Source organism: Cupriavidus sp. CER-90 (assembly GCF_057652055.1).
In genome coordinates, this window is the sequence record NZ_JBYGYM010000001.1 from 2159414 (window position 1) to 2274756 (window position 115343).

At 66.6% G+C, this 115343-nt stretch carries 91 protein-coding genes (2 of these 91 running past the window's edge); 51 read left to right on the forward strand and 40 right to left on the reverse strand.

Annotated elements, in window-relative coordinates:
- The 3 genes from AC24R4_RS09570 to AC24R4_RS09580 form a co-directional block, all read left to right on the forward strand.
- Nucleotides 1–690: the 3' end of an efflux RND transporter permease subunit gene (locus tag AC24R4_RS09570; protein WP_400392844.1), read on the forward strand. It extends 2427 nt beyond the left edge of the window; 690 of the gene's 3117 nt are visible here — the last part of the coding sequence; the start codon falls outside the window, past its left edge; the stop codon is at nucleotides 688–690.
- A 96-nt stretch (nucleotides 691–786) separates the two neighbouring features.
- On the forward strand, nucleotides 787–1152 hold the full coding sequence (locus AC24R4_RS09575; RefSeq protein ID WP_400392842.1) for a DUF2880 domain-containing protein: 366 nt from the start codon (nucleotides 787–789) through the stop codon (nucleotides 1150–1152).
- Between the two features lie 213 nt (nucleotides 1153–1365).
- Nucleotides 1366–1863, forward strand: a complete 498-nt coding sequence (locus AC24R4_RS09580) for a DUF1579 domain-containing protein (RefSeq protein ID WP_400392840.1) — start codon at nucleotides 1366–1368, stop codon at nucleotides 1861–1863.
- A gap of 52 nt (nucleotides 1864–1915) precedes the next feature.
- On the opposite strand, the gene AC24R4_RS09585 is transcribed toward AC24R4_RS09580, so the two are convergent.
- Entirely contained in the window at nucleotides 1916–2239 is a 324-nt protein-coding gene (locus tag AC24R4_RS09585) for a hypothetical protein (RefSeq protein WP_400392838.1), read from the reverse strand.
- Between the two features lie 223 nt (nucleotides 2240–2462).
- On the opposite strand from AC24R4_RS09585, the gene imuA reads away from it, so the two are divergent.
- From imuA to AC24R4_RS09635, 10 genes are all read left to right on the forward strand, one after another.
- Nucleotides 2463–3347: a translesion DNA synthesis-associated protein ImuA gene (imuA, locus tag AC24R4_RS09590; protein WP_400392836.1), complete on the forward strand. Its 885-nt coding sequence runs from the start codon at nucleotides 2463–2465 to the stop codon at nucleotides 3345–3347.
- Nucleotides 3280–4851: a Y-family DNA polymerase gene (locus tag AC24R4_RS09595; RefSeq protein WP_400392834.1), complete on the forward strand. Its 1572-nt coding sequence runs from the start codon at nucleotides 3280–3282 to the stop codon at nucleotides 4849–4851. The genes imuA and AC24R4_RS09595 overlap by 68 nt, the downstream gene beginning before the upstream one ends.
- 18 nt (nucleotides 4852–4869) lie before the next feature.
- Nucleotides 4870–8301, forward strand: a complete 3432-nt coding sequence (locus AC24R4_RS09600) for an error-prone DNA polymerase (RefSeq protein WP_400392832.1) — start codon at nucleotides 4870–4872, stop codon at nucleotides 8299–8301.
- A gap of 226 nt (nucleotides 8302–8527) precedes the next feature.
- Nucleotides 8528–11023: a type VI secretion system Vgr family protein gene (locus AC24R4_RS09605; RefSeq protein ID WP_487522841.1), complete on the forward strand. Its 2496-nt coding sequence runs from the start codon at nucleotides 8528–8530 to the stop codon at nucleotides 11021–11023.
- A 38-nt stretch (nucleotides 11024–11061) separates the two neighbouring features.
- Entirely contained in the window at nucleotides 11062–12960 is a 1899-nt protein-coding gene (locus AC24R4_RS09610; RefSeq protein ID WP_487522842.1) for an alpha/beta hydrolase, read from the forward strand.
- Between the two features lie 98 nt (nucleotides 12961–13058).
- Nucleotides 13059–14057 carry a T6SS immunity protein Tli4 family protein gene (locus tag AC24R4_RS09615; protein WP_487522843.1) on the forward strand — a complete coding sequence of 333 codons (999 nt, stop codon included), beginning with the start codon at nucleotides 13059–13061 and terminating at the stop codon, nucleotides 14055–14057.
- Nucleotides 14058–14142: 85 nt separating this feature from the next.
- Nucleotides 14143–15243, forward strand: coding sequence for a T6SS immunity protein Tli4 family protein (locus tag AC24R4_RS09620; RefSeq protein ID WP_487522844.1), 1101 nt, complete (start codon nucleotides 14143–14145; stop codon nucleotides 15241–15243).
- 111 nt (nucleotides 15244–15354) lie between these two features.
- Complete coding sequence (locus tag AC24R4_RS09625) at nucleotides 15355–16662, forward strand: hypothetical protein (protein ID WP_487522845.1); 1308 nt, start codon at nucleotides 15355–15357, stop codon at nucleotides 16660–16662.
- The gene (locus AC24R4_RS09630; protein WP_487522846.1) at nucleotides 16646–16936 is read left to right on the forward strand and encodes a PAAR domain-containing protein; all 291 of its coding nucleotides are present in this window, start codon (nucleotides 16646–16648) and stop codon (nucleotides 16934–16936) included. Before AC24R4_RS09625 ends, AC24R4_RS09630 begins: the two co-directional genes overlap by 17 nt.
- A gap of 69 nt (nucleotides 16937–17005) precedes the next feature.
- Complete coding sequence (locus AC24R4_RS09635; protein WP_487522847.1) at nucleotides 17006–20473, forward strand: ImcF-related family protein; 3468 nt, start codon at nucleotides 17006–17008, stop codon at nucleotides 20471–20473.
- Between the two features lie 28 nt (nucleotides 20474–20501).
- Here AC24R4_RS09635 and AC24R4_RS09640 read toward each other — a convergent pair whose 3' ends face one another.
- From AC24R4_RS09640 to AC24R4_RS09650, 3 genes are read right to left on the reverse strand one after another with little or no spacing between them, the layout of a single operon-like run.
- Nucleotides 20502–21353, reverse strand: a complete 852-nt coding sequence (locus AC24R4_RS09640) for a citryl-CoA lyase (RefSeq protein ID WP_487522848.1) — start codon at nucleotides 21351–21353, stop codon at nucleotides 20502–20504.
- Nucleotides 21350–22549, reverse strand: coding sequence for a CaiB/BaiF CoA transferase family protein (locus tag AC24R4_RS09645; protein WP_400396087.1), 1200 nt, complete (start codon nucleotides 22547–22549; stop codon nucleotides 21350–21352). The genes AC24R4_RS09640 and AC24R4_RS09645 overlap by 4 nt, the downstream gene beginning before the upstream one ends.
- A gap of 34 nt (nucleotides 22550–22583) precedes the next feature.
- Nucleotides 22584–23573 (reverse strand): Bug family tripartite tricarboxylate transporter substrate binding protein, encoded by a 990-nt coding sequence (locus AC24R4_RS09650; protein ID WP_400396088.1) that lies wholly within the window; start codon nucleotides 23571–23573, stop codon nucleotides 22584–22586.
- A 242-nt stretch (nucleotides 23574–23815) separates the two neighbouring features.
- On the opposite strand from AC24R4_RS09650, the gene AC24R4_RS09655 reads away from it, so the two are divergent.
- Nucleotides 23816–24316 carry a hypothetical protein gene (locus AC24R4_RS09655; protein WP_487522849.1) on the forward strand — a complete coding sequence of 167 codons (501 nt, stop codon included), beginning with the start codon at nucleotides 23816–23818 and terminating at the stop codon, nucleotides 24314–24316.
- 251 nt (nucleotides 24317–24567) lie between these two features.
- Here the strand turns inward: AC24R4_RS09655 and AC24R4_RS09660 are convergent, their stop codons facing one another.
- From AC24R4_RS09660 to AC24R4_RS09680, 5 genes are all read right to left on the reverse strand, one after another.
- Entirely contained in the window at nucleotides 24568–25254 is a 687-nt protein-coding gene (locus AC24R4_RS09660; RefSeq protein WP_487522850.1) for a phosphorylase, read from the reverse strand.
- A gap of 5 nt (nucleotides 25255–25259) precedes the next feature.
- The gene (gene shc, locus AC24R4_RS09665) at nucleotides 25260–27260 is read right to left on the reverse strand and encodes a squalene--hopene cyclase (protein WP_400395803.1); all 2001 of its coding nucleotides are present in this window, start codon (nucleotides 27258–27260) and stop codon (nucleotides 25260–25262) included.
- Between the two features lie 74 nt (nucleotides 27261–27334).
- Nucleotides 27335–28183 carry a presqualene diphosphate synthase HpnD gene (hpnD, locus tag AC24R4_RS09670; RefSeq protein ID WP_400395805.1) on the reverse strand — a complete coding sequence of 283 codons (849 nt, stop codon included), beginning with the start codon at nucleotides 28181–28183 and terminating at the stop codon, nucleotides 27335–27337.
- 85 nt (nucleotides 28184–28268) lie between these two features.
- A complete protein-coding gene (locus AC24R4_RS09675; RefSeq protein WP_487523004.1) occupies nucleotides 28269–28808 on the reverse strand; it encodes a BON domain-containing protein in 540 nt (179 codons plus the stop codon).
- 124 nt (nucleotides 28809–28932) lie between these two features.
- Nucleotides 28933–29136: a cold-shock protein gene (locus tag AC24R4_RS09680; RefSeq protein WP_008650922.1), complete on the reverse strand. Its 204-nt coding sequence runs from the start codon at nucleotides 29134–29136 to the stop codon at nucleotides 28933–28935.
- Between the two features lie 943 nt (nucleotides 29137–30079).
- Between AC24R4_RS09680 and AC24R4_RS09685 the strand changes: the two genes are divergently transcribed.
- The 9 genes from AC24R4_RS09685 (at nucleotide 30080) to AC24R4_RS09725 (ending at nucleotide 46712) form a co-directional block, all read left to right on the forward strand.
- Nucleotides 30080–33001, forward strand: a complete 2922-nt coding sequence (locus AC24R4_RS09685; RefSeq protein ID WP_400395598.1) for a bifunctional glycoside hydrolase/polysaccharide deacetylase family protein — start codon at nucleotides 30080–30082, stop codon at nucleotides 32999–33001.
- Complete coding sequence (locus AC24R4_RS09690) at nucleotides 32964–37148, forward strand: tetratricopeptide repeat protein (RefSeq protein ID WP_487522851.1); 4185 nt, start codon at nucleotides 32964–32966, stop codon at nucleotides 37146–37148. The genes AC24R4_RS09685 and AC24R4_RS09690 overlap by 38 nt, the downstream gene beginning before the upstream one ends.
- Nucleotides 37149–37190: 42 nt before the next feature.
- On the forward strand, nucleotides 37191–37739 hold the full coding sequence (locus tag AC24R4_RS09695; protein WP_400393882.1) for a penicillin-binding protein activator LpoB: 549 nt from the start codon (nucleotides 37191–37193) through the stop codon (nucleotides 37737–37739).
- 26 nt (nucleotides 37740–37765) lie between these two features.
- Complete coding sequence (locus tag AC24R4_RS09700) at nucleotides 37766–39295, forward strand: PelD GGDEF domain-containing protein (RefSeq protein WP_400393883.1); 1530 nt, start codon at nucleotides 37766–37768, stop codon at nucleotides 39293–39295.
- A gap of 3 nt (nucleotides 39296–39298) precedes the next feature.
- Complete coding sequence (locus AC24R4_RS09705; protein ID WP_400393885.1) at nucleotides 39299–40285, forward strand: tetratricopeptide repeat protein; 987 nt, start codon at nucleotides 39299–39301, stop codon at nucleotides 40283–40285.
- The gene (gene pelF, locus AC24R4_RS09710; RefSeq protein WP_400393886.1) at nucleotides 40282–41883 is read left to right on the forward strand and encodes a GT4 family glycosyltransferase PelF; all 1602 of its coding nucleotides are present in this window, start codon (nucleotides 40282–40284) and stop codon (nucleotides 41881–41883) included. Before AC24R4_RS09705 ends, pelF begins: the two co-directional genes overlap by 4 nt.
- A 1-nt stretch (nucleotide 41884) precedes the next feature.
- Nucleotides 41885–43255 carry an exopolysaccharide Pel transporter PelG gene (gene pelG / locus AC24R4_RS09715; protein ID WP_092597606.1) on the forward strand — a complete coding sequence of 457 codons (1371 nt, stop codon included), beginning with the start codon at nucleotides 41885–41887 and terminating at the stop codon, nucleotides 43253–43255.
- A 239-nt stretch (nucleotides 43256–43494) separates the two neighbouring features.
- Nucleotides 43495–44196 (forward strand): response regulator transcription factor, encoded by a 702-nt coding sequence (locus AC24R4_RS09720; RefSeq protein WP_400395528.1) that lies wholly within the window; start codon nucleotides 43495–43497, stop codon nucleotides 44194–44196.
- A gap of 86 nt (nucleotides 44197–44282) precedes the next feature.
- Complete coding sequence (locus tag AC24R4_RS09725) at nucleotides 44283–46712, forward strand: CHASE2 domain-containing protein (RefSeq protein ID WP_487522852.1); 2430 nt, start codon at nucleotides 44283–44285, stop codon at nucleotides 46710–46712.
- Between the two features lie 160 nt (nucleotides 46713–46872).
- On the opposite strand, the gene AC24R4_RS09730 is transcribed toward AC24R4_RS09725, so the two are convergent.
- Together AC24R4_RS09730 and hpnN are read right to left on the reverse strand one after the other, a co-directional pair.
- Nucleotides 46873–47751 carry an MlaA family lipoprotein gene (locus AC24R4_RS09730; protein ID WP_487522853.1) on the reverse strand — a complete coding sequence of 293 codons (879 nt, stop codon included), beginning with the start codon at nucleotides 47749–47751 and terminating at the stop codon, nucleotides 46873–46875.
- Between the two features lie 97 nt (nucleotides 47752–47848).
- On the reverse strand, nucleotides 47849–50575 hold the full coding sequence (gene hpnN, locus AC24R4_RS09735) for a hopanoid transporter HpnN (protein WP_400393786.1): 2727 nt from the start codon (nucleotides 50573–50575) through the stop codon (nucleotides 47849–47851).
- A 176-nt stretch (nucleotides 50576–50751) separates the two neighbouring features.
- Between hpnN and AC24R4_RS09740 the strand changes: the two genes are divergently transcribed.
- Entirely contained in the window at nucleotides 50752–51381 is a 630-nt protein-coding gene (locus AC24R4_RS09740; protein WP_400393784.1) for an MlaC/ttg2D family ABC transporter substrate-binding protein, read from the forward strand.
- 108 nt (nucleotides 51382–51489) lie between these two features.
- Here AC24R4_RS09740 and hpnH read toward each other — a convergent pair whose 3' ends face one another.
- Both hpnH and ispH read right to left on the reverse strand, forming a co-directional pair.
- A complete protein-coding gene (hpnH, locus tag AC24R4_RS09745) occupies nucleotides 51490–52656 on the reverse strand; it encodes an adenosyl-hopene transferase HpnH (RefSeq protein ID WP_400393783.1) in 1167 nt (388 codons plus the stop codon).
- A 33-nt stretch (nucleotides 52657–52689) separates the two neighbouring features.
- Nucleotides 52690–53688 carry a 4-hydroxy-3-methylbut-2-enyl diphosphate reductase gene (gene ispH, locus AC24R4_RS09750; RefSeq protein ID WP_400393781.1) on the reverse strand — a complete coding sequence of 333 codons (999 nt, stop codon included), beginning with the start codon at nucleotides 53686–53688 and terminating at the stop codon, nucleotides 52690–52692.
- A 238-nt stretch (nucleotides 53689–53926) separates the two neighbouring features.
- Between ispH and hpnA the strand changes: the two genes are divergently transcribed.
- Nucleotides 53927–54907, forward strand: coding sequence for a hopanoid-associated sugar epimerase (gene hpnA / locus AC24R4_RS09755; RefSeq protein WP_400393790.1), 981 nt, complete (start codon nucleotides 53927–53929; stop codon nucleotides 54905–54907).
- 31 nt (nucleotides 54908–54938) lie between these two features.
- Here the strand turns inward: hpnA and AC24R4_RS09760 are convergent, their stop codons facing one another.
- The 4 genes from AC24R4_RS09760 to AC24R4_RS09775 form a co-directional block, all read right to left on the reverse strand.
- Entirely contained in the window at nucleotides 54939–56084 is a 1146-nt protein-coding gene (locus tag AC24R4_RS09760) for a glycosyltransferase (protein ID WP_400393780.1), read from the reverse strand.
- Nucleotides 56085–56089: 5 nt separating this feature from the next.
- On the reverse strand, nucleotides 56090–56950 hold the full coding sequence (locus AC24R4_RS09765; protein WP_400393788.1) for a ferritin-like domain-containing protein: 861 nt from the start codon (nucleotides 56948–56950) through the stop codon (nucleotides 56090–56092).
- 320 nt (nucleotides 56951–57270) lie between these two features.
- Nucleotides 57271–57546 (reverse strand): hypothetical protein, encoded by a 276-nt coding sequence (locus AC24R4_RS09770; protein ID WP_487522855.1) that lies wholly within the window; start codon nucleotides 57544–57546, stop codon nucleotides 57271–57273.
- Between the two features lie 140 nt (nucleotides 57547–57686).
- A complete protein-coding gene (locus AC24R4_RS09775; RefSeq protein WP_153949299.1) occupies nucleotides 57687–57941 on the reverse strand; it encodes a hypothetical protein in 255 nt (84 codons plus the stop codon).
- Between the two features lie 199 nt (nucleotides 57942–58140).
- Here AC24R4_RS09775 and AC24R4_RS09780 point away from each other — a divergent pair, with 199 nt between their 5' ends.
- The gene (locus tag AC24R4_RS09780; protein ID WP_487522856.1) at nucleotides 58141–59262 is read left to right on the forward strand and encodes an AGE family epimerase/isomerase; all 1122 of its coding nucleotides are present in this window, start codon (nucleotides 58141–58143) and stop codon (nucleotides 59260–59262) included.
- A gap of 57 nt (nucleotides 59263–59319) precedes the next feature.
- Here AC24R4_RS09780 and AC24R4_RS09785 read toward each other — a convergent pair whose 3' ends face one another.
- On the reverse strand, nucleotides 59320–60174 hold the full coding sequence (locus AC24R4_RS09785) for a LysR family transcriptional regulator (RefSeq protein ID WP_400396273.1): 855 nt from the start codon (nucleotides 60172–60174) through the stop codon (nucleotides 59320–59322).
- 131 nt (nucleotides 60175–60305) lie between these two features.
- Here AC24R4_RS09785 and mdtD point away from each other — a divergent pair, with 131 nt between their 5' ends.
- On the forward strand, nucleotides 60306–61718 hold the full coding sequence (mdtD, locus tag AC24R4_RS09790; protein WP_400396274.1) for a multidrug transporter subunit MdtD: 1413 nt from the start codon (nucleotides 60306–60308) through the stop codon (nucleotides 61716–61718).
- Between the two features lie 15 nt (nucleotides 61719–61733).
- Here mdtD and AC24R4_RS09795 read toward each other — a convergent pair whose 3' ends face one another.
- The 4 genes from AC24R4_RS09795 to AC24R4_RS09810 all read right to left on the reverse strand — a co-directional run bounded on the left by AC24R4_RS09795 (nucleotide 61734) and on the right by AC24R4_RS09810 (nucleotide 64529).
- Nucleotides 61734–62900: an AAA family ATPase gene (locus AC24R4_RS09795; RefSeq protein WP_487522857.1), complete on the reverse strand. Its 1167-nt coding sequence runs from the start codon at nucleotides 62898–62900 to the stop codon at nucleotides 61734–61736.
- Between the two features lie 101 nt (nucleotides 62901–63001).
- A complete protein-coding gene (locus AC24R4_RS09800; RefSeq protein WP_487522858.1) occupies nucleotides 63002–63373 on the reverse strand; it encodes a hypothetical protein in 372 nt (123 codons plus the stop codon).
- Nucleotides 63374–63467: 94 nt separating this feature from the next.
- On the reverse strand, nucleotides 63468–64139 hold the full coding sequence (locus tag AC24R4_RS09805) for an alpha/beta hydrolase (RefSeq protein WP_487522859.1): 672 nt from the start codon (nucleotides 64137–64139) through the stop codon (nucleotides 63468–63470).
- A gap of 87 nt (nucleotides 64140–64226) precedes the next feature.
- Nucleotides 64227–64529: a hypothetical protein gene (locus tag AC24R4_RS09810; protein WP_400397355.1), complete on the reverse strand. Its 303-nt coding sequence runs from the start codon at nucleotides 64527–64529 to the stop codon at nucleotides 64227–64229.
- A 488-nt stretch (nucleotides 64530–65017) separates the two neighbouring features.
- Here AC24R4_RS09810 and AC24R4_RS09815 point away from each other — a divergent pair, with 488 nt between their 5' ends.
- The 6 genes from AC24R4_RS09815 (at nucleotide 65018) to AC24R4_RS09840 (ending at nucleotide 77043) form a co-directional block, all read left to right on the forward strand.
- Nucleotides 65018–69016 carry a cobaltochelatase subunit CobN gene (locus AC24R4_RS09815; protein ID WP_487522860.1) on the forward strand — a complete coding sequence of 1333 codons (3999 nt, stop codon included), beginning with the start codon at nucleotides 65018–65020 and terminating at the stop codon, nucleotides 69014–69016.
- 272 nt (nucleotides 69017–69288) lie between these two features.
- On the forward strand, nucleotides 69289–70353 hold the full coding sequence (gene cobW / locus AC24R4_RS09820) for a cobalamin biosynthesis protein CobW (protein ID WP_400393971.1): 1065 nt from the start codon (nucleotides 69289–69291) through the stop codon (nucleotides 70351–70353).
- 29 nt (nucleotides 70354–70382) lie between these two features.
- Nucleotides 70383–74165: a cobaltochelatase subunit CobN gene (gene cobN / locus AC24R4_RS09825; RefSeq protein ID WP_400393973.1), complete on the forward strand. Its 3783-nt coding sequence runs from the start codon at nucleotides 70383–70385 to the stop codon at nucleotides 74163–74165.
- The gene (locus tag AC24R4_RS09830; RefSeq protein WP_400393975.1) at nucleotides 74162–75190 is read left to right on the forward strand and encodes a magnesium chelatase ATPase subunit I; all 1029 of its coding nucleotides are present in this window, start codon (nucleotides 74162–74164) and stop codon (nucleotides 75188–75190) included. The genes cobN and AC24R4_RS09830 overlap by 4 nt, the downstream gene beginning before the upstream one ends.
- Nucleotides 75191–75336: 146 nt before the next feature.
- Nucleotides 75337–75870: a vWA domain-containing protein gene (locus AC24R4_RS09835; RefSeq protein WP_400393976.1), complete on the forward strand. Its 534-nt coding sequence runs from the start codon at nucleotides 75337–75339 to the stop codon at nucleotides 75868–75870.
- A gap of 99 nt (nucleotides 75871–75969) precedes the next feature.
- On the forward strand, nucleotides 75970–77043 hold the full coding sequence (locus AC24R4_RS09840; protein WP_400393979.1) for a methyl-accepting chemotaxis protein: 1074 nt from the start codon (nucleotides 75970–75972) through the stop codon (nucleotides 77041–77043).
- Between the two features lie 4 nt (nucleotides 77044–77047).
- On the opposite strand, the gene AC24R4_RS09845 is transcribed toward AC24R4_RS09840, so the two are convergent.
- On the reverse strand, nucleotides 77048–77932 hold the full coding sequence (locus AC24R4_RS09845; protein WP_487522861.1) for an alpha/beta hydrolase: 885 nt from the start codon (nucleotides 77930–77932) through the stop codon (nucleotides 77048–77050).
- A gap of 463 nt (nucleotides 77933–78395) precedes the next feature.
- Between AC24R4_RS09845 and AC24R4_RS09850 the strand changes: the two genes are divergently transcribed.
- Both AC24R4_RS09850 and AC24R4_RS09855 read left to right on the forward strand, forming a co-directional pair.
- The gene (locus AC24R4_RS09850; RefSeq protein WP_400397030.1) at nucleotides 78396–78935 is read left to right on the forward strand and encodes a copper resistance protein CopQ; all 540 of its coding nucleotides are present in this window, start codon (nucleotides 78396–78398) and stop codon (nucleotides 78933–78935) included.
- Between the two features lie 270 nt (nucleotides 78936–79205).
- On the forward strand, nucleotides 79206–79820 hold the full coding sequence (locus tag AC24R4_RS09855) for a TetR/AcrR family transcriptional regulator (protein ID WP_487522862.1): 615 nt from the start codon (nucleotides 79206–79208) through the stop codon (nucleotides 79818–79820).
- Nucleotides 79821–79942: 122 nt separating this feature from the next.
- Here the strand turns inward: AC24R4_RS09855 and AC24R4_RS09860 are convergent, their stop codons facing one another.
- The 5 genes from AC24R4_RS09860 to AC24R4_RS09880 form a co-directional block, all read right to left on the reverse strand.
- Complete coding sequence (locus tag AC24R4_RS09860) at nucleotides 79943–80875, reverse strand: MBL fold metallo-hydrolase (RefSeq protein ID WP_487522863.1); 933 nt, start codon at nucleotides 80873–80875, stop codon at nucleotides 79943–79945.
- Nucleotides 80876–81206: 331 nt separating this feature from the next.
- Nucleotides 81207–82787, reverse strand: a complete 1581-nt coding sequence (locus AC24R4_RS09865) for an isocitrate lyase (RefSeq protein WP_400396781.1) — start codon at nucleotides 82785–82787, stop codon at nucleotides 81207–81209.
- Nucleotides 82788–83082: 295 nt separating this feature from the next.
- Entirely contained in the window at nucleotides 83083–83832 is a 750-nt protein-coding gene (locus AC24R4_RS09870; protein ID WP_487522864.1) for an alpha/beta fold hydrolase, read from the reverse strand.
- The gene (locus AC24R4_RS09875) at nucleotides 83829–84860 is read right to left on the reverse strand and encodes a M14 family zinc carboxypeptidase (RefSeq protein ID WP_400396155.1); all 1032 of its coding nucleotides are present in this window, start codon (nucleotides 84858–84860) and stop codon (nucleotides 83829–83831) included. The genes AC24R4_RS09870 and AC24R4_RS09875 overlap by 4 nt, the downstream gene beginning before the upstream one ends.
- Nucleotides 84861–84884: 24 nt before the next feature.
- The gene (locus AC24R4_RS09880) at nucleotides 84885–85799 is read right to left on the reverse strand and encodes a LysR substrate-binding domain-containing protein (protein WP_400396153.1); all 915 of its coding nucleotides are present in this window, start codon (nucleotides 85797–85799) and stop codon (nucleotides 84885–84887) included.
- 194 nt (nucleotides 85800–85993) lie between these two features.
- On the opposite strand from AC24R4_RS09880, the gene AC24R4_RS09885 reads away from it, so the two are divergent.
- Nucleotides 85994–87253 carry a glutamate carboxypeptidase gene (locus tag AC24R4_RS09885; RefSeq protein WP_487522865.1) on the forward strand — a complete coding sequence of 420 codons (1260 nt, stop codon included), beginning with the start codon at nucleotides 85994–85996 and terminating at the stop codon, nucleotides 87251–87253.
- 2 nt (nucleotides 87254–87255) lie between these two features.
- Here the strand turns inward: AC24R4_RS09885 and AC24R4_RS09890 are convergent, their stop codons facing one another.
- Nucleotides 87256–89406 carry a phosphocholine-specific phospholipase C gene (locus tag AC24R4_RS09890; RefSeq protein WP_400396388.1) on the reverse strand — a complete coding sequence of 717 codons (2151 nt, stop codon included), beginning with the start codon at nucleotides 89404–89406 and terminating at the stop codon, nucleotides 87256–87258.
- A 64-nt stretch (nucleotides 89407–89470) separates the two neighbouring features.
- Nucleotides 89471–89638 carry a hypothetical protein gene (locus AC24R4_RS09895; protein WP_400396386.1) on the reverse strand — a complete coding sequence of 56 codons (168 nt, stop codon included), beginning with the start codon at nucleotides 89636–89638 and terminating at the stop codon, nucleotides 89471–89473.
- Nucleotides 89639–90108: 470 nt separating this feature from the next.
- Here AC24R4_RS09895 and AC24R4_RS09900 point away from each other — a divergent pair, with 470 nt between their 5' ends.
- On the forward strand, nucleotides 90109–90591 hold the full coding sequence (locus tag AC24R4_RS09900; RefSeq protein ID WP_343655674.1) for a hypothetical protein: 483 nt from the start codon (nucleotides 90109–90111) through the stop codon (nucleotides 90589–90591).
- Between the two features lie 17 nt (nucleotides 90592–90608).
- Here AC24R4_RS09900 and AC24R4_RS09905 read toward each other — a convergent pair whose 3' ends face one another.
- Nucleotides 90609–91757, reverse strand: coding sequence for a DSD1 family PLP-dependent enzyme (locus AC24R4_RS09905; protein WP_487522866.1), 1149 nt, complete (start codon nucleotides 91755–91757; stop codon nucleotides 90609–90611).
- A 163-nt stretch (nucleotides 91758–91920) separates the two neighbouring features.
- Here AC24R4_RS09905 and AC24R4_RS09910 point away from each other — a divergent pair, with 163 nt between their 5' ends.
- The 3 genes from AC24R4_RS09910 (at nucleotide 91921) to AC24R4_RS09920 (ending at nucleotide 94491) form a co-directional block, all read left to right on the forward strand.
- Complete coding sequence (locus tag AC24R4_RS09910) at nucleotides 91921–92295, forward strand: DUF6152 family protein (protein ID WP_487522867.1); 375 nt, start codon at nucleotides 91921–91923, stop codon at nucleotides 92293–92295.
- A 3-nt stretch (nucleotides 92296–92298) separates the two neighbouring features.
- Complete coding sequence (locus AC24R4_RS09915; protein ID WP_487522868.1) at nucleotides 92299–92799, forward strand: DUF6644 family protein; 501 nt, start codon at nucleotides 92299–92301, stop codon at nucleotides 92797–92799.
- Between the two features lie 147 nt (nucleotides 92800–92946).
- Entirely contained in the window at nucleotides 92947–94491 is a 1545-nt protein-coding gene (locus AC24R4_RS09920) for a methyl-accepting chemotaxis protein (RefSeq protein WP_400396361.1), read from the forward strand.
- A 42-nt stretch (nucleotides 94492–94533) separates the two neighbouring features.
- On the opposite strand, the gene AC24R4_RS09925 is transcribed toward AC24R4_RS09920, so the two are convergent.
- Complete coding sequence (locus AC24R4_RS09925) at nucleotides 94534–95130, reverse strand: 2-hydroxychromene-2-carboxylate isomerase (RefSeq protein WP_400396363.1); 597 nt, start codon at nucleotides 95128–95130, stop codon at nucleotides 94534–94536.
- Nucleotides 95131–95297: 167 nt separating this feature from the next.
- On the opposite strand from AC24R4_RS09925, the gene AC24R4_RS09930 reads away from it, so the two are divergent.
- The 5 genes from AC24R4_RS09930 (at nucleotide 95298) to AC24R4_RS09950 (ending at nucleotide 99695) form a co-directional block, all read left to right on the forward strand.
- Nucleotides 95298–96014, forward strand: coding sequence for a PadR family transcriptional regulator (locus AC24R4_RS09930; RefSeq protein ID WP_487522869.1), 717 nt, complete (start codon nucleotides 95298–95300; stop codon nucleotides 96012–96014).
- A 2-nt stretch (nucleotides 96015–96016) separates the two neighbouring features.
- Nucleotides 96017–96850 (forward strand): siderophore-interacting protein, encoded by an 834-nt coding sequence (locus AC24R4_RS09935; RefSeq protein ID WP_400397299.1) that lies wholly within the window; start codon nucleotides 96017–96019, stop codon nucleotides 96848–96850.
- 71 nt (nucleotides 96851–96921) lie between these two features.
- On the forward strand, nucleotides 96922–97311 hold the full coding sequence (locus AC24R4_RS09940; RefSeq protein WP_487522870.1) for a hypothetical protein: 390 nt from the start codon (nucleotides 96922–96924) through the stop codon (nucleotides 97309–97311).
- Between the two features lie 121 nt (nucleotides 97312–97432).
- Nucleotides 97433–98650 carry an alanine transaminase gene (alaC, locus tag AC24R4_RS09945; RefSeq protein ID WP_400396295.1) on the forward strand — a complete coding sequence of 406 codons (1218 nt, stop codon included), beginning with the start codon at nucleotides 97433–97435 and terminating at the stop codon, nucleotides 98648–98650.
- Nucleotides 98651–98753: 103 nt separating this feature from the next.
- Nucleotides 98754–99695: a LysR family transcriptional regulator gene (locus AC24R4_RS09950; RefSeq protein WP_400396296.1), complete on the forward strand. Its 942-nt coding sequence runs from the start codon at nucleotides 98754–98756 to the stop codon at nucleotides 99693–99695.
- 348 nt (nucleotides 99696–100043) lie between these two features.
- On the opposite strand, the gene AC24R4_RS09955 is transcribed toward AC24R4_RS09950, so the two are convergent.
- Nucleotides 100044–100181: a hypothetical protein gene (locus AC24R4_RS09955; RefSeq protein ID WP_487522871.1), complete on the reverse strand. Its 138-nt coding sequence runs from the start codon at nucleotides 100179–100181 to the stop codon at nucleotides 100044–100046.
- Between the two features lie 195 nt (nucleotides 100182–100376).
- Here AC24R4_RS09955 and AC24R4_RS09960 point away from each other — a divergent pair, with 195 nt between their 5' ends.
- Nucleotides 100377–102191 (forward strand): ATP-binding cassette domain-containing protein, encoded by a 1815-nt coding sequence (locus tag AC24R4_RS09960; RefSeq protein ID WP_487522872.1) that lies wholly within the window; start codon nucleotides 100377–100379, stop codon nucleotides 102189–102191.
- A 41-nt stretch (nucleotides 102192–102232) separates the two neighbouring features.
- Here AC24R4_RS09960 and ggt read toward each other — a convergent pair whose 3' ends face one another.
- Nucleotides 102233–103858 carry a gamma-glutamyltransferase gene (gene ggt / locus AC24R4_RS09965; RefSeq protein ID WP_487522873.1) on the reverse strand — a complete coding sequence of 542 codons (1626 nt, stop codon included), beginning with the start codon at nucleotides 103856–103858 and terminating at the stop codon, nucleotides 102233–102235.
- A gap of 10 nt (nucleotides 103859–103868) precedes the next feature.
- The gene (locus AC24R4_RS09970; RefSeq protein ID WP_487522874.1) at nucleotides 103869–104852 is read right to left on the reverse strand and encodes a Bug family tripartite tricarboxylate transporter substrate binding protein; all 984 of its coding nucleotides are present in this window, start codon (nucleotides 104850–104852) and stop codon (nucleotides 103869–103871) included.
- A gap of 121 nt (nucleotides 104853–104973) precedes the next feature.
- Between AC24R4_RS09970 and AC24R4_RS09975 the strand changes: the two genes are divergently transcribed.
- The gene (locus AC24R4_RS09975; protein ID WP_487522875.1) at nucleotides 104974–105912 is read left to right on the forward strand and encodes a LysR family transcriptional regulator; all 939 of its coding nucleotides are present in this window, start codon (nucleotides 104974–104976) and stop codon (nucleotides 105910–105912) included.
- On the opposite strand, the gene AC24R4_RS09980 is transcribed toward AC24R4_RS09975, so the two are convergent.
- Both AC24R4_RS09980 and AC24R4_RS09985 read right to left on the reverse strand, forming a co-directional pair.
- Nucleotides 105874–106395: a LysR substrate-binding domain-containing protein gene (locus tag AC24R4_RS09980; protein ID WP_487522876.1), complete on the reverse strand. Its 522-nt coding sequence runs from the start codon at nucleotides 106393–106395 to the stop codon at nucleotides 105874–105876. The two genes, AC24R4_RS09975 and AC24R4_RS09980, sit on opposite strands and share 39 nt — an antisense overlap.
- A complete protein-coding gene (locus tag AC24R4_RS09985; RefSeq protein WP_487522877.1) occupies nucleotides 106362–107639 on the reverse strand; it encodes a CocE/NonD family hydrolase in 1278 nt (425 codons plus the stop codon). Before AC24R4_RS09985 ends, AC24R4_RS09980 begins: the two co-directional genes overlap by 34 nt.
- Before the next feature lie 359 nt (nucleotides 107640–107998).
- Between AC24R4_RS09985 and AC24R4_RS09990 the strand changes: the two genes are divergently transcribed.
- Complete coding sequence (locus AC24R4_RS09990; protein ID WP_487522878.1) at nucleotides 107999–108973, forward strand: Bug family tripartite tricarboxylate transporter substrate binding protein; 975 nt, start codon at nucleotides 107999–108001, stop codon at nucleotides 108971–108973.
- A gap of 37 nt (nucleotides 108974–109010) precedes the next feature.
- Here AC24R4_RS09990 and aspT read toward each other — a convergent pair whose 3' ends face one another.
- Nucleotides 109011–110699, reverse strand: a complete 1689-nt coding sequence (aspT, locus tag AC24R4_RS09995) for an aspartate-alanine antiporter (protein WP_400395612.1) — start codon at nucleotides 110697–110699, stop codon at nucleotides 109011–109013.
- A 63-nt stretch (nucleotides 110700–110762) separates the two neighbouring features.
- Nucleotides 110763–112382, reverse strand: a complete 1620-nt coding sequence (locus tag AC24R4_RS10000) for a bifunctional aspartate transaminase/aspartate 4-decarboxylase (RefSeq protein WP_487523005.1) — start codon at nucleotides 112380–112382, stop codon at nucleotides 110763–110765.
- Nucleotides 112383–112900: 518 nt separating this feature from the next.
- On the opposite strand from AC24R4_RS10000, the gene AC24R4_RS10005 reads away from it, so the two are divergent.
- Nucleotides 112901–113134 carry a hypothetical protein gene (locus AC24R4_RS10005; RefSeq protein WP_249641125.1) on the forward strand — a complete coding sequence of 78 codons (234 nt, stop codon included), beginning with the start codon at nucleotides 112901–112903 and terminating at the stop codon, nucleotides 113132–113134.
- Nucleotides 113135–113159: 25 nt separating this feature from the next.
- On the opposite strand, the gene AC24R4_RS10010 is transcribed toward AC24R4_RS10005, so the two are convergent.
- Entirely contained in the window at nucleotides 113160–114068 is a 909-nt protein-coding gene (locus tag AC24R4_RS10010; protein ID WP_487522879.1) for a lysozyme inhibitor LprI family protein, read from the reverse strand.
- 148 nt (nucleotides 114069–114216) lie between these two features.
- On the opposite strand from AC24R4_RS10010, the gene AC24R4_RS10015 reads away from it, so the two are divergent.
- The gene (locus AC24R4_RS10015; protein WP_487522880.1) at nucleotides 114217–114966 is read left to right on the forward strand and encodes a hypothetical protein; all 750 of its coding nucleotides are present in this window, start codon (nucleotides 114217–114219) and stop codon (nucleotides 114964–114966) included.
- Nucleotides 114967–115121: 155 nt separating this feature from the next.
- Nucleotides 115122–115343, forward strand: the 5' portion of a protein-coding gene (locus AC24R4_RS10020) for a cation:proton antiporter domain-containing protein (protein WP_487522881.1). 1506 nt of this gene lie beyond the right edge of the window; the window shows 222 of its 1728 coding nt (coding positions 1–222); its start codon is at nucleotides 115122–115124; its stop codon lies off the right edge, out of view.

Here is a 115343-nt window from a genome sequence, read left to right on the forward strand (position 1 = left end):
GCGCAGATCAGCCGCGAAATGGCCAAGCGCCGCGTGGTGGTGATGATCAACGTGAAGGACCGCGATCTGGGCGGCTTCGTGGCCGAACTGCAGTCCGCCACGGAGGCCAGGGTCAAGCTGCCCGAGGGCTACTACTACGAGTGGGGCGGCCAGTTCCAGAACATGGAGCGCGCCATGGGCCACCTGAAGCTGATCGTGCCGATCACCATCGCCGCGATCTTCTTCCTGCTGTTCCTGCTGTTCAACTCGCTGCGTTTTGCCACGCTGATCATCACGGTGCTGCCGTTTGCATCGATCGGCGGCATCATCGGGCTGTTCGTCACCGGCGAATACCTGTCGGTGCCGGCTTCGGTGGGCTTTATCGCGCTGTGGGGCATGGCGGTGCTGAACGGGGTGGTGCTGGTGTCGTACATCCGCACGCTGCGCGAGTCGGGCATGTCGCTGCGCAATGCGGTGGTGCGCGGCGCCACCCAGCGATTCCGGCCGGTGATGATGACCGCCACCATCGCCATGCTGGGCCTGGTGCCGTTCCTGTTCTCGGACGGCCCGGGCTCGGAGGTGCAGCGGCCGCTGGCCGTGGTGGTGATCGGCGGGCTGATTACGTCGACATTGCTGACGCTGGTGATGGTGCCCACGCTGTATCGCTGGTTCGACGACCGCAAGCCCGAATCGCGCGACATGTCCGTGTAATGGCGTGAGCCCGTAAGGGATTTTCGCCGCAGTACAATGGCAACCGGCCGGCATGCAGCGCGCGTGCCGGCCGTTTTCGTTCTGGAGTACACACCTGTGACAACACACCTGCGCCGCAATCTCGTGCGGGCCCTGGCTTGCGTGGCCATCGGACTGCCGATGGTGGCAGCCGCCGCCGATGCACCGGTCAATATCGAAATGGGTCAGCGTGGCGGCAGGCCGGAAGCGCCCGAGGCGCCAGTGGCCTGCATGGAGGCCGTCAAGGCCAGGCTGCCGAACCCCGACAAGTTCCGCTGGGTGCAAGGCACCTCGCGCCGCGTGGCGGAGGATGTCTACAGCGTGGTGGGCAGCATCGAATTCGTGAACCAGGCCGGCGAGGCGCGCAAGGGCGAAGCCCAGTGCGACGTGATGCGCGCACCGGGCAACCAGTTCATCGTGCCGAAGGTTCGCCTGCCGCAGTAATCGGCTGGCAGCGGGCGGTCAGCCCGTTTCGGGCGAAGCTGAACTCCGTCTCAAGCGCCCTCCATCATCCCAAGTGATGCGAGCGCCTCAAGATTAAGTTTTTGTCATGCTGCCACACCGATGTGGACATCGTTCCGATCATCTCCTAGGATTTGTGTACGCTGTACACAAGACGGCGAGATCGATCCGAACTCATCCACCGGAGACTTAAGCATGCAAGTCGAAATCACCAAGGAACACCGCTGGCTACACCGGCTGGTTGGCAACTGGACAGCCGAAGGCGAAGCCCAGATGGGCCCCGAAGGCCCGGCCGAGAAGTGGAAGATTCCCGAGCAGGTCAGCAAGGTTGGCGACAGCTGGGTGCAGACCCGCTCCGAAGGCGAATTCCCCGGCTGCGGGCCGGCCGTAACGGTCATGACGCTGGGCTACGACCCCGCCCGCCAGCACTTCGTGGGTACCTTCATCGGTTCGATGATGACCCACATGTGGGTCTACGAGGGCGACCTGGAAGCCGACGGCAACACGCTGACCCTGCGCGCCGATGGTCCGGCGTTCGGCCCGGATGGCACCGTGGTGCCGGGCAAGATGGCGAAGTATCGCGATGTGATGGCGTTTCAGGACGACGACAACCGCACGCTGACGTCATTCATGCAGACCGACAACGGCGAGTGGATCCAGATCATGCAGGCCCGCTACCGGCGGGACAGGTAGCCGGTGCACCCCGTCGTGGCGCCGCCGCCGGTCCTCCGGCGGCCGGCCTGCATCAGGCCCGGTCCAGCTCGTTGCTGTTCCACCAGGCCTCCAGCAGCGGCTGGAAGCGGTCGTCGGGGGCTGGCGGAGTTCGCGTGCTCTTGCGTGCCGGCGGCAACTGGCGTCCGGTCAGCTGATAGAAGACGGCAGCGGGCGGCGTGCCGGGGCCGTAGGGCACATGGTCGATCACGCTCATCTGCCGCGCGGCTTTCAGGGCGCGCGTGGTCTCCTCGGCGGACAGGCCGCAGGCGTCGGCCAGCCCGTCACGGCGCACCGGGCCCTGACGCTGCAAACCTTCGATCAGCAGATGCACGCATTCGCGCGTATTCCTTTTCATGCCGCGCATTTTTCCGCACTGCCTGACACTTCACAATGACACTTGACACTTGTTTGCAATCGTCCGCCCGGAAGTGTGGCAAGGACGCAAAAATCACTTCGCAAGCGTCGATTCAGGCACTTGAATAGCGTACCCCTTGCGCCGGCCCCGATACTGTATAAACATACAGTATTCGACGAATTCCTATGTCCGCGCCGACTGCGCGTGGGCCGACCACCCGATCATGACCCCCGTCCCGCATGGGCAGCCTTCGCTTCTGGCGGAGGACCATGCGCCCCCATCCTCCCCGCTGGCCGAGCCGCCCCGCGAATCGGTGCGCGAACTCGAACAGCGGTATCCCGGCCTGTGGCGCGCGGGCCAGCTGGGCCGTGCCGGCCGGCTGCCCGTCTGTCCGACCGGCTATGACGCGCTGACCGCCGAGTTGCCGGGCGGCGGCTGGCCGGCCGGTGCGGTGACGGAACTGCTGCTGACGCAGGATGGCGCGGGCGAATTGCGCCTGCTGATGCCGGCGCTGCGCATGCTGGCGGCCGGCGGGCGGCGCATCGCGCTGGTCAATCCGCCTTACCTGCCGAATGCTGGCGGACTGGCGGGCGGATTGGACGATGACCGCCTGCCCGCACGGCAGCTCTACTGGGTGCGGCCGCCGGTGGCCGCCACGATGGCCTCGCAGCGCACGGACATGCTCTGGGCGGCCGAGCAGATGCTGCGCAGCCAGGCGTTCGGCGCGGTGCTGGTGTGGCTGGCCGGCGCGCGCCCCGAGGCGCTGCGGCGCCTGCAGGTGCTGGCGCAGGCCGGCGATACCGTGGTGTGGGTGTTGCGGCCCATGCGGGTGCTGCACGATTCGTCGCCGGCGGTGCTGCGGCTGGCGCTGTCGCCGCAGCCCGGCAACCTGATGTCGATCACCTTCCACAAGCGGCGCGGCCCGGTGCGCGATACGCCGTTGCTGTTGCCACTCGAAGGCATGGCCCATGTGCCCCGGCGCACGGGCATGCCTGCCGTTCCCACGCCCGCCGTCGCGGCGGGTCTCGATCCGATTGCCCATGACGTACTGGATCGCGGTGCATCTGCCGCGCCTGCCGCTGGACGCGCTGCAGCCGAGCTGGCCTGAGCCCGCCGACACCCCCGCCGCGCATGGCAACGGTACGCTGCAGCAACTGCCGGTGGCCGTGATGGCGCACGAGCGCGTGGTGCTGGCCAATGGCCCGGCCGCGGCGCTGGGCGTGTGCTACGGCATGCGGCGCGGCGGCGTGCAGGCGTTGTCGGCCGATGTGGTGCAGCTTGAACGCGATCCGGCCGCCGAGACCGGTCTGGTGACATCCGTGGCGCTGACGCTGTTGCATTTCACGCCGGCCGTGACGATCGACCCGGAACCCGAATCGGCCACGGTGATGCTCGACGTCACGGCCAGCCTGCGGCTGTTCGGCGGGCATCGCGCGCTGTGCCGGGCGATCCGCACCCGCGTGCGGCAACTGGGCACGTTCGTGCAGGTTGGCAGCGGCACCACGGCGCAGGGCGCGGCATGGCTGGCGCGCCAGCCGCTGCGCAAGACGCCGCGCGGCATCGTCCGGCCGGCCCGGCGCGCGGTGCAGGCGCCGCGCATGATGCGCCTGCTGGACCGCCTGCCCGTGACCTGCCTGCAGGCGTACACCGATCCGGACTGGCTCGAAGGCGTTGGCTGCCATACGCTTGGGCAGGTGCGGCAGCTGCCGCGCGCGGGTTTGTCGCGCCGTATCGGCACCGAACTGCTGGCGCGGCTGGACCAGGCCTATGGCAAGGTTCCGTCGGGCTTTGCATGGTTCGAAGCGCCGCCCGCGTTTGCACAACGCATGGAGCTGCCGGGCCGCATCGAATCGGCCGAAGGCGTGCTGGCCGGGGCGCAGCGGCTGCTGCTGGCGCTGTCGGGCTGGTTGGCGGCGCAGCAGGCCGGCGTGACGCGTTGCGTGCTGGTGCTGGAACACGAACGCTACCGGCTGGGCGAGGACACCGACAGCACGCCGGTGCCGCTGGCGCTGGCGCAGCCGAGCCGCGACCCCGTGCATCTGTCGAAGCTGCTGCGCGAGAAGCTCGACAAGGTGCGTTTTCATGCGCCGGTAGGCGGCCTGGGGCTGCGCGTGGAGACGATGGAAACCTGCGTGCCGCAGAGCGATTCGCTGTTTCCGGAGCCCGGCGCCGAACCGGCCGAGCTGGGCCGGCTGATCGATACGCTGGTCGCCCGGCTGGGCCGCGACAACGTGCTGCAGCCACAGCCGCTGGCCGACCATCGTCCCGAGCGCGCCAACCAGTGGTGCCCGGTGGGCGAGACGCCCGCGCGCGCACCGGCCACGGGCGCCTTGCCGCCGGAGCGGCCGCTCTGGCTGCTGGAAGCGCCGCAGCCGCTGCGTGTGGAAAAGCACCGTCCCGTGTACCAGGGGCCATTGGTCATGCTGACGCGCCCCGAGCGCATCGAGGCCGGCTGGTGGGATGGCGGCCTGGCCACGCGCGACTATTTCATTGCCGAACGCGCCGACGGGCTGCGCTGCTGGGTCTATCGCGAACGCCCCGGCCGCCCCATGCGCGACGGGCAGGAAGACGGCGGCGAATACCGCTGGTTCCTGCACGGCCTGTTTGCCTGAGTGCCCCGGAGCTTGGCGATGTTGCCCGGATTGTCTTCCCTGTTGCCGTCGTTGCCCGACTATGTCGAGCTGCACTGCATTTCCAACTTCACGTTCCTGACTGGCGCGTCGCATCCGCAGGAACTGATTTCCCGCGCGTTCCAGCTGGGCTACAGCGGCCTGGCGCTGACCGACGAGTGTTCGGTGGCCGGCACCGCCCGCGCGCACCACGCCATCAAGGTCTTGCGCGAGGACATGTGGGAAGCCGTGGCCCGCAGCGCGCGGCGCCTGGCGGCGGGGCAGGGGGCGGGCGACGTGGACGATGTGGAGGACATCGTGGCCTTCGTCGAGGAAGACGACGAGGAGGGCGGCGAGGGTGGCGAGGAGGAAGGGACGCCGGTCGACTTCGGCGAAGACCCCGATGCCGCGGCACGCCGGCACGCGATGCTTGAAACGCTGGCCGCCGCGGCCGACGCGTTCAACCTGATCATCGGCAGCCGCTTCACGCTGACGGCGGCACCGGGCGACACCATGCCGCCGCCCCGCCTGGTGCTGCTGGCGCAGAACCGCGAGGGCTTTGGCAATCTCAGCGAGTTCATCACGCTCGGGCGCCGGCGCGCCGACAAGGGCAGCTACGTGCTGTATCCGTCCGATATCGCCGATCCACAGCCCGACGTGCATCACCTGCGCGGCATGCCCGATTGCCTGGCGATCCTGCTGCCCGACTACTGCGCCGATGCCGAGGTGTTGCGCGCACAGGCGCGATGGTGCCGCGACGTGTTCGGCGACCGCGTATCGATCGCGCTGGAACTGCTGCAGGGCCATGCCGAAGCGTTGCACCGCGAACGCCTGCAGCAGGTGTCGCGCGATACCGGCGTGCCGCTGGTGGCCACCGGGGCGGTCAACATGCATGTGCGGTCGCGCAAGCCGCTGTCCGATGTGCTGACCGCCATCCGGTTGGGCCAGCCGCTGCCGGCCTGCGGCATGGCACTGGCGCCCAATGCCGAAGCCCACCTGCGCATGCGGCAGGTGCTGTCGCGGCTCTATCCGCGCGAGGCGCTGGCGCGCACGCTGCAGATCGCCGACCAGTGCCGGTTTTCGCTCGACACATTGCGCTACGAATATCCCGAGGAACTGGTGCCCGACGGGCTGACGCCGATCGGCTATCTGCGGCAGGCGGTCAGTAAGGGCATCGACGAACGATTCCCGCACGGCATGGAGCCCGAATGGGAAAAGCAGCTCGAAGGCGAGCTGGAACTGATCGAAGAGAAGCGCTACGAGCCATTCTTCCTGACCGTCTACGACATCGTCAGCCATGCGCGCAAGCTGGGCATCCTGTGCCAGGGACGCGGCTCGGCGGCCAATTCACTGGTCTGCTACTGCCTGCATATCACCGAGGTCAGCCCCGAGCAGGCCAACCTGCTGTTCGGGCGCTTCCTGTCGCGCGAGCGCGACGAGCCGCCCGATATCGACGTCGACTTCGAGCACCAGCGGCGCGAGGAAGTCATCCAGTACATCTACGACAAGTACGGCCGCCACCGTGCCGCGCTGGCGGCGTCGCTGATCACCTATCGGTCGCGCAGCGCGTTGCGCGACGTGGGGCGCGCGCTCGGCATCGACCCGAGCGTGGTGGAGCAGGTGGTCAAGGGCCAGGCGTGGTGGGACGGCGGCACCGAATTCATCGAGCGGATATCCCGCTACGGGCTGGACCCCGATTCGCCGGCCGTGCGGCAATGGGCCAGCCTGACCGAGCAGTTGCGCGGCTTCCCGCGCCACCTGTCGCAGCACGTGGGCGGCTTTGTGATCGCCCGGCACAAGCTGTCGCGGCTGGTGCCGATCGAGAACGCCGCCATGAAGGATCGCAGCGTGATCCAGTGGGACAAGGACGATCTGGAATCGCTGGGCCTGCTCAAGGTGGATGTGCTGGCGCTGGGCATGCTGACCGCCATCCGGCGTGCGCTGGCGATGATCCCGAATCCCGAGCCCGATCGCGCGGGTCTGCCCACGCGCATGGAAGACCTGCCCGAGACCGACGATGCCACCTACGCGATGATCTGCAAGGCCGACACCATTGGCGTGTTCCAGATCGAATCGCGCGCGCAGCAGTCGATGCTGCCGCGCCTGCAGCCGCGCCAGTACTACGACCTGGTGGTGGAAGTGGCGATCGTGCGGCCGGGGCCGATCCAGGGCGGCATGGTGCATCCCTACCTGAAGCGGCGCGAGGACCTGCGCCGCACGGGCAAGCTGCCCACCTACTTCAACGACGTGATCCGTCGTGTGCTGGGCCGCACGCTGGGTATTCCGATCTTCCAGGAACAGGTCATGCAGCTGGCCATCGAGGCGGCCGGCTTCACGCCGGGCCAGGCCGACCAGCTGCGCCGCTCGATGGCCGCGTGGCGCCGCCGGGGCGACCTGAAGAAACACCAGGACGCGCTGGTGCGTGCACTGACGTCGCGCGGCTACCCGGAGGCCTTCGCGCTGGCCATCTGCAAGCAGATCGAGGGGTTTGGCGAATACGGGTTCCCGGAAAGCCATGCGGCCAGCTTCGCCAAGCTGGTCTACGTGAGCGCCTGGATCAAGTGCCACCACCCCGACGCGTTCCTGTGCGCGCTGCTCAACAGCCTGCCGATGGGATTCTATTCGGCATCGCAACTGGTGCAGGACGCGCGCCGCCACAAGGTGGAAGCGCTGCCCGTGGACGTGACGGTCAGCGGCTGGGAAAGCGCGCTGGAACCGCAGCGGCCGGGGCGGCCGCATCGCGACGTACGGCTGGGCATGAATCGCGTGAAGGGCATGCGCGAGGCCGCCGCGCTGCGCATCGAGGCCGCGCGTGCCGAACGGCCCTTCGAGAGCGTGGAAGACCTGGCGCGCCGCGCGCGGCTCGATGCCCACGATATCGACGTGCTGGCCGCGGCCGACGCGCTGGTGTCGCTGGCCGGCCATCGGCGCCAGGCACGCTGGCATGCGCGTGGCGCCGCGGTGCAGACCGCGCATCGCGACCTGCTGCACGAGGCGCCGCCCCAGGAACTGGCGCTGGCGCTGCCCGAACCGAAGATCGGCGAGGACGTGGCGGCCGACTATGCGAGCCTGGGCCTGTCACTGAAATGCCACCCGCTGACACTGCTGCGACGCCGACTGACCGCGCTCAAGTACATCACCGCACAGCAGCTGTCACGCCTGGGCAACGGCCGCCGCGTGCGGGCCTGCGGCATCGTGACGGTGCGCCAGCGCCCCTCCACGGCCAGCGGCACGATCTTCACGTCCATCGAGGATGAAACCGGATCGATCAACGTGATCATCTGGCCCGACCTGGTCGAACGCCAGCGCAAGGAGGTCCTGGGCGCCACGCTGCTGGGCGTGATCGGCACCTGGCAGCGGCAGGGCGACGTGAAGCACCTGGTGGCCCAGGAGCTGGTGGACCTGAGCCCGCTGCTGGGCAGGCTGATGGTGGGGAGCCGGGATTTTCATTGACATCGGAATGTTCCGAGTGGCGATGGCGGGGACAGCCCGCTACCGGTGAATTTCGGCTCCGTATATCGGCAAAAATTGATTTCAGGATTTCGTTTGAGTTAGTTGTAGAGAACGCGAAACCAATATTCCCCGCTGGTTTGAAACCGGATAACGTGCGCCGCGAGGTGCGTGGCTTGTGTGCCGCCCCCCGTTCGCAGGGTTCGTCTCAAATCACGGAGCAGGGAACATGGCTGGTGTCGTGGATACGCTCAGTACGGTTGGCAGGGCGCTGCAAGGCGCGTTGACGGGGCGGCAGTCCTATCATCTCGACGTCCCCGCCGCACCGGATGCCGCGGCATTGTCGGTGGTGTCATTCGAAGCCACTGAACGCCTGGGCGAGCCATATCGCCTCAAGGCGGTGCTGACACATCCGCTGGAACTGGTGCGCGAGAATTACCTGCGCAAGCCGGCCACGTTCAGGGTGACGCCAGCGGACGGATCGGTGCCGCGCCTGTTCTCCGGCTGGATCTCGCAATTCTCGCGAACCCGGACCACCCGCGATTTCTGTGCCTACGAAATGGAGCTGCGGCCCACCGTGGCCTTGCTTGAATTGACCACGGCCAGTCGCATCTACCAGCAGAAGACGGCACTGCAGATCATCGAGTCCATCCTGCGTGGCCACGGCCTGGAAGGCCACCAGTTCGCGTTCCGGACGCGCCGCGAATATCCCGAGCACAAGTTCCGGCTTCAGTACCAGATGACGGACTGGGATTTCGTCCGGCTGCTCATGGAGCAGGAGGGGCTGTACAGCTACTTCGTGCCGAGCCGGTTCGGTACCCATCTCGGCGAGGTCTTTACCGTCGCCGATGATATCGACCACTACATCTACCAGCCGGCGCTGCATGTGCCGTATCGCGAGACGGCCGGTCTGGAATCTGGCGCCGAGACCGTGTTTTCGCTGCAGACCCATGCGCGGACCGTGGCGGCGTCATTCGTGACCGCCGACTACAACCCGGACCATGCCTACGAGCGGTTAAGGGACGAGGCCAATCTCGCCTTCCATGACAAGGGAAACTACGGCCAGCCCTATGTCTTTGGCACCCATCACCTGGACTGGAAAGGTGCCAAATGGGAGGCGCAGCTTCGTCATGAGGCGGCACTGGCCGGCCAGATCGTCTACGAGGGGGAGAGCAATGTCCTGGAACTCTGCCCCGCCCGCATCCTGCGCCTGGATGCGGTGCTACCCGACGCGCCGCACGGACAGGTTGTTACCGAGGTCATTCACAAGGGTGGGCGAGACCAGGCTTATCGCAACACGTACAAGGCCATTCCGTCGGGGCGGCGCTATCGTCTGCCGATCGACGAAAGAAAGTGGCCGCGCATCGCCGGTACGCTGAGCGGCAGGATCAGCGCGCCAGACCGGTACAAGTACGCCTATCTGACCGGGGAGGGGCGCTACGTTGTCCGCTTCGACTTCGATTTCGACGCGTGGCGCAAAGGCGGCGAAAGCGTGCCGCTGCGACTGGCCAAGCCTTTTGCCGGCGGTCTGCAGACCGGCTTTCACTTTCCGCTGCTCGATGGTACCGAGGTCGCCATTGCCTTCCACGACGGCAATCCGAACCGTCCTTACATCGCGCACGCCCTGCACAACAGCGTGCAACCGGACCTCATTACCCATGAAGGCCGCTGGCCATCGCGCAATGTCATCCGTACCCAGCGCAACAACAAGCTGCGCATGGACGATTGGGAGGGCCATGAGGGCATCAAGCTGTCGACGGAATACGGCGGCAAGAGCCAGCTCAACCTTGGGTACCTCGTCGATGCGGACAGCAAGCAACGCGGGGATGGCTTTGAACTGAGGACGTCGGGGTGGGGTGCCATCCGTGCAGGCAAGGGTGTGCTGATCTCGGCGGACGATCAGCCCGCGGCGAGCGGGCAGCAACTGGAGATGGAGCGCGTCCGGAGCCTGCTGCAGCAGGCGCTGCAGTCGAGCGAAGCGCTGGCGGAAGCGGCCAGGACGGCGCAAGCGGAGGCAGCGGACTGCGCCCGCCAGAGGGCCCTGCTGGACGATACGCTGGACCAGCTCAAACGCGCCGGGCTGCTGGCCACCGCGCCAGCCGGCATGGCGCTGGCGTCGGGCGCCGATCTTCAACTTTCGGCCAGCGAGAATTTGATTGCGACGGCCACGAACCATGTCGACGTGAGTGCGATCAAGCGATTCACGGTGGCGGCGGGAGAGCGTATCTCCATGTTCGCCCAACGACTGGGCATCAAGCTGTTCGCTGCCCGGGGCAAGGTGGAGATACAGGCGCAGCGCGACGAAATGCGACTGATGGCGGACCAGAACATCACCGTCACCAGCGCCAACGGGCGGGTCGTGATCGAGGCCAAGGATGAGTTGCTGCTCAAGTGCGGGGGCTCGTATCTCCGCATGTCTGCGACCGGCATTGAAGACGGAACGCGCGGGGAACGCACGATCCGGTCCAATGGCATGGCGCGGCAGGGGCCGGCCTCGCTGGCGCAGTCGATGAACGAAATGCCCAGGACGGCCTTCAACGACGCCTACGTGCTCCGTAACGAGATCACCGGGGATCCGTTGCGGGACCACCCTTACGAGATCCTGCGCGACGACGGGTCGAGAATCGCGGGCGTGACCGATGCATCCGGCAGGACTTCCGTCCAGAAGAACCAGGATGTCGAGCGCATCAGGATTCGGATTCTTCCTAAGGCGGGCAAGGCGTGAACCGCCTGCCCGACTGTCACCCTTCTTCTATTTGAACGATGGATAGTCCGCAAAGAACCGATCCGCAAGCGCCAGCCGATGTGTCGCACGACGGCGCCGGCCAGACCGTCCGGCTCCCCACCGGCCTTGACTTCGACGGCACGCCAATGGCGTCCGCCGTGCTGACGCCTGACAGCGATCGGTGCGTCAAGGAGATTCACTGCGATCCGCGAACGCCCATACCGGTCATTTTTCTGCCGGGGGTGATGGGGAGTTTGTTGGCGAATAGTCAGACCGGTGAATCGGTCTGGTATCCGGCCAACATGGATGGTGTCTTCTCTGGCTTAGCGGGCTTCTTCTCTGTCCTGGCCGGGTGGTTACAGGGTGCCGCCTCGCGCGCTGCCCGCTTCGACCCGGAGCCCGCGGTAGTGGACCCTCGTGGTCCCTTGATTTCCATCGACGAAGCCAAGCTCGGCATCGACGCCGCCGAAGCACGCCGGCGTGGCTGGAGCACCCTGCATCGCTGGAGCTACCAATCGACGTTGGAATGGTTGCAGGTGACGCTGAATAAGCCGATGCAGTATGGCGAGCCCATTGGCGAGTGGGCGAATGGAAGCGAAGACGGCGAGAAGTCGGCCCTGAAGCCCGTACTGGGTACCCACCCGTCGGAATACGGTGGGTACGGCGCCGGTGAAGCCCTGACACTGGATTCCGAAGTATTCAAGACCTTTGTCAGCTATCGATATCCGGTCTATGCCATCGGCTACAACTTTCTGCAATCGAACGAACTTTCGGGCAGGGACGTACTTGATGGGGTTGATTTCAAGGACGAAGAAACCCAGACGGTGACCCGCATCATGGGTATCCGCGAGATCTGCAGAGAAAACCATACGGACAAGGCCATCATCGTTACCCATTCGATGGGTGGTTTGGTGGCGCGCATGGCTGCCGTGCTATGCGGCGGCGCCGACGACATGCTTGCCGTGCTGCACGGCGCCCAGCCGGCCACGGGTGCCCCAGTGTTTGCCAGACGATTTCGTGCTGGCGGCGAAGGGAGAAGCGGCCTGGAGACGTTCATCAATCAGAGTCTGTTCGGTGCCAATGCACGGGAGTTCGTCGCGGTGGCCAGCTATGCGCAAGGACCGATGGAGTTGGCACCAATGCCCGATTACAACAACGGAGAGCCGTGGTGGATCGTGGTGGATGCCAAGGGGCGTGAGCGATTGCGGTTTCCGGAAACAAGCGCGTTGGAGGATCTATATATCAGCGATGCGTGGTATGGGTTGTTGCCAGATCCGAAGCTGCTGGATCCGGCGGGGGTGGTGGCGAAACGTCTGAATACGGAACGTCGTGGCATCAAGATTCATGAGAACTACAAGACGATAATGAAGCTCGTGGTGAACAGGCAAAAAGCCATTAGTGATACGTATCACCCTAATACCTTTGCAATGTACGGAAGCGGTGCACTTGAAGCAGCATCTAGCGAAGTCGCGGAGATAGCTACCAAGCGGGAAATCAGTCGACTGGAATCTGAGTTATTGACCTTCGGAAAAGTGATCTGGCGAGGCGATATTCCCGACGACATCTCGCCGGAAGAACTGAAGCGTGCGGAGTTAGAGGAAGACGATCACAAAGGCGAACTGAAGCTGCGTGTGCGTGGACAGCTTGTCGTCTTGACCGTGTGGAAGGAGATGCGTCAGGCGGATCTGCGGAACGACGGCGTCAAGGACAGCGGTGTCATACCCGGCGATGGCACTGTGCCCGCGTGGTCTTCAGAAGCGCAAGCGCGGGGGCTTATTCCGGGCGTAGCGGGCCAGACGGCTCAAGGCGTGCAAATGGCATTCAGGCAAAAGGGTTACGAACACCAGTTCAGCTTCAGGCATCCTTGGACGCGGTGGGCCACGCTCTATAGCGTCGCACAGGCAGTCCATAAAGCGAAGACGGAAGGCCGCTCATGAGAAATTCATGCGCGGCAGCATACATACTCCGCCTCATCATGGCGATCCTTGCGGTGGGATTGAACGCTTGTGCCCCTTACCGATCCATCGAGCCAAATATGAAAGAGAATCCAGTAATTGCCAACCTGAAACCGTGGTGTATTGGACGAATGATTTTCGACAGGCCGGCAGAGAGCAGCATGTCGTATGAGAAGTACACGTATGCCGGCAACGACATCGCAATAAGGCAAAACGTAAGTCAGCACACGTTTATGCGTATGGTCGAAGCGAAAGAGGCAGAGTTAAGAAGCAGAAAACGAACGTACACCATCCCATACAAGGAAATGCTGGCGAAGGGGTTGAAATCCATGGACATCGAGACTAGCGCTCCATGGTTGGAAACAATGGCGTCACCATCTCCCCAGTCGCGGTTGTTTGTCTTCAAGAAGGATGAAGACGTTCCGAAAGACGTTTTTCAGGGTGAAGGGTACATTCTTGCTGCTACGACGCAATTGACGTTATCCGGTCTGCTGGGAAGAACTGCTATTCAGCGAGTGCTTCGCAACGATAGTGACTGGTACCGCCAAACAAGCTATCGCGAAGACTGGTCTGTTCCAACCGAACGAGGCTTCTGTATCAAAGGCGCGCTAATTGGTGGCGTGCCCCGCAGCACGGAATCTGTCGATCAGACTATCCTGTTGATGCCTGGCCGTCCTGCAACGTTCATCATCACAATGCGTAACTCGTTTGACATCGATCAGCAAGCCTCCCTGCTCAAAACCGTCCCCGACCTGCGCCGTCAATTGGATGGCCGCCTGCTGCTCAGCAAAGTGAAAGTGCTGCGCGAGCGCAAACGCGAGTTCGCCGGGATGCAGGCTGAAGAAGTGCTGCTATCGATGAAGGAGGATGGTGTCGAGGTTTTTCGCTTCTATCTGATGGCGCCGGGCACCGAGGATAACCGTGGAAGGCCATACACGACGATTCGATTGAATCTGGGAGGGATGCCTCGCGAAGGATTTCCTCCGGAGCAGGCCACTTCCCCCGTAGACGAAGCCGGCGCCCTTCAGGCCTGGGACACATTGCTCGACAGTTTCCGCCTGCGGCCTGGAGCACTTTGATGCGCTGGGTTTTGGGTCGGACGCGGTGGGCCACGCTCTATAGCGTGGCACTGGCAGTCCATAAAGCGAAGAAGGAGGGTCGCACATGAAACACTCATTCGCTGCAGCGTGCATGTTCCGCCTCCTCTTGGCTATTTTCGCAGTGGGATTGCACGCTTGTACCCCTTACCGATCGACCGAGCCTGATATGAAAGAAAATCCCGTTATCGCAGATATGCAGCCTTGGTGCATCGGACGGATGCTGTTTGGACGACCGACAGGCAGCAGCATGTCATATGAAAGGTACGAGTATGCCGGCAATGGCATTGCTTTCCAGTCGAATGTTACTTCACATTCTTTCCAGAAAACTCTGGAGAAGCGAGAACTAGAGCTGCGAACCTTAAAAAGAACCCGACTCATTCCATTCAAAGAGAAGGAAGCAAGAGGGCTTAAATCAATGTTCGTAGAAACCAGTGTTCCGTTGCTGGAGAAGATGACATCCCCGTCTTCTGATTCAAGACTGTTTATCTACAAAGATGATGCGGACCGTCAGGATGCCATGTTCGATCGAGAAGGATACATCCTCGTGGGCACAACGCAACTGAAGCTAACTGGCCTGCTTGGCAGCAAGGATGTAGAGAAATTTCACCGGCTCGACAGTGATTGGTACCGTCAAACCAAATATCGCGACGATTGGTTCGTACCAACCGAACGAGGCTTCTGTATCAAAGGCGCGCTAATTGGTGGCGTGCCCCGCAGCACGGAATCTGTCGATCAGACCATCCTGCTGATGCCGGGCCGCCCTGCAACGTTCATCATCAGTATGCGCAGTTCGCTCGACATCGATCAGCAAGCCTCCCTGCTCAAGGCCGTCCCTGACCTGCGCCGGGAGTTGGATGGCCGCCTGCTGCTCAGCAAAGTGAAAGTGCTGCGCGAGCGCAAACGGGAGTTCGCCGGGATGCAGGCCGAGGAAGTGTTGCTGTCGATGAAGGAGGATGGTGTTGAGGTTTTTCGCTTCTATCTGATGGCACCGGGCACCGAGGATGACCATGGCCGGCCATACACGGAAATCCAGTTGGACCTGGGTGCCGAGCCCAGCGAGGACTTTCCGGTAGAACTGGCCACTTCCCCCGTAGACGAAGCCGGCGCCCTTCAGGCCTGGGACACATTGCTCGACAGTTTCCGCCTGCGGCCTGGAGCACTTTGATGCACCGCAATTCGGTTGGACGGAGCAACCAGGACAGCGGACGAACACGGCAGACGTTTTCGTTCGACACAAACGTTGCCAGTCATACCGGCAACGCACCGGATAGTTGACATGGCCGTCGATTTCTCCTTGCTGCCTTCAGAAGAGACGTTTGACGGAAAGCCCCCATCCTGGCGGCTCTGGGGTGTACTGTTTGTTGCCGCGGTCTTGGTGGGCGTGGCCGCCGTCCTGCTGCTTTGGCCGGATGGCATGCCTACGGACACCTGGCGATTCTGGGCGACGTTGATCCTCTTCCCGGTTGCCATGCCGGCATTTGTCGTCCTGCGCCGGTTTGCGCGCCATGAATCGAACAGGCTCGATGCCGAGATGCGAAACGCCGCCGTCGTCGCTTTCAAAGAACAGGTGTTCAGTGCCGCAAGCATCCCGCTGGCGTTGATCGGCGCCGCGCACAGGTTTTCTGCCGATTCCAGTCAGAATGCCGCCGATGGCGTACGGGAGGGTACGTTGCGCCTCAAGACACAAGAGCCTGCCGCCTTCGACACCGTGCCGGTCAAGGCGCGATGGTTCGATGTGGCCGGCGTGCCGATGGAGCCGGGAACCATCAATGCGGACTTCAAGCGTGCAAGTCTGTTGACGCCGTGGCTATTGGACCAACTGCTGGCCGAACTGGCTCCCCGTATCGAGGCGTTGCCGTTGGCAGTCCCACTCGACGTGCGCTTGCACGTGGTCAACGCGTTGCCGCTCGAGCAGAACAGGCGGCTGTGGGACGAATGCTGGGGCGCAAGGTTCGCGCGAGCTGCGTCGCTGGAAACCCCGGCGTTGCCAGATGACCTGATGGCGCTCGACCGATGGCTGGACAGATTACTCGCCGGCGGGGAGCCGCGTGCGACGTTGTTCGTCAGCGTTCAGCTTCGTCCCGTACTGCATGCGTCGCTCCCCGATGGATCGGCAGAGGCAGGCGTTGCCGTGTTGTTGATGCCCGATGCGCTGGCACACAAGCATGGCATTCATCGTGCTGCGAGTCTGCACCGCCCGGTGCGCGGTTTGGCGATGGAACCTCAGGAAGCGTATTCCCACGCACTGCGTTGGGCCGGAATAGGGGCCGGAGAGTTGGCCGGCGCATGGCAAGCGGGGCTCGATGCCACGCAGGCGGGGGTGCTGCGACAGGCGACGATGAAGCTCGGTATGGCCCTCCATGCCACGGATCTTGACCAAACCGTGGGTCATGCAGGGGTCGCTGCCGGATGGCTTGCCCTGTCTTGTGCTGCTGCGACACTGACCGACGCGACTGCAAGGCAAGTCGTCATGGCGGGTCAGGGCACCAGCGTTGACTGCGCCGTGATCAGGCGCGATAACCCGGCCCATGGTGGGCCGGACACAGAACCTTCACGAAACGATTGCAATGACCAGACGCTATGACATTTTGCGGGGTGACGCCACGTCGTCCGGTGGAACCGTGCTGGGCGGAGACGCCAGCGATACGCTGGGTGGCCGCGAACAAGCCTACGAAGGCGATGCGGTCTGGTGTCCGCAATGCAAGACGGTCGGGCGCATCGCATGTCAGGGGCCGCGCCATTCGATGCGGGACGAGAACGGTAGGGAGGCAGCATTGAGCGACGATATTTGCGCGTGTGGCTGTTCGCCGAGTCCTCTGCTTATTCCGTCCCAATATGGCTCATACACGGATGTATGACAGACGAGTGATCGTAGTGCTTCCAGAATCTTCCACAAGCCGCCCCTTCTCGCCTTTGACTTTCCATCGATGAAGAAGCTGCGAATTGATGTCCTGTCCATTCTCCTGATCGCACTGCTTGTCGCTGGTGCGATCCTTGTCTGGGGCAAGTATCTTGGCATTGAAACGGCCGAGCGCCGGAGTGAATGGCTATCCGGCGTGGCATTGGCGGCGTTGTTGCTGGCAATCGTCGTGACATTCCAATATGGGGTACGCTGGACTGAAGCGATTCGCCATGTCCGGGATTGGCTGAACACCCGCCAAGTCAGTATGGCGGATACCACCCAGGCGGCCCTGGCGCCGAAGCGTCCCGCGCCGCCAAGGCTTGCGCCGTCGCTGGCCACGTTGCGCGATGCGCTGCGCCACAAGTACGGGCTGCGCTGGCGTTATCGCCAGCCTTGGTTGCTGCTGGTGGATGCCGATGCGGGTGCTCACGCGACTGTCGCCGCGCTGCTGCCGGAACTGAAGGCACAGGGTTGGCTTATCACGCCCGACGCGGTGCTGGTGCTGGCTCAGTACGACAAGGATGGTCAGCCAGATATCGCGTGGCTCACGCAATTTCGCCGACTGCGGCGTTGGCGGCCGCTCGATGCCTTCGTCGTGCTATTCGACGGGCATGCCGCAGAGGCACTGCAGGGCAGGCAGGCGCAAATGGTGGCTACCTGGCGGCTACGTATTGCCGATGTCCTGCGCTGGTCCGCGCCGACATTCGCGATGCAGGTTGGGCAGACGATTGCGCTGCCTGCGGCCGACGTGCCGCTTGTCGGTTGCGAGATTCCCGAGCGCGCCAACGCTTCGGATGTCGATGTCGCGTTGCATGCGCTGCGGCATCGACTGGCGTGCTGGAGTCTGAATGGATGGCCGATGGATGTGCGCACGCGCCATCTGGGCCGATTGTCCCAGGACCTGGGTGGCCAGGTCGGCAAGCTGATCGCCATGTCAGCCGCTGTGGCAGGCCATGCCCGGCGGCGGATGGGCTTGCGTGGCATCGTGTTCGTGCCTGTGCCCGACAAAAGCCGCAGCATCGGCACGGCGGCGGATTTGCCGGTGTGGCAACACATTGCGGACGTGGCGCAACGCAGGCCGGGGCGCCGCGCCGTCTGGCATCCCTTGACGGTCGGAGCCGGTCTCGTATTGGCAGGCATCGGCATATGGACGGCCGGCATGATGTTCTCAAGCCTGCAGACAGACATCGATATCCGGGTTGCGCGTCAGGCGGTGCGTGACATGGAATCCGCGTCCGATGCGGCCACGCGACTGAACGCGCTGGATGTCATGCAGCAACAGATCGCGCGATACGCGTACCGCGCCAGCCGCCATGCGCCTGTCTTGATGCGCTTCGGCATGAACCGCGACGCCGATGTCCTGGCCGCCCTGATGCAGCCGTATGCCAAGGCCAGCCGTGAAATCCTGATCCGGCCTGTGGTGCGGGATCTCGAAGCGTCGCTGGCCGACTTGTCCCGCTTGCCGACGGCTGGCCTGAGCGATGAAACGAGCAAGTGGGCACTGGCGGGGCATGACACGCTCAAGGCCTACCTGATGCTGGCGCACCCCGAACGCACCGATCCGGCGTTTCTTGCGGGACAACTGGCGCGACACTGGTCCACGGACGCGCGTATCGGCCCGGCGCTCAAACAAGACTATGGCGAACGATTTTCCAGATTCTTCGTCGAGCACCTGAAGGCGAATCCGGAGTGGCGTATCGCCGCAAGCGCCGAACTGATCCATGGCGCACGGCAGACGCTGTTGGCCGTGATGGGCGAGCGCAACGCCGTCGATACCATCTATCGGAACATGATCGAGGGCGTTGGCAACAAGTATCCGGATCAGACGCTGGCGTCGCTCGCCGCGGGAACCGACACGCGCGGGCTGCTGCGAAGCGACGCCGTGGTGCCTGGCGTCTTTACGCGGCAGGCCTTCGAGGGCTACGTGGCCGGCGCCATGGAGATGGCCGCCACCGAACAGGACGTGGCGGGCGATTGGACGCTCGCGGTGGGGCAGCAGTTGCCCATTGGCGAGAGCCCGGCTGGGGCGCCCGCAGAGATCCGCAAGGCGCTGGCGGACCGCTATTTTGCCGACTATGCCGAACATTGGCAGCAGTTCATGAACGGGCTGCAATGGGAGCCGGCCCGAACGCTGCCCGGCGTGGCCGATCAGCTGAAACTGATGGCAGACGCGCGCCAGTCGCCGGTCATGGCGTTGATGCGTGCGCTGGAGTACCAGGGCGGGGCCGGTACGCGAAGCGCGTCACTGTCGGACACGCTGGTCACCAAGACCCGGGAAATCCTGAGCGGCAACGATCCGGCTCCCGTGAAATCGAGGGCCGATCCGGACGGTCCCTTGCACGCCGCATTCGGCCCGGTGATGCGCCTTGTGGACCCGTCCCGCAATGCCGGTAGCGGTGAGTTGAGCCTGCAGCGGTTCATGGACCGCGTGACGGCGGTTCGACTCCATTTGCAGCAGATTGCCATGGCCAGCGATGCCGAAGCGCAGGCGCGCCAGATGGCACAGGCCTTGTTTCAAGGCAAGACCTCGGAACTGGCCGATACGCAAGCCTATGCGCAGCGGATGGCGGCCAGTCTCGGCGCCCAATGGGCTGGCATGGGCAACGCGCTGTTTGTGCGGCCGGTTGCCCAGGCCAGCCAGGCTATCGTCCAGCCGGCGCAGGCGAGCCTGAATGAAAGCTGGCGGTTGGGTGTCGCCGCGGCATGGACACGCGCGTTCGCGGGACGCTATCCGTTCTTCGACACGGAAAACGACGCGTCGCTACCGGAACTGGCGCGTTTTCTGCGGCCGCAGGGTGGGCTGATCCCCGCATTCTTGTCGACCCAGCTTGCCGGGGTGCTGGAACTGCGGGGCGATGAATGGGTGCCTACCACGACAGGCGGGCAGTCGCTCGCATTCGATCCCGAGTTTCTGCGGCGTATCAACACGTTGCAGCGCATCGCCACGCACATGCTTGCACAAGGGGAACCGCGCTACCGCTTCCATCTCAAGCCGATCCCGACACCGGGCCTGACCGATACGCTACTGAGCGTCGACAACCGGGCGCTGCATTACTTCAATCAGAAGGAAGCCTGGATGTCCATGCGCTGGCCATCCGACAATCTGCAGGACCCTGGCACCCGCCTGCAGTGGCAGACCGAGACGGCCGGAACGAGCAAGAATCATGAGTTTGCCGGCGCCTGGGGGTTCGTGCGGATGCTGGAGCGGGCGAGCGTTACGCCCGTCGATAGCGCAACGTTCCAGTTGAGCTGGCAGGCGATTGCCGACACCGGCGTACGCAGCGACGGGGGCGGTGACAATGAAAGCCTGAACGCCCGCCTGCCGCGTGTGGCGGCGCCGGCGGAAATGACCTATCCGATTCGCTACCTGCTGCGCTCGGAAGTCGGCCATGGACCGCTGGAAATGCTATGGCTGCGCAACTTCGTATTGCCTTCGCGCATTTTCACGGATCAGGTGCCGGCGTCGGGAGGCACACCGGCGTCGCGCGCGTAGTGGCCGTCAGGCGGCCATCATGCAGCCATCAGGCCGCAGGGTCTCCCGTCGGCACGTCCCGCTGTGGGTGGCCGTCGTACGTCCACAGGAACTGCCGGGGGATCGGGCCCTTGTTGCGGCCGCCCTGCTGGGTCTGCTCCCAGGCGTGCGACAGGATGCCCACCGAGCGCGACAGGCAGAACAGGCCGCGCGCCAGCGGTGCCGGGAAGCCCAGTTCCGCGTAGATGACGGCGGTGGCGCCGTCGATGTTCATCGGGATCGGCTTCTCGCGGCCTTCGCCGAGCTTCTTTTCCACGGCCCGCGCGATGGCGGCATAGCGGCCCGAGACCACGCCCGCGTCGGCGGCCTGGTCCACCAGCGCCAGCAGGCGCGGGGCGCGCGGGTCCAGCGGGTGGAAGCGGTGACCGAAGCCTGACACGAACTTGCCGTGCAGGTCGCGGTAGTTTGCCAGACCAGCGGCCACGGCGTCGTCGAACGGCACGCCTTCGTCGAAGCGCCGCGCGATGTCCTGATACAGCTCCACGGCCTGCTCGCCGGCGCCGCCGTGCACGTCGCCCAGGACATTGACGGCCGAAGCCATCGCGTTGTTCAGCCCTACGCCGCAGGTGGCGGCCATGCGGGCGATGGCGATGCTGGGTGCCTGCGGACCGTGGTCGACGGCGGCCATCAGGGCTGCGTCAAGCAATTCCCCCTGGCGCTTCTCGGGCAATTCGCCACGCAGCATCAGCCAGATCATCTGGGCGAACGACACGTTCCCGATCAGCTGCTCGATCGGGTAGCCACTGTAGCGGATCTCGCCGGGCTTCATGTCGATGATCTTCGTGCGCCACCAGTCCTGCGAGGCCTGCCGGCCCGCGTCCATCGGAAATGCTTCGCTCATAGTGCGCGCTCCTGTTTCAGGGTGGCAATGTCGTCGGCCGCGTAGCCGAGTTCACCAAGAATGTCGTCGGTATGCTGGCCCAGCTGCGGCGGCGGGGTATCCACCGACGGTGCCGTGCCATTGACCTTGAAGCCCGTGCGGATCAGGCGGATGTCGCGGCCCACGCCGGGCACGTTGGCAAAGTCGCCAATCATGCCGCGATCGCGTACCTGCGGATGCGCGAGCACGTCGGGCACCTTCAGCACCGGGCCGGCGGGCACGCCGGCTTCGTTCAGCAACTGCCACCATTCGGTGGCCGGCTTCTTCGCGAGCTCGGCTTCGAGTTGGGCGGTCAACGCGGCGCGATTGGCCAGGCGCGACTGGCGCTCGGCAAAGCGCGGGTCGCTGGCCAGCTCGGGACGGCCCACCACGCGGCACACGGCCTCGAACTGTTCCTGCTTGTTGGCCGCGATATTGAGCGGGCCGTCGCCGGTACGGAACGTGCCCGAAGGGCTGGCCGTCATGTTCTCGTTGCCCATCGGCACGGGGTCCTTGCCGGCAACCAGGTGGTTCGACACCACCCAGCCCATGGTGGCCATGGTCGCTTCGAGCATCGACACATCGAGGAAATAGCCCTCGGTGCGGTCGCGGTCGGCCAGCGACGCCGCAATCGCGAACGCGGCCGTCATGCCGCCGATGGTGTCGGAAACCGGATAGCCCACGCGCAGCGGCGCGCTGTCCTTGTCGCCGGTGATGCTCATCACGCCCGACATGCCCTGGATGATCTGGTCGTAGGCCGGCAGGTCGGACAGCGGGCCGTCCTGGCCGAAGCCGGAAATCGCGCAGTAGATCAGGCGCGGATTCACCGGTTTCAGGTCGTCGTAGCCCAGGCCAAGCCGGGTCATCACGCCGGGGCGGAAGTTCTCCACGACCACGTCGGCGCTCTGCACCAGCTTGCGGAACACTTCCTTGCCGCGCGCGTGCTTGAGGTTGATCGTGATCGATCGCTTGCCGGGGTTCTGTGCCAGGAACGACACGCCCATCAGGTTGCGGTTCAGTTCGGCGTCGGCGCCCAGCTGGCGGGCCAGGTCGCCGGTGCCCGGCGTTTCCACCTTGATGACCTCGGCGCCCATATGGGCCAGCTGGTGGCAGCAGAAGGGCCCGGCCAGCACGTTGGTGAGGTCGAGCACGCGGATATTGCGAAGCGGCTTGTACATACGGTTCTGCCAGGAAATGGTTAGTCGGCGCGGATCAATCGACGCGAGCGCCCGATTCCTTGACGATCGCGCCCCAGCGCGTGTTCTCGCTCTTGATGAAGGTGGCCAGTTCCGCTGGCGTGCCGCCGCGCGGCTCGCTGCCTTCGTCATGCAGCTTGGCGATCGTGTCCTTGTCCTTCAGCGCCTTGTTGACTTCGGCGTTGAGCTTGGCCACCACGTCGGCCGGCGTGCCGGCCGGTGCCACCAGTGCCTTCCAGTCCTCGGCCTGGAAACCAGCATACCCCTGTTCCGCCACGGTCGGCACGTTGGGCAGCAGCGCCACGCGCTTGGCCGACGTGACCGCCAGCGCGCGCAGCTTGCCGGCCTTGATCATCGGCATGGCGATGGGCGGCGTGGCGAAGTAGAAATCGGTCTGGCCGCCCATCAGGTCGGTCAGCGCGGGCGATGCACCCTTGTACGGCACATGCAGTGCCTTGATGCCGGCGCGGCGCTGGAACATCTCGCCGGTCAGGTGGCCCACGGTGCCGGTGCCGGCCGATGCCATCGACAGCGGCTTGGCCTTGCCGGCGTTCACCAGATCGGCCAGCGTCTTGTACGGCGCGTCCTGGCGCACGATCAGCACCACCGGCTGCGCGGCAACCAGCGCCACGGGCGTGAAGTCCTTCACCGCGTCATAGGGCATCTTGGGGTACAGCGTCGGGTTGATCGCCAGGTTGGCGGTCTGGCCCATGCCGATGGTGTAGCCATCGTTCTTCGCCTTGGCCACGAGGTCCAGGCCAATATTGCCGCCCGCGCCGGCACGGTTTTCTACCACCACGGTCCACTTGGTGGCGACGCCCACCTTGTTGAACACCAGGCGCGACAGCACGTCGGTGCCGCCCGCAGGCGGGAACGGCACCACCAGGCGGATGGGCTGCGCGGGGTAGGCGTCGGCGGCGATGACGGGCGCGGACAGCAGCGCCGGGGCGGCGGCGAGGGCCAGCAACGTGTACGCAAACTTGCGGCGCAAGGGCAGACGGGTCATGCTTGTCTCCGTTTTTATGTTCTATAGTACAGAACAACGATCTTAAAGAAGGAATGATCGTGAGGATAGGAGCGATGGGGAGGGCTGTCAAGCGGGGCTTGGCCGTAGCTGCTGCAGTCGGCCTGAATGCGAAGTGCGTGGATTTCGTTGTTTGCCGATCGAACTTTGGCCGGAGTCTCGATAGCCTTTCGATCCTTTTGCCGAGTTCATCACGGCGCTCACCTTGAAGGGGCTATCCAATCATGCAACGTCCGATCCCGCCGTCACCGAACCGTCTTGAAGTCTCCAGAAGCCGACGCATCCTGATGCTCTCCATGCTGTCTTTGCCTGGCGTGTCGGGCTGTACCGGTGCAATGTTGTCCGATGCGGTCCGACTGGAACGCAGTGGCGAGTACAAGGAGGTTATCGACCAGGTCATGTTGACCGTAGATGGCAAGAAGCTCGTAGTGATCGCCCCCACATACCACTACATCTTCGACGTGCAGCAGGAATTCTCCGACCTTCTGCGTTTGCCACTGCACCGGAAGCTCAGTGCTCGGTTCTCTACGTTCGATATTCATCCAGGCGGCATCGCGTCCGGCACCGTTTGGCTGACGCTGGACGATCCTGACGATCAGGAGTATGCCAAGGCGCTATCGCTTGGATTCAAGGGGCCAAAGACGGAGGCCCGCAAGCGTTACGAAATTTCGGGCGAACGTTATCTCGCCGCGACTTCAAATTGCCGGCCAATCTCAAGCAGCTGAACCGATCCTACGAAATCACGGTTGTGGAATGGTCCCGAGGGGTCAAGCAGGCAAAGATTCTTCTGACGCCGCTGACCGTGGCAGCTGACGGTGTCATTCTCCTGGCCGCGGTTCCGCTAGGGTTACTGTGGTATTTCTCGGGCGCGAAGATGAGAATCATGTGAGTAGCGCCCACGGCGGCCTTTTGTGCGCCGCCTAACGATGTTACCGCTTGGCTCGCCGACTTATGGGAACAGGCTCGAAACGCCGCCTCAAACAGCCACGGGAGCCGGCAGCGCAAAGCCAGCGCCAACAGCACGACGCGCCCCCGCCAACGCCTTCTTCGCAATCGAAGCGTCGCGGCCCAGCCGCAGCAAGCCGCCGAGCTGGTGCGGCGCCTTGAGCAGTCCGAGGATGACCGCGCCAACGTCGGTACTGCCGTCTTCGGCCATGCCGGCGAATGCCAGCGGCGGCACGGCGCGGTCGGCCGGGTCGATCACCACGCGCAGCGCGGCGAACGGGATGCCCAGCGTCTGGGCGGCGCGTGCGGCGATATGCGATTCCATGTCGACGGCCAGGGCGCCGTGCGAATCATGGAGCGCCGTCTTGTCGGCTACGGTCAGCACCGGTGTGTCGGAGCCGGCCAGCAGGCCGCTTTCGGCGTGGGGCAGGGCACGTCGCAATGCGGCAGTCCAGTAGGGCGCCGTGCTGTACGACGTCTGACCGCTGCGCACGGCCGTGGCGACGATGACGGCGCCGGGCGGCAGCGTGGGATCGAGGCCGCCAGCCACGCCAAAGCTGATGACGCCGGCGCAGCCCTGCATCAGGCGGATGTCCAGCGCACGCGCCAGCATCACGCCGCGCTGGCCGTACAGCGTCTGCACATCGGGGCTGGCCGCGATGCGGGCTTCGAAATCCATGCCGCAGACCACCAGGACCGGCGATTGCGGGGATGCCACGGCGCTCACAGCCCCCAGGCCACGGCGTGGTTGCCGTCACGTAGCAGGTTGCGGAAGCGCGCCAGCGCCCAGAGCGGGAAGAAGCGCGAATAGCCGTGGTAACGCAGATAGAACACGCGCGGGAAGCCTACCGCCGTGAAGTACGGCTCGTCCCACAAGCCATGGCTGGCCTGGGTGCGCAGCAGGTATTCCACGCCGCGCGCCACGGCCGGGTGATCGCCGGCGCCGGCGGCCATCATGCCCAGCATGGCCCAGGCCGTTTGCGATGCGGTGCTCGGGGCCTTCTCGTAGCCGCGGTATTCGAGCTTGTAGCTGTCCCCCGATTCGCCCCAGCCGCCATCGGCGTTCTGGATCGACGCCAGCCACTGCGCGGCGCGCTGCATCTCGGGCGCGTCGGCGCCGATGCCGGCCGCGTTCAGGCCGCACAGCGCGCTCCACGTCCCATAGATATAGTTGGTGCCCCAGCGGCCAAACCAGCTGCCGTCGGCCTCCTGCTCGTCGAGCACGTAGCGCAGCGCGCGCGCCGCCGGTTCGCTATTGGCCGGCATCTGGCCAAGCTGGCACAGCATGGCCAGGCATCGCGCCGATACATCGGTGGTGGGCGGGTCCAGCAGCGCGCCGTGATCGGCGAACGGGATATTGTTCAGGTACAGATGCGTGTTCTCGGGCTCGAACGCGCCCCAACCGCCGTTGCTGCTCTGCATGCCGATGACCCACTCGCAGGCACGCGCGATGGCGGGCGTGTACCGGTTCGAGCAGTCGCCGCGCTCGGCGCGGTCCATCGCCGCGGCCACCACGGCCGTGTCGTCCACGTCGGGGTAATGCGCATTGTTGTACTGGAAGGCCCAGCCGCCGGGCCGCACGTTCGGGCGCCGCACGGTCCAGTCGCCCCGCAGTTCCAGTTCCTGCAAGGGCACCAGCCAGTCCAGCCCGCGCGATGCCGCGGCTATCGCGCGCGGCTCGCCCACTTCCAGCAGGGCATGGGCCGCCAGCGAGGTGTCCCACACCGGTGACAGGCACGGCTGGCAGTAGGCTTCGTCATCACGCACCACCAGCAGCTTGTCGATGGACTTGCGGGCAATGGCGCGGTCGGGGTCGTCGGGCGGCACGCCCAGCACGTCGAACATCAGCACCGAGTTGACCATCGCCGGGAAGATCGCGCCCAGGCCGTCCTCGCCGTTCAGGCGCTCGACCGTGAAGGCGCGCGCGCGCGCGACGGCGCGCTGGCGCATGCTGCGCGGAAATAGCGGTTCGACCATGCGTACCACGGCGTCCAGCGCGCGGAACACGCCCACCCACATCGGGCTCTGGTGCGGCGCCCGGCGCGGCAGGCGGGCGGCCTGGCAGGGCCGCAGAAACAGTTCGTCGATGCCGATATTGCGCGGGTTGCGCGCCTGCGGCCGCAGGCTGTTCAGCACCAGCAGCGGCACGATGACCGTGCGCGCCCAGTACGAGACCTTCGACAGATGGAACGGAAACCATTCGGGCAGCAGCATGATTTCCACGGGCATCATCGGCACGGCCTGCCACGGCATCACGCCGTACAGCGCCAGCAGCGTGCGCGTGAAGACATTGCTTTCCTCGGCGCCGCCCATGGCGTGGATGCGGCCGCGTGCCCGGCGCATATGCTCGGCCTGGGGATCGTCGCCCGCCATCTTCAGGGCGAAGTACGCCTTGACGCTGGCGCTGACGTCGGAGCCGCCCGCGTGGAACAGCGGCCAGCCGCCGTCGGCATTCTGAATGCGGCGCAGATAGTTGGCGATCTTGCCTTCCAGTGCCAGGTCGGGCGTCTCGCCCAGGTAGTGCACCATCAGGATGTACTCGGCCGGGATGGTGGCATCGGCTTCGAGTTCGTAGACCCAGTGGCCGTCGGCCTGCTGCTGCGCCAGCAGCGCATCCACGGCGTGCGCGATGCCGTCGTCGAGCGGGTCGGGCAGGGACGCCTCGGTGGAGCGCCGGTTCAGCGCGTCGTCATGAGGACGGGTGATGGTTGCAGCCTGGTTCATCAATTCGGGGGCACTTCTCTCATGGCAATGCGGCGGCCACGGCCGCGTGCATCACATCGGCAGAAAACAGGGGGTCACGCAATGGCATGCCGCAACACGATCCAGGCAAGCTTGGCCTTGTTGACGCGCACGCGCGTGCGCGGGGCCAGCCAGCCACGGGTCAGCAGGCGCGTCAGGATCTCGTGATAGACCTCGTACATGATGCGCGGCGAGCGCACCACGCGCGACGGGCAGCGCGCCATGATGGCGGCCGATGCGTCGTAATGTGCCTGGGCGTCGCGGGCAATGCCGCGGCAGACCGTATCGATCGACGGATGATCGATCACGGCGCGCGGGGTGCCGGCCGGAATGCCGGCGGCGGCCAGCGCCTCGGCGGGCAGGTAGAGCCGGCCGATTTCCGCGTCTTCGTCCAGGTCGCGCAGGATGTTGGTCAGTTGCAGCGCGCGGCCCAGGTGGTGGGCCAGTTCGATGCCCGGCTGTTCCTCCAGGCCGAACACGCGCACCGCCAGGCGGCCAACCGCGCTGGCCACGCGGTCGCAATACAGGTCGAGCGTGGCCGCATCGGGCGCCACGATCGTGCTGACGACGTCCATGATCATGCCGTCGATGACGGCGTGGAAGTCCTGCTGTTGCAGGTTGAATTCCTTGATCTGCGCGTCGAGCGAGCGCAGCGCGGCGGGCGCGTTGCCCGCGTAGCAGGCTGCGATGTCTGCGCGCCAGTCTTCCAGGGCTGCCAGGCGGTCCGCGTGCTGGGTGTCGCCGTCGGCGATGTCGTCCACGGCGCGGCAGAACGCGTAGATCTCGAACATGGCCTGACGCTGCGACGGCGGCAGGATCCGCATGGCGGTATGGAACGAGCTACCGGAAGACACGGCGGGTCCGGCGAGCGGAGCGCCAGGCGTTGCGATTTCAGAACCGGCCACGGATTTCCTCGGCACGCTAGATATCAGGCGGTCTATGGGAAGCCGCCCGGTTAGGGGTTTTCAGGGTCGGGCGATTATAGCAACATCACCGATTCGGAGTATTTGTGACGGTTGAGGCGCCCGATGCGGGGTATCGCGCGTAGGGAACGCCACGTGACGGCGTGGCCGTGGTCTGGTCGATCACCTTTTCCACGTCGGGAATTTCACGCATCGCGGCCACGAAGGCCGGCCGGTTGAAATCCTTTCCCACGCAGCCTTGCACCGTCAGCCAACGGCCGCGCACCATGATCCAGAGCGAACTGTTTTGCCAGGCAGGCAGCGTGCGGCGCAAGTCCTGCAGCCGCCGTTGCAGCGATTCGGCGATTTCCGCGTCGTACTGGTACGCGTTGGCCAGCCGGCAGCGGCCTTCCGCATAGCAGTGGTTGCCTTCCTCGATGCGGTGGTGTGCCTCGCGTTTCCAGTCGTCCTCGGAAATCCGTGGCCCGGCTGGTTCGGGACAACCCGAAACGGCACTGGAAACACGCACGAACGGGTCATTGCCATAGTTGCGCAGCGACTGAGCATGCACGATTTTTGTCGCGACGATAAATAGCGCGGCAAACGCAATCGCGACAATCCATACCATTCGCCTATTAATCGACCAGCCGGTCGAAACGTCAGCAAGGCAATACATTATCGGCGGCATAAAAGCAGAAAGCCCCGCCGAAGCGGGGCTTCCCAGGCCAGATAATTGGCCCGGCGATTCAGGCTTAGATGGCCTGGATCTTCGTGGCCTGCTCGCCCTTCTGGCCCATGGCCTTCACGTAGCGGACCTTCTGGCCTTCCTTCAGCGACTTGAAGCCATTGCCTTCAATCGCCGAGAAATGCGCGAACAGGTCGTTGCCGCCTGCGTCCGGGGTGATGAAGCCAAAGCCCTTGGCGTCGTTGAACCACTTAACGGTACCGGTTTCCATATATCTATCCAACCTTGAATTTCAAATGAGCGTGATTGCCCGACCAAGCATGTTGCCCACAACGAACCGGAGCAATAACGCTACAGGCCGGTGCACATGCGAGCAGCCATTCTGACGGTTTTTTTTCGCGTGTCAATCAGACTATCCCCCTAACGGTATTTCGGCATGCGAACAGCAGATATTAGAGATTTCTAGATCATTTGGGGGTTTGTCTGACATCAGACTGAATCGCCTGGCGGTATGACACGCATTTCCGTATCTGTGGTATCGACAGTTGGTACGCAGCCGTAACCCCCGGCGGCACCACGCTGCCATATATGCCACAAAACCGTTCCGCCAACGCTACTCCATATGGACTATGGCTACCAATGGATGATGCCGTGACAATGCGCGTCATACCAAAAACCGGTCGCCGCAGCGATGCGCGCGAGCCGGAAAAATCCCGGGGCACCAGGCACCGGATCCGTGAACGGGGAATCAGATGTCACCACATAGTTAGCCAGTCCTTGGCGCGCGGGCCTTGCCGTGCCCGCTGCCGGCATCATGCCGGCCGTCTTCCTGCCGCATTTTCCTGCCGCGTCGTTCGTTCAAGCAGGCCCATGCCATGCCAAAACCGGGCAGGATGGCACGCGCCTGTGTCGGCCGCATGACAGGACGGCGTCGGCACAATTTTTGACAATCTCGGTCCGGCGAATGGCCTAGCATCCGACCTGCCCGTGAATTAGTAAAAACACTAGTTCCGACGGGGCGACGGCATAATGCGGGGCCCGCGACGCCAGGAAGCGGATGCGGCGGACGCGCGGCGACGTACCGCGCGCCATACCAACAAAGAAAAAGCGGACAACAACGAGTGAAGCCATTGCAGCGTTTAATCCGGGGACTTTTCCATGAAGTTGGCAGCGATGCGCCACGCCGCGCCGTGGGGCGCGTTTGCCGGCATGCGATGCTGGCCGTGGCCGTCGTGGCATCGGCGGGTGCCGTGATGCTGGGCGCGCTGACCCCGTCGGCCGATGCGCTGGCCCAGGCAGCCGAGCCGGCCCAGGCTCCTGTGACGCGCCAGGCGGCCCGGGCAGCCAGCACGCCCGCCGCGCCCAACGTCGCCTTCCACTACGGCAGCAAGCCGCCCGTCGATCTACTGCAGGCATTCGACGTGGCCGTGGTCGAGCCCGACAGCGGTTTCGATCCGCGCCAGGCGAAGACCCCGAACACGGCATGGTTTTCCTACGTGAGCCTGGGCGAGGTGCTGCCCAGCCGCGCGTACTTCAAGGACATCCCCAAGTCATGGCTCACCGGCAGCAATGACGCCTGGAATGCCCGGGTGGTTGACCAGGCCGCCGAAGGCTGGCCCGCCTTTTACGTCGACAAGGTGATCGCACCGCTGTGGGATCGCGGCTACCGCGGCTTCTTCATCGACACGATGGACTCGTACCACCTGGTGGCCCCGACCGATGCCGAGCGCGCCAGGCAGGAAGCCGGCATGGTGCGGGTGATCCAGGCCATCAAGGCCCGCTATCCGGATGCGAAGCTTCTGTTCAACCGCGGCTTCGAAATCCTGCCGCAGGTGCATGCGCTGGCCTATGGCGTGGTATTCGAATCGCTGTTCCGCGGCTGGAACCAGGCGCAGGGCGCCTATACCGAGGTCAGCCAGCAGGATCGCGACTGGCTGCTGAACCAGGCCCGCATTATTCGTGAGCAGTACAAGCTGCCGGTCATCTCGATCGACTATTGCGCACCGGCCGACCGCACGTGCCAGCGCGATACCGCGCGCCGTATCCGCGCACTCGGCATCACGCCGTACGTGACCGATTCCGGCCTGCAGACGGTGGGCGTCGGCCAGATCGAGGTGCTGCCGCGCCGCGTGCTGGTGCTGCAGGAAAGCCAGCCGGGCGTGTCGATCGACAACAGCGAAGGCGTGCGCTTCGTGTCGATGCCGCTGAACTACCTTGGCTATCGCGTCGAGTTTGCCGAGACGCGCGATCCGCTGCCGGAGATCACGCCCGACCGCTATGCGGGCGTGGTGGTCTGGTCCAACGGCTATTTCACGCGCAACGCAGCCCGCTACCAGGCCTGGCTCGAAAAGCTGAGCGGGCAGGGCGTGCCGGTGGCATTCATGAACGGCTTCGGCATGCCGGCAAACAGCCCGCTGCTGCGCAGCCTTGGCTTGAAGGCGGTGAAGGGGCGCGTATCGAGCCCGGTGCAGATCGTGTCGCAGGACAAGATGATGGGCTTCGAACAGCCCGTGGCGCCCGATGCCACCGAGGCGGTTGCCGTGCAGGTGCAGGATGGCGCTGCCAGCACGCGCTCGCTGCTGCGCCTGCGCGCGGGTACGCTGACCTACGACGCCGCGGCCATCACCAAGTGGGGCGGTTATGTGACCGGCCCCTATGCCGTTCGCCAGAACTACGCGATCCGCCAGAATTCCTCCAGCGACCAGGACCGCTGGATCGTGCAGCCGCTCGATTTCCTGCGCGAGGCCCTGCGCCTGCGTCCGATGCCGGTGCCCGACACCACCACCGAAAGCGGGCGCCGCCTGCTGACGATCCATATCGACGGCGACGGGTTTGCCTCGAAGGCCGAGATTCCGGGCGGCGGTTTCGCCGGCGAGGTGCTGTTCCGGGAAATCTTCGATCGCTATCGCCTGCCGATGACGATGTCGGTGATCGAGGGCGAGGTCGGCAAGTCGGGCATGTACCCGAAGCTGACCGCCGAGCTGGAGCCGATCGCCCGCAAGATCTTCGCGCAGCCGTATGTCGAGGTGGCCAGCCATACCTATTCGCACCCGTTCGAGTGGGGCCGCACGGTGCCCGGTCAACAGAGCGACGCGCGCGTCACCGAGGGCGACGAGGAGTTCCACCTGGCCATCCCCGGTTACAAGCTGGACCTGAACCGCGAGATCGGCGGCTCCATCGACTACATCAACAAGGTGCTGTCGCCGAACAAGCCGGTGAAGATGCTGCTGTGGCCCGGCGACTGCCAGGCGCCGCCGGAAGCCATCAAGCTGACCGATGCCGCCGGCGTGCTGAACATGAACGGCGGCGACACGCTGATCACGCGCAGCAATCCCACCTGGACCGCCATCGCGCCGCTGGGCATCCACAAGGCCGACAACACGTTCCAGGTATTCGCGACCAACCAGAACGAGAACGTCTACACGAACCTGTGGCGCGGCCCGTACTACGGGTTCGAGCGCGTGATCGAGACCTACGAGATGACCGACAGGCCATATCGCTTCAAGGCCGTGAACATCTACTACCACAGCTACGCGGGCACCAAGGCGGCATCGCTGAAGGCGCTGCGCAAGGTGTACGACTACGTGCTGACGCAGAATGTGTTGCCGATGCACTCCACGGACTACGTGCGCAAGGTGCTCGACTGGCAGGACATGGCCGTGGCACGCGAACTGGGTGACGGCGCCGATGGCGCCCCTGCCAGCGGCGCATGGGTGGTGCGTGGCGACGGCAACCTGCGCAACCTGCGCTGGGTCGGCGCCGGCGTGCCCGACGTGGCCACGGCACAAGGCGTGACCGGCTCGTCGCCGGCCCCGGGCGGCGGCGTGTATGTGCACCTGGACGGCGGCCATGCGCGCTTCAGCCTTGTGCCGGCCGCCACGCAGGCGGTGCCCGAACTGCCCGAGGCCAACGGGCTGGTGCGCGACTGGCACCGCGATGGGGGCACCACCCGCTTTGCTTTCTCCGGCTACTACAAGCCGTTCTTCCGGCTTGCCAATGCCGGCCAGTGCAGCGTCACCGTCGATGGCAAGCCCGCTCGCGGCGTGCGCGAGAACAATACGCTGCGTTTCGATACCCCTGCGGTGAATGATCCGATCCATGTCCAGCAACAAGTCGAAGTCCGCTGCGGCGCCTGAGCGCGAGCGGCTGTTGCCGCCGGCGCTGGTTCTGACCTTTACCGCGATGGTGGGGGTGGGCCTGGCGCTGATGTTTCCGCGCGAAACGCTGCGCGAACGCCTGCTAGGCCAGGGCCGTACGGTTGACGGCCTGACCGTCGCCTATCTCGAGGCGTGGTCGCGCGTGGCCCCCAACGACACGAGCTTCATGAGCGTGCTGGCCGAGCAGTACGCGCGCAGCGGCCGCCTGGACGACGCCGAGACAATGCTCGAACGCATGATGGCCGTGCAGGGGCAGGACATGACCGGCCATATCCTGCGCACGCGCATCGAGATCACGCAGCAGCGCGCCTATGCGGCGCAACCCGAATCGCCCGAGCGTGCCGAGCGCCTGGCGCTGATGAAGGACCTGCTCAAGCAGGCCACCGCCGACGGCGCGATGCGCCGCTGGTCGCTGGCCGACCTGCAGACGCTGGCCACGCAATCGCGCCAGATCGGCGATGCCGACGCGGCCAGCGTGCTGTTCCGCACGCTAGGCAAGCGCGATCCGGCCAATCTCGATTTCTACAACCGGCAACTGGCCAGCATCGCGCTGGCCGGCGGCAACTATCGCGATTCCGCGCAGGCGTTGTTCGACGCGCAGGCGCGCAGCAAGAACCTGTACGAACAGCGCACGCTGTTCCTGCAGGCGCTGCAGACGCTGCAAGCGGGCAACCTGCTGGATGAGGCGCTGGTGGAAGCCGAGCGTCGCGGCGCCAGGCTGCTCGAAGATCCCGACGTACTGCGCTACCTGACCAGGCTGGCGCTGGCCGCCAACAAGCCGGACGTGGCGGCGAAGTACGTCGAGCGGCTGCTGAAACTGTCGGCCGGCAAACCGTCGGGCGCCGCGCAGATCGCGCTGGCGGCGCTGCGCCGCGATGCCGCGCATGCGGCAGTGCGGCGCGTGTCCGACACCGAGCCGTGGCTGGCCCGTGGCGATGTTTTCCTGGATGGCCCGCGCGGCGTCGCCATGCGCGACCGGATGGGCGATTTCGGCCTGCGCCGCGTTCACGCACAGGCTGCGCCGGCACCGATGCTGGCCCAGGCCACACCCAAACCGGGTCCGGGCAATCCGACGCAGGCCGAGGCCCAGGCCGCCGCCAAGGATGAAGTGGCTGCAGCCGTGGCGGCCGGCAAGGCGTTCAACGCCGACGACTACGACCTGGCCTACCGCGTGTTCCTGGCGGCGGGCAAGCTCGACCAGGCCCAGGACGTGGCGCGGACGGCAGTGCGCAAGCTGCCGAACGAACCGGTCTGGCGCGAGCGGCTGGCGCAGGTTGCCGAATGGAACCGCCAGCCGATGATCGCGCTGCAGAGCTGGCTCGAATACGCGCAGGCGACCCACGACGAGCGCGCCTGGAACAACGTGATGCGCCTGGCGCCGGGCCTCAACGACGATCGCGCCTACCTGGCTGCGTTGCGTCACCGTGCCGCGGGCGGCGACCTGAAGACCATCGACGAGGTGGTGGCTGCCTACGAGCGGCTGGGCGAGCCGGAGGCCGGCATGGCCTTCCTGGACACGCTGGCAAACGGCCCGCACGGCCGCCAGGCGATGGAGCGCAATGCCGATCTGGCCGAGCGCGCGGGCAAGGACGATCGCGCCTTCGAACTCTACGGTCAGCTCGAAAAACGCTTTGGCGCCCGGCCGCGATACGCGGTCAAGCGCGCCAACATCCTGTTTGTGCGGGGCCGCCTGAACGAGGCGATGGATGCGCTGCTGCCGGCGCGCAAGCAGGCGGGCACGCAGGACCTGCTGTACTGGCGCACGTACACCGAGCTGGCCCGTCTGACGCAACGCGACGATCTGCTCAAGGACGGCTATCGCCAGATGATGTTCGCCATGGCCGAGACCCGTGACGACCACTGCATGCAGTTTCCGCCGGGTGCCGCCCGCAACGACTGCATTGCCGAGGTGCGCGACACGGTGGAGGCCGATTATTCCAACCTGATTGCGTACTACGACCGCTCGCCCATCGACGCGGGCCGGATCGCCGAAGCCAGCTGGCGCAAGAACGGCAAGTTCGACCAGTTCCAGCTCGCGGTGTACTACTACACCCGCGCGCATGCCTGGCGCCGGATCGACCAGCTGCTGGCGGACCTGCCTCCCGAGCAGCGCAGCGAAGCCGAATCGTCGGCGGTGTTCCTGATGCGCCGCGCCGAATACTGGCGCCTGACCGGCAACCGCGACCGCGCGCTGGCCGATCTGCGCCGTGCCGCCGCGCAGCCCGATGCGGACAGCGAAACCTTCGGCGCGCTGCTGTGGGCGCTCGTCGACAGTGGCACCGACAGCGAAGTGCGCGCCGTCATGCAGCGACTGAAGCCCAGCGCCGAGCAGGACCCGGGCCTGTGGGGCGCGTATGCCGCGGGCGCCATGCGCTTCCAGGACGGCTATACCGCGCTCCACTACCTGCGCAAGATGCAGCAGGGCAAGAACGCCGATCCGCTCTGGCTGGGCCTGACCGCCGACGCGTACGAAGCCATCGGGCAGACATCGACGGCCTGGCGCATCCGCAGGCAGGCGTGGGTCGACCTGCACCACGCGTGGGCTGCGGGGGGGCAGCACTGGGCCAATGCATCGGCCAGCGACGAGGAAGACGGCGACGCGGAAGACGACGCACAGGATGGTCCGGCACGGGGCGACCTGCGCCGCCAGACGGTGGCGCTGGGCCAGATCTTTGCGTCCGGCGATGTGTCGCGCAGCCTCGTCATCGAGATGCTGCGCCGCGACCGTGCCGAAGTGGCCGCGCGCCGCGCCGCGCCGGGCGATGCCAAGTCGCCGTCGCAACTGGGCAATGTGCCGGGGCTGCCGTCGCTGGACGCGGTGCCGCCGGCCTCGCTGACCGAGGCGCAGCGCCGTCGCCAGGGCCAGATCTCGGCAGCCAGCCGCGAGGTGGCGCTGGCCTGGGCGATGTCGTCCGAATCGAACGATCTGGCCCGTGCGTGGCTGGCCCGGCAGTATGCCGACCGCATGCAGCGGCCCGCGTATGCCGAGATTTCCATCGCGCTGGACAGCAACGACATGGACCAGCTCGACCGGATCATGGAGCGCCAGGCGGGCCGCGTGCCGGTGGCGAACCAGATCGAGGCCAATCGCCAGCTGGACCGCCTGTCCACCGCCCAGACCCAGGCGTTTGAAACGCAGGAGCTGGCCCGTACCGACGACACGCTCCAGCAGACGCTGGAAGATGCGCTGCTGTTCAATGCGCAGGCCATCGAGCCGCGTGTCACGTTCCAGCGCCAGAAGCCGCTCGAGTACTACGAGTACAGCCTGGCGGGCGGCGCGCGCCTGTGGGACGGCTATGCGGTGAACCTGCGCGGCGTGTTCCGCGACCAGCGCAGCGCCGATCGCACCCAGCTGGACAACGTGCCGGCATCGGACCGCCGTGCCGAACTGGCGCTGAGCTATCGCGACAGCCAGAAGAACTGGCTGCTCGGGATTGGCCGCCGTGACGGCCTGGAAAGCTTCACCACGGCACGCCTGACCGGCAACTGGAACCAGGAAGGGCGCATCCAGTACACGGGCACGGTGGGCTACAACCAGCCGGCCGACGAATCGGCCCAGCTGCGCGTGGGCGGCATGAAGGATGTGGTGGAACTGGGTGCCACGTGGCGCCTGGGCCTGCGGGAGTTCATCAGCGGCCGCGCCCAGTACAACCACTTCCACGGCCAGGACCGTACCGCGCTGGGCCATGGCATGGTCTTCGACGTCGAGGCCGGCTATCGCATCCGCACGCAGTATCCGGACTACACGGTGCGCATCGTCGGCACGCGCGGCATCTACAGTGCCAATGGCGGCACGCTGTCGTCGACCATGCAGCGGCTGCTGCCGGCCGGGGACGACGAGGCCACGCCGGCGTTCTACATGCCGCAGAGCTTCACGCAGGCCGGCGTGCTGTTCGGGTTCGGCACCGATCTGATCGACGACTACACGCGCAAGTGGCGGCCCTTCATGGAAGCCGGTGCGCTGTACGACACGCGCGCGGGGCACAACTTCCGCGGGCAGGTGGGCGTGGCGGGATCGGTGTTCGGCAACGACCATCTGTCGCTGTATGTCTCGCACGACACCGCGGCCCGCACCACGGGAACGCCGCTGACCGAAGTTGGCCTGCGCTATCGCTGGCTCTATTGATGAACATTTGACTGGATTTCAAGGTAACGAGGGGGATCGAAGATGAACAAGACCAATACCCGCACGGGTCGCCTGATGGCATGGGTGGCGGCAATCGGCGCGGCACTGTGGCTGGCCGGCTGCGCCGTGACCGACGTGGGTCGCGCGCCGCAGATGGCCGCCGGCGACACCGTGGCCGTGCTGCCGATCGTGAACTACACCGAAACGCCGCAGGCGGGCCTGCGCGCCGAAGCCATCGCCGAGTCGCTGCTGAAGACGGGCGGCGTGGCCAACCTGAAGCGTTATCCGGCGGCGCTGAACCCCGAAACGCTGTTCGAACCGGCCGAGCGCGAGTCGGTGAACAAGGCGCTGGAATGGGCGCGCGGCGAACGGGCGCGCTACGCGCTGACGGGCGCCGTGCAGGAATGGCGCTACAAGGTGGGTGTCGATGGCGAACCGGCTGTGGGCATCTCGCTGCAACTGATCGACGTGTCGAGCGGCCAGGTGGTGTGGTCGGCCACGGGCAGCAACGCGGGCTGGAGCCGCGAGTCGCTGTCGGGCGTCGCCCAGAAGCTGCTGCGCCGCCTGCTGGCACCGCTGATGCAGGGTTGAGTTGAACCGGGTAGACAAAAGGACGGGTGACAAGCGTGGCTAACACCGCCGATAACAAGCGTCAGGCGACCCGCCAGGGCCAGGGCATTGGCCTGGGCGGGCGCTATGCGCGCTGGCTGGCGCCCGCGGGAGGCGGCGCGGCCGCCGTGCTGGAGATGATCGTCGTGATGGCGGTGGCCATGGCCATCGCCTGGGCGATCCTGCCGCAAAACCCGCTGCTGCTGGGTCTGGGCTTTCCGTGGGCCTGGCTGCTGCCGGTGATCCTGGCGCTGCGCTATGGCACGCTGGTGGGCGTGGGGGCGGTGCTGATGCTGCTGGGCGGCTGGTTCTTCTTCGACACCATGGGCAGCCATGGCGAAGCGTTCCCGCGCATGTTCTTCCTGGGCGGCCTGCTGCTGGTGCTGGTGGCCGGCCAGTTCGGCGATGTGTGGAACACACGCCTGGCGCGCGCACGCGCCGTGAACCGCTACCTGGACGAGCGGCTCTCCGCGCTGACCAAGAACCACTACCTGCTGCGCATTTCGCACGCCCGGCTGGAAAACGACCTGCTGGCCCGCCCGACCACGCTGCGCGACACGCTGTCGCAGCTGCGTGCCGTGGCCATGCAGGACGCCGCGCGCGGCAGCAAGGTGGAGCTGCTGGCCGGCGCACAGCCGATGCTGCAAGTGGTGGCACAGGCCTGCCAGATCGAAGGGGCCGCGCTGTTCGCGTGCACGGGCGAGCGCGTCGTGCCCGGGGCGGTTGCCGCCATCGGTCCCGACTTCGCACTGGACGTCAACGATCCGCTGGTGCGCCACTGCCTGGACACGCGCGAACTCGCGCATCTGCGCACCACGGGCCTGCAGCAGGACGCCGAGACGCGCTACGTGGCCGTGGCGCCCGTGCTGGCCGGATCGGACCGCCTGATCGGCGTGCTGGTCGTGGAGCGCATGCCGTTCCTGTCGCTGACCTATGAAAACCTGCAGCTGCTGATGGTGCTGATGGGCTACTACGCCGACGGCGTGGAGCATGCCCAGGCCACGCACGGCATCCAGGAGCTGGCCCCGGCCATTCCGTACGCGTTCGCGCTGGACTATGCGCGCCTGTCGCGTCTGCGCCGCGAGACCGGCATCCAGAGTTCGGTGGTGGCGCTGGTGTTCGACCTGGACGAAGCGCGCGACGCGCTGTTCGAGCAGGTGGTGCGCAGCCGCCGGGCGCTGGACGTGGCCTGGCCGGCGCGCGGGGTGCATCAGCGTGCCATGCTGACGCTGATGCCGTTGTCGGACAGCCAGGCGGTGTCGGCTTACCTGGTGCGCATCGAAGACATGCTGCGCGCACAGTTCGGTACCGATTTCGCCAGCGCGCACATCGGTGTCTACACGCTGCCGGTGCCGGCCGCCGGTGCCGAAGAGGCGCTGGTGCGCCTGCTGCACCGCTGCCATCTGGACGGCAAGGATGGCAAGGACGGCAAGGACGGCAAGGATGGCACCGATGGCACCGTCAAGCCGGCGGTCAGTGCCGCTGTCACCCCCCGACCGGGCGTGGCCGCGTCCGCCGGACAGACGCAGGCGGGCTGACGCATGGGCAAGCTGACCATCGGCGGCACCGCCTCGCAGATCGCGGCACTGTACCTGCTGTTTCACGGCGGCACGGGGCTGCCGCTGCTGCTGTCGTTCCTGGGCCTGCAGGCCGTCGCCGCCGGGCTGCTCGGCCTGGCGGTGTGGCGTCTGCTGCCGCGGCGCTTTCGTACGCCGTTCGGGTGGAGCTACGCGTACATGGCGGCGTTCTGCTTCTTCGTGCCGCTTGGCGGCACGCTGGTTTGCCTGGGCAGCCTGCTGTTCTCGAAGCTGTTCCCGCATCGGCGCGACAGCGCCGGCATTGCCTCGGTGGCGCTGCCCGAATTCGTGACGCACCTGATCCAGCGCGTGACGCATGGCGGCGGTGCGCGCCTGCGCGCCCAGCTGGGCAACACGCGTGCGCCGCTGCCGGAGCGCATGACGGCGCTCGTGGCGATGCAGTCGATGCCCACGCGCACGGCCAGCCCCGTGCTGCGCGAACTGCTGGCCGACAGCACCGACGACATCCGCCTGCTGGCCTACGGCATGCTGGACGGCGCGGAAAAGCAGTTGACGCAGCAGATCCTGGCCGAACTGCCGCGCCTGGAATCGGCCGATACGCCGCAGGCCCGGCTGGAAATCAACAAGCGCCTGGCCGACCTGTACTGGGAACTGATCTACCAGAACCTGGTGCAGGGCGATGTGTATCGCTACACGGCCAGCCAGGTGGAACGCTACGCCAGCGCCGCGCTGGAGATCGACGACAGCAATGCGGCCCTGTGGTACATGCGTGGCCGCCTGGCGCTGACTCGCCACGCGCCAGGCGAGGCGCGCGACTTCCTGGGCCGCGCCGAGACGCTGGGCTTTGCGCGCGAGCGCGTGCTGCCGCTGCTGGCGGAAGCGGCCTATCAGGAACGCGACTACGCCGCGGTGCGCCGCCTGATGGCGGCTTTCGACAGTCCTTCGCCGCTCCCGCTGGTGCGGCCTCTGCTGCGGTACTGGCAATCATGAGCGAAATTCTGGTCAAGGGAACGTCCGCCGACGTCATGCTGCTGCTCGAAGGCACGTTCCCCTATGTAAGCGGTGGCGTGTCGAGCTGGGTCAACCAGATGATCCGCGCGTTTCCCGATATCCGGTTCGGCATCGTCTTCATTGGCAGCCGCCGCGAGGACTATGGCGACATGGCCTACCCGCTGCCCGGAAACGTCGTGCATCTGGAGACCCATTTCCTGTACGACTTTCCGCCGCCCCCGCTGGTGCATGGCACGGCGGGCGACGCGCGCGCGTTCGACAAGTCGGACACGCTGCACGAACTGCTGCGCGAGCCGGGCAAGGAAGCCGAGGCCGGCGCGCTGATCCGCGAACTGATGCCGCAGCTGCGCGAGGGCGGGGCGCTGTCCGAGGATGCGTTCCTGTACAGCAAGCGGGCCTGGGACACGATCACGAGCCAGTACCGCCAGTTCTGCACGGACCCGTCGTTCACGGACTACTTCTGGACCATCCGCATCATGCACAAGCCGCTGTGGCAGCTGGTGCGGATTGCCGACGGCCTGATTCCGGCCAGGGTCTACCACACGGTGTCCACCGGCTACGCCGGCTTCCTGGGCGCGATGCTGCGCCACCGCAACGGGCGTCCGCTGCTGGTGTCCGAACACGGCATCTACACGAAGGAACGCAAGATCGACCTGTTCCAGAGCCAGTGGATCCGCGACAACCGCAACATCTTCGAACGCGACATTTCCCAGATCAGCTATTTCCGCGAACTCTGGGTGCGCTTCTTTGAAACGCTGGGGCGCGTCTGCTACGAGGCCGGCGACGAGATCACGGCGCTCTACGAGGGCAACCGCCGTCGCCAGGTGCTGGACGGCGCGATGGCCGAGCGCACGCGCAATATCCCGAACGGCATCAACCTGCCGCGCCTGTCCGCGCTGCGCGAGAAGCGTGCGCCGGGCGTGCCGCCGGTGCTGTGCCTGATCGGTCGCGTCGTGCCGATCAAGGACATCAAGACCTTTATTCGGGCGATGCTGACCGTGGTGCGCGAGTACCCCGAGGCCGAAGGCTGGATTGCCGGCCCCGAGGACGAGGACCCCGAATACGCGCGCGAATGCCGCAGCCTGGCCGAAAGCCTGGGCCTGGGCGACAAGGTCAGGTTCCTGGGCTTCCAGAAGATCGACGAACTGCTGCCGAAGGTGGGCGTGCTGGTGCTGAGTTCGATCTCCGAGGCGCTGCCGCTGGTGGTGCTCGAAGGGTTCGCCGCCGGCGTGCCGTGCGTGACCACCGACGTGGGATCGTGCAGCGAACTGGTGTTCGGCCTGCCCGGCGACGACGCCGCGCTGGGCGCCGCGGGCGACGTGGTGCGCATTGCCGATCCGGCCGCGCTGGCCAGCGCCGCGCTGGGCCTGCTGCAGCATCCGGACCGCTGGCACGCGGCACAGGCCTCGGGCATTGCGCGCGTGGAAAAGTACTACACGCAGGAGCAGATGGTGGGCAGCTATCGCACGCTCTATACGGAGCTGATGGCGATGCCGGACAACACGCGCCGCGCGCATGGCGGCGCCAGCCCCGCGAAGTGCCCGGTGCACCACGGCGCGCAGGCAGGGGGACGCTGAGATGGCCGGTATCGGATTCGAACTTCGCAAGATGCTACGGCGGGACAGCCTGTCGGGCATGCTCAGCGCGTACGCGTATGCGGGCGTGATCAGCTCGGGCCCGTGGGTGCTGTCGATCCTGGGCATCCTGCTGATCGGCCTGCTGTCGATCGGCTGGGTGATTCCCGGGGCGCTGATCACGCAGTTCCAGGTGTCGGTGACGTACCTGATCGCGTGCAGCCTGATCCTGACCGGGCCGATGCAGCTGTCGTTCACGCGCTTCACGTCGGACCGCCTGTTCGAGAAGCGTGCCGACCTGGTGCTGTCGAACTATCACGCCGTGGCGCTGCTCTGCACGGCGCTGGCCGGCGCCATCGGCCTGGCCTGCGCGGTCTGGGCGTTCCCGGAACAGTCGGTGCTGTACCGGCTGCAGATGATGGCCGGCTTCGTGATCATGAGCAATATCTGGATCGCGGCCATCTTCCTGTCGGGCATGAAGCAGTACAAGGCCATCGTGTGGACGTTCTTCGTCGGCTACACGATCACCGTGCTGGCGGCGCTGGCGCTGCGTTCGCACGGGCTGGAGGGCCTGCTGGGCGGCTTCGTGTTTGGCCAGCTGTGCCTGCTGGTGGGCATGATCACGCTGATCTACCGCAACTACACGAGCCACCGGTTCATGTCGTTCGAGGTCTTCCAGCGCCGCTTTGCCTACCCGAGCCTGATCGCCATCGGCCTGTTCTACAACCTGGGCATCTGGATCGACAAGTTCATGTTCTGGTACGCGCCGTCCACGGGTCAGCCCGTGATCGGCCCGCTGCATGCGTCGATCATCTATGACATCCCGGTGTTCCTGGCCTACCTGGCCATCATCCCGGGCATGGCCGTGTTCCTGGTGCGGATCGAGACCGACTTCGTGGAGTACTACGACGCGTTCTACAACGCGGTGCGCGGCGGCAGTTCGCTGGAGCACATCGAGGACATGCGCAATACGATGGTGCAGACCATCCGCCTGGGCCTGTACGAGATCGTCAAGGTGCAGGCCATCGCGTCGCTGCTGCTGTTCGTGGTGGGGGGCTGGCTGCTGCGGCTGCTGGGCATCTCGGAGCTGTACCTGCCGCTGCTCTACGTGGACGTGATCGGCGCCAGCCTGCAGGTGGTGCTGCTGGGCGTGCTGAACATCTACTTCTACCTGGACCGCCGCCGCGAGGTGCTGATGCTGACCGGCACGTTCGTGGTGTTGAACTTCGTGCTGACGCGGCTGACACTGTCGCTGGGGCCGGCCTGGTACGGCTATGGTTTCGCGGTGTCGCTGCTGATCGTCGTGGCGCTGTCGCTGTACCTGCTGGACCGCAAGCTCGACCGGCTCGAGTACGAAACCTACATGCTGCAGTAAGCCGGCATGTACTGGAGCCGCCGCGCCGCGTGGCAGTGCCCCGGATGCTTCCCGCCGCGATGGCCTCGCGGCGGGCCACGTTTTCATTACGCCCGCAAGGCAGGGCGACGACCTGCGGCGCGCCTGCAACACCCCCGGCGGTGCCTCCCCTCTAATGTAGCCTCGACGCGCCATGGCGCGTTTCGGTAACATGACGCCGCCGTGCCCGACACACAGGCCGCAGTCATCAGAGGGATGTAATGAGAATTGCCTCAGTAGAGGACGATGCCGCCCAGGCCGAACAGATCCGGCTACTGCTGGAAGAGGCCGGGTTCAACTGCACCAGCTTTCCGACCGGCTCCGCCTTCCTGCGCGCGCTGCGCGATCAGGCGTTCGACCTGATCCTGATGGACTGGCAGTTGCCCGATACCAGCGGATACGAACTGGTCATCTGGGTGCGCCAGCATTCGGGCCGCCTGCCGCCCATCCTGTTCCTGACCAGCCGCATCGACGAGGCCGATATCGTGGCGGGCCTGGGCGCGGGCGCCGACGACTATCTGGCCAAGCCGCTGCGCCCGTCCGAATTCGTGGCGCGCGTCCGTGCGCTGCTGCGCCGTGCCTACCCTGACACCGTGCACGACGACGAACTGATCCGCCAGGGCGACTACGTGGTGGACGCGCGCCGCCGCAGCATCGCGGTAGCGGGGCAGATTGCCGACCTCTCGCCGCGCGAATTCGACTTGGCGCTGTTCCTGTTCCGCAATATCGGCCGGCTGCTGTCGCGCGAGGTGATCGAGCAGGCGGTCTGGGGCCGCGCCATGGATGCGGGTTCCCGCACGCTCGATACCCACGTCTCGCGCCTGCGCATCAAGCTGGCGCTGCGCCCCGAGCACGGGGTACGGCTGACGTCGGTGTATTCGCACGGCTACCGCTTCGAGGCCGGAGGCGCCGCCGATGCGTAGCCGGCACGGGCTTCGGTATGCGGCGCCGTGCGGCAGCATGGCCTGCCTGATTCTGCCTGGCAGTTGCAATCGTGGCGTCGAGACGGGTGTCCGCTAGCCGGGCCGCTGCCTTCTTTCATCGTCGCACCCGCGTGGAGTGGGTGCTGCTGCTGGCCGCCGTGGTGGTGGCCACGGCGGTGGTGGCGCGTTTCCACTGGTTCGAGCGTGCCGACCTGGCGCTGCTGGACTTTGCCATCGCCAGCCAGCCCCATGCCCCGCGCAACGACATCGTGCTGGTGGCCATCGACGATGCCAGCATCGGGGCCATCGGCCGCTGGCCCTGGCGCCGCACGGTGCTGGCGTCACTGATCGACCATATTGCGGCCGATAAGCCGCGCGTGATCGGCCTGGACGTGATGCTGTCCGAGCCCGACATCCGCTATCCGGCCGACGACATGGAACTTGCGCAGGCCATTGCCCGCGCGCGCAACGTGATCCTGCCGGTGGTGGCGGAAGCGGGTGCGGCCGGCCCCGTCATGCGTCATCCGCTCGAAGCGTTCGCTGCCACCAATGGCCATATCAACCTGAGCGTCGATGCCGACGGCGTGGCACGTTCTGTCTATCTGCGCGAGGGCGATGGCGATTCGCCGCCGGTCTGGCATTTCGCCGCCGCAATGGCCGCGTACGGGCAGCCGTCGCCGCCGTCGCCGGAGTCGTTCCGCCACGAACGCGCACGGCGCATCGACAGCGCGGGTTGGGTCAGCCAGGACCGCCTGCGGATTCCATTCGTGGGGCCGCCCGGCACCTTCGGGCGCGTGTCGGTGCTCGACGTGCTGTCCGGCCAGTTGGGCGCTGGTTTCTTCCGCGGCAAGGACGTGATCGTGGGCGCGATGGCCACCGGCATGGGCGACGTGGTCGCCACGCCGGTGTCGCGCGACCGACGCGGCATGAGCGGCGTGGAAATCCTGGCCAACACGCTGCAGGCGCTGCGCGACGGCACGGGCATCGTGCGCGTGCCGGACCTGGCCGGCTGGTTCGCCACATTGCTGCCCGTGCTGCTGGCCGCGCTGGCGGCCTGGATGCTGACGCCGCGTGACGCGTTGATCGCGGTGGCCGTGCTGGTGGCCGCCCTGATCGGCGGCAGCATCATGCTCGTGGGCAGCATGCAGCTCTGGTTTGCGCCGTCCGCGGCCGTATTTGGCTGCCTGCTCGTCTACCCGCTCTGGAGCTGGCGTCGCCAGGAGGCGGCGCTGCGGTTCCTGTCCGAGGAACTGGCGCGCCTGATGCGCGAGCCTGGCCTGCTGGGCGCCCCGGCCCGCATTGACCATTCGCTCGATGGCCGCATGCAGGCCGTCTACGACATGACCGCTCGGCTGCGCGACATGCGGCGTTTTCTGTCGGACGGGCTGGAAAGCCTGCCCGAGGCCACCGTCATCTGCAACCTGGACGGCGGCATCCTGGTGGCCAATCGCCGTGCGGTGGCGCTGGTGCCGGTGGTGCTGCAGGGTATCAACGACCTGCCACAGCCAGCCCGGCTGGGTGAGTTGCCGACCGCCGGTGCCTATGCCGATACCTATGCCGATGCCTACGGCGGGCTCGACCGCCCGGGGCTGCCGGACGTCATCGAGACGCTGTTCCCGGTGCCCGGCCCCGGCCTGGCGTACTGGGATGCCCTGTGCGGTGCGCTGGATGCCGACGCGCCCGTGATGTCCTCATCCGATTCGCACGGCGTGGAACTGGCTACCGAGGACGACCGCCGCTACCTGCTGCATGGCGCGCCGCTGCACGGCGAGGCGGGGCGGCCGGCGGGCGTCATCGTCAGCCTGATCGACATCACGACCGTGCGCCGCGCCGAACGCCAGCGCGAGCAGACGCTGCACTTCCTGTCGCACGACATGCGCTCGCCGCAGGCGTCGATCCTGGCGCTGATCGACCTGCAGTCGCGGCCCGAACGGGCGATGACACAGGAAGAGTTGCTGGGCCGCATCGGCGAGCACGCCCACCGCACGCTGGCGCTTGCGGACGATTTCATCCGGCTGGCGCAAGCCGAATCGCAAAGCCTGCCGTTTGCCGAGGTGGACCTGACGGCGCTGGTGCTGGACGCCACCGACGAGCTATGGGCGCTGGCCAGGACCCGCGGCATCGAGCTGCGGCTCGACCTCGATGGCGACGGCGTGACGTTGCGCGCGGCGCCAGCGCTGCTGGTGCGGGCCATCGCCAATCTGGTCAGCAATGCCATCAAGTTCAGCCCCGACGGCGCGCCGGTCACGGTGGGTCTGCGACGGCTCGGGCCCTACATGGCCATCGAGGTGACCGATCTGGGCCCAGGCATCGCGCCCGAGGCGCAGGCGCGCCTGTTCCGGCCGTTCAGCCGCGTGCATGCGCCGGCCAGCGATGCCCCGTCGGGCAGCGGCCTGGGTCTGGTCTTCGTGAAAACGGTGGCGGAACGCCACGGCGGGCGGGTGATGCTGCGTAGCGCGGCGGGCGAGGGTGCCACATTCTCGATCTGGCTGCCGCTGCGCTCGCGCGCCGGCTGACGCGAACGTCCAACGATCAAGTCCGCAATGCTTGCCGACACAATTGTTGGCAATCCTTTTTGAAGAAATTGCCTACGATCTGTCGGGCCACGGACACCGCATCCGTGGTCTTGCTGCCCACGCCGTGCCCCGGCGTGGGCGTTTTTTTTGCAGGCGGCGCTTACTTGGCCATGCCCGGTGCCGGGGCCGGCGTGGCCGGGGTCTCGGGTTTGGTCGATGTGTCGGGCTTGGCCTCGCCTTCCGGGGTCTTGGGCGCTGCCTTGCCTCCCGGTGCGGACGGCGAAGATTCCTCGTCCTCGTCATACGTCGGCAGCGTGTCGCCGCCGCCGGTCAGCAGGTACTGGCGGCGCTGCGTGTAGGCGTCGCGCACGAAGGCGTACTTGTCCAGCGCAGCCTGCGACAGCAGATCGGTGGCGCCCAGCATGTTGGTGCGGGTGTTCACGACGTTGAGGCCGAACATCGAATAGCGCCAGGCCGTATCGAAGTAGTGGGCCGGGTCCAGGAAGATGCTGCCCGCCACGCCCACGCCGTCACGGATCGAACTGGGGCCGAACAGCGGCAGCACCAGGTATGGGCCGGCCGGCACGCCCCAGGTGCCCAGCGTCAGGCCGAAGTCCGTGGAATGGCGCGGCATGCCGGCCGCCGTGGCGACGTCGATCAGGCCGCCGATACCCAGCACCGTGTTGACCGCCACGCGCATCATCGTTTCCACCGCTTCCACGGGCTTGCCCTGGAGCACGTTGTTGGCGAAGTTGCCGACGTCCGAGAAGTTGTTGAAGAAGTTGGTGACGGCCAGCCGTGCCGGTTCCGGCGTGACGGCCTTGTAGCCCTTGGCCAGCGGCTGGGCCACGTAGGTGTCGGCCTTGTCGTTGACCGTGAAGACGGCCCGGTTCATCGGCTCCAGCGGGTCCGCCGGATTGGCATTGGGGCCTGTGGCGCAGCCGGTGGCCAGCAGGGTCAGCGATGCGGCGGCCAGGGCGGTGGCAAGCCGGGGCGATGCAGGCGCCGCGGCGCGCAGGAGCGAAAGACGGGAGAGCATGTCGAGACAGTCTTTTTCGTTTCTTGTGATGTGGGGACGGCGCACCCGGCAGCGCCGGGACACGTCCGTCCGAACTGCGCCGGTGGGCGCCCCGGGGCTACCGCCGGGACTTGCCAGCGTCCGACCCTGAAGATTTATCGGCAGATTGTGCCATGGTCGTAGCCACCGTGAGAGGGGGAAGCGACGGTCCCAGCGGTTCCGCACGGCCGTTCAGTTCGCGGCGCGGGCGGCCCATCAGGATCGGCTGGAAGAATACGGCACCGGCCAGGGTGCAGATCAGCGCCAGCGCCAGCAGCTTGCCCATGCTGGCCGTGCCGGGGTGATGCGACAGCCAGAGGCTGCCGAAGGCCGTGGCCGTGGTGCCGGCGCTGTACAGCACCGCGTGCGTGAGGCTGGACTGCAGCAGCTTGGTCTTGCCGTGGCGCCAGGCGATCACGTAGTAGATCTTGAACGCCACGCCGATGCCCAGCAGCAGCGGCAGGGCGATGATGTTGGCAAAGTTCAGCGAGATGCCGAGCACGACGCACAGCTCCAGCGTGACCAGCCCCGACACCAGCAGCGGGATCAGGGTCCGCAGCACGTCGCCGACGCGGCGCAGGGTGATCCAGAGCAGCACCGTGATCGACAGCACCGCCCAGATGCCGGCATGGATGAAGGCGTTCATGATGGTATCGGCCGATCCCTTGATGGCGATCGGGCCGCCCGTGGCGTCAGGCTGCACGCGGGCCATCACGGCAATGAACTTGCTCAGCGCCGCCTCGCGGGCGGCTTCGTTCTTCGCGCCGGGCGGCGGCAGTTTCGGGCTCACATTGACCAGCGCCTGCCCATTCGGCGCGAGCCAGTCGCGCGCCAGTTCGGGCGGCAGCGTCTGTTGCGACACCGGTTCGGGCTGCAGCGCGTTCTTCAGCGAGCCCAGCGCCAGGCGCAGCGGCAGCGCCACGGCCAGCTCGGCGCGGTCGCGCACGGCGGGCGTCGCGTCGGCAAGCTGCTTGAGGGCGCGCGACAGATGTTCGGCCGATTCGGCGCCCGGGCCGGGGTGATCGAGCGCGGCCAGCGACAGCTGGCGCGACGCATTGCGCAGCGACGCCACGCGCAGCGCGTCGGTGGCCGGCGTGGCGGTCGGCTGCGTCAGCACCGGCATCAGGCTCTTGGCCATGCCGGCGATGATGGCCAGCTTGGGGGCCTGATCGTCGGGAATGAAGGTCTTCAGCGTGACCACGCGCGCCACCTCGGGCAGGGCCTTGAGCTTCGTGGCGGTGGCTTCGGCATCCTTCAGCGTGGGCGCCAGCACCTTGATGTCGTCGGTGCCGGCCTGCGGCGCGTCCTTCAGCGCCAGCAGCGTGGACATCGATTCCGAATGCGGATCCTTCAGGTGCAGCGGGTCGAAGTCGAAGCGCAGGTGCGGCAGCAGCGGGGCGCCGCCGATCAGCACGGCCAGCACGCCGACCAGCGTGCCCTTGCGATGGCGCTCGAAAAACGCGTCGGCGGGCGCCAGCCAGCCAAAGCCGGGCATTTCTTCCTCGGCGCGCGGCGCCAGCACGCGGATCAGCGCCGGCAGCATCGTGAACGTGGTGGCGAAGGCGATGAACATGCCCACGCCGGCAATCTTGCCCAGTTCGGCCACGCCGCGGTAATCGGTGGGCAGGAAGCAGAAGAAGGCCGCCGCCGTGGCGGCTGCGGCCAGCGTCAACGGGCCGGCCACGTCGCGGGCAGCCAGCGTCAGGGCCTGGTCCAGGTCGCCGTGGTCGTGCCGTTCGGCACGATAGCGCACACCGAACTGGATGCCGAAGTCCACGCCCAGGCCCACGAACAGCACCGCGAAAGCCACCGAGATCATGTTCAGCGCGCCGACCATCATCAGGCCCAGCGCGGCGGTCATGATCAGGCCCGAGAGCAGGCTCACCAGCACGGCCGTGATCAGGCGGGCGGAGCGCAGTGCCATCCACAGGATGCCGATCACCACGATCAGCGTCAGCACGCCGTTGAGCACGGCGCCTTCGCTGACCGAGGCAAATTCGTCGTCGGCCAGCGGCTGCGGGCCGGTCAGCCGCACCACGGCGTTGTAGCGTTCGGTCAGCTTCAGCTGCGTGGCGGCGGCGCGGATGGCATCGCTGGCGCCCGAGCCGGCCTTGAGGTCGCTGAAGTCCAGCACCGGCGACAGCGTGACGAAGCTGAACGCGCGGCCGTCGGCATTGGGTTTGAGGCTGTCGTCGACCAGCCCTGCCCATGACAGCGCCACGGGCTTGTTGGCCAGCACGCCGTCGATGGTGCGGGCGCTTTCGCCCAGCAGCCGGTCCATGTCGGACAGCTTGATCTGGCCAAGCTGCAGCGGCAGGTTCAGCGTGGTGGTGAGCAGGTCGGACAGGCCGCGCAGCGTGGGGTCGTGCGCCAGGTTGTTCAGCAGCGGCCGGGCCTGGCCGAGCTTGCCGGCCATGTCCTGGACGCTGGCGGTATCGGCAAACAGCAGGCCATTACGTTCGAAGAACGGGCCCGAGCCGGGCTGGCCGACGGCCTTGAAGCGGTTGGGCTGCTGGCGCAGCGCGTCGGCCAGTTCGTTGGCGGCGGCGTCGGCCAGTTCCTTGGCCGGGGCCTGCACGACGGCCAGGATCATCTTGTCGCGCTGCGGGAACGCTTCGCTGATGGCGGCGTCGTTCTTCGCCCACGGGGCGTCCGATTCCAGCAGGCGGCTGATGTCGGTGTTGATGGCGAAATTGCGAGCAACATAGACGCCGCTGCCGAGGGTGAGCAGCAGGGCGATGCCGATCACGAGCCAGGCGTGAACGGTGGCGAATTTGACGGTGCGAACCAGCAGCGGTCTGATCATGAGTCCTGTATCTTCAGCGCCCGATGCGGCGGGGGCGCATGGGCGGCACCCGGAGTATAGCGGTTGAAGCGGGGCATTCCGCACCCGCCGCCACGCGCGCCTGGCAGCGAGGCAACATCGCGATCCGCTATATACTGGCCCGACTGGCCAACCCGGCCGTATTGCTTCGATGAGTCATGAACCGTTACGGAATCCTTCCCGCCGCCATCATCGCGCCGATCGCCGCGGTGGTCGTCGTGTCTGCCGCGCATGCGCAGGTCAATACCAGCGCCGCGCCGGACAAGCTCGTGCAGTCCGCCGTCGAAGGCGTGATCACGAAGATCAAGTCCGATCCTGAAACCCGCGCCGGCGATCTTGCAAAAATTACCGCCGTCGTCCAGCGCGAATTCCTTCCCTACACCGATTTTGGCCGCACCACGCGGCTGGCGGTCGGCAATGCCTGGAAGCAGGCCACTCCAGAGCAGCAAAAAACGCTCCAGGAACAGTTCACGGCACTGCTGGTGCGCAGCTATGCGGTGTCGCTGTCGCAACTGCGCGAACAGAGCCCGAAGTTCTCGTACAAGCCCGCCAAGTCTGGCAATAACGCCAGTGACGCGGTCGTGGCGACGCGTGTGATGAATAACGGCGACGAAATGCTGATCGACTACCGTCTGCAGAAGGGCGCCGACGGCTGGAAAATCTACGACATCAACATGATGGGCGCCTGGCTGATCGAGGTGTATCGCAAGCAGTTCGCGGACATCGTGGCGCGCGACGGCATCGACGGGCTGATCAAGTACCTGAACAGTCACAACGCGCGCGCCTAACCGGCAGGCGCCGGGCACCCGCCATAAAAAAACCGGGCCTGGTCGCCCAGTCCCGGTTTTTCTTCAAACGGCCGCCGATCGAGATCGGGCGGCCGTTTTTCATGGTGCTCAGTGAACCTGGGCGGCCTGCACGGCCTCGGCGCGGCTGCCCTGCGCCTTCTTCAGGTTGCCGATCTCGGCCAGCTTGATCTCCACGTGGCGCGAGAACACGTATTCGGCGGGGCGCTGCTTGTCCAGCGGGATATCCGGGGCCATCGGGCCGTCGGTCTTCACGCCGCGCAGGCTCACGCCCAGCGCCTTGAGCGGGTGCGAGAACGTGTCGGCCACGGCCGTCGCCTCGAAACCGCTGTGCACCATGCAGTTGGCGCACTTTTCGTAGTTGCCAACGCCGTAGGCGTCCCAGTCGGTGCCTTCCATCAGTTCCTTGAAGGTCTTCACATAGCCTTCGCCGACCAGGTAGCACGGACGCTGCCAGCCGAACACGGTGCGTGCCGGGTTGCCCCACGGCGTGCACTTGTAGGTCTGGTTGCCGGCCAGGAAGTCCAGGAACATCGTCGACTGGCTGAACGCCCACTTCTTGCCGGCGTTGCCGCGCGCCAGGATGTCGCGGAACAGTTGCTTGGTCTTGCCGCGGTGCAGGAAGTGCTGCTGGTCCGGCGCGCGCTCGTAGGCATAGCCCGGCGACACCGTGATGCCGTCGACGCCCATCGCCTTGACCGAGTCGAAGAACTGGGCCACGCGGTCCGGCTTGGCATCGTTGAACAGCGTGCAGTTGATGTTGACGCGGAAGCCACGTTCCTTGGCCATGCGGATGGCTTCGACGCAGCGGTCGTACACGCCTTCCTGGTTTACCGAGTGATCGTGCATCTCGCGGTCGCCGTCCAGGTGGATCGACCACACGAAATACGGGCTCGGCTGGTACTGCTCGATCTTCTTTTCCAGCAGCAGGGCGTTGGTGCACAGGTAGACGAAACGCTTGCGGGCGATGATGCCACGCACGATTTCCGGCATGTCCTTGTGCAGCAGCGGCTCGCCGCCGGCGATCGACACCACGGGGGCGCCGCATTCGTCGACCGCTTCCAGGCATTCCTGCACCGACAGGCGCTGGTTCAGGATGGGGTCCGGATAGTCGATCTTGCCGCAGCCGGAGCAGGCCAGGTTGCAGCGGAACAGGGGTTCGAGCATCAGGGCCAGCGGGTAACGCTTTTGCCCGGACAGATGCTTGCGTGCGATGTAGGCGCCTACGCGGGCGACCTGGAGAAACGGAATGGCCAAGGGGGTGCTTCCTGTCAGGTTCAGTGTGTCGGTTCAGCCGGCCGCCGTCTGGCCGGCAAGCTGGGCGTCACTGATATCAGTTGTTCTTCTGGCCCCTGGGGCCAGCGTTGCATCGGCTAGTTCAGCCGGCAGGCGGAATTCGGCATGTTCCTCGATGCCTTCCATGACCGATACGTTGACCGGACCAAGGCGTCGCAGGGCGGCAATGACGTCTTCCACCATGTCTTCGGGTGCCGAAGCACCCGCGGTAATGCCAACCACGTCGGCGTTGCGGACCCAGGCCGGGTCCAGTTCGCTGCCGTCGGCAATCAGGTAACTCGGCACGCCACTTTCCGTGCCGATTTCGCGCAGCCGGTTCGAATTCGAACTGTTGGTGGCCCCGATCACGAGAATGACATCCACGCGCTCGGATAATTCCCGTACCGCACTTTGCCGATTTTGCGTGGCATAGCAGATATCGCGCGTGCTGGGCCCCACCAGATCGGAAAAACGCCGGTGGAGCGCCGCAATGATATTACGGGTGTCGTCCACGGACAACGTGGTCTGGGTGATATATGCCACAGGTGCGTCGGCCGGCAGGTCCAGCGCGGCCACTTCGGCCTCGTCCTGCACCAGCAGCACCTTGCCCGGAATCTGGCCCATCGTGCCTTCCACCTCGGGGTGGCCGGCGTGGCCGATCAGGATCACATGGCGGCCGGCGGCGGCGTACTGGCGGCCCTGGTTATGGACCTTGATCACCAGCGGGCAGGTGGCGTCGATCGCGTGCAGATCGCGGCGCTGTGCCTCGGCGATCACACTGCGGGCCACGCCGTGGGCGCTGAAGATGGTGACCGCGTCACCCGGCACTTCGTCGAGTTCCTCGACGAAGCGCGCGCCTTTTTTCCGCAACGATTCCACCACATGCTTGTTGTGGACAATTTCGTGGCGAACATAGACGGGAGCGCCGTGCTTGATCAGGGCACGGTCCACGATCTCGATCGCACGGACCACGCCCGCGCAAAAGCCCCTGGGTTTGGCAAGGATCACCTGCATGGAGACGGCCCCCCGACCCTCTTGTGAAGATTCGAAGACATCAGTTATTTTGGTATTCCGGCATCACTTTTCCGGTTCACGGTAGGTACTATATACCGGGTCGGATTTTCATGCCGCCGCGTTGGCTGTTGCCAACAGGGTCATTCCGGTGAAAATGCCGCCCTGCGTCTTGGTATAACGGCGGATTCTCGTTCAACGCGTCCGCAACGCCCATAGGGGATTTGAAATTCACAATTGCATTCTCGTGACAGGGGCTTCGGGCTTCCTGGGTTCATCGGTCATGCGCCAGGCGCTGGAGCGCGGCTTCCAGGTGCGGGTGCTGGTCCGTGCCACCAGCCCGCGCGCCAACCTGGCCGGGCTGCCGGTAGAGGTCGTGGAAGGCGACATGCGCGATCCGGCGTCCATGGCGCGCGCCATGGCCGGCGTCCGCTATCTGTTCCATGTGGCGGCCGATTACCGCCTGTGGGCGCCCGATCCCGAGGAAATCGTCCGTTCCAACGTGGACGGCACGGTCACGACGATGAACGCGGCGCGGGACGCTGGCGTCGAGCGCATCGTCTATACCAGCAGCGTCGCCACGCTGCGGGTGGCCGGCGCCACCGGTCCGGTGGACGAGACCGCCGCCATGGCGGGCCACGAGGCCATCGGCGCCTACAAGCGCAGCAAGGTACTGGCCGAGCGCGAGGTGGAGCGGCTGGTGGCCGAGGGGCTGCCCGCCGTGATCGTGAATCCGTCCACGCCGATCGGCCCACGTGACGTACGCCCCACACCGACGGGCCGGATCATCGTCGAGGCGGCCACGGGAAAAATCCCGGCATTCGTCGATACCGGCCTGAACCTGGCCCACGTCGACGATGTGGCGAACGGTCATTTCCTGGCGCTGGACAAAGGCCGCATCGGCGAACGCTACATTCTTGGCGGCCAGGACGTGCTGCTGCGGCAGATGCTGGCGGACATCGCCGGCATGGCCGGGCGCAAGGCGCCGACCATCGAACTGCCGCGCTGGCCGCTGTACCCGATTGCCCGGGTGGCCGAAGCCGTGGCGCAATTCACGAAAAAGGAGCCGTTCGTGACCGTTGACGGCCTGAAGATGTCGCAATACCGGATGTTCTTCACGTCGGCCAAGGCCGAGAGCGAGCTGGGCTATACCGCGCGCCCATACCAGGAGGCGCTACGCGATGCGCTGCACTGGTTCCGCGATAACGGCTACTTGAAGTAACCGGCCCGGCGCGGCCCAGCCGCCAGGGTGCTCAGGAGCGGACGGGCGCCTGGTTGCGGCCCTTCCACTGACCGCCCCGGCGCAGATAGAAACGGCGCGCCGAATCGAGCGTGGCGCCCAGATAGAACAGCGCCGTCAGCGGCAGCAACGGTGCCAGCCATGCCGGCTGCCGGTACTCGCGCAGCATGGGACGGTAGCTGATCGCCATCAGGACCCAGGCCAGCCAGGCTGGCCATGCCGCTGCGCCGCCGGCGAGCGCCAGCACGGGCGGCGCCAGATAGGTCAGGATCATGCCCAGCGTGGCACCCGCCAGCATCAGCGGCGAATAGTGGAGCTGCGTATAGGCACTGCGCGCAATCATGTTCCACAGGCTTTGCCAGTCGTCATACGGGCGCAGCGACACGCTGTCGTCGGCCAGGTCCAGCCGGATGGAGCCGCCTGCCTTGATCTTCGCCGCCAGGCTGCAGTCGTCGATCAGCTCGCCGCGGATCGCTGCAAAGTCGCCGATCCGGGCCAGTGCCGAACGCCGCGCCAGCATGCAGCCGCCGGCCGCGCCAGCCACCTTGCTGCGCGGGTCGGCGACGCGCTGAAACGGGTAAAGTTTGGCGAAATAGAAGACAAAAGCCGGCACGATCATCCGTTCCCACCACGATTCGCAGCGCAGGCGCACCATCAGGGATGTCAGGTCGCGCTGCTCGTGTTCGGCGCGGGCAACCAGTTCGCGCACGGTGTGCGGGCCGTGCCAGATGTCGGCGTCCGTCAGGAACACGAAGGCGGCGTCGGGCATGCGCTGGTCGGCAGCGGCCAGCCCCTCGGACTGCGCCCAGACCTTGCCGCTCCAGCCGGCGGGCAGGTCGCGCGCGCCGATCACCGTCAACGCTTCGCCCTTGCCGATGGAAACGGCGGCGGCCCGGGCGATATCGGCCGTGCCGTCGGTGCTGTGGTCGTCCACCACGACGAGCTGCAGGCGGCCAGGATATTGCTGGCTCAGTACCCCGGTCACGGCGCGGGCAATCACATCGGCTTCGTTGCGGGCCGGAATCACGCCGATCACGGGCGGCCAGTGGGCCGGTTGAGGGGAGGGGGCGGGTTTGCGCACGCGCCAGAATCCGGCGCGGGCGAATACCAGGACGCACCAGACCACCAGGGTCAGCAGGGACAATCCGAACAGCAGCATGGGTCTTATTTGATGAATCGCCGCGCCAGGCGGGCCAGCCTGGGCACGGTGGTGGGCCGGACAAGGCGCGCATCATACCCCGCCATGCGCCGTTCGTTCTCGGCCAGGCACAGATCGATCATGGCGCCCGCCGACAGCGTCTGGCCCAGCGATCCGGCGGCGTTCATCGGAAAATTGGCATCCTGCGCGGTGCCGTCCGCCTTGACGTCGATGCCCTTTGCCAGGCCGATGCGCTCGCGGATCAGGAACAGCCAGACGCGTGCGACCTTGAGCGCGAAGGCCGGGCGGCGCCACCACGGCAGGCTCGCGCGATACCACGCCACCCAGTTGGCAAAAAACAGGATATGACGGCCTTCTTCCTGGATCACCGGCTCGAAGGTCTCCACCAGCTCGGCCGGAAAGAAGCCCGAATCCTTGGCTGCCGCGAACAGGCCGAACGCGGCGAAGCTGTCGATGCACTCGCTGTAGCCGGTGACCAGCCAACCCCATTCGGCGTCGGCGGGCGGCAGGTATTCGGGTTCGGGCGCCAGCGTGATGCCGTACGCCTGTACCAGCTTCGAGAGCACGACCTTGTGGCGCGCTTCCTCGTCGGCATCCATTTCCAGCGCGCTGCGCAGCAGGGCATCCTTCTGGCGGGCGGCAAAGCTATGCACCCGTACCGATGCGCGCCCTTCGGTCTGTACGGCGATATCCCAGATCGGCAGCGAGGTCACGCGCTTGAGCGCGTCGGGTGGCAGTGTTGGCCAGTCGATGACCGACGGCTTGTACGGGTTGTGGGTCTGCAGCAACATGTTGCAGAACATGCGCAGGTGTTCGGCCGAGCCGATGCGCACCGGCCCGTCCAGCGGGTCGGTCCAGTTGCGCATGGCGTGGTCCGCCAAATCGATGGCCGTGCGGGCCACGGTGGCGGCCACGGCAGCGGCGCGGGCCTCACTGGTTTCCGGGATCGACTGGACACGGGCGACGGGCAAGCCGTCTACCGCGCCTTCGATTTCGAATGCTTTCTTCATCGGCGCTCCGGGCAGGGATAGCGGCAGTCATTGTATCCAGCCGAAGCGGTTGGTGCAGGATTGTGTCGAAAAAGACAGTCCAGCCGGCCAGCCAGTGGGCGCGGTCGTTGACGGGCGGTAAGCGCTGTGTGCCAGGCCGGCGCAATGCCGGCCATGGGCCCTGGATGCAGCGCCGCTCAGCGTGCGTGGTGCGCGCGTTGCGGCCGCGGTGGTTGGCGATGCCAATCCTGTGCGATATCCGGGAAGACATCGCACTCGCCGCGAACGATGTTCTCGATCGTGGCGCAAATCCCCTCGGTGCCACGTGGCCCGACGCAGACAAGGCTGCGCGGGGTATCCGAATGGGCCGGAATGGCGTACACATGCATCCCCTCGCGATAGAGGGGATGCTGGGTCAGCCGCTCGTTCAGGATTTCGACAAAGCGGTTGGGGCTAACGGTCGGCTTGTCCATCGCTTTTCTCCCTACGGGCTTCCAGCCTATGGCGGGCACCGGCCATGTTCAAGGGGCTCAGCGGCGCTTCAAGCGCCTATTGGGTCGCATCGTCACGTAATGTCACGCATATTCACGCATTGCAACCACGTTTGGTTCGGCTAGTGTCGGGTGCCGGCGACTTCGTCCGTGGTGCGCCGGCCGTCGAGCATGCCATTGCCGGCGACCCAGCAGGCGGCTTCGGCTTCGGCGTGCGACGGGTAGTCGGTCTGCGCCTCGATGGTGCTGTCGCAGTCGGCGCCGCCGCATTTTTCCTCGACGATGATGCGCCAGGTGTAGCGTCCCGGCGGGTCTTCCATGACATGCATGACCAGGGTGCGGCGCTGGTCGGACAGGGACATCGGATGGGTCTGCATAACGGTACTCCGGTGATTCACCACCAGGCAGGGGCCCCGGTGGACTTTCAACATAGCACCGCACCGCGCCATTTCCAGCAGGAAATGCCGCAGTGCGGCGTCCGCGGCCTATGCTGGGGGCATCGGTCCTGATATCGTGTGCGGCCTTGGGTTCCCGGGGGCCATGTCGCGCCCGGGGACGGCAGACCGGACCTCTACCATGCCTGTTTCCACGACCCTTACCGACCGCATTGCCGCGCTGCTGGCGCATTTCGATACCGCCGTCCTGCCGTCCTGGACCGGGCCGGGCTGGAATCCGTCGATGGCGCTCGCGCACGAGGCGCTGGACGGCGTGTCCGGCCAGCCGTTGCCCGACAAGCGCTACCGCGCCATGGCCTGCGCGCGCCAGCTCTATGTCTTTGCGACGATGGGCAATCTGCCGCACGCGGCCACGCTGTTCAAATCGCTGATTCGCCATTTTGGCGATGGCGCCGGGGGGTGGATCTACAGCATCGACGCGCAGGGTGCGCCGCTGGATGCCACGCGCGACCTGTATACCTACGCCTTCGTGGTATTCGCCTGCGCGCATTACCACCGGGCCAGTGGCGACGCCGCGGCGCTGGAGACCATGCAACGCACCATCGCCGTGATCGAGGCGCGCTTTGCCGACGGCAACGGTCTCTATCACGCGGCACTGGCGCAGAACTTCGGGCCCAACGAAAGCGGTGTGCTGCAGAACCCGATCATGCACCTGACCGAGGCCTATCTGGCGGCGCTGGATATCACCGGCGATGCCTGGATGGCCCAGCGGCTGAAGACGCTGGCCGATGCCGTCCACGTCCGGTTTGTCGACCCGGCCAACGGTTGCGTTGCCGAACTGCCGCAGGGCACGCCGGGCAACCGGATCGAGCCCGGCCATCAGTTCGAGTGGTATTCGCTGGTCATGACGGCCCCGGCGCTGTTTGCCGATGGCCCGCTGGCCGCATCGCTGCCGCAGGCCTTTGCGTTCGCCCGCCGCCATGGCGTGGCGGATGCCACATTGGGCGTGTGCGCCGCGCTCGACGGCCACGGCGCGTTGCAGGACCCCACCGAGCGGATCTGGGCCCAGACCGAATTCGCCCGCGCGTTGATGGTCAAGGCTCGGGCGGACCAGGACGCGGCGGCGCTGGCCGAACTGGAAACCTGGATCGACCGGTTCCGCGCACGCTTCCTGCACGCGCGCGGCTGGCACGAGTGCCTGGCGCCGGACGGCGCCGTCATCCGGGCCGAAATGCCGTCCACCACGCCGTACCACCTGCTGACGGCCTGGCAGGCGCTGCGCACGCTGCTTCCGGCGGCCTGACCCGCCGGCCGACTGGTGCGGCTGGTCCGGCTGGCCGGGGCGGCCGGGCTGGGCGCGTCAGTCCACGCGTGCCCGCAGGTCGCTCTTGCGGATCAGCTGCAGAAGGGTGTCGGCCGGGCGGGACAGGCGCCCCGCGGCCAGCGTGATGAATTCGACATCGGGCAGGGCGGGCAGGGCATCGACATTGACGGGCGGCACCAGTCCGCCACCCGTCAGATTCTGCGCCCGTACCGTGATGCCAAGGCCGCCGCGCGCCGCGGCAATGCAGCCCGAGTGACTGCTGCTAGTGCAGACCACGCGCCAGCGCCAGCCCGCCGTGGCCAGGGTGTCGAGCACCACCGATCGTGTCACGCTGGGCTCGTTGACCAGGATCAGCGGCAGCGGCTGGCCCACATCGACCACGGTGCCGGGCCGCGCCAGCCATTCGAGCTGGCCGCGAAACAGCGGCACGCCACGCCGTTCGCCTTCCCGCCGTTTGCCGATGATCAGGTCCAGCGTGCCGGCTTCGATCCATTCGTACAGCTTGCTGGTCATGCCGATCGTGATTTCCAGTTCCACGTCCGGGTGCGTGGCGCGGAAGGCCGCCAGCACATTGGGCAGCGGCCCTTGCGCCAGGTCTTCGGAACAACCCAGCCGGACGCGACCCTGCAGGCGCGGCGCGCTGAACTGCTGCTCGGCGCGGGCCAGCGATTCCAGGATCAGGCGGGCATGTACCAGCAGCGCCTCGCCATCGGGCGTCAGCGCCAGCGAATGGGTATCGCGCACGAACAGGCGCCGGTTGACGCGCTGTTCCAGCCGGCGGATGTGGTCGCTGACCGACGATTGCGACAGGCCAAGCTGGCGGCCGGCTTCGGTAAAGCTGTGCGCGGTGGCCACCGTGGCGAAGGTGCGGATCCAGACGGGATTGAGCATCGGCGCATTGTCATCGGATTTACCGATGGCAGTCAATAAACCCAGAGGGGTTCCCGATGGGGTGCCGGGTGCGTACCATGCTTGCACGGTCCGGGGCTTCCCGGACTGGCATGACAGCAGGATCTCCCCGAATGCATACCGCCTCCGCCCCCGCCCCCAATCAGGCCGTTTCCCATCAGGCCATGCTGTGGATTGTCTTCGCCGGCTTTTTCATGCAGACGCTGGACACCACGATCGTCAATACCGCGCTGCCATCGATGGCGCACAGCCTGGGCGAAAAGCCGCTCGACCTGAAACCCGTGGTGGTGGCCTATACGCTGACCATGGCGATGTTGACCCCGGCATCGGGCTGGCTGGCCGACAAGTTCGGCACGCGCCGCGTGTACTTCAGCGCCATCCTGATCTTCGTGCTGGGTTCGGTGTTCTGCGCCACGGCGCATACGCTCACGCAGCTGGTGATTGCGCGGGTGCTGCAGGGTGTGGGCGGATCGATGCTGCTGCCGGTCGGCCGGCTGGCCGTGCTGCGCAATATCCCTGGCGAGCAGTACATCGCCGCGCTGGCGTTCGTGTCGATTGCCGGGCAGGTCGGGCCGATCTTCGGGCCGGTGCTGGGCGGCTGGCTGGTCCAGAGCGCGTCGTGGCACTGGATCTTCCTGATCAACGTGCCGGTCGGGCTGGTGGGACTTTTCGCGGTGCGCCGCTACCTGCCGGCGGGCGAAGCCGGTGTGGCGCCGCCGTTCGACTGGCTTGGCTGCGGTCTGCTGTCGCTATGCATGGTCACGTTCTCGCTGGCGCTCGAAAACGGCGCGCATAGCCCGTGGAGTGCCTTGCTGGCTGCCATCAGCATCGGCAGCGCGCTGCTCTATATCCCCCATGCGCGCCGGCATGCCACGCCGCTGTTCCGGCTGGCGCTGTTCCGAGAGCCCAACTTCAGCGTGGGCCTGATCGGCAACCTGGTCTGCCGGATCGGCTCGGGCGCGGTGCCGTTCCTGCTGCCGCTGCTGTTCCAGCTGCAGCTGGGCTATTCGCCGCTGCACTCCGGCATGATGCTGCTGCCGGTGGCCATTGCCGGCACGATCTCCAAACGCTGGATCGTGCCGCTGGTGAATCGCTTTGGCTACGACACGTTCCTGCTTGTCAACACGGTGATCGTCGGCGCATCCATCGCGTCGTTCTCGGCCATCTCGCCGGGCTGGCCGCTGGCCCTGTCGATCGTGCAGCTGGCCACGTTCGGCGCCGCCAATTCGATGCAGTTCGCGGCGATGAACAGTGTGACGCTGAAGGGCCTGACCCGCGAGGACGCCGGCAGCGGCAACAGCCTGTTCTCGATGGTCCAGATGCTGGCCATCGGCCTGGGCGTCACCATCGGCGGCGGCCTCGTCAGTCTGTTCTCGGTGAAGCTTGGCGTCGCGGCGCCGGCCTACCGGCTGGCCTTCCTGTCGGTGGGCGTCATCACGCTGTTCTCCGCCCTGGTGTTCCGCCGGCTCGATGCCGAACGACTGAATCCGAAAAGCGTGAAACGGGCGGCGGTACAGGCGCCGTGACAACTGGACGGGGCCTCAGCCTTCGGACGGCGGCCAGCCGTCACGCTGGCTGAGTTCCTTGAACCATTCGTGCATGGTGGAATCCTGCACGGAATATTCGCCGCGGGCCGATTTCCATACCAGAGCCGGCGACCGGTCCCGCAGGCTTTCCAGCGCCGCCTGGACTTTTTGCGGCGAAACCGTCATGCCGGGGCAGTGCTGGCGGTAGAACGCCAGCGATTCTGCGTCGTAAGGCCGAAACTTGCTGCCGATCGACAGCATCCGTGCCAGCACTGCCTGCTCAAGCGGCTTGAGGCCCAGGTAGTCGGACTTCATCTGTGCCGTGTCCTGTGCTTGCCGTCTGCGGGCGGCGGCAAGCACGCGCAGTTCGAACCGCTCGCCGTGATCGGCTTCGAGCGGATTCAACGATTCGCCGATCGCTGCATGGAAAAACTGTGGCCGATATCCGAAAAGCTGGAACGCTTCGAGCAGCGCGGGCTGATCGACTGGCCGCAACTCGCTGCGTTGCTCCTCGATCAGTGCCGCGACATGCGCCACATAGCTTTTGCCCAAGGTGGGCATCTGGTGGATGGATGAGCCGTAGAAGGGGGCGCTGGTGGCGTTGACCAGCCGTAACAGTTTGTCGCGGTCCGAGCCGGACATGACAAGCATTAGCGCGATAGCCTCGGGCGTGTTCATCTGATCGCGCGCGGACTTCAGTGCGGCCATGGCGGTTTCGCCAGATTCGCTGGTCAGGGCATGCTGCGCTTCGTCGATCAGCAACGCGATGGGCTTGCCCGTTTTCTTGTGCAGCGCCTGGAGAGCCTGCGGCAACGTCGCGCCGTCGATACTGCCCACCCGGGAGGTGTCTATCTTCAGCGTGCCCGCGATGGTGACGCTTTCCAGGCGCGCCTTGCGGGCAGTGCGGGCCACCACGCCCTGATTTTCGGCCAGTGCGTGCGCGATCCCTTCCGCAATCAGCGCGCCGGGGTCCTTCCGCTGGTCTGACCAGAGATCGACGTAGATCACCAGTACGTCCGCCTTTTCAAGGGCCGGGCGCAAGTCGTACTGCAAGAACATCGATTTTCCGGTGCGTCTGGGTGCCGCGAGGAACAGCCCGTTCTGCGCGTCGCCAAATACCGCAAGGCCCTGCAACTGCGCGGCGAGTTCCGAGGCAAGCTCCGGTCTGCTGAAGTAGCGCATCCGTTTATCTTGAATTATCCTGAGTTGGATAATTTATGGAAACGGGAATAAAAGTCAATAATTCGCGTCCGGACGGCGCCGAAAGTGATGCTAAATCGACTTTAATCTTCCGCCCCGTTCTCCCGCAGCATCCGGTCGCATTCGTCCAGCATGTCGTGAGCGAAGGCTGACTGGTAGTTCGGGTCCAGGGCTTCCATCATCTCGTGCGACGCGTACAGACCGGCTTCGCGCGACAGCGTGGCGGCCAGTTGGCGGGCCAGCTGGTCGCTCAGGTCCGACAGCAGGCGCCGCTCGGTCAGCGCCAGCTGCAGCTTCGAGCGCGACAGCCAGTTGCCGGCCAGCGTGGCGCCCTGGGCTTCGGTCATCCATTGGCCGTGTTCGTAGAACGCGGATAGCCGTTCGGCCATCAGCGCGAACATCAGCGCCTTGCGGGTGTTGAAATCGATGCGGGGCGGCGGCGAGACGGGGATCATTGGCGAACATCCTGAAGGGCGGGGCGCGTGATGGTAACGCACCCGGTAGCGTAACCGGTACCGCACCCGGCAACGAAAGCGCCAGAACGGCTTGTCAGCCCAGGCGCGCTTGCAGCCATGTGCCGATATCGGCAATTTCTTCGAGGCAGACCGAATGGGGCATGTTGCCGTACGCATGCCAGGTCACCGGCTGGCCGCGTCCCGTGAGGAAATCGCGGGCGCGGGTGCCCAGGGTCAAGGGCACCACATCGTCGGCCGTGCCATGCGCGGCAAAGATCGGCGTGTTGGCGTTGGCCGGGGTGGCTTCCGCCGCGATCAGTTCGGGCGACGGAATGTAGGTGGACAGCGCGATCACGCCGGCCAGTGTCTGCGGGTGCGTCAGGGCCGTGGTATAGGCAATGGCGCCGCCTTGCGAGAATCCGGCCAGCACGATGTTCGCGGCCGGAATGCCACGCGCGATTTCGCGGGCGATCAGGGCACGGATGGCGTCGCGCGACTGCGCGATGCCCGCCACGTCGGCCTTGCGGCCCGCTTCGTCGAGCGAATAGATGTCGTACCACGCGGGCATGACGTAGCCGCCATTGCAGGTGACGGGGATGGCCGGGGCATGCGGAAAGACAAAACGCACGGCCAGCGTGTCGGGGAGGCCCAGCTCGGGCACCACGGGGACGAAGTCGCTGCCATCCGCCCCAAGCCCATGCATCCAGATCACGGCGTGGGTCGGATTCGGTGCGGTGTCGATTTCAATGGCGGGCAGCAAGCTCATGGCCGTTCCTGTGAATGCGGGAAAGCGGCCAGTATCGCACGGGCGCCGGAGCGTCCGTGCGACGGCTTGTCAGGCTTCCAGGCAGGGTCAGGCGGCCGTGGGAACGATCGGAATCGTGGCCAGGCCAGGGGTGCTGCGGGCGGGCGCCGCCTGCAACTGCGGCGTCTCGGGTTGCGGCGGCGACGCAAAGCGCCGGTCCGCCACGCCTTCCACGCCGGTGGCGTGTACCTCTTCAAGGAAGGCGATCATGTTGCGGTAATAATCGACTTGCATCTGCGCTTCAAGCAGGCGACGTTCTGCCTGGAAAAGCGTCAGCCTCATGTCTTGCAGTTCCTTTTCGGCGATCTTCTCTGGCGTCGGCGGACTGAACAAGTTTGCAAGCGAACGCATGGCAGTTACCTCCCGGGGCTGTCGTACGGCGTGTGAGTCGTTTCGGTTGTGTGCGCGCCATGCGGTCAAATATAGACGATACGGCGCAACGTACACGATGGGTCACCATGCATCATGTGGGCTCCCCCACAAGAATGATTGCCGTCACCCGGATGGTGGGGTAGATTTACCGCCCATCAGCCGGGAGCCGCCTTGGGGCATGTCCCGGCTTTGTCTTTTTTACCTCCGGCCTGATAGCGAACTTGCCGATTGTGGCGAAAGCTGCCGTTTGGGAGCGTTATCCGTATCGGACATGGCTAAAATCTGTCGTCGGTAAAAAAACCACATCCTGTTAGCCCGATGCAACAACCGGTGCAACGCGACACGATGCCGGGGGCGGATACATCACAGCCGTATGACGGGCAGGCCTGGCTGGCGGTTAGAATGCCGCGCCGGCGTCCCATTTTTTCGCCGCGCCCTCCCTCTCCACGCCCCAGTCCGCTTCCGACGTGTCCGCGCTTCCTGCCGCCTGCCGGCGCCTGCTGCCAGCCCTTCTTCACCTGTGCCTGATCCTGCCGATGCTGGCATGGGGTGGGCCGGTGCGCGTGCTGGTGGTGGCGTCGCAAACGCATCTGCTGCCGGCCGCCGCCGAGACATTCCGTGCCGTGCATGGCAACGACGTGGCGGAATTCACCTTTACGACGACCGCACCCGATGCCGGCACGCTGGCGCAGGCCGACGTCATCCAGGCGTGGTTCGTGCCGGCGGCGGTGCTGCGGCAGATGGCGCCCGGCGTACAGCGGGCGCAGTCGCGCGGTGCGCTGGTATCGGCCGCGCCCGCCGACGTGGCCGAAGCTGCCTGGCGCCTCCATACCGACGCCGCGCTGAATGCCGCGATTCAACCGTATTGGGACGCGGGCGGTGCCGACAACCTGGCCGCGGCGCTGGCGGCGGTTGTCGCGGCGCACCAGCGCACCGCCGGCGTGACACCGATCGCCGTGCCGCCGGTCAAGCCGGCGCCGGCGGCCGGCATCTACCATCCGCGCGCACCGCAGCCGTTCGCGTCGCTGGACGCATACCTGCGCTGGTATCGGTCGACGGGGCGTGTGCGCGATGAGGCACCGCTGGTCGGCATCTCGTTCTATGCCACGAACTACCGCCAGCGGGACCTGGCGCACATCGATGCATTGGTCGATGCGCTGGAACGGCAGGGCATCGGCGCCGTGCCGGCGTTCGGCTGGCCGCTGTCGAGTCTCGATGCCTTGCTGACGCAGGACGGCACGACGCCGCTGCGGGCGCTGCTGGCCCTGAACCTGACGATTCCGCGCGCCGAAGACAAGGACTGGCTGGCGCGCCACGGCCTGCATGCCATCAACCTGATGGCCACGCGCGACAGCGCCGCTGCGTGGCACGCCGACGTGCGCGGCATTGCCGGCGAGCGGCTGCCGCTGCTGCTGGGGGCGCCCGAACGCAGCGGCGCCACCGAGCCGGTGCTGTTTGCCACGCAGGAAGACCACGACGGCGCGAAGGCCAGCGCCGCCGTGCCCGAGCGCGTGGACGCGGTGGTCGCGCGCGTGCGGCGCTGGATTGCGCTGCAGGACAAACCGGCTGCGCGCAAGCATGTGGCCGTGCTCTACTACAACAATCCGCCGGGACGCGGCAACATTGGCGCGAGCTATCTGGCGACGCTGCCCACGCTCGCCCAGATCTTGCAGCGGCTGCAGGCCGCTGGCTACGACACCGGGCGCGACATGCCCGACACCGCCACGCTGACCGCGCTGCTGGAAGCCAACGGCCGCAACGTGGAGACGTGGTCGCCCGGCGAACTCGATCGCATGGTGCGCGCCGGGCACGTCAAGCTGGTGCCGCTGACGCAGTACCGCCGCTGGTTCGATACCTTGCCGGCGACGTTCCGCGATGCGGTGGTGCGCGCCTGGGGGCCGCCCGAACGCAACCCGCTGATGCGCGCGCACGATGCCGACGGGGCGCCGGCCTTCGTGGTGCCGGGTCTGTTCTTCGGCAATGTGTTCGTCGGCCCGCAACCGCTGCGTTCCACCTTCGACAGGGCGATGGACGCCGCGCACGACACCATCACGCCGCCGCCGCATTCCTATGTGGCCGCCTACCTGTGGTACCGGCATGTGTTTGGCGCCGACGCCGTGGTGCATGTCGGGCGCCATGGCACCCTGGAATGGCTGCCGGGCAAGCAGGTGGGCCAATCTGGCGACGAGGCTTCCGAAGTCCTGCTGGGCGACCTGCCGAATGCCTATATCTATATCCAGGATGGCGGCGGCGAGGCCATCCAGGCCAGGCGCCGCAGTGCGGCGGTACTGGTGAGCCACCTGGCGCCGCTGCTGGCTGCCGCCGGACAGCCGCCGGCGCTGGCATCGCTGGACGAAGCCATCGAACAGGCCGATGCCACGCAGGACAGCGCGCCCGATCTGTCGGCGCAGTACCGCAGGCAGGCGCTGGAACAGATCCGGACACTGAAGCTGGACCGGCAACTGGGGCTGGACGTCAACGCACCGTGGGACACCATCGAGCCGGTCGTGCATGCCTTCCTGCACAAGGTGGAGGCCGAGCCGATGCCGCTGGGCATCCACGTGCTGGGGCAGATGCCCGCGCCCGCCGATCAGACCGACGCGCTGGCGATGATGCTGGGCGCCCGCACCAGGACCGATCCGGCGCGTTTGCACGCCTGGGCCGCCGATCTGGTGGCCGGCCGCCAACCGGCCCCGGCGGAGGACGTTGGCGACGATGCCCGCCGTGCGCTGGAGGCTGGCCGGCAATGGCTGGCGGACTTGCGTGCATCGCCGCAGGCCGAACTGGATGGGCTGATCACGGTGCTGGCGGGCCGCTATCTGCCCAGCGGGCCATTGGGCGATCCCGTGCGCGTGGCCGACAGCCTGCCAACCGGGCGCAACCTGCACGCTTTCGACGGCGCCCGGATTCCCACGCGCGCCGCGTGGGCGCTGGGCAAGACGATGGCCGGGCAGACGCTGGAACGCTTCCGGCGCGAACACGGCAATTGGCCCGAAACGGTGTCGATGGTGCTCTGGTATGGCGAGACCGAGCGCCATCAGGGCGCCATGGAAGCCGAGGCGCTGTACCTGATGGGCGTGGAGCCGGTGTGGAATGCGCGCGGCAATGTCGAGGACGTGCGGCTGATTCCCGATACCGAACTGGGCCGGCCGCGCGTGAACGTGCTGCTGACCACGTCCGGCATTTACCGCGACGGGTTTGGCGACAAGATCGCGCTGCTGGACAAGGCCGCCCGACTGGCCGCCGCTGCCGGAAATAATGCAATTAGCCGCCATGACCGGGACGTCGCAGCAGAGTTGGCCCGGCAGGGCGTCGGGCCGGAGCAGGCCGGCAGGCTGGCGCGGGCCCGCGTATTCGCGGCGAAACCGGGCAACTACGCGATCGGCGTGCAGCAGATGGTCGAGCAAAGCCGCGACGCCCAGGGGCCGCCCGATGGCCTCGCCCGCCAGTACCTGCGCTATATGAACTTCGCGTATTCGGCCGACGGCTGGGGCGAATCGGCACCGGCGGCGCTGGCCAGCCATCTGAAATCGAACCAGGCCGTGCTGTTCTCGCGCACCAGCACGCTTTACGGGGCGCTGGACAACGACGATACCTACCAGTACGCGGGCGGGCTCACGGCCGCCACGCGGGCGGTCAGCGGCACGGCGCCGCCACTGTGGCTGCACAATCTGCGCCGGGAAGGGCAGACGCAGACCGTCGATGCGCGCACGTGGCTGGCCACCGAGTTGAACGCCCGGCAGTGGAATCCGAAGTGGATCGCCGCGATGCAGCGGTCGGGCTACGCGGGCGCCCGCGAGATGTACAAGGAAGTGGAGCACCTGTACGGTTTCCAGGCGACGGTGCCCGAGCAGATGCCGGGCGCATTCTGGCAGCAGACCTACGACGTCTATGTGGCCGACAAGCTTGGCATGGGCATGGACGCGTTCTTCCGCGCGGCCAATCCGCACGCGCGGCAGGGCATTCTGGCGCGCCTGCTGGAAGTGGATCGCCAGGGCAGCTACCGCTTCACCGATGCCGAGCGCCGCGAACTGCTGCGCCAGTACGCGGCAAGCGTGCAACGCGACGGGCTGTCGTGCACCGCCAACACCTGCGGCAACCCGGTGCTGATGGCGCATGTCGCACGGCAGGGCAAGGCCGCGCGGATCGACATGAGGGCGTTGGGCCGGGAACTGGCCGATGCGATGGTGGGGCCGGCCGGGCAGGGCGCCAAGGCGCGGTCTTCGCCATCGGAGACGAAGGCCGCGCCGGTGCATCCGGTGCCTGCGGCCCCCGCCGTGACTGCCCCGGCTGCCATCGCACAGTCGGACACGGAGCACGTGACAGGCCAGCGGCTGGCGCCACAGGCCGTGGCGGTGTCGGCAGCGCCCGCCGAACGCGCGCGGCACCAGGCATTCGCGCTGATGCTGGCGGCGCTGACGATCGGCGCCGGTGCCATCGCCGCGTGGCGCAGAGGCAGGCGTTAGCGGCCGCCGATGTGCTGTGCCCTCTCCCCCGCCCCTCTCCCGCAGGCGGGAGAGGGGAGAACACCGGCCGGCTTTCAAACGGCTGTGGCTTCGCTCCCCTCTCCCGCGCGCGGGAGAGGGGTTGGGGGAGAGGGCACGGCAAACCAAGTCGCGATCCATCGTGGATGGCATCGCCCGCGCGGCAGAGGGGACATCCCGTCCTCACATGCAAATAGACAGCCCCTTCCGATCTCCGTATCCTGATCGCCTTCGCAAATTCCGCCCGAGCCTCCATGCAAACCTCCAAGATTCCGGCCACCATCGTCACGGGCTTCCTTGGCAGCGGCAAGACCACGCTGCTGCGCCATATCCTCGATCACGCCAATGGCCGCCGCATCGCGGTGATCGTCAACGAATTTGGCGAACTGGGCATCGACGGCGAAATCCTGAAAGGTTGCGGTATCGGCTGCGACGACGCGGGCGAGCCCACGGGCCAGCTGTACGAACTGGCCAACGGCTGCCTGTGCTGCACCGTGCAGGAGGAATTCTTCCCGGTCATGGAGCAGCTGCTGGAGCGGCGCGACCAGATCGACCACGTGCTGATCGAAACGTCGGGCCTGGCGCTGCCCAAGCCGCTGGTGCAGGCCTTCCACTGGCCCAGCATCCGCAATGCCTTCACGGTGGATTCGGTGGTCACCGTGGTCGATGGTCCCGCCGCGGCGGCCGGCCAGTTTGCCGCCAACCCGGTGGCGGTGGACGCGCAACGCCGCGCCGATCCGAACCTGGACCATGAGTCGCCGCTGCATGAACTGTTCGAAGACCAGCTGGCCAGCGCCGACCTGGTGATCCTGAACAAGACCGACCTGATGGACGCCGCGCAGATCGCCAGCGTCGAAGCCCTGGTGCGGCCCGAGATTCCGACCGAGGTCAAGATCGTGCCGGCGCAGGCCGGCAAGCTCGACGTGGGCATGCTGCTGGGCCTGCAGCGCGCGTCGGAAGACACGATTCACCTGCGCCCCGACCATCATGGCAGCGCCGACGACCCCGACCATGCCGATCACCATCACGACGCGTTCGAATCGGTGGTGGTCCATGCCGGCACGGTGGACCGCGATACGCTGGTGGCCGCGCTGCAGAAGCTGGTGGCGGCGCACACGATCTATCGCGTAAAGGGCTTTGCCACGCTGCCGGGCAAGGCCATGCGACTCGTGCTGCATGGCGTGGGCCAGCGTTTCGACAGCTATTTCGATCGCGCGTGGCGTGCCGGCGAGCCGCAGGGCACGCGCGTGGTGCTGATCGGCCAGGAACTCGACGGCGCGGTGCTGCAGGCATCGCTGGATGCCGCGCTGGCGCGCTGACCGCCGACGCAGTCGAAGCGACCCAAGCGATGCACCTGCTGTCCACCCGGCCCGGCGGCTTTGTCGAAGACAGCGCCGTGGTGCTGCGCATCGCGCAGACGCCGGGCGATATCGTCATCCTGAGCGCGGCCGACACCACGCTGTCGCTGCTGGCCGCCGCCGTGCCCAGGCTGGGCGCCGACTACCCGAGCGTGCGGCTGGCCAACCAGATGTACCTGCGCCAGCCGGCGTCGCTCGATCTCTATATCGACGACGTGCTGCAGCACGCACGGGTGGTGGTGGTGGACCACCTGGGCGGGGCCAGTGACTGGGCCTACGGGCTGCAGCGGCTGCCCGAACTGGCGCGCGCACGCGGCCAGTTGCTGGTGATGTTCTCGGGCGACCTGGACGAGGACGACAACCTGGCGCGGCTTGGCAGCGCGCCCCCGGCGCTGTCGCACCAGCTCTGGCGCTATCTGCGCGAGGGCGGGGCGGCCAATGCCGAGCAGTTCTTCCGCTGCCTGGGCCAGCATGCCTATGGGCACACGGCGCCGGTGCTGCCGCCACAGGTGCTGCCGCAGGCGGCGCTTTACCATCGCGATCATGGCGTGGCCACGGTGCAGGACTGGCAGCGCGAATGGGCGGCGCGCGGGCTGGACGGCGCGCCCGTGGTGGCGCTGCTGTTCTACCGGTCGCACCTGCAGGCCGGCAATACCGACGTGTTCGATGCGATGGCCGAGGCGTTGCTCGATGCCGGCCTGTGTCCGCTGCCGCTGGCCGTCAGCTCGCTCAAGGAGCCGATCTGCCGCGAGGTGCTGCAGCGGCTGTGCGACGCGCACGGCGTCTCGCTGGTGCTCAATACCACGGCGTTCTCGGTGGCGTCGCTCGACACGGCTGGCGAAGCCGATCGTCCGCTGGCCAACGACGCGCCGGTGCTGCAGGTGATCCTGAGTGGCGGCAATCGCGAGGACTGGCTGGCCGACAGCCAGGGACTGGGCACGCGCGACGTGGCCATGCACGTGGCGATGCCCGAGGTGGATGGCCGCATCATCACGCGCGCGGTGAGCTTCAAGGGGCTGGCGTATCGGTGCCCGCATACCGAGGTCGATGTGGTGCGCTATCGGCCCGACGCCGAACGCGTGCGTTTCGTGGCCGAACTGGCGCGCCGCTGGTGCCGGCTGCGCACGCTGCCGGCCGCCGAAAAGCGCCTGGCGCTGATCCTGGCCAACTACCCGGCCAGCGAAGGGCGCATCGGCAATGGGGTCGGGCTCGACACGCCGGCGTCGGTCGTGCAGATCCTGGCCATGCTGAAGGCTGCCGGCTATGCCGTGGGGCCGCTGCCCGCCGACGGCGACGCGCTGATGCAGGGCCTGACGCGCGGCGTGACCAACGATCTGGCGCAGCATGCGTGGCGGCCCGCGTTCCAGAGCGTGGCGATGGCCGACTACCTGGCGTGGCTGGCGCAGCTGCCGCAGGCCAACCAGGACGCCATCGCCGCCCGCTGGGGCAGCCCCGATGCCGATCCGATGGTGCGCGATGGCCGCTTCATGATCGCCGGCGTGCGCACCGGCAACGTGTTCGTCGGCATCCAGCCCGCGCGGGCGTATGGCGTGGACGACTACGCCAGCTATCACGATGCCGAACTGGTGCCGCCGCACGGCTACCTGGCGTTCTATTTCTGGCTGCGGCACGCCTTCGGCATCGATGCCGTGGTGCATGTCGGCAAGCATGGCAACCTGGAGTGGCTGCCCGGCAAGAGCGTGGCGCTGTCGAATGCCTGCTGGCCCGACGCGATCCTGGGCCCGCTGCCGCACCTGTATCCGTTTATCGTCAACGACCCGGGCGAGGGCGCGCAGGCCAAGCGGCGCACCCAGGCCGTGATCATCGATCACCTGATGCCGCCGCTCACGCGCGCCGAGAACTACGGGCCGCTGCAGGACCTGGAGCGCCAGGTGGACGAATACTACGAGGCGCTGACCGTGGACCCGCGCCGCGCGAAGCTGCTGCGCCGCGAGATCCTGACATCGATCGTCGGCCAGCAGCTGCATCGCGAACTGGGCATCGACGCCCCGGCCAGTGGCGACGAGGAAGACGCGCTGCTGAACCGTACCGATGCCTGGCTGTGCGAACTGAAGGAGTCCCAGATTCGCGACGGCCTGCATGTGTTCGGGCAGTCGCCGCAGGGCCGCCAGCGCCGCGATACGCTGGCCGCGCTGGCGCGCTTTCCGGTGGGGGATGGGCGCGATGGGCGCGCCAGCCTGCTGGGCGCGCTGGCGGCGGACCTGTCGCTGGGCGACGGCTTCGATCCGCTCGACGCCGATTGGGCCGCGCCCTGGACCGGACCACGCCCCGCGGCGCTGGCCGCCGTGGATGACGCGCCGTGGCGCCATCACGGCGATACGCGTGAGCGGCTGGAAATGCTGGCACTGCGCCTGCTGGACGACCACGCGCCGGTCGGGCCGCAATCGGCCGCCGTGCTGGCGCGCCTGCGCGAGCAACTGGCCCCGCGCCTGGATGCCTGCGGGCCGCAGGAATTGCTGCAACTGGAGCGCGGGCTGGCGGGCCGCTTCGTGCCCGCCGGGCCCAGCGGCGCGCCGTCGCGCGGCCGTCCCGACGTGCTGCCCACCGGACGCAACTTCTATTCGGTCGATACGCGCGCCGTGCCCACGCGCACCGCGTGGACGCTGGGCCTGCGCGCGGCCGATCAGCTGATCGAGCGGCACCTGCAGGAGCACGGCGAGTATCCGCGTGCGGTGGGCTTGTCGGTCTGGGGCACGGCCACCATGCGCACCGGCGGCGACGATATCGCGCAGGCCATGGCGCTGCTGGGCGTGCGGCCCAAATGGGCGCATGGCAGCCATCGCGTGGTCGATTTCGAGATCCTGCCGATGGCGATCTTCAACCGGCCGCGCGTGGACGTGACGCTGCGGGTGTCCGGCTTCTTCCGCGATGCATTCGCCAACCTGGTGGCGATGTTCGATGCCGCCGTGCGGGCGGTGGCGGCGCTGGACGAGCCCGAGGACATCAACCCGATCCGCGCCCGCGTGCTGGCCGAACAGCATGCGCTGACGGCGCAGGGCGTGGACGCCGACGCCGCGCTGGAACGCGCCAGCTGGCGCGTGTTCGGGGCGCGGCCTGGCGACTATGGCACGGGCCTGCAGGCGCTGATCGATGGCCGGCGCTGGCAGACCGATGGCGACCTGGCGCACGCCTACCTGCACGCAGGCGGTTATGCCTACGGCCAGCGCGCCGATGGCGTCGAGGCCCGCGACACGTTTGCCGCGCGGCTGGCAGGGATCGACGTGGTGCTGCAAAACCAGGACAACCGCGAGCACGACATCCTGGACGCCAACGACTACTACCAGTTCCAGGGCGGCATGGTGGCGGCCGTGCGCCATCTGGGCGGCACGCAGCCGGCCATCTATCACGGCGACCACGCCAATCCGGCGGCCCCGCGCGTGCGGACGCTGGGCGAGGAGATCGCCCGGGTGATCCGCTCGCGCGTGGTCAATCCGAAGTGGATCGATGGCGTGAAGCGGCACGGCTACAAGGGGGCGTTTGAAATGGCCGCCACGGTGGACTACCTGTTCGGCTACGACGCCACCGCCCGCGTGGTGGGCGATCACCAGTACGCGCTGGTGGCCGACGCCTACGTGCATGACGACGCCACGCGCGATTTCCTTGCGCGGCACAATCCGCGCGCCCTGCAGGGCATCTGCGAGCGCCTGCTGGAAGCCATGGAGCGCGGACTGTGGCAGGAACCGGGCGACCAGCGCGAGCGCATCGCCCATCATCTGCTCGACAACGAACAGCGTCTGGAAGGGATGCAATGACCCACACTGCCCATGGCGCGGCCATGCGCCCGATCTTTCCGTTCAGCGCCCTGGTCGGGCAGGAATCCCTGCAACAGGCACTGCTGCTGGCCGCCGTGGACCCCGGCATTGGCGGTGTGCTGGTCACCGGCCCGCGCGGCACCGCCAAGTCCACGGCGGCGCGGGCGCTGGCCGAATTGCTGCCGCACGGCCAGTTCGTGACGCTGCCGCTGGGCGCCGGCGAAGAGCAGCTGACCGGCACGCTGGACCTGGGGCACGTGCTGCAGCAGGGCGAGGTGCGGTTCCAGCCTGGCCTGCTGGCACGGGCGCACGACGGCGTGCTGTACGTCGACGAGGTGAACCTGCTGCCCGACCCGCTGGTGGACCAGTTGCTCGACGTGGCGGCCAGCGGCGTCAACGTGGTGGAGCGCGATGGCGTCTCGCACCAGCATCCGGCGCGCTTCGTGCTGGTTGGCACGATGAATCCCGAGGAAGGCGAACTGCGGCCGCAACTGCTGGACCGCTTCGGGCTGGCGCTGGCCCTGTCGAACTACGAGGACCCGGCCGCGCGCCAGGCGATCGTGCGCGCCCGGCTGGCGTTCGATGCCGATCCCGATGGCTTCCGCGCCAGGGTGGCGCAGCGCCAGCAGGCGTTGGCCAGCCAGGTGATGCGTGCCCGCGCGGCGCTTGGCGCGCTGCCGTTCGGCGACGCCGTGCATGACCGCGTCAGCGCGCTGTGCCTGGCGGCTGCCGTGGACGGCGTGCGCGCCGACCTGGTGATGCTCCGCGCGGCGCGCGCACTGGCCGCATGGCAGGGCGCGGCGGATATCGACATCGGCCATGTGGACGCCGTGGCCGAGCTCGTGCTCCATCACCGCCGCCATGCCGGCGCGCCGCCGCAGCCGGGCCAGACACCGGCTGGCCAGCCTCAGCCCCAGGCGGATCAAGCCGACCCCTGGGGCGCGTTGCCGCCGCCGCAAGCGGCCGGCATGGCCGAGGTCAAGCCGCTGAAGCCGTTCGGGAAGCTGCCACCAAAAAAAGCCTGAGCCACCGGCGGCCGTCCGCGCCAGACCGGACCGGCGGCCATCGGTGGCAACCCATCCGTCCATCATCCCCACGGCAGACCGCGCACGGCGGCACGCCCGGGGCGCGTATTCACTGGCCACGCACGCTGGCCGCCAAGCGCCGCGCGATGCTGGATGCCGCGCACCTGCGCTTCCGGCGTGCCGATGCGCGCGCCGGGGTGCTGCACTGTTTCGTGCTCGACTGTTCCGGCTCCATGGCCCACGGCGAGCCGCTGGCCGTGGCCAAGGGCGTGCTGGCGCGGCTGGTGGAGCGCGCCTATCAGGCGCGTGCCGATGTGGCGCTGGTCTGTTTTGCGGGGCAGCACGCCGAAGTGCGCCTGGCGCCGGCACGTGCCCGGCCGTGGAATGACGACTGGATCCGGCCCATCGCGGGCGGCGGCGGCACGCCACTGTCGCTGGGGACGGCGCGCGCCGACCAGTTGCTGGCGTGGCAGGCCCGGCGCCGGCCTGCCCAGCAACGCTGGCTGTGGCTGCTGACCGATGGCCGCAGCACGGAATCGCCGGCGCGCCCCGCCTGGGCCGACCACGTGGTGGTGGTCGATGTCGAGCGGCAGGCGCTGCCGCTGGGGCGCTGCCGGCAACTTGCGCAAGCCTGGGGCGCCGATCTCCAGACGCCCGGTTCGCTGCAAATCCGGGCCTAAAGTTTTGCCGCAGGCCAGCCGTTAGTCCATCGATAGCCCCGGGCAACTTGGGGCAAATATCGAGGAGCGGAACCGATCATGGCCTGGGACAACTTGAGTATGCGCACCCGGTTGGGTGCGGCATTTTGGGTAATCGTGCTGCTGGTGGCAGCCATGCTGGTGCTGGCGCTGGGCCAGGTGGCCGATGGCAGCACGCGCAGCTGGCTGTGGACGCTGGCCATTGCCGTGCTGGTCTTCAGCGTGATTTGCTGGTTCCGGCTGGCCCGGGCCATCGAGGAACCGCTCAGGGAGGCCGAATTCATCGCCGAAACCGTGGCGGCGGGCGACTTGAGCAAGGATTTCGAGACCGAGCGCGGCGGCGACTTCGGCCGGCTGCTGGGCGGCCTGGGCGAGATGGAGGACATGCTCACTGATCTGGTGACGCGCATCAAGGGCGCCAGCGATTCGATCTCGTCGGCCTCGCAACAGATCGCGGTGGGCAATACGGATCTGTCGCAGCGCACCGAGGAGCAGGCCGCCACGCTGCAGGAAACGGCGTCGAGCATGGGCGAACTGACCGCCATGGTGAAGCAGAACACCGAACGCGCGCGCACGGCCAACGGGCTGGCGGCGTCGGCGTCGGGCATTGCCGAGCGCGGCGGTTCCATCGTCAGCGACGTGGTGCAGACGATGGACGCCATCAGCGTCAGTTCGCGCAAAGTGACCGACATTATCGCCGTGATCGAGGGCATTGCATTCCAGACCAACATCCTGGCCCTGAACGCGGCGGTGGAGGCGGCGCGCGCCGGCGAGCAGGGACGTGGCTTTGCCGTGGTGGCGGGCGAGGTGCGCACGCTGGCGCAGCGCAGCGCGGCGGCGGCCAAGGAAATCAACGTGCTGATCAGCGATTCGGCGCGCCAGGTGGAAAACGGCTCGGCGCTGGTGGGCCAGGCCGGGCAGACCATGGAGGAGATCGTCCAGGCCGTGCGGCGCGTGACCCAGATCCTGAGCGAGATCGCCGTGGCGTCGGAGCATCAGAGCGACGGGATCGAGCAGGTGAATGTGGCCGTCACGCAGATGGATGACGTGACGCAGCAGAACGCCGCGCTGGTGGAGCAGGCCGCTGCCGCCTCGGCGGCACTGGCCGATCAGGCCCACGAACTGCAGAAGGTGGTGGGCGAGTTCAAGCTGTAACGGCTCAATCGTCCTGCAGCCGGCCGCCCTGCAGCCATGCGATGACGGGCGCCCAGAACGTCTTCATGAACGGCGTCTCGATGGCGGCGTTGTGTGGCAGGTCTTCGAAGACCACCAGCCGGCTCGGGCCATGCGCCGCGCGGGCCAGGTGCTCGGCCTGGCGGAACGGGATGGTTTCGTCGCGCCGGCTGTGAATCAGCATCACGGGCAGCTTCGACGCCCGCAGCCGGGCGATGTTGTTCCACGGGTTCGGCAGCGCCCAGGCCAGCCAGCGCGGGACCAGCCCGGTGGCCACGGCCGCCGCCCGGGCCGAACTGAAGCCGGCACCGATTACCAGCCCGTCGGGCAACGGTCGTAGACCGTCCAGTACATCGAGCAGCACGCCGCTGCCCAGCGAATATCCCATGACATAGTGCCGCGCCGCGAGCGGGGAGACCGCGCGGAACTGCGCGAAGGCGGCGAGCGCGTCTTCCCGCAGGTGGCTCACGCTTGGCGTGCCGGTGCTGGCGCCGTATCCGCTGTAATCGAACACGAACGAACTGATGCCCGCCCGGTGCAGCAACGCCTGCACGGGCGCCCAGTCGGCCAGGCATTCCTCGTCGCCATGGAAGACGGCCAGTGCCGGGGCGGCCGGGTTGGCGGCAGCCACCCAGGACGCCCGCAGCGCCCGATCGCCACTCTTGAATGGGAATTGCCGGGACGACACGCCCAGGTCATCGGGCTGCAGTGTGCGGACCTGGCCGGGCCCGAACGCATCGCGTTCGATGGCGCGGTACAGCAACAGGCGGCCCACGCCGGCCATCACGGCCAGGCCGGCCAGGCCAAGTGCGCCCGCAAACCAGCGCCGGTAGGTGAGCGGGGCAGATTGCGCGGTGGAGAGGGGCGGCATGGGAGGATGAGAAAAGGCGGTCAGGTGGGATAACCCTAGCACTTGTGATGCCAATGGGAAGCGGGTGTCGGCCGGTCGTCGCCGGGTGTTTATCCAAAAAGCCTTTACAAATCAAGGGCCTATCCGTCAAATTAACGTCTTTGATCACATCGATAGAAATCTTTTTGGCCACGGGGCCGAATTTCTTCTTGCTTATCTATCTACAGGTAGATAGTATTCAGGCCATGGACAGCGCGACGCCGAACCGAAAGATCAAGACGGCAAGGCAACGCGAAACGGTCCAGGCAACATCAGGCAGTTTCAGTAACCGGAGGCGGTCTTTTTTTAAGCCCTGATCCTCTATCTAGCAGTAGATAGCGGATGCAGTGAGGACCAAAAAGAAGGCCGCTGAAATTGCAGCACAGACCCATTGCCGCGCGATCGACCCACGAACCGGATCGCCGGGCATAGCAAGGAGAGCACCATGAACGCCAAGACCATCCTGACCGCCGCCACCCTCGCAGCTGCTTTCGTGACGGGCGCCGCCCAGGCCGCACAACCGAGCGGCGAAGCCTACGGCTATACGTATCGTGTGAATGACCAACGCAGCGCCTTCACCGACGGTGCCCGCATCGGCAACCGCGATGCCTTCACCGACGGTGCCCGCATCGGCAACCGCGATGCCTTCTCCGACGGTGCCCGCATCGGCAACCGCGATGCCTTCACCGACGGTGCCCGCGTAACCAACCGCGATGGCCTGGTGGCCGGCATCGGCAAGCGCGATGTCTACACCGACGGCGCGCGCATCACGAACCGCGATGGCTTTACCGACGGTGCCCGCACGGCTGATCCGTACCTGGACGGTGCGCGCTTCGTCGCCGGCCTGGACACGAAGGGGGTTTCCGCCAGCCCGGCCCGCAAGGTGGACCCGTACCTGGACGGCGCCCGCGGCAATGGCCCGCGCAACCCGTACTTCGACGGTGCCCGCTCGGCTGACGTGTACACCGACGGCGCCCTGGCTTGATCCAGGCCAAGACCCGAAGCTCGCCATGATCTGGCGATGACCCCGACGCAGACGGCACTCCACAAGGGTGTCCGTCTGCGTTTTTGCAGGCGAACTACCATGAAAGCAATCCGACACGACGCCCTGTTGTTGGGCGGATGGCTGGCACTCTGCGCCGTCAGTGGTGCGGCCATCACAGTGGTGGTGCAGGCGCTGGCCTGAACCGCCTGGCGGTTGACTCCGGGAAAATCCCGGTTGAGTATCTATCTTCGTGTAGATAAAGTACCAGCCATGAAAACGCAACCTGTCCGCGAGCAACTGCTCGAACATACGCTGGTCCTGATCCGCAGCCGCGGTTTCAATGGATTCAGCTATCGCGACCTGGCCGAGCTGGTGGGGGTCAAGACCTCCAGCATCCACTACTACTTCCCATCGAAGGACGATCTGGTCCTGGAAGCGGTGAAGGAGTACAGCCGGCGCATTTCCGAGCGGCTGGCCGGCATCGATTCGAGCCTGCCGGTGCTGGAACAGGCGCGTCAGTATCTGGACCCGCTGCGCCAGACCTGCGGCTCGGGGCAGATCTGCCTGGCCGGCATGCTGTCGACCGAAATCCTGAGTCTGCCCGAGTCGGTGCACCATGTGCTCAAGGAGTTCTATCACATCAACGAAGGGTGGCTGGCCAAGCTGCTGGAGCGCGGCCAGCGCGAGCGCGAGACGCCGTATCCGGTGCCGCCCGCCATGCTCGCCCAGGTGATCTATGGCTCACTGCAAAGCGGCCTGATCGCAGCGCGTCTGTTTGGCACCCACGAACGGCTGGATGCCGCCGCCGAGACGCTGCTGGGCGCCCTGTGCAACCAGCGGGCCAAGGCCCTGCTCGACGCCCAGGTGACCTGCGGATCGTTGTAAGCGCCTGCACCGGACTGCCGAATGGAAAACCGCCCGATGGCATGACGCCATCGGGCGGTTTTTTTATGGCCCGGCGACACCCGCCCTGCAGCCAGGGGTGGCAGGGCGGGCATCGCTATCCATCAGTAATCCCACTGCACCGGCACGAACCGGTAGCCGTCGCCGTGCTTCGCGACATGGCCGATGGACGGGAAGGCGATATGCGCGGCGGCCAGCATGGCGCCCGTTTCGGCGGCCTCGTTGAGCAGCGCGATGCGCACGTCCGCCGCCACCTCCGGCTCGTGCTCGAAGCCGTTTTGCCATTCCGGGTGATCGAAGCCCACTTCGAAAATCGCGTCGCCCACAAACGTCAGTTTTTCGCCATTCGATGCGACGTCCACCACGCAGTGCCCCGGCGTGTGCCCGCCCGTCACGCGCGCCGATACGCCCGCCGCAACGTGAGCGGTCTGGTCGAACTGCACGATGTGCTCGCTGTAGAGCTCCACGAACCGGGCGGCGGCCTTGCGCAGCGCGGGAGGCACCGTTTCGGGCATCACGGTCTTGCTGAAGTCGGGGTTCTTCCAGAACGCGACTTCGGCGGCGGCCACGTGAATGCGCACGTCCGGGCGCAGCTTGGCCTTGACGCCATCGACGTTCAGGCCGCCGACGTGATCCATATGCATGTGCGTGATCACGATGTCGGTGATCGCAGCCAGGTCGATACCGGCCGTTTCCAGGCGCATGACCGACCGGCCGGCGCGCGTGAAGTACTCGAAGCCATCGCCCACGCCCGAGTCGATCAGGATCAGGCGGTCGCCGCTGCGAACCAGCGCGATATTCAGCGCCCAGTCGAACATGTCGCGTTGCAGGAAGCGGCCATCAAACCATTCGTTGCGGTCCGCCTCGCTCACATTGGTGGACATGGTGGAAGTCGGCAGCGGCAGAATGCCGTCGCTGATCAGCACCACATCGACATCACCCACGCGCACCGCATAGCGCGAAGGCACGAGTTCGCCAGCACCATCCTTGCCAAGGTTGGCCATCACCGGCTGCACGTTGCGGATTGTTTCGCTCATGTTCATTCGTCCTGTCAATTGAGTGAGTAAGCCGCACGGGGCGGCAGGCGCGATCCGCTTCAGTGGGCGGACATCCTCCTCGACCGTCGCACGGCTTGTGCAACCATCGTTGCGACGGATTCTAGGTAGCGCAGGCGAATGGCAGTAGCGTCACGAAAGCCTTCAGTATGTTGATCGGACGACAACAATCTGTGGCACAAAATGGACAAACGGCGATGGCTGGCGATGGGCATGGCTACCGCCCTTGCGGCAGGCCCTCAATCGCTACGGCGCAAAGAAAAAACGCCAACCCGTGATGGGTTGGCGTTTTGGCCATGGCACCAGGCGTCGATCAGAACTGGTTCATGGTGTTGTCCTTGCCGGCCGCCTTCAGGGCGGCTTCGCCGCTGAAGTACTCCTTGTGATCGTCGCCGATGTCCGAGCCCGACATGTTCTGGTGCTTGACGCAGGCAATACCCTGGCGGATTTCCTTGCGCTGCACGCCAGCCACGTAGCCCAGCATGCCCTGGTCGCCGAAGTATTCCTTGGCCAGGTTGTCGGTCGACAGCGCGGCGGTGTGGTACGTCGGCAGCGTGATCAGGTGGTGGAAGATGCCGGCTTCACGCGATGCATCGGCCTGGAACGTGCGGATCTTCTCGTCGGCAAGCTTGGCCAGTTCGGAATCGTCGTACTCCGCGCTCATCAGCTGGCCGCGCTCGTAGGCCGACACGTCCTTGCCCGCAGCCTTCATCGCGTCGTAGGCCTGCTGGCGGAAGTTCAGCGTCCAGTTGAACGACGGGCTGTTGTTGTACACCAGCTTGGCGTTCGGGATGACCTTGCGGATCTCGCGGACCATGCCGGCGATCTGCTCGATATGCGGCTTTTCGGTTTCGATCCACAGCAGGTCGGCGCCGTTCTGCAGCGACGTGATGCTGTCCAGCACGCAGCGCGCTTCACCCGTGCCGGCGCGGAACTGGAACAGGTTGCTGGGCAGGCGCTTGGGGCGCATCAGCTTGCCGTTCTGCTTGATCACCACGTCGCCGTTGCCGAGCGAGTCGGCCGAGATTTCCTCGCAATCGAGGAACGAGTTGTATTGGTCGCCCAGGTCGCCCGGCGTATGGGTCACGGCGATCTGCTTGGTCAGGCCGGCGCCCAGCGAGTCGGTACGGGTGACGATGATGCCGTCGTCCACGCCCAGTTCCAGGAAGGCGTAGCGGATGGCGCGAACCTTGGCGAGGAAGTCCTCGTGCGGCACGGTGACCTTGCCGTCCTGGTGGCCGCACTGCTTTTCATCGGACACCTGGTTTTCGATCTGGATGCAGCAGGCGCCCGCCTCGATGAACTGCTTGGCCAGCAGGTACGTGGCTTCTGCGTTGCCGAAACCGGCGTCGATGTCGGCGATGATGGGCACCACGTGGGTCACGTGGTTGTCGATCTTTTCCTGGATGGCGGCCTTGGCGGCGCCGGTGGCGGCATCGAGTTCGCGGAACAGGCCGCCCAGTTCACGGGCGTCGGCCTGGCGCAGGAACGTGTACAGCTCGCGGATCAGCGCGCTCACCGAAGTCTTCTCGTGCATCGACTGGTCCGGCAGCGGGCCGAATTCCGAGCGCAGCGCGGCGACCATCCAGCCCGACAGGTACAGGTAGCGGCGCTCGGTGCTCTTGAAGTGCTTCTTGATGGAAATCATCTTCTGCTGGCCGATGAAACCGTGCCAGCAACCCAGCGACTGCGTGTACTTGGCCGGGTCGGCGTCGTACGCTGCCATGTCGGCGCGCATGATCTTTGCGGTGTATCGCGCAATGTCCAGGCCCGTCTTGAACCGGTTCTGGGCGCGCATGCGGGCGGCATACTCGGGGTTGATGGCGTCCCACGCGCTGCCGTGGCGTTCCTTCAGCGCTGCAATTGCCTTGATGTCGTCTTGATACTGGGCCATGTCGATTTCCTCAGAAGTGAGCGTGTTCGAGTAAAGGGTTGCGGGTGCCGCCGGGGGTCTCAAAGCCGAGCAGCGTGGAAATCATTGTATGGCGGTTTTGCTGCGCAGCAACGAACTCTTATATAAGACATAAGACTTTGTTTTTCCTTATGTTTCAATGGGATAGAAGACAAATTGCGGGATGTGAAACGCGTTTTCTCAGAACGAAACCGCAACGCCGGGGCACGGGGCGTCCGGATTTCGCAATGTGAAAGGGGCTTTCAGGTGTCGGATTCCGCCGGGGGCGGCGGCTGGCTCAAGGCCGGTGCATCGACGCGCCAGCCGTTTCGCACAGCCATTGCGGATCGTCGTGGGGCAGATCGTGTCCGGCCCACGGGTGTCGTGCGTGGGGTACGCCCCAGGCTGCCGCCAGACGCGCAGAGCAGCGGGGGTTGACCAGCCGGTCTGCATCGGATGACACCACCAGCGTGGGGCAGGCCGGCGCCGTGCCTTGCGCGCGGAAGCGCGCCGCGGCCAGCAACTGCAGCCACGCCGCCTCGCGCGACACCGGGGCGCTCTGGCCGATGTCCACCCAGTGCGCCAGGTCGGCGTCACGGGTATCGAGCCGTTCGCAGGTCAGCCGATGGATGACGCGCTCGCAGCGTGCGCGGTCATGCCAGTGGCGGGCCATGCCCAGCAGGGCTGCCCAGTTGCGCGGTCGCAGCCGTTCGGCGGGATGGCTGAATGGACGCATGCTCGTATTGACCAGCACCAGGCCACTGACCTCGGCGGGCCAGCCTTGTGCCCAGTCGGTGGCCACCATGGCGCCCAGCGACATCGCCAGGATGTGCCAGGGGCCGCTGCGGCCCGTGGCCTGGGCGGCGGCCCTTACGGCATGGGTCATGCCGCGCACATGGCCGGGGATCGGCAGGTGGCGTGCGCCGCCGTTGCCAGGCAGGTCGAGCATCAGCGGCGCGGGCAGCCCGTGGGCAGACCAGCGCGCGGGCAGGTCGCCCCAGTGCCGCGACTCGCGCGTCAGGCCGCGCAGGAAGATCCATCCGCTCATGGCGCGGGCTTGCCGTTCTGCCAGTGAGCGCGGGCCTGCTCCAGCAGCTGCTGGCGGTGCGTGCCCTGGGGCAGCCAGCGGTCGGGCGCCACCGCCACGCGCCCCAGGAAATCGAACAGGCTCACATGGCGCCGCAGCACGCGCGCGGTGCGGTGTGCCTTGATCGGATTGAAGATGCCGGCCCGTGAAAACAGCTGGCGCGGATTCTTCTTGATCCAGAGCCAGGACCCGAGCTCCAGCGTCATGGGCAGGAACAGGCATGCCGGCGGCGTGCGATCGTAGGCGTAGTCCCAGAGATCGCCATGCAGCAGGTACTGGTGGCTCTGCGGCTCGAAGGCATAGCCATGGTGGGGGTGAGCCTGTTCGAACATGGTCTTGAGCAGATACATCTCGGGCAGGTGCGGCATCGGGGCATGCGTGCGCGCATACGGAAACCAGATGCTGTCACGCCAGCCGTAGCCGGAATGGCAGTCCACGGCAAAGCTTAGCGGACGGGGCAGCAGTTCGGATTCCACCACGCGCAGCAGCGCCATGCTTTCGGCTTCCATCGGCGAGCCCGCGCGGCCACGATACCAGGGCAGCCAGCTGCCGATGCGCTGGCCGCCGGCCAGGAAGGGCACCCGGGCGTCGGCATTCTGCGGCGCGTTGCGCATCAGGTCCACGCCATTCGGATTGGCGCGCGTGGCGCTATACATGCCACCGGGATTGACGATCGGCATGAACACCAGCCGCACGCTTTCCAGTTGCCGGTGCAGCAGGTCGTCCCAGCTCAGCCGGCACAGCAGCGAGCGCATGTAGTCCAGCACCAGTTGCGTGCCAATGCGTTCCAGGCCATGGATGCCGCCGAAGATGCCGATGGCCGGCGCATCGGGCGCGTGCGTGCCCAGGCTGGCCACCGGCACGGCGAAGGTGCGGCCCAGCACGTCGACATGGCATGCGGTGCGCGTGTCGAACCACGGTGCGCCCAGTTCCAGCAGCGTCAGCAGTTGGTCGTACTCCGGAAAACTGGATGGGACCGGACCGGTCATCGGGGGCGGGGGCTCGGGGAAGGGTCAGTTCAATATAGGCGCTGGCGGCGGCGTCTCGCAATGCGGCGCGGCCGCGCCGGCGGGTGCCACCAGGCAATCGAGCAGCGCGCCCACCAGGCGGGTGTGACGGCGGCCGTTCAGGCAATACAGGTATTCGTGGATGACCGGCGCCGCGCTGGAGAAAGGCACCACCACCAGCGCCGGATCGCGCGGCACTTCGCCCGCCGGCATGACGCTGGCGCCGAGATTGTGGCGAATCGCCTCGCAGATGGCCTCGCGGCTGCCGATCACCGTATGGGGCGGCATGCCTGCGCCGGCTGCGCGCAGCGACGCCTCGGTGGCCTCGCGCGTCATCGACCCCTGTTCGCGCACCAGCAGATGGCAGGCGGACAGCTCGGGCACTTCCACGCGGGGCCGGCGCGCCAGTGGATGCACGGGATGCACCACCAGCACCATCGGGTCGGCCGCCAGCGTGACCCGATGCAGACGGTCGTCGTCCAGCGCGTGCGACGACACGGCGGCGTCGATGCGGTACTCGTACAGCGCTCCGATCATCTGCCTGGAATTGCCGATCTCGATGCTGATTTCGATCGCCGGGTAGCGTTGCCGGAAGGCGGCCACGCTGCGCAGGATGTAGTAGGGCCCGGTGGCGCCGATCCGCAGGTTGCCGAATCGCAGGTTGCCGGCATTGCGCAGCAGGAAGTCGGCATTGCTCTCCTGCTGCATGATCTGCTCGGCCACCGGCATCAGCGCCACGCCAACGTCACTGAGGTCCACGCGGCTGGCGCGGCGGTGGAACAGCTCCACGCCGTATAGCTCCTCGAGCTGCCGGATGCGCCCGGTGACCGTGGGCTGGCTCACGCGCAGCTGACGCGCGGCCGTGGTGATGCTGCCCTGTCGCGCCACCTCGTAGAAGGTCATCAGCAGGTCGCCAAGCATGGAACTCCCGGGGGCAAATAGCGATAGCCGGCGACTATAAGGCGGAAATATGACAGCGTGACGAATCCATGCGCCCGGTCAATCGCCATGGGGCGGCGGCTGGCAATAATGCCGCCTCACGGCGCGAATGACCATCCAGAGATCACCAGACCGCGCCGACGCCGAGGGGGTTGTTTCATTCAGGAGTCAACACGATGTTCAGGAGATTGCTTGGCGCGGCGGCCATCGCTGGCGCAATGATGGTGTCTTACGGCTGTTCGGACAGTGCCGCCGCACCGCCAACCTACGACAGCGCGCTCGATGCGGCCGCCAGGGCCCAGCAGGCCCCGGTGCTGGCCACGCTGGAGGCGCTGGTCAATATCGAAACCGGCCCCGGCGACGCGGCCGGCATGAAGGCGATGGGCGACTACCTGGCCACGCGCCTGGCCGATCTGGGCGCCGCCGTGACGCGCTATCCGGCCGAAGCCGGCGTGGTCGGCGACAACATCGTCGGCGTGTTCCAGGGCACCGGCACGGCGAAGATCCTGCTGATGGCGCATATGGATACCGTCTATCCGCGCGGATTCCTGGCCAAAGCGCCATTCCGGATCGACGGCAACCATGCCTACGGGCCCGGCATCGCCGACGACAAGAGCGGGATCGCCGTGATCCTGCACGCGCTGGGGCTGCTCGATGCGCGTGGCTTCCGCGACTACGGCACGCTGACCGTGCTGTTCAATACCGACGAGGAAACCGGCTCGTTCGGATCGCGCGCGCTGATCGAGCGCCTGGCGGCCTCGCACGACTATGTCCTGTCGCACGAGCCGGCCTTTGCCACGGCCGAGAGCTTTGGCCTGGCCACCTCGGGCATTGCCCATGCGGAAGTCACCATCAAGGGCGTGGCTTCGCATGCCGGCGTCGCGCCCGAACTGGGCGTCAATGCGCTGACCGAGGCGGCGGACCTGATCCTGCGCACGCAGGACATCGACGACAAGGCGCGCGAGATCCGCTTCAACTGGACGCTGGCGTCGGCGGGGTCGGCGTCGAACGCGATTCCCGCCTCGGCCACGCTGACGGCCGACATGCGCTACGGCCGCAACGACGACTATGACGCCATCGTCGCCATGCTCGACGAGCGCGCCCGGCGCAAGCGCCTGCCGGCCGCCGAGATCACCATCGACATGAAGAAGGGGCGCCCGGCGTTCAATGCCTCGGCCGCCGGCCAGGCGCTGGCCGCGAAAGGGCAGGCGATCTACCAGGAGGTGGGCGGCAGCATCGGCATTGCCACCGCGCGCACCGGCGGCGGCAGCGATGCCGCCTACGCCGCGCTGTCGGGCAAACCCGTGCTGGAGGGCATGGGCCTGCCCGGCATGGGCTATCACACCAATGCCGACGAATACATCCTGATCGACGCCATTCCACGCCGCCTGTACCTGGAGGCGCGCATGATCATGGACCTGAGCCTGGGCCGGTAACCTCAAACGCCCATGGCCGGATCGGACGTGGTGTGCGTACCGTTCTCGAGCCGCCCGGCAAAGCGTCGGCTGAATCCGCCTTGCTGGGTGGTCACCGTGAAGTCGTACCAGTTGCCCTGCGGTCCGACCGGCCAGTGCTGGTCCAGTTCCTTGCCCGGCGGCAGTTCGAACGTGGTCGGGCCATCGTTGCGATAGGCGTTCGGCCTGACCGTGAACGTGCAGGCGGCGGTGCCCCGGTTGATCAGGGTCAGCCAGACTTCGGCATTGGTCTCGTCATAGCAGACGCGGATCTCGGGCGCCGCACCGCCGCCGGCGGCCTTCTGCGCGCTGACATCGCCCACGAAGGCGCGGTGGTAGCCGTTCGGGCCCAGCACCCAGAAGTCGTAGCGGCCGCCATCGGCGCTGACGTCGATATCGGCCTGATAGGCATCGCCGGCGTCGAGGGCAATGCGGCGCGGCACATCGCTCAGGTGCAGACGGTCGTAGACGTGGAACACGGCCGCCTGCTTGCCGTCATTCTTGAACAGCAGCGAGAACGTGTTGGTAACCGGGTTTTCCAGTCCGCTGGTATGCAGCGTGTAGGGCAGGGCGCGCGACGGGCGCGTGCCGCGCTTCTGCGTGGGCATCTGCTGGACGGTCACGGCCGGCGCGGGAATCTGGGCCTTGGCGTCCTGGGCGGCGCGCTCGGCGTCCGCGCCGGACTGCGTCAGGGGCGTGATGCCCAGCGTCACGTTGGCGTTCGGGTTGACGAAGTCGAACGCCGACGTCAGATCGCCCATGATGGCGCGCCGGTACGCGCTGATATTGGTTTCGGCCACGCCGAACCGTTGCTCCAGGAAGCGCAGCACCGACGTATGGTCGAATACCTGCGAATTGACCCAGCCGCCGCGGCTCCACGGCGATACCACATACATCGGCACGCGCGGGCCGGGGCCGAATGGCGTCTTGTCGACGCTGTAGTACTCGGTCTTGGGGTCCAGCGCCGCCGAGGTGTAGCCGATCGGTTCGCCCTTGGCCGTCAGCGCCGGGGCGCATGGCGGCGGCACGTGGTCGAAGAAGCCGTCGTTTTCATCGAAATTGATCAGCAGGACCGTGCGGCTCCACACATCGGGATTGGCGGTCAGCGCATCGAGCACCTGCTGGGTGTACCACGCGCCCTGCACCGGGCTGGAAGGCCCGGGGTGTTCCGAATAGGTGGCCGGGGCCACGATCCACGACACCTGCGGCAGCGTGCCGGCCGCGATGTCGTCGCGCAGCGCCTGCAGGAAGCCGCCGTCGGGCATGGTGTTGCCGATACCCTTGAACAGCGGGTTGGTGGCGTCGTCCGCAGGCGTGTAGGGCGGATACGGCGAGCCATTCGCGGCATTGCCGCGCGCGGCGTTGGCGGCGCGGTACTTCTGGAAGCCGGCCAGCGGGTTGTCGGTGAAGTTGTCCGGCATGTTCTGGTAGACCTTCCAGCTCACCCCGGCCGCCTGCAGGCGCTCGGGGTATGTCGTCCACGTGTAGTTAATGCCGGTGGCGTCGAGCGAATCGCCGCTGTTGTCGATGACCGGGCCGCCGTGGGTGCCGAACGGGTCGTTGGTGCCGGTCCAGTGAAACAGGCGGTTGGTGTTGGTGCCGCCATGGAAGCTGCAGTGGTACGCATCGCACAGCGTGAACGCATTGGCCAGCGCGAACTGGAACTTCAGTTCCTGCTCGGTGTAGTAACCCATCGACTGGGTCTGCTTCGATGTGGGCCAGGCGCTCATGCGGCCCAGGTCATACGCGGCCTGGGCATCGGGCTGGCTGTGCGGCGTGCCGCTCACGCGCTGGGCATTGCCGGCGGTCTGGTCCAGGTGGTAGGGCAGCACGATGCGGTTCTTGTTGCCGCTGGCATAGGTCTGCTGGAACACGTTGCGGCCGCCCGGCAGCGGGATCGTGAAGCGGTCGCCGAACCCGCGCACACCGTTCATGGTGCCGAAGTAGTTGTCGAACGAGCGGTTTTCCTGCATCAGCACCACCACGTACGCCACGTCGCGAATGGATTTGGTGGCGTTGTTGGCCGGAATGGCCAGCGCGCGGCGGATGGCTGGCGGAAAGGCGGAAAGGGCGGCGGTGGCGGCGGCGCTGCCACCGGCCATCTTGAGAAAATTGCGTCGGCTGCTGGAAGTCATATCGGATTGCCCGGAGGGATCGGATGCGCGGTCAGTGGATTGGCGTAGGGGTCTGGCGCGGCAATCAGGGCGCGCACTTCATTTGCGGCTTGGCGTCGGGCGTGCTGGCTCCCGGGGACGGGGGCGTGCTGTCGCTGTCACCGCCGCAGGCGGTCAGGGCCGCGCAGAGCAGCAGGGCGGCCAGCATGCCCAGCGGGCGCCGCCGGGCAAGGGTTCGAATGGCTTCGGTCATGGTCTGTGTCGGGTGCGGGGAGTGGCAAGTTGCAGCGCGTGACGCGCGATGCGGTCCGCAGCGTAAGCAGCGGGCAGGTCACCCGGGTGACAGCCAGGACAAGATTTCCGATACCGCTATTCGTGATTTTTGCGGTCCATGTACAGACATTGCGGACATCGGCAAGATGAACAAAGGTGGCGTAGCGAACGCTTTCGGCAACCTTTCAGGGCGCAATTTCTGCTGCGATGCACCACGCGCTGTGCTATGGTTTTAGACGTTTCCCTCAAACCACGAACAGGTGCACCAAAGCAGTGACACTTGCGGAATTTTGGGAAGCCGCGCCAGTTCTGGCCTGCAGGGAAGTGACGCGAGATCCGAGACCTCTTGCTCGATTTTTGTTGCGGTTGCAACACGCCGTGACCTTGCTTGTAAACGGGGCATGCCGCCACCAAAGTGGTAGGCGGAAAGGGCGTTCGCAGGAGCTGCATATGGAAAACGAAACCGGTTACGTCTGGCATTACACGGTAGGCACCCCGCTGGTCGCCATTGCGCGTTCGGGCCGGCTCATGCCTGCTGCCGCACATGGGTCGGCACCCCGATCCGGTGACGGAATTCTCTGGTTCTCGCGCAACCAGCAATGGGATCCGTCCGCGACGCGCGACGACGGATTGAGCCAGGCCAGGCAAACGCTGTCGCGTGCCGCCTTGCACACACGCTTTGGTCTCTACCGCTTTGGCCTGCCCGCGCACGACATGCGTCTGCTGCCATGGCCGACGGTCACGCGCGTGGCCGATATCGACGTGCCCGAAGCCATGACGATGGTCGCCAGCGGCCTGCGCTGCGGCGCGGCCCCCACCGACTGGATCGGCACGCTGACCGACGTGCCGCTGGACGATCTGCGATTCGAAAAATGGACCGGCGCCGCGTGGGCACCGGCCGACCTGGACGAACTGGTGGCCCAGTCCGCCTGATCGTCGGTGGCCGGGGCCTAGCGGCTCAGGCCGCGTGCCGATACCGGCCAGACACTTTCCACCACGCCCGCCCGGATGCCCACGATCTCGTCGTAGAGGTTCAGCGTGGGATCGCAATGGCCGGGCACCAGCATCATCCGGCTGCCCAGTGCGGGCAGCTTGCCCACCAGGTCTTCATGTTTCGGCATCACGATGCCGTGCTCGTCGTTGGCGGCCACGTAGTCCAGCGTGGCCGACTGCTTGCCATCGGTCCAGATCCACGGCAGCCCGGAGTCGACGGCCATCGACTTCAGTCCCGCGTCCACCACCGCCCGATCGCCGGCCGCCACGCTCATGACCGACGTGGCGATAAACAGGCTGTGCTCGAAGCGCAGCGCGCCCGCATAGTCGTTGGCGCCGTAGTCGGCATCCATGAAGACATAGGAGCCCGGCTGGATTTCGGTATAGACGCCGCTGCCCAGGTCGAACTCGACGCTGCCGCTGCCGCCGCCCGTCACCACGTCGCAGCGGACGCCGGCGGCTTCGAGTCGCGCAATGAAGGTGCCGGTACGATCGGCCGCACGCGCGGCGCCATCGCGCCGTTCGTTCCAGCCGCGCAGATGCTGGATGCCGCCGTGATAGGCCTGCAGCCCGCGCATCGTCAACTGGCCATGCCGCGCAATGCGTTCCACCAGGGTCAGCATCGCGGCCGGGTCGGTGACGCCGCAACGCCCCTGCCCGACATTGACCTCGACAAAGACCCCCAGCCTGCTGCCGGCGGCTTCGGTGGCGGCGGCCAGGGCATCGACCTGCGCGATGTCGTCCACGCAGACGCTCAGCGTGGCATGCCGTGCCAGGTCGGCCAGCAGCGCCGCCTTGGCAGGCCCGGCCACTTCATTGCTGATGTGGATGTCGCGCACGCCGGCGCGCACGAACGGAATCGCCTCGCTGACCTTCTGGCAGCAGATGCCCACCGCACCCCGGGCGATCTGCGCCAGCGAGATATCAGGGCACTTGTGCGCCTTGGCGTGGGGCCGCAGCTTGATGCCGCGCCGGTCGGCGGCGGCCTGCATGCGGTCGAGGTTGGTCGCAAAGCGATCCAGGTCCAGGACCAGGGAAGGGGTGTCGATGGTGTCGGCGGGCTGGCCCGGCCGCGCGGCCGGTGGCAGATCGAAGGCGATGGACATGGCGATGGAAGAGACGCTGCAGGGGGGTGAAAAGGGCGACCCACAGCGTACCACGGCGTGCGGGATGCTCCGCCTTGCGCTCGGCCGTCGGTCATCTACGATGGGGGGGTGTTCTCGCCATTGCCTCAGCCAAACTTCCGCCCCAGGGCAAAGGAGTCTCGCCATGATCTTCCCGCGCATCGCCGTTTCCCGCCCTGTGCTTTGCCTGGCCGCCGCGATGGCGCTGGCCAGCCTGCCAGCGATTGCCCATCATGGATGGTCCACCTACGACGAAACCAAACCGCTCACCGTGACCGGCAAGATCGTGGAGACGCACTATGAGAACCCCCACGCCACGATCCGCGTGGACGTGCAGGGCAGACGCTGGCTGGCCGTGCTGGCGCCGGTGTCGCGCATGGAATCACGCGGCGCCACCGCCGACAAGGTGGCGGTGGGCAAGCAGGTGACGATGGTCGGCTACGCCAGCAAGGAAAAGCCCGATGAGATGCGCGTGGAGCGCATCACATTCGACGGCGGCCAGACCGTGGAACTGCGCTGACCGATGGCGGATCTCGGCGCCCTGGCCGCCCAGCTTGCAGCCTCGCCGTTCGCGGTATGGCTGCGGGCGTCGGCATGGGCCTATCCGGCCTGCGAGATGCTGCACCTGGCCGGCATGGCACTGCTGTTCGGATCCATCGTGGTGGTGGACATGCGCCTGGCCGGCCTGGGCCGCCAGTTGCCGGTGACGCCGCTGCTGCGGCATGCCTTGCCGGCCACCCTGGCCGGCTTCGTGGTGATCCTGCTGAGCGGCGCGTTGTTGTTCGTGGCCCATGCCGACGACCTGATCGGCAACCGGGCGTTCGTGGTCAAGCTGGGCCTGATCGTGCTGGGACTGGCCAATGCGGCATGGTTCCACGCCGGTCCCTACCGGGCGCTCCATACCGGAAACAGCGGATGGGAAACGTTGCGCGCGCCGCCCCCGGTGGCCCGCACTTGCGCCGTGCTGTCGCTGGTGACGTGGATGCTGGTGATCTGCGCGGGGCGGTTGATCGCCTACGTTTAGCCAACGTGCATGCCCCGCTGAGTGGCGCATGAGACACGTGTCAAGCTTCGAATTTGATGTAACGCAAATGCTGGGTATCGGGGGCCTCAAGGTTCAAGCCAGTGGGACGTTAAGGCTGGGCTGAATCCATACGTGTAGAGCCCCCCGATGAATAACTTGAGTATTCGCCACGGCCTGCTGGCCACGCTCGTGATCTTTGGCCTGATGATCGTATTTGGCGCCGTGCTGGGTGTCAGCCAGTTGAGCGCCAGCAGCGATGCCGCCGAACGGATCCACCTGATTTCGTCGCGGGCGATCCTGCTCAACGACGCCTACAAGGACATGACGCGCGCGCGCTCGGCGCTGACGCGCGCCTACAGTTCGGCCAAGGCCAGCGGCCAGGTCAACGACGACGCGCTGGCCAGCGCCACCAAGTCCATCGCCAGGTCGAAGGACGAACTCGCACGGTTCGAGAAGGCCGCCGCCTTCCCGGAACAGGATGCCACCACGCGCGACGACATCGTCGCCGCCGGCCGCGCCCACATGGACGTCGTGCAGCGCGGCCTCGATGCGCTGCGCAACGGCGATCCCGACGGCTACGCGACCATCAACGACAAGGACATCACGTCGTCGGGGGCAAAATATTCGGCCGGCGTGGAGCGATTCCAGCAGTTCGCCGAAAAGCTGAACGACGAGGCGGCCGGCGATGGCCGGCAGCGCCTGAACCGCGTGATCCTGCTGGTGTGCGTGGGCCTGGCCATGTCCTCCGGCCTGATCCTGGTGGTGCACCTGGCGCTGCGCCGCCTGGTGGTGATGCCGCTGTATCTGGCGCGCGACCTGATCATGCGCGTGGCCGACGGTGACCTGACCATCAAGGTGCCGCAGGCGGGTCGCAACGAAATCGGCCAGCTGCTCGATGCCGTGTCGCGCATGCAGGCCGGCCTGACGCAGACCGTGGCCAAGGTGCGGGCGGGCTCCGATGCCGTGACCACCGGCGCGCGCGAGATTGCCGCCGGCAATACGGACCTGTCTTCGCGTACCGAACAGCAGTCGTCGGCACTCGAAGAAACGGCGGCCAGCATGGAGCAGCTGACATCGACGGTCGGCAACAACGCCGAAAGCGCCACGCATGCCAGCGCCCTGGCGCGCAACGCGGCTGACCTGGCCGCACGCGGCGGCGAGGTGGTGCGCGGCGTGGTGCATACGATGAGCGAGATCAACACCAGCTCGCAGAAGATCGTCGACATCATTGGCGTGATCGACGGCATCGCGTTCCAGACCAACATCCTGGCGCTCAACGCCGCCGTGGAAGCGGCGCGTGCCGGCGAGCAGGGGCGCGGGTTTGCCGTGGTGGCCGGCGAGGTGCGCAGCCTGGCGCAGCGCAGCGCCAATGCGGCCAAGGAAATCAAGGGCCTGATCGATTCGTCGGTCGACAAGGTGGACGCCGGCAGCCAGCAGGTGGAGCAGGCCGGCAGCACCATCGAAGAGATCGTGGCGGCCGTGAAGCGCCTGGCCGATACCGTCAGCGAGATCTCGGCGGCGTCGATCGAGCAGTCCAGCGGCATCACGCAGGTCAGCGAAGCCGTGTCGCAGATGGAGCAGGTCAACCAGCAGAACGCCGCACTGGTGGAGCAGGCGGCCGCAGCCGCCGATTCGCTGGAATCGCAGGCCAATCAGCTGGCTGCCGCCGTGGCCACGTTCCGGCTGGCCTGATTTGCCGGCTGGCTTGCGTGCCAGCCCCGGGGTGATATCCGACTATCCGCCGGCCAGCTGTTCCTCGACGAACAGCAGCCGGTCGTTGCCCCAGTACAGCTTGTCTTCGACGATAAAGCTCGGCGCGCCAAAGATGCCGCGCGCCACGGCTTCGTCGGTCACGCGCTTGAGATCGGCCTTGACCTCGGGGTCGTCCAGCATCGCCAGCGCCTCGCGCGGGTCCAGCCCCGCCGCCACCAGCACCTTGCCGATCTCGACCGGATCGTTCAGGTTCCGGCCCGTTTCCCACATTGCCGTGAAGATGGCTTCCACATACTGGTGGAATGCCGCCTCGCCCTTGCGCTGGTAGCCGATGGCGCCGCGCATCAGCGCCAGCGTATTGATCGGAAAGTGCGGATTGAGCCGGAATGGCACGTCATATCGCCGGGCCCAGCAGTCCAGATCGCCGTCCGACCATTGCCGCTTGGCAGGAATCTCCATCGGGCTGTGATTGCCCGTGGCCTTGAACACGCCGCCGAGCAACATCGGCCGCCACACGATGGTGGCGCCGGTGCGCGCCGCCACCCGTGGCAATTCCTTGTACGCCAGATACGAATAGGGGCTGCCGAAGTCAAAAAAGAATTCCACCTGCCTGGTCATCGCGTGTCTCCGTTGGAATGGGTGATGCTACGTCGTGGTTGTTGTGCGCTCAGGTGGCTTGCATTGTGACAGGAACTCCGCCGCATCGGCACCCGGCAAGTCGGCCTTGACTTTATATCGTACGATATATATCTTACGATACGTCTTACGATATATCGGAGTGAGCAATGCGACACCATTTCAATCGGATGCACGATCACATGGGCCATGGCGGCCCGCACGGCAAGCACCACGGCGGCATGCGCGCCATGATGGCGATGAAGCTGATGGGCATGATGGGTGGCCGGGGCGGCGGCTTCTGGTCGCAGGGCGGCGGCGGCTTTGAAGGCGATGGCGATGGCTTTGACGGCGACAACCTGCGGCGTGGCCGCAAGTTCAGTGCCGAGGACCTGCAGTTGCTGCTGCTCTCGCTGCTCGATGAAAAGCCATCGCACGGCTACGAGCTGATCAAGGCGCTCGAAACCCGCACGGGGGGCTTCTACAAGCCGAGCCCCGGGGTGGTGTACCCCGCGCTGACTTTCCTGGAAGACGTGGGCTATGCCACGGTGGACCTGGAAGGCAACAAGAAGCGCTACCAGTTGTCGGAGGCGGGCCGCGCCTACCTGGACCAGAACCGCGCGCGGCTGGAGCAGATGGTGGCGCGCCTGCAGCACGTGGCGCGCAAGATGGATTTCATGCGCCGCGCCATGAGCGGCCAGCCCCAGCGCGATGTCGAGGAGGGCGGCTGGGCGCCAGAACTGGTGCAGGCGCGCGGACGGCTGAAGCAGGCCCTGATGATGCGCAGCGGCGCCACGGCCGACGAGCAGCGCCGGATCGCCGCCATCCTCGAACGCGCGGCCGACGAGATTGAGCGCGGCGAGCGCGGCGCCAACCAGCCGGAGTGAATATGAGCGATACCCGTGACCTGACCGTACAACGCGTGCGTCATCCGCTGAAGATGCGCCTGCTCAAGGTGCTGCGCACCCGGCAGGTGTCCCCGCAACTGCTGCGCGTGACGCTGGGCGGCGAAGACCTGGCCGATTTCGTTTCCGGATCGTTCGACGACCACGTCAAGGTCTTCTTCCCGGAGGCCGGTGCCGCCAAGCCGGTGCTGCCGCAGGTCGGCCCGGACGGCATCCAGTTTCCCGAGGACCAGCCGCGCCCGCCGGCGCGCGACTATACGCCGCGCCGCTACGACACGGCCGCCCGCGAGCTGGACATCGAATTCGTGCTGCATGGCGACGGCCCCGCGTCGACGTGGGCCGCCCAGGCGCAACCGGGCCAGTACCTGGGTGTGGGCGGCCCGCGCGGGTCGTTCGTGATTCCGCGTGACTTCGACTGGCACCTGCTGATCGGCGACGACACCGCGCTGCCGGCGATTGGCCGCTGCATCGAGGAACTGGGCCCTGCGCGCGTGATCGTCGTGGCCGAGGTGGCCGATGAATCGGCACGCATTCCGCTGGCCACCGGCCCGCACGCCGAGGTCCACTGGATCCATCGCGACGAACATCGCGGCGAGGCCGACGAAGCGGCGCCCGAGGGCAGTCTGCTGACGCCCACGTTGCGCTGGCTGAGCCTGCCGGCCGGCGAGGGCTACGTGTGGGCCGCCGGCGAAGCTGCGGCGATGCGCGACGTGCGCCAGTACCTGGTGAACGAGCGCGGCATCCACAAGACGCGCATCCGGGCATCGGCCTATTGGAAGCGCGGCAATGCCGCCGTTCACGAAACGCTGGACGACTGACCCAAAGCCTGGTTCCCGCGGCGATGCGGCGCGGCTACACTGGCGGCTCGCCCATTGCCACGGACCCCGCCATGCCCCGCCTTCGCCCGTTGTTGTCGATTGCCGTGCTGACCGCCGCAGCCGGACTCACCGCCTGCGCCCCCGATTCGTTCCGCAACTACGAGGCGCGGGGGCTCAACAACTATCTCGACAAGGTCCAGGCCGTCTGCGCCAACACGCGGCTGAACAGCCGGCCGCTGGGCGAATGGCTGCGCAGCGGCTCGGACGACAGCGACAGCAACTACGTGTACTGGCTCGACCAGACGTCGCGGCTGTACTACAACCGGATCACGGTGCCGCAGTATCGCGATTCGATCGCGGGCGCATTCGGCGGCAACCAGCCCAACGCCGACGCGCTGGACTGCATCGTGCGCAACCTGCCGCCCGACCGGCCGACCAGCCCGCCCGGCGGCATGTTCTGATTTTTTGCCGCCAGCCCGTTGTGCAAATGCGCGCGGCTGGCTAATATCAGTCCCCAGTGGCCGAGACAACGGCCACGACGTCGCTCGGACGGTTCCGGGCGCTCACGTAAAGGACTCCTCCATGACTGCCGAATCCGGCAAGCGCCGCTTTGCGCGCATCGATCGTCTTCCCCCCTACGTCTTCAATATCACCGCCGAGCTCAAGATGGCCGCCCGCCGCCGTGGCGAGGACATCATCGACATGAGCATGGGCAACCCCGACGGCGCCACGCCGCCGCATATCGTGGCCAAGCTCGTGGATGCCGCGCAGCGGCCCGATACGCATGGCTATTCGGCGTCGAAGGGCATCCCGCGCCTGCGCCGCGCGATCTCGCACTGGTACCGCGACCGCTACGACGTGGAGATCGATCCGGACAAGGAGGCCATTGTCACGATCGGCTCGAAGGAAGGGCTGGCGCACCTGATGCTGGCCACGCTGGACCGTGGCGACACCGTGCTGGTGCCCGATCCGAGCTACCCGATCCATATCTACGGCGCGGTGATTGCCGGCGCCGATATCCGCTCGGTGCCGCTGACGCCGGACATCGACTTCTTTGCCGAACTCGAACGCGCGATTCGGGGCAGCTATCCGAAGCCGAAGATGATCGTGCTCGGGTTCCCGTCGAACCCGACCGCGGCCTGCGTGGAACTGGACTTCTTCGAGCGCGTGATCGCGCTGGCGCGCAAGCACGACATCTTCGTCGTGCATGACCTGGCCTATGCCGACATCGTGTTCGATGGCTGGAAGGCGCCGTCGATCATGCAGGTACCCGGCGCCAAGGACATTGCCGTGGAGTTCTTCACGCTGTCGAAGAGCTACAACATGGCGGGCTGGCGCATCGGCTTCATGGTGGGCAATCCGGATCTGGTGGCCGCGCTGACGCGTATCAAGAGCTATCACGACTACGGCACGTTCACGCCGCTGCAGGTGGCCGCCATTGCCGCGCTGGAGGGCGACCAGCAGTGTGTGAAGGAGATCGCGGCCCAGTACCAGGCGCGCCGTGACGTGCTGGCGCGTGGGCTGATCGAAGCCGGCTGGCAGGTCGATATTCCGAAGGCGTCGATGTATATCTGGGCCCGGATCCCCGAGCCGTATCGCGCGCTGGGGTCGCTGGAATTCTCCAAGCAGCTGCTGGCCAAGGCCAAGGTGTCGGTATCGCCCGGCATCGGCTTCGGCGACTTCGGCGACGAGTACGTGCGCTTTGCCCTGATCGAGAACGAATCGCGAATCCGCCAGGCCGTGCGCGGCATCAAGGCGATGTTCCGCGCCGACGGGCTGGTCAAGCCGGCGGTGGCCTGAGGCGTCGCCCGGACCGCGCCGGCGGCGTATCTGGTATAAGTCCCCCACAACATCGAAGCCGATCCCCGCGGGCGCGGGGAGGTCGGCCCAGCAGGGAGACCAGATGGAATTGCGCCAGCTTCAGTATTTCGTGCGGGTGGTCGAACTCGGCAGCATGAGCCGTGCCGCGCTAGAGCTCGACATGGTGCAATCGGCCGTCAGCCAGCAGATCAGCCGGCTGGAGAGCGAACTCTCCACCCGGCTGCTGCGCCGCACGCCGCAGGGCGTGACGCCCACCGAAGCCGGCCTGGCGTTTTTCCATGAAGCCCAGCTCACGCTGCGCCATGCCGAGCAGGCGCGCCGTGCCGCGCATCAGGCACGGCTGTCCGGTGCCGTGAGCGTGGGCCTGGCGCCGACCACGGCGTCGGTGATCGGCGTGCCGCTGATCCGCGCGATGCGCGAGCGTTATCCCGACGTCCGGCTGCATATCGTGGAAAGCCTGTCGGGCCACCTCACTGCGATGCTCAACGCGCGGCAGCTTGACCTGGCCGTGCTGTTCGGCACCCACGCCGCCCGCCGCTGGACCGTGATGCCGCTCCTGGATGAAACGCTGTTCCTGATCCAGTCGCGCCAGGCGCTGCCCCAGGGCAAGGCCGATCCCCCCACGCAGCGCACGATGGCCGACCTGGCCGATGTGCCGCTGATCATGCCAAGCAGCGTCCACGGCCTGCGCAGCACGCTCGACGCCGCCTTCGCGCGCGCCAAGGTGACGCCCCGCGTGATCCAGGAGGTTGACTCGCTGGCCATGCTGATGGATGCCGTGGACATGGGCTTCGGCGCCACGCTGCAGCCGTGGGCGGCGGTAGGCCGCTATCCCGACGCGCAAACGCGCTTCCACCTGGCACAGATCGACGACCCGCAGGCGGGACGCCAGAACCTGCTGTGCAGCCTGTCCGACGACGAACTGTCGCCCGCCGCGCTGGCCTTGCGCGTGGTGCTGGCCGATACCGCACGCGGCCTGGTGCGTTCGGGCGAATGGCGCGGAGCGCGGCTGCTGGAAGGCTAGGCCCGTCATGTGACGGCGGGTCCCGCTCGCGCGGGCCGGCGGCTGGCCGCCCAGCGTCCCCCCACTTTGGAAGGGCCGGAATTCCGTTCGGTTGATCCCATGGCGCGCTGCTGATGATGGCGATGCTGGTGGGGTCTGGCCGGCGCTATCGATGTCGGTGTTCAGGCTGTCTGACCGGCGCGCGCTTGCGCCCGCACTCGCCTGATCGCAGTCCGAGGTAGCCCGTACGGAGCAAGCCGGAGCCAGTCTCCGGCTTTTTCACTTTTTCATGGTCCGCCCCCGCGCCTGGCCGGTAATCCTTACACGGCTTGCACGTTCTGGCGGGGCGCGGCATGGTCTGGCGCAGGGCTACCAGAACGTGGCCGCGTAGCCCACCACGATCAGCGCGATGGCGATCAGGAAGATCGGGTGCGTCCACGTATAGCGGCGGGTTCCACGCAGTTTCTGCATCTTTTCTTCGCGGTCCTGCACGTCGCCTTGCTGCATGGGTGTCCTCCTCGAAGTCCGGGGCCCGATGGGCCGACAGGGGGTGGGTGTGCAGGATGCGTGCCATGCGGCCTGCCGGCCGTGCTGGCAACGATGCCAGACATCGGCGCCCAGGCTTGGCACAATGGCAAGCTTCGCCCGCGCCGTCGCCCACCGGCGATGGCCCGCGCGCCCCCGCACAGGAGAGATGACTGCATGACGGTGCCCGATATGTCCGCCTCGCCAGATCCGTCCGATTCGTCCGATTCGTCCGATGCGTCCGCTTCGCCCGATTCCTCCGGCAAGCCCGCTCGTCCGCCCGCCGTCGGCCTCGGCAGCGCGGCGCGCGACCTCTATCGTGCGCTCTGGCGCCATGCGCATGGCGTGCGGGGCCAGATGCTTGGTGCTGCCGCCCTGTTGTCGGCGGCGCAACTGCTGCGGCTGACCATGCCCTGGCTGGCCGCGCAGGCGATCAACGCGCTGCAGCAGGGCCAGATGGAGGTGGCTGGCCGCTGGATTGTCTACCTGATCGGCATCTACCTGCTGTCGTGGCTGTTGCACGGCCCGGGCCGGGTGCTGGAACGCAATGTGGGGGTGCGGGTACGCGAACGGCTGTCCGACCAGCTTTACGCGCGCATTGCGTCGGCGCCGCTGGCGTGGCGCGATGGCCGGCACTCGGGCGAACTGCAGCACCGGGTGGTGCAGTCCAGCCGCGCGCTATCCGACTTCGCGCAGAACCAGTTCGGCTACCTGCAGAGCGCGTTCAATTTCGTGGGGCCGATCGTCGCGCTGGCGCTGCTGTCGCGCACAAGTGGCGTGATCGCGGTCACCGGCTACGTGGTCATCGCGCTGATCATCCTGCGATTCGATCGCACGCTGATGCAGCTGGCCCGTGCCGAGAATGACGCGGAGCGCCGCTATGCCGCCGCGCTGCTCGATTTTGTCGGCAATGCCGGCACCGTGATCGGCCTGCGGCTGCAGGCCGCGTCGCGCAAGCTGCTCGACCATCGCATGGCGGCAGTGATGGCGCCGCTGCGCCGCGCGGTGGTGGTCAACGAAGGCAAATGGTTTGCCGTCGATCTGCTTGGCATGGGGCTGACGTGGATCCTGGTGGTGGTGTACGTGCTGCAGGCGCGGCAGCCGGGCCAGGCCGTGCTGTTGGGCACGGTCTTCATGATCTACCAGTATGCGCAGCAGGCCGCCACCGTGGTTGGCGCGATGGCCTCCAACTTCCAGAGCTTCGCGCGCATGCATACGGACTACGGCAGCGCCGAGCCGATCTGGGCAACACCGGGCGACCCGGACGCGGCGGTGCCCGCGGTGATACCCGACGCCCCGTGGCAGACGCTGGAACTGCGCGGCGCCACGTGGCGCTACCCCGACGATGCGCGCGGCGGGCTGCACGGTATCGACCTGCAGCTGCGGCGCGGTGCGCGCGTTGCGTTGGTCGGGCCCAGCGGCGGGGGCAAGAGCACGCTGCTGCGCGCGCTGGCGGGTCTCTATCGCCCGCAGCAGGGCGAACTGCGCCGCGACGGCATGGCCGAGGACTGGATCGAACTGCGCGCGCTGGCCACGCTGATTCCGCAGGAGGCGGAGGTGTTCGAGGCCAGCGTGGAAGAAAACCTGACCTTCGGCGAGCCCGCCGATGCGGCGGCGCTGCAGGCCGCCGTGCATACGGGCGTGTTCGACGAGGTGCTGCAGCGCCTGCCCGACGGGCTGGCCAGTCCGCTCAGCGAGCGGGGGGCCAATCTGTCCGGCGGCCAGCGGCAACGGCTGGCCTTGGCGCGCGGCGCACTGGCCGCGCAGGGCAGTTCGTTGTTGCTGCTCGACGAGCCGACCAGCGCGCTGGACCCGCAGGCCGAAGGCCGCGTGTTCGACCGCATGTTCGCGGCGTTCCCGTCGGCCTGCATCGTCGCATCGGTGCATCGGCCGAGCCTGCTGGCCCGGTTCGACACCATTGTCGTGGTGGAAGCCGGCCGTGTGGTGGACGCCGGGCCCCGCGACGAGGTGCTGGCACGGCGCGGCGACTGAGCGTACGGCGCCGGCCGCCAGTGGCGGCCGGCACGGTGCCACTACATCAGCGAGTCGGTCGAGTAGGCGACGCCATCGCGCCCGGGATCGGCGCCGCCGCGCAGCGTGGTGCCGTCGATATGCACCGCATGGACCCATCCGATCGTGTAGTTGTACGGATTGCGGATCACCTCGTAGCCCTGCTGTTCGAGCTGCCGGCAGACTGCGCGCGGAATGCGGTTGCAGACGTCGATGGCATTGCTGGTCGACGAGAAGCGCGGCGCCGACACGGCGTCCTGGATTGGCATGCCGTGGTCCACCGCGTTCAGGATGACCTGCAGCACGCCCATGGCGATCTGCGTGCCGCCCGGTGCGCCGAGCACGATTTCCGGCCGGTTGTCGCGGAACACGATGGTGGGGCATGACGACGTGAAGCGGCGCTTGCCCGGTGCGATGCTGCCCGCGCGGCCGGGCCGGGGGTCGAACACGCCCATGCACCCGTTGTACATGAAGCCCAGGCCCGGCGTGATGGCGCCCGACGGCATGGCCAGCGAATGGGTCAGCGACACGCAGTTGCCGTCGCCATCCACCACCGACAGGTGCGTGGTATCGCGGGGCACCGCGTGTCCCGGGTTCACGCGCGTGACGGACACCTTCTCGTGCGCACGCACGGCGGCGGCGGTCTGCGCGGCGCGCTCGGCGGACAGCAGGCGTTCCAGCGGAATATCGACGAAGGCCGGGTCGCCAAGATGCATGTCCTTGTCCACGGTGGCCTGCTTCATGACCTCGCAGACGATGCGCAGGTATTCGGGCGAGTTGTGCGGCATCGCGCCCAGGTCGAACTGCTCCAGGGCGTGCAGCATTTCCAGCAGCATCGCGCCGCCGCCAGGGGGCTGGTTGGTGGCGATGACCCGGTCGCGATAGCGGCCGAACAGCGGCTTCTGGCGGATCACGCGGTAGTCGGCCAGGTCCTGACGGCTCAGCAGGCCGCCGTTGGCCTGCATGTCGGCAACGATGGCATCGGCGATCGATCCCCGGTAGAAGGCATCGGCGCCATCGCGGGCAATCACGCCAAGCACATCGGCCATGTCGGCGTTGACGATCGGCGCGCCGATGGGCCGGGGCCAGCCGTCCTCGCGGCAGTAGACGCGGCGGCCCGATTCGCTGAAGGCCAGCCGCTCGCGGTTGCTGGCGCGGCCCAGCGTGGCTTCGTCCATCCAGAACGCATGCATGCCGGGGCGCACGAAATAGCCGTCGCCTGCCCAGGCGATGGCCGGTGCCACCACTTCGCGCCACGGCAGGATGCCGTGGGCGGCGTGCATCGCCTCCAGGCCGCGCAGCGTGCCGGGCGTGGCAATCGACTGATAGCCGATGTCGTTGAGCCGGTCCTTGATGAAGAAGCCGAAGCCGTCGCGTGCCTCGCCTTCGAGCAGGTCGGCCCACATGTCGGGGCGCGCACTGGCCGGGGCGGTGGCGTGGAAGTCGAAATATTCGTGTGCGCCGGCATCGCGCATGTAGACCGCGCCGGTTCCGAAGCCCGCGATGCCGCACATCAGCGGATCGACCACGGTCTGCGCCAGCGCGCAGGCCACGGCGGCATCCACCGCGTTGCCGCCGGCCTTCAGGATCTCGACGCCCGACTCGGCCGCTTCCGGCTGCGGGCAGACCACCATTCCAGGATTTGTCATGGGATGGGCCTCACCGGGATTGGAAGTCGACGGAACCGAGCGCTTCCTGCACCTTGGCGGTGTCGCGCACGGTCATCTGCATCAGCATGCCGGACGGGCCCGGCATGGGCACCACCTGCATGGTCTTGAGCTTGTCTAGCGTGCCCTTGTCCGCCAGGAAGACCTGCGAGGCAGCGTGCAGGCGCTTCACGACATCGGGCGACGTGCCGGCCTTGGCGGCCACGCCCATCCAGCCCAGGTCGTCCAGCCCGGACAGGCCAAGCTCGGAGGCGGTCGGCACGTCCGGCAGGTCGGGCAGCCGCTTTGGCGCGAACAGCACCAGCGGCACCAGCTTGCCGGCGCGAATCTGCGGCATGGCCGTGCTCAGCACCGGTGCCATCACCTGCGTCTGGCCGCCAACGGTGGCCACCACGCCATCGGGCTCGCCCTTGTACGGCACGTGCGTCATGCGGATATTTTGGTTCTTCTGGAACAGCTCCACCACCAGGTGGGTGGAATTGCCGTTGCCCGACGACGCGAAATTGATCTTGCCCGGCTTGGCGCGGGCGGCCGCGACCAGGTCGGCCAGCGAGTGGAAGCCGGTTTGCGGATTGGCCACCAGCACGAACGGCACCGTGGTCAGCACCGCCACGGGGGTGAAGTCGGTTTCGGGCTTGTACGACAGCGGGGCATAGGCGAACTTGTTCAGCACCATCTGCGAGACGCCGGCCAGGAACAGCGTGCATCCGTCGGCAGGTTGGGACAGCACGTACTTGGCCGCGATCACGCCACCGGCGCCGGCCTTGTTTTCCACGAGCACGGTGGTGCCCAGTTCCTTCGAGGCCGTCTCGGCCCACATGCGGGCGAGCGTATCGGTGCTGCCGCCGGCCTGCTGCGACACCACCAGCTTGATCGGTCGCGTGTTCCCCGCTTCGCCGCAGGCCCAGCCTGTTGCCGATGCACCCACTGCGAGCATCGCGGCCAGCAGTTTCCCCATGATGGAGATTTTTCTCATGTCGTGTCCTTCTTGATCAGTGGTTCCATGGATTGTTCCGCGGCCGCAGAAGCGTCAATATTGGCGCGGGATGCGCGGAACGGCCAATGAAATGTTCCGAACCTTGTATGAGTATTTGTTCATGTTGCAGTCTCCGGACACCGTGGCATGGGCGCGCCGGTTGCGGATGCGTCACCTTGAATCGTTCCTGGTGCTCCATGAGGCGGGGACGCTGACGCTGGCCGCCCAGCGGCTGCATATGACCCAGTCGGCCATGTCGCACTGGCTGGGCGAGATGGAGGATCTGGTCGGCACGAAGCTGGTGCTGCGCGGCAAGCAGATGAAGCTGACTGCCGCTGGCGAGGCCGTGCGCAAGCTGGCGCTGCGCGTGCTGGGCGAGGTGGGCCGGACCAATGCGGAACTGCTGTCGCTGGCTAAGGGAGACGTGGCGCGCCTGCACATCGGCAGCGTGACGGCCGGTATCGCCCATCTGATTCCGCGCGCGGTGCTGGCCTTCCAGGCGCGCCACGCCGATGTGTCGTTCCAGGTGACCGAAGGCGTGTTCAACGCGCTGCTGAGCGGGCTCGAGGAGCGCGAGTACGACCTGGTGGTCGGCTCGATCGACGTGCGCGCCTACGGGCAGCATCTGGAGCACGAGGTGCTGTTCGCCGACGATATCGCCATCGTGGTCGGACCTGGCCATCCGCTGGCCACGGCGCGCAGCGTCAGCTGGACCGACGTGTTCGGCTACCCGTGGCTGATGCCGCCACGCGACACGCTGATGCGGGTGCGGCTGGAAAACACCTTGCTGGAACGCGGCGGCGCCGGCATCAAGCCAAAGATCGAAACCGGGTCGATCGTGGTGCTGGAATCTGTGGTGTGCGGCAGCGACCATGTTGGCGTCTGCTCCGCGGCGATGGCGGCCCATCTGCAGCGCCGCGGCCTCGTCGCTATCCTGCCGTTGGCCGATGTGGGATCGTTCGGGCCGGTGGGCGCAGTGTGGCGCCGGGGCGGTGCCGACGAGATGCTGCTCGACTTTGTGTCACTGCTTCGCAGCGAGGCCCGGTTGCTGGGCCGATAATGCGTCGGCGCTGGCGCCTGTCAGGTTGCCCAGGGGGCTGACGCCTTGCCAGGTACCCGTGGCGATGGCGTCCAGGATGAGCTGCAGCAGCGCATCTTCCACCGTCTTGCAGGCCAGGCCAAGCCGCGCGGCGCCCGCCACGCACAGGAACACGCGGCGCACCAGCGACGAATCGGAGATCGGCACGCACGCGAACGCATGGGGCGGTTCGGTGGCCAGCGCGCTCCAGGGTAGGATCGTCCACCCCATGCCCGCGCTGACCGCCGACAGCAGCACCGACACCGCGCTGGTTTCGGCCACGAGCTTCAGTTCAAGCCCGGCGGCGACGAACGCGCGGTCTGTCAGCACCCGCACCGAATTGGGAAAGCTCGGCAGCAGCAGCGGCAGCGCGGCCATCTCGGCCAGCGTCAGCGCCGTGTCGCGCTGCGCCGAGGCAGGGCCCACGGCCATCAGGTCTTCGTCCAGCAACGGTACGAGATGCATGTTCGGACGGCCGACAGCGCGCCAGCGTCGGTCAGGTACAGCCGGGTGCTGACCGGGACGGGCGGCCAGACATCGGCCGCCTGCCACTGGTCGTCATGGATGCTGTGGAAATGCACGTGGGCTTCGCGTTCCAGGCCGGTGGGCAGGCCAAGCAGGTGATGGTCGAAGAAGCGCAGCACTTCGCCCAGCAAGGGGAAATCCGATGCGGCGCGCTCGCGCCAGGGCGACACGTTGGTGCGCGCACCGTGGTCCCACGGACCCAGCAGCAGGCGGCTGTCGTGCGACGGCAGCGAGAGGAAGCGCGTGATGGCGCCGTTGGCATAGCCGCCGCCGTCGTACCAGCCCGAGATCGAATACACGGCGACGTCAGGCGCGATGCCGTCCAGATAGCGGTAAGGGCTGCAACTGCCGGAATCGAGCGAGGGGTCGTGAAAGGCCGCGCCATCGCGGTAGGCGAATTCGGGCGCCAGGTCGGCCAGCGTGAAGTTGTTGCGGTGCTCGGCGACGGCGGCGGCCACCAGTGCGCCTTCGGTGTCCTCGTCGGTACGCTCGGGGCCTGCGAAGGTGGGATCGTTGAAGTAGGGGAAGCCAGCCACCAGGTCGCGACGGTCCTGGTCGAGCGCGAGCATCAGTTCGTCATAGGCTTCCACCCACACCTTGGACAGCATGCCGCCGGGGTACAGCTGTTCGCTGTAGATGTCGGACACCGAGAACAGCGGGGCAATGGCCTTCACTGCCGGGTGGCCGGTGCTGGCCAGGAAGCAGGCCGCCGCGCCCAGGTACGAGATGCCGGTGGCGCCGATCTTGCCGTTCGACCACGGCTGGCTGGCGATCCATTCGGCCACTTCGTAGTAGTCGTCGCGCTCGGTGGGCGACCGCAGCGCGTCGCGCGTGCCGAAGCTGGCGCCAGTGCCGCGCACATCGACCACGACCACCGCGTAGCCCTTGGGCACGAAGGCATCGCGGTACTTGGCGGCATTCGGGCTCGGCTCGGCACCCGCGCGGGAAAGCCTGAAACGTCGGTAGTACGGCGTGAAGATGACCACGGTGGGGAAGGCTTGCGGCGCGGCTGTGCCGGGCAACGGCTGCGGCAGGTAGACGTCGGCGGCCAGGCGGCAGCCGTCGCGCATGGGCAGATAGCAGGACGCTGGCCGGGCCGGTACGGAGAACGTGGACGGGCGGCTTGCCAGATAGGCGGACGGCGGCGTCAGCCACGCGTTGCCACGGGTATCGATGTCGGACATGACGGGTGTATTTGTGCGGAAGGGCCTGGAGAACGGCCCCATGGTACGGAGCCGTCCCGGGGTTGCGGAAAGACGAAATTCCGATCCGGTCATAGGTCGGCCCTATGGCCGGCCGCGTTGCGACGGCCCGATCCGCGGGAAAACCTGCGTGCCGCGCACAAGGCCGGTGCGCGCCGCGCCGATGCTGCGTTGCGATAGTGCGCATGGGCCCCATGGCTGGGCAGGCGCCTCAGGGTTTCCCCCGGGCATAGCTCCGGCCTATGTTGGCATCGACAATCCGTATTGGTCTCGGATCGCGCAGATCCCTACCATCGTCATGAAAATTTCGTGACTGGCTTCGATTCCATTGGAGAGTATTGATGTACCGACGTTTGATGGCTTGCGCGTTCATCGCCTCGGCGGTGTTGTGCCATGGCGCTGTGCAGGCGCAGGATGCGTATCCGGGCCGACCGATCCGGATGATCGTGCCGCAGTCGGCGGGCTCTGGCGGCGACGTGGTGGCAAGGCTGCTCGGTGACCGGCTGTCGCAAGACCTGGGGCAATCCATCGTCGTGGACAACCGTCCCGGCGCGAACGGCATCGTGGCAATGAGCACCGTGGCCAAGGCGGCACCGGATGGCTACACGGTACTGCTGACGGGCGTATCGCAGATCAGCTTCAACCCGCACCTGTACGCGTCGCTGCCGTACAACCCGCAGAAGGACTACACGTTCATCTCGCCTGTGGTCGATACGCCGTTCGTGATCGTGGCCAGCAAGGCCAGCGGCATCACGTCGATGCAGAGCTTCATCGACAAGGCGAAGCACAAGCCGGGCGGCCTGACGTTCAGCAGCGCAGGCGTGGGCAATTCGACGCACCTGGCCATGGAAGTCGTGGCGGACAAGCTGGGCCTCAAAATGACTCACGTGGCCTACAAGGGCTCCGGCCCGGCGCTGACCGGCGTGGTGGCGGGCGAGGTGGACGCGATGGTGAGCGTGCTGGGTGCCGCGTTGCCGCAGGTAACGGGGGGTACGGTGGTGCCGGTGGCCATTGTCGGGCCGCAGCGCGTGAAAGAACTGCCCAACGTGCCGACGCTCAAGGAGGCCGGCATCGACGTGCCGCTGATGCCTAGCTGGTACGCGCTGGTGGGGCCGGCCGGTCTGGATCCGAAGATCGTGGCACGGCTCAACGGCGCCGTGCAGGCGGCGCTGGCCGACCCGCAGATCAAGGCCAGGCTGGCATCGCTCTACCTGTTCCCGGTAGTGGGCAGTGCCGATGCGATCAAGCAGCGTGCCTCGTCGGAGTCGAAGGTCTGGGGCGACTTCATCCGCAAGCGCGGTATCCAGGCGTCGTGAAGGCCGCCTGCTGGCATGCGGCAGGATGGCCGGTTCATCAGGACAGGATCATGATGATCACCATCCCCCAGATGGTCAGCAGTGTGTTGCCTACCGCGTACGTGACGGTGTAGCCCAGTCCGGGCACCTGGCTCTTGGCCGCTTCGCACACCATCCCCAGCGCCGCCGTGGTGGTTCGCGCACCGGCGCAGATGCCCAGGATCAGGGCCGGGTGAAAGCGGAACACGAACTTTGCCAGGAACATGCCGATGATCAGCGGCACGGCGGTGGCAAAGATGCCCCACAGGAACAGGCTCACGCCGAGCTTCTGCAGCCCGGCGATAAAGCCCGGCCCGGCCGAGATGCCGACCACGGCGATAAAGACGTTCAGGCCGACCGAGTTCATGAACCATAGCGTCGGCTCGGGAATGCGCCCGAACGTGGGATGGATGGCGCGAAACCAGCCGAAGATGATGCCGGCGATCAGCGAACCGCCCGCCGTGGAAATCGTCAATGGAATGCCGGCCACATGGATCACGATGGCACCGATCAGCGCGCCGACCGTGATGGCCAGCGAGACGAAGGCGACGTCGGTGACCGTGGTGGGGCGATCCACATAGCCCAGCTGCTTGGCCGTGGCGTTGATGTCCTGCGTGCGGCCCACCAGCGTGATCACGTCGCCGCGATACAGCTGGGTCTTGGGCAGCACCGGAATCACGGTCTCGGTCGGGCCGCGCTTGATCTTCTTGAGGAACACCCCGCGCGCGCCGGGCCAGCGCGCCAGTTCCTGCAGCGGCTTGCCGTCGACTTCCTTGTTGGTGATGTAGATGTCGACGCCTTCGGTGTGGATGTTGAGCAGCTCCGCATCCTCCACTTCGCGGCCGCTGGGGCCCAGCCGCGCAATCAGCTGGTCGCGCTTGCCGCCAATGGCCACCACGTCGCCCCCTTCGATCAGCGTGTGCTGGTCTACCTCGATGATCTTCCCGCCGCGCCGGATACGTTCGATGAAGGCGCGCACACCGTCGTGCGTGCCGGCTTCGAGATCGCCCACAGACCGGCCGATGAACGGGCTGTCGGGCGCCACGGCGTAGGCGCGCACCTCGAACTCGTGCCATTCGGTGCCAGCGCCGCCGGCCGACCCGGCCCCCAGCATCTGCTCGTACTCCTTGCAGGCGGCCACCAGATCGATGCCCAGCAGTCTGGGCCCGATCTGCGCCAGGATGATGGCCGATCCCACGGTGCCGAAGATGTACGTGACCGCATAGGCAATCGGCATGCCGTCCAGCAGCATCTTGGTTTCTTCCGGGGGGCGCCCGAGCCGGTTGATGGCGTCGGTGGCAAGGCCCATCGACGCCGAGATGGTCTGCGATCCGGCGAACAGCCCGGCCGCCGAGCCAAGGTCGTACCCGGCGACCATGGCGGCCACCACGGATGCACCGAGCGACAACACCGCCAGGATGGCCGCGAAGATCGCCTGCGGCACCCCATCCTTGGCGATGCCGCGCACGAACTGCGGACCCACCCCGTAGCCCACCGCGAACAGGAACATCAGGAAGAAGACCGATTTCACGTTCGCGGAGATCTTGACGCCGAGAATGCCGATGACGATGGCGACCAGCAGCGTCGATGTCACGGCCCCAAGGCTGAACCCCTTGAAGCTCTTTCCGCCCACCCAGTAGCCAATACCGAGCGCCAGGAAGATGGCGATCTCCGGATAGGCCTTGAGCGTATCAACGAACCACGTCATGGTGATGCCTCCTTGTCGGACCTCGGCGTTTGCGGCGAGACTGGCTGGGCGTGGCGACCGCGCCTACTTCTTCTTCGAGCCGTTCTCCTTGCCGCCGCCGTTCTCGCGATAGCGCTCCAGATATTCATCGCGCAGCTTGCGCACCGAGCGGCCAATCTTGACGTAGTCCTCTTCGTTGAGGTTGGCCAGCGACACGCGGCCGGACGGATGCCGGGTGCCAAAGCCGCCGCCGGGCAGCAGCACCACGCCGGCCTCTTCGGCCAGCCTGAACAGCAGTTCGTGCGGCTGGATCGATTCGAGCAGCCACTTGACGAACTCCGGCCCCACCTCGCGGCTCATCTGTTCGACGTCGAGCAGGGTGTAGTAGTCCACGACGTTCTCGTCCACCTCGCCCAGCGGCGTCCCCATGCCGCGGTACAGCGCGGCCTTGCGGCTCCGGATCAGTCGCTTCATGGCCTTCTTGTAGCTTTCGTCGGTGTCCATGAGCGAGAACAGCGAGAACAGCACCATCTGCACCTGCTGGGGCGTGGAGAGGCCCGCCGTGTGATTGAGCGCGACGGTGCGGCTGTCGGCCACGATGCGGTCGATGAACTGCAGCTTCTCGGGTTCGGTGGTGATCGACGCGTAGCGCTTGTTCAGGCCGGCGCGCTCGTCCTTGGGCAGGTCGGCCAGCTTTTCGTCGAACAGGTTCGACTTGTGCGTGGCAATCACGCCCAGCCGCCATCCCGTGGCCCCGAAATACTTCGAGTACGAATAGACCAGGATGGTGTTGCGCGGGCACATGGCGAACAGCGACACGAAGTTGTCGGCGAACGTGCCATAGACATCGTCGGTCAGGATGATCAGGTCCGGACGCTCCTTGACGATCTCGGCGATGTATTGCAGGCTCTCGTCGCTAACCTTGACCGATGGCGGATTGCTCGGGTTGACCAGGAAGAATGCCTTGACCTTCGGGTCACGCAGCTTGTCGAGTTCCTTTTTCGGGTATTGCCAGCCATCGGCCGGATCGGCGTCGATCGACAATTCGGTCAGGTGGTATTCGGCCAGTTCGGGAATTTCGATATAGGGCGTAAAGATCGGCATGCCCAGCGCAATCGTGTCGCCGGCCTTGAGCAGGTGATTGACGCGCATGGAATTGAACAGATAGGTCATGGCGGCCGTTCCGCCTTCGACGGCATAAAGATCGAAATCCCCCAGGAACGGGTGCTTGCCGATCATTTCCCGGCGAATGTATTGCTTGACGATCTTTTCCGACAACCTGAGCATGCGGTCGGGCACCGGGTAGTTGCAGGCCAGGATGCCTTCGCACATCTCGTACAGGAAATCGCCGCCGTCCAGCCCGAGCTGGTCGCGCACATAGGACACGGCGCCGGCCAGGAAGCGCACGCCCGGCACGTCGCGATGCTCGCGGGCAAAGAGGTCGAAGCGTTCCTCGATGCCGGCGCGGCGCGGAAAGCCGCCCACGCCTTCGGTCAGATACGAGAACGACCGCTCGGATTCGCGCATGGCGAACAGCCCCAGCTGCCAGAAGCCATGACGCGGCACGGTAGCCAGGAAGTTGGGGTTGCCGCGCCCGGCATTGAGCATGAGCCGGTTGGACACGCTGCCGGCTAATTTGATCAGTTCGTCCTTCAGCTCGAATGGCGAAAGGCTGGCCAGCTTGGAGGTATCCCGCTTGCTCATCATGTATCTCCGGTTTTGATCCAATGTTGCAGCGCGAAAGCGGCCACTCGGGCAGGCCATAATCGCGGGCTGCGTGACGAATGGGCACTCTGGTGAATCGGCAAAGTCGATCCCCGGTGCCACGCACTAATCCCAGATACACAACGTAGTCTGCCCAGCGTTGGTGCTCAATTGGGCCAAAGGGCTACTGGAAGGGATTTACGGGCCATTTGGGGGGCCGGATTAGGCCAAGGTCCAATGGAAAAACGGGCGCCGGCTGCCAAATTCCTTGAATGACGGCATGCGGGTCGTGCTGTGCCCGCTGGAGCAACGCCAGGGCGATGTCAGGGGAGATTCACGGGTTCGACGCGGCACGCGGGCTGGAACGGATCTGGCCCGAGGCGCTGCACGCATGGCGCAAGCCCTGGCCTGCTGCGCAACGATTTTTCATGTCCGACGAGGCAACTGTGATGGCCACTGTGATGCGTAACGGAATCTGTCAGGCGAAAGGGCGGGGCAGGCGCCATGCGAAGGCCTGCGTGCTGGCATGGCTGGCGCTGGTGGTTGCGCTGCCTGCCGCGCCAGCGTGGGCCACCGAGCAGGCCCAGCAACGGCGCCAGGGCCGCGACGTGCGACAGGACACGCGTCAGGGCGCGCGCGAAACCAAGCAGGATTGTCGGGCGGCCGACCAGAAGAGCAATTCGGCATGCCGGCAGGACAAGCGGCAGACCAAGCAGGGCGGCCGGGAGGCGGCGCGCGATATCAAGTACTAGGCGGGGCGGGGGGCGCCCCGCGCCATCAGGCTCGCTTCAGCACATCGATCCGGTTCCGATAGGCGCGCTGCAGGCAGGCCTTGTCGCTGCAGCGGTTGCGCTCGTCGCGCAGCCACGTTCGCTGGTCGTCGCGGACGCGCGTCTTGTTGGCCGCGGACGCGAGCTTGCGGCCATACAGGTCGGCCAGTTCCTTGTCGGCCCGCGCCAGATCGGTATCGCCGCATACCAGTTGGGATGCCATCGAGGTGAGCCGGCTGCAGTCGAAACTGCGCGTCAAGGCCGCGTGGGTGTCGTTCCGCTTTTCGATGGGCCCCGGTTTGCAGAGCCCTTGCAGCGACCGGCACACGGCGTTGCGGCCAACCCAGGCCATCTCGTGCGCGCCGTGGTCCGCCACGAAGCGGTTGATGGCGGCATGGGTCACGCCTCGCTGCATGGCGTTTGCCGCGACGATCTCGTTACACAGGGAGTCCGACAGCAGGGCGGCGCCCTGGCGCTTGTAGCAGCTGTGGAACCCCAGCAGTCCGGAACCCAGGATGCTGCGCCGCTCTCCGGACGCAAAAACGATCGACGCACAGGCCGACGCACACCGGGCACCGTCCGGCACCGCGGTGTAGACGCGCACCTTGTCCATCGCGTCCACCAGCCGGAAGGCCGCCTCCACGTTGCCGCCGGGGCTGTCCAGGATCAGCGTGACCAGGCCTTCGTCGTCGCGGTCGGCGATGCGGGCCACGGCCCGGAACTTGTCGGCGTCACCGTCGTCGATGCGGCCTTGGCCAATGATCATCCGCCGGTTCAGTTCGGGCTGGTGGTAGATGCGGAAGTCCATGGCCGGGGCGTTGGCGGAAAACAGGCCGCCCAGCAGCAGCAATCCCCGCAGCGCGTGCAGGAACGGCGCAAGCCCGGCTGGTCCGGCATGACTCTCGGCAGATCGCATCGCGCGCCCTCGCTTTTCCCGCAAATATGCAAAAATGTCACGGATCAACCGATACATAGTGTCGCCCGGGGCACACATCAGAGAAGTGGGCGTCTTCAAATTCTTTCGCAAGGCCAGACGCGCGCCGGCTGAAGTCAGGCCGGCGCCAATGGCCGCGCCGCCTGCGCTGTATGTTCAGGATACAACCAGTTCCTACGAGCGCGTCTTCAATCGCGTGATGGAGAGCGTGGTCGGCATCTCCCGTGCCGACGCCGCCGAGATTCTTGCCATCGTCAAGCGCAGCGGGTCAGACGGCCTGAACATGGCCGGCTATTTCGAGCAGGTCTATTCGGGGTATTTCAGGGGCCGGGACTGGACCTGGACCGAGTACGACGACTGGGCGGCCATTTTCGCCGAGATGGGCGCGTTCCCATCGCACTGGACCGACATCGACCAGCCGCAGAAGGCGAAGACCCGCACCGAGGAACTGCTTGGCCAGCGTCTGCCGGATATCCGGGCGTTCCTCGATGCCCAGGGCGTCGCGTACTCGCCGCGCACCGGCAAGGTGCAACTGGTTGCGCTCGCCGAGCACACGGCGGGTCTCGAAGACTCCGCGCTGTGGCAGGCGGTGCTGGCAAGGCGCCGCCACGATGCGGCACTGGCGGCCGAGCGCCGGCCCCGGCTGCTCTATGACCTGCTGATGCGAACGATCGCCTACCGGGCCAAAAGCGAGCGCGATGTGGAACGCGCCAAGGCTGCCGGCGTCAAACGGTTCGACCTGATGCTTGCGATCGAGGCGGACCGGCCGTTCGTGGAGGTGGCGCGCAAGAGGAGCCCCTCGGCGGTGCCGCCTTTCTATCCCAACGACTTCACGTTGTTGCGGCCGATCATCGAGAACCCGGAATCCGGCGCCCGGTAGCCGGGGCGCATCGATGCCACGGCCGGGCGGCAGACTCGCCGTGCCGCGCGGGCCGGGTCATGCCTGTCAGGAAAACGTTCGCGATGCGATGCCAGCATGGCAGTTACAATTCGTGAACGCCCCTTTGCCGCTTGACCTCCCGGACGCCCCTGCCCATGGATCACAACCTGACCCTCATCACCACGCTTGCCGCAGGCTTTGGTATTGCGCTTGTGCTCGGATTCCTCGCGGAGCGCATGAAGATACCGGCGCTGGTTGGCTATCTCGTGTCGGGCATCATCATTGGTCCCGGCACGCCCGGCTTTGTCGCGGATGTCCACCTGGCCGCCCAGCTTTCCGAGATTGGCGTGATGCTGCTGATGTTCGGCGTGGGCCTG

Excerpts from the sequence above, each read along its gene's own strand:
- AC24R4_RS09580 (WP_400392840.1), top strand. The coding sequence starts at position 1,366 with ATGCAAGTCGAAATCACCAAGGAACACCGCTGGCTACACCGGCTGGTT.
- AC24R4_RS09585 (WP_400392838.1), bottom strand. The coding sequence starts at position 2,239 with ATGAAAAGGAATACGCGCGAATGCGTGCATCTGCTGATCGAAGGTTTG.
- imuA (WP_400392836.1), top strand. The coding sequence starts at position 2,463 with ATGACCCCCGTCCCGCATGGGCAGCCTTCGCTTCTGGCGGAGGACCAT.
- AC24R4_RS09595 (WP_400392834.1), top strand. The coding sequence starts at position 3,280 with ATGACGTACTGGATCGCGGTGCATCTGCCGCGCCTGCCGCTGGACGCG.
- AC24R4_RS09600 (WP_400392832.1), top strand. The coding sequence starts at position 4,870 with ATGTTGCCCGGATTGTCTTCCCTGTTGCCGTCGTTGCCCGACTATGTC.
- AC24R4_RS09605 (WP_487522841.1), top strand. The coding sequence starts at position 8,528 with ATGGCTGGTGTCGTGGATACGCTCAGTACGGTTGGCAGGGCGCTGCAA.
- AC24R4_RS09610 (WP_487522842.1), top strand. The coding sequence starts at position 11,062 with ATGGATAGTCCGCAAAGAACCGATCCGCAAGCGCCAGCCGATGTGTCG.
- AC24R4_RS09615 (WP_487522843.1), top strand. The coding sequence starts at position 13,059 with ATGAAAGAGAATCCAGTAATTGCCAACCTGAAACCGTGGTGTATTGGA.
- AC24R4_RS09620 (WP_487522844.1), top strand. The coding sequence starts at position 14,143 with ATGAAACACTCATTCGCTGCAGCGTGCATGTTCCGCCTCCTCTTGGCT.
- AC24R4_RS09625 (WP_487522845.1), top strand. The coding sequence starts at position 15,355 with ATGGCCGTCGATTTCTCCTTGCTGCCTTCAGAAGAGACGTTTGACGGA.
- AC24R4_RS09630 (WP_487522846.1), top strand. The coding sequence starts at position 16,646 with ATGACCAGACGCTATGACATTTTGCGGGGTGACGCCACGTCGTCCGGT.
- AC24R4_RS09635 (WP_487522847.1), top strand. The coding sequence starts at position 17,006 with ATGAAGAAGCTGCGAATTGATGTCCTGTCCATTCTCCTGATCGCACTG.
- AC24R4_RS09640 (WP_487522848.1), bottom strand. The coding sequence starts at position 21,353 with ATGAGCGAAGCATTTCCGATGGACGCGGGCCGGCAGGCCTCGCAGGAC.
- AC24R4_RS09645 (WP_400396087.1), bottom strand. The coding sequence starts at position 22,549 with ATGTACAAGCCGCTTCGCAATATCCGCGTGCTCGACCTCACCAACGTG.
- AC24R4_RS09650 (WP_400396088.1), bottom strand. The coding sequence starts at position 23,573 with ATGACCCGTCTGCCCTTGCGCCGCAAGTTTGCGTACACGTTGCTGGCC.
- AC24R4_RS09655 (WP_487522849.1), top strand. The coding sequence starts at position 23,816 with ATGCAACGTCCGATCCCGCCGTCACCGAACCGTCTTGAAGTCTCCAGA.
- shc (WP_400395803.1), bottom strand. The coding sequence starts at position 27,260 with ATGAACCAGGCTGCAACCATCACCCGTCCTCATGACGACGCGCTGAAC.
- AC24R4_RS09675 (WP_487523004.1), bottom strand. The coding sequence starts at position 28,808 with ATGGTATGGATTGTCGCGATTGCGTTTGCCGCGCTATTTATCGTCGCG.
- AC24R4_RS09680 (WP_008650922.1), bottom strand. The coding sequence starts at position 29,136 with ATGGAAACCGGTACCGTTAAGTGGTTCAACGACGCCAAGGGCTTTGGC.
- AC24R4_RS09685 (WP_400395598.1), top strand. The coding sequence starts at position 30,080 with ATGCTGGCCGTGGCCGTCGTGGCATCGGCGGGTGCCGTGATGCTGGGC.
- AC24R4_RS09690 (WP_487522851.1), top strand. The coding sequence starts at position 32,964 with ATGTCCAGCAACAAGTCGAAGTCCGCTGCGGCGCCTGAGCGCGAGCGG.
- AC24R4_RS09695 (WP_400393882.1), top strand. The coding sequence starts at position 37,191 with ATGAACAAGACCAATACCCGCACGGGTCGCCTGATGGCATGGGTGGCG.
- AC24R4_RS09705 (WP_400393885.1), top strand. The coding sequence starts at position 39,299 with ATGGGCAAGCTGACCATCGGCGGCACCGCCTCGCAGATCGCGGCACTG.
- pelF (WP_400393886.1), top strand. The coding sequence starts at position 40,282 with ATGAGCGAAATTCTGGTCAAGGGAACGTCCGCCGACGTCATGCTGCTG.
- pelG (WP_092597606.1), top strand. The coding sequence starts at position 41,885 with ATGGCCGGTATCGGATTCGAACTTCGCAAGATGCTACGGCGGGACAGC.
- AC24R4_RS09720 (WP_400395528.1), top strand. The coding sequence starts at position 43,495 with ATGAGAATTGCCTCAGTAGAGGACGATGCCGCCCAGGCCGAACAGATC.
- AC24R4_RS09730 (WP_487522853.1), bottom strand. The coding sequence starts at position 47,751 with ATGCTCTCCCGTCTTTCGCTCCTGCGCGCCGCGGCGCCTGCATCGCCC.
- hpnN (WP_400393786.1), bottom strand. The coding sequence starts at position 50,575 with ATGATCAGACCGCTGCTGGTTCGCACCGTCAAATTCGCCACCGTTCAC.
- AC24R4_RS09740 (WP_400393784.1), top strand. The coding sequence starts at position 50,752 with ATGAACCGTTACGGAATCCTTCCCGCCGCCATCATCGCGCCGATCGCC.
- ispH (WP_400393781.1), bottom strand. The coding sequence starts at position 53,688 with ATGCAGGTGATCCTTGCCAAACCCAGGGGCTTTTGCGCGGGCGTGGTC.
- AC24R4_RS09760 (WP_400393780.1), bottom strand. The coding sequence starts at position 56,084 with ATGCTGCTGTTCGGATTGTCCCTGCTGACCCTGGTGGTCTGGTGCGTC.
- AC24R4_RS09765 (WP_400393788.1), bottom strand. The coding sequence starts at position 56,950 with ATGCGCAACTGGACCGACCCGCTGGACGGGCCGGTGCGCATCGGCTCG.
- AC24R4_RS09770 (WP_487522855.1), bottom strand. The coding sequence starts at position 57,546 with ATGGACAAGCCGACCGTTAGCCCCAACCGCTTTGTCGAAATCCTGAAC.
- AC24R4_RS09775 (WP_153949299.1), bottom strand. The coding sequence starts at position 57,941 with ATGCAGACCCATCCGATGTCCCTGTCCGACCAGCGCCGCACCCTGGTC.
- AC24R4_RS09780 (WP_487522856.1), top strand. The coding sequence starts at position 58,141 with ATGCCTGTTTCCACGACCCTTACCGACCGCATTGCCGCGCTGCTGGCG.
- AC24R4_RS09785 (WP_400396273.1), bottom strand. The coding sequence starts at position 60,174 with ATGCTCAATCCCGTCTGGATCCGCACCTTCGCCACGGTGGCCACCGCG.
- mdtD (WP_400396274.1), top strand. The coding sequence starts at position 60,306 with ATGCATACCGCCTCCGCCCCCGCCCCCAATCAGGCCGTTTCCCATCAG.
- AC24R4_RS09795 (WP_487522857.1), bottom strand. The coding sequence starts at position 62,900 with ATGCGCTACTTCAGCAGACCGGAGCTTGCCTCGGAACTCGCCGCGCAG.
- AC24R4_RS09800 (WP_487522858.1), bottom strand. The coding sequence starts at position 63,373 with ATGATCCCCGTCTCGCCGCCGCCCCGCATCGATTTCAACACCCGCAAG.
- AC24R4_RS09805 (WP_487522859.1), bottom strand. The coding sequence starts at position 64,139 with ATGAGCTTGCTGCCCGCCATTGAAATCGACACCGCACCGAATCCGACC.
- AC24R4_RS09810 (WP_400397355.1), bottom strand. The coding sequence starts at position 64,529 with ATGCGTTCGCTTGCAAACTTGTTCAGTCCGCCGACGCCAGAGAAGATC.
- cobW (WP_400393971.1), top strand. The coding sequence starts at position 69,289 with ATGCAAACCTCCAAGATTCCGGCCACCATCGTCACGGGCTTCCTTGGC.
- cobN (WP_400393973.1), top strand. The coding sequence starts at position 70,383 with ATGCACCTGCTGTCCACCCGGCCCGGCGGCTTTGTCGAAGACAGCGCC.
- AC24R4_RS09830 (WP_400393975.1), top strand. The coding sequence starts at position 74,162 with ATGACCCACACTGCCCATGGCGCGGCCATGCGCCCGATCTTTCCGTTC.
- AC24R4_RS09835 (WP_400393976.1), top strand. The coding sequence starts at position 75,337 with ATGCTGGATGCCGCGCACCTGCGCTTCCGGCGTGCCGATGCGCGCGCC.
- AC24R4_RS09840 (WP_400393979.1), top strand. The coding sequence starts at position 75,970 with ATGCGCACCCGGTTGGGTGCGGCATTTTGGGTAATCGTGCTGCTGGTG.
- AC24R4_RS09845 (WP_487522861.1), bottom strand. The coding sequence starts at position 77,932 with ATGCCGCCCCTCTCCACCGCGCAATCTGCCCCGCTCACCTACCGGCGC.
- AC24R4_RS09850 (WP_400397030.1), top strand. The coding sequence starts at position 78,396 with ATGAACGCCAAGACCATCCTGACCGCCGCCACCCTCGCAGCTGCTTTC.
- AC24R4_RS09855 (WP_487522862.1), top strand. The coding sequence starts at position 79,206 with ATGAAAACGCAACCTGTCCGCGAGCAACTGCTCGAACATACGCTGGTC.
- AC24R4_RS09860 (WP_487522863.1), bottom strand. The coding sequence starts at position 80,875 with ATGAGCGAAACAATCCGCAACGTGCAGCCGGTGATGGCCAACCTTGGC.
- AC24R4_RS09865 (WP_400396781.1), bottom strand. The coding sequence starts at position 82,787 with ATGGCCCAGTATCAAGACGACATCAAGGCAATTGCAGCGCTGAAGGAA.
- AC24R4_RS09870 (WP_487522864.1), bottom strand. The coding sequence starts at position 83,832 with ATGAGCGGATGGATCTTCCTGCGCGGCCTGACGCGCGAGTCGCGGCAC.
- AC24R4_RS09875 (WP_400396155.1), bottom strand. The coding sequence starts at position 84,860 with ATGACCGGTCCGGTCCCATCCAGTTTTCCGGAGTACGACCAACTGCTG.
- AC24R4_RS09880 (WP_400396153.1), bottom strand. The coding sequence starts at position 85,799 with ATGCTTGGCGACCTGCTGATGACCTTCTACGAGGTGGCGCGACAGGGC.
- AC24R4_RS09885 (WP_487522865.1), top strand. The coding sequence starts at position 85,994 with ATGTTCAGGAGATTGCTTGGCGCGGCGGCCATCGCTGGCGCAATGATG.
- AC24R4_RS09890 (WP_400396388.1), bottom strand. The coding sequence starts at position 89,406 with ATGACTTCCAGCAGCCGACGCAATTTTCTCAAGATGGCCGGTGGCAGC.
- AC24R4_RS09895 (WP_400396386.1), bottom strand. The coding sequence starts at position 89,638 with ATGACCGAAGCCATTCGAACCCTTGCCCGGCGGCGCCCGCTGGGCATG.
- AC24R4_RS09900 (WP_343655674.1), top strand. The coding sequence starts at position 90,109 with ATGGAAAACGAAACCGGTTACGTCTGGCATTACACGGTAGGCACCCCG.
- AC24R4_RS09905 (WP_487522866.1), bottom strand. The coding sequence starts at position 91,757 with ATGTCCATCGCCTTCGATCTGCCACCGGCCGCGCGGCCGGGCCAGCCC.
- AC24R4_RS09910 (WP_487522867.1), top strand. The coding sequence starts at position 91,921 with ATGATCTTCCCGCGCATCGCCGTTTCCCGCCCTGTGCTTTGCCTGGCC.
- AC24R4_RS09915 (WP_487522868.1), top strand. The coding sequence starts at position 92,299 with ATGGCGGATCTCGGCGCCCTGGCCGCCCAGCTTGCAGCCTCGCCGTTC.
- AC24R4_RS09920 (WP_400396361.1), top strand. The coding sequence starts at position 92,947 with ATGAATAACTTGAGTATTCGCCACGGCCTGCTGGCCACGCTCGTGATC.
- AC24R4_RS09925 (WP_400396363.1), bottom strand. The coding sequence starts at position 95,130 with ATGACCAGGCAGGTGGAATTCTTTTTTGACTTCGGCAGCCCCTATTCG.
- AC24R4_RS09930 (WP_487522869.1), top strand. The coding sequence starts at position 95,298 with ATGCGACACCATTTCAATCGGATGCACGATCACATGGGCCATGGCGGC.
- AC24R4_RS09935 (WP_400397299.1), top strand. The coding sequence starts at position 96,017 with ATGAGCGATACCCGTGACCTGACCGTACAACGCGTGCGTCATCCGCTG.
- AC24R4_RS09940 (WP_487522870.1), top strand. The coding sequence starts at position 96,922 with ATGCCCCGCCTTCGCCCGTTGTTGTCGATTGCCGTGCTGACCGCCGCA.
- alaC (WP_400396295.1), top strand. The coding sequence starts at position 97,433 with ATGACTGCCGAATCCGGCAAGCGCCGCTTTGCGCGCATCGATCGTCTT.
- AC24R4_RS09950 (WP_400396296.1), top strand. The coding sequence starts at position 98,754 with ATGGAATTGCGCCAGCTTCAGTATTTCGTGCGGGTGGTCGAACTCGGC.
- AC24R4_RS09955 (WP_487522871.1), bottom strand. The coding sequence starts at position 100,181 with ATGCAGCAAGGCGACGTGCAGGACCGCGAAGAAAAGATGCAGAAACTG.
- AC24R4_RS09960 (WP_487522872.1), top strand. The coding sequence starts at position 100,377 with ATGACGGTGCCCGATATGTCCGCCTCGCCAGATCCGTCCGATTCGTCC.
- ggt (WP_487522873.1), bottom strand. The coding sequence starts at position 103,858 with ATGACAAATCCTGGAATGGTGGTCTGCCCGCAGCCGGAAGCGGCCGAG.
- AC24R4_RS09970 (WP_487522874.1), bottom strand. The coding sequence starts at position 104,852 with ATGAGAAAAATCTCCATCATGGGGAAACTGCTGGCCGCGATGCTCGCA.
- AC24R4_RS09975 (WP_487522875.1), top strand. The coding sequence starts at position 104,974 with ATGTTGCAGTCTCCGGACACCGTGGCATGGGCGCGCCGGTTGCGGATG.
- AC24R4_RS09980 (WP_487522876.1), bottom strand. The coding sequence starts at position 106,395 with ATGCATCTCGTACCGTTGCTGGACGAAGACCTGATGGCCGTGGGCCCT.
- AC24R4_RS09985 (WP_487522877.1), bottom strand. The coding sequence starts at position 107,639 with ATGTCCGACATCGATACCCGTGGCAACGCGTGGCTGACGCCGCCGTCC.
- AC24R4_RS09990 (WP_487522878.1), top strand. The coding sequence starts at position 107,999 with ATGTACCGACGTTTGATGGCTTGCGCGTTCATCGCCTCGGCGGTGTTG.
- aspT (WP_400395612.1), bottom strand. The coding sequence starts at position 110,699 with ATGACGTGGTTCGTTGATACGCTCAAGGCCTATCCGGAGATCGCCATC.
- AC24R4_RS10000 (WP_487523005.1), bottom strand. The coding sequence starts at position 112,382 with ATGAGCAAGCGGGATACCTCCAAGCTGGCCAGCCTTTCGCCATTCGAG.
- AC24R4_RS10010 (WP_487522879.1), bottom strand. The coding sequence starts at position 114,068 with ATGCGATCTGCCGAGAGTCATGCCGGACCAGCCGGGCTTGCGCCGTTC.
- AC24R4_RS10015 (WP_487522880.1), top strand. The coding sequence starts at position 114,217 with ATGGCCGCGCCGCCTGCGCTGTATGTTCAGGATACAACCAGTTCCTAC.